The following is a 115343-nucleotide window of genomic DNA, read 5'->3' on the forward strand; positions in this document are numbered from 1 at the left end:
TAAAAAAATTAAAAAAATTAAAAAAATTAAAAAAATTAAAAAAATGATTTAAAGGTCGAGGTAATAATGAAAAGTTTCGAAGTGAATTTTGATGGTTTAGTGGGCCCAACCCATAATTATGCGGGTCTTTCTGAGGGGAATGTTGCCTCATTATCAAATACTAATAACAGCTCAAACCCTAAAGAAGCAGCCTTGCAAGGTTTGAAAAAAATGAAAGCGTTGCACGATATGGGGTTAAAACAAGGTGTATTTGCCCCTCAAGAACGTCCTGACCTCTATACGCTTAAAAGGTTGGGCTTTCACGGCAGCGATGCGCAAATATTGTTAGCAGCTTATAAAGCTTCGCCAACACTACTCGCCGCTTGTTGTTCTGCATCAACGATGTGGACAGCCAATGCAGCAACCGTTTCACCATCAGCGGATACGGTTGATAAAAAGGTCCATTTTACCTCAGCTAATTTAGCGAATAAGTTTCATCGTTCACTCGAACCTGAAACGACCAGTAAAATCCTTAAAGCTATGTTCAACGATGATAAGTATTTTCAGCATCATCAGCACCTTAACGATAATGAACACTTTGGTGATGAAGGGGCTGCTAACCATACGCGATTATGTGAAGGTTATGGAGATGCTGGTATAGAGATCTTTACTTATGGTCGTTATGCTTTTAATCGAAATAAACCAGCACCCGTTAAGTTTCCTGCTCGTCAAACGTTGGAGGCGAGTCAGGCGATCGCAAGATTACATGGCCTTTCTGAAGATAAAGCTGTTTTTGTTCAACAAAACCCCGATATTATCGATCAAGGTGTTTTTCATAATGACGTGATTGCCGTCGGTAACCAGAATGTTTTTCTTTACCATGAGCAAGCATATTTAAATACGGCAGAATTCAAAGCCGAAGTCACTCGAAAGTATAACGGCGATAAACTGCACTTTCTTGAAGTTTCAACCGAGCAAGTGTCGATTGAAGCAGCGGTTAATACGTATTTATTTAATACTCAAATTGTCACATTAGCTGATAATTCTATGGCTATTATTGCCCCGATGCATTGTCGGGAAAATAGTCAGGTTAATCATTACCTACAAACATTAATTGCTGGTGATAACCCAATAAATCATGTTGAGTTTTTTGATGTCAATGAAAGTATGAAAAATGGTGGTGGTCCGGCATGTTTACGGCTAAGAGTTGCGCTCACCGAGCAAGAGTTACTTGGGGTTAATCCTGACTGCTTGCTAACACCAGCATTATATAACCGATTAGTGACTTGGGTTAATCGTCATTATCGCGACAAATTAGTCATAGATGATTTACGAGACCCACAATTAATTATTGAGTCACGCACGGCATTAGATGAACTTTCACAAATCTTATCTTTAGGTGCAGTTTATCGTTTTCAACAATAATTATATACTTGCACAATAAGTGACTTTGAGCAGCCGTTTTTAACTAGAAACGTGCTGCTTTTAGTTAACCTAGGTATTTAAGACACAAATAGCTGATGCCAGCGATTAATGGTAAATAGACAAGCCTAATTCTTCTGCAATACCTTCTACTAACTTCATACCAACAACAGAATTACCAAAACTGTTTAACGGTGGGCTCCATGTACAGATCACGCCATAATTTGGCACGATAGCAATTAAACCACCACCCACACCACTTTTAGCTGGTAAACCGACAGAAAAAGCGAACTCACCAGATTGATCATACATACCACTGGTTGACAATATTGCATTAACGCGATGTGCATCTTTTGGACTACAAATAACCCGTTTCGTTAATGGGTCGACACCTTTGTTGGCTAAAAATAGTAAGCTTTGCGCGAGCTGCTCGCAACTCATGCTAATTGAACACTGAGTAAAATAATGGCTGAGTACATCTGGAATTTCGGCTTCAATATTACCAAAGCTTTTCATTAAGTAGGCTAGGGCGGCATTACGATTACCATGGGTGAATTCAGATTGATAAACTTCAAGGTCAACGCGAATGTCTTCATTGTTTGCTAGCTTCCTAACAAAGCCTAAAAAAGCCAACTTACTTGCTGAGTAATGACTGGTTAATACGTCAGCCACTAATAAAGCACCCGCATTTATTACCGGATTTCTGGGGATACCTTTTTCCCACTCCAACTGAATAATAGAATTGAAAGGTTGACCTGAGGGCTCCATTCTTACGCGTTGCCACAAAGAATCACCTAGGCGATTCATCGCCATTACTAAACCAAATATTTTTGAAATACTTTGAATAGAAAAAGCGTGCTGATAATCACCGGCGCCAACTGTTTTTCCGTCAATGGTCGCGACTGCTATGCCGGCAAAGTCGGCTTTTACACTAGCAAGAGCAGGAATATAATCGGCTACAGCACCCTCGACAAAGCTATCACGGTAAGAAAGCAGTAATGCGTTTAGCTTACCTTGTAAGTCAACTATGTTGTTTTTCATATAATGGCTCGATGTTAAAAGTGCAGAGGCGCTATTATGCACAAAATAAATGCGAGATGTTGCCTTAAAGAGACTTATTTAACGCTTTGATCTTAAATAAGTACTCAACAATTAATGAGCTAATCATGCACTTTAGCTTTTTCTTGAGTTTATAAAATATCAATAATCATTGATTATGGGCACAAGATTATTCATCTGTGCAATTTGCAAAAAATTTCATAATGCAACGTAAATTTAAAGATAAATAAGTGGTGTAAAAATAATAGAAAAATTATTTTTTACAATTTATTGGTTTTATGGCCTTAGTGATATTACCCGCATTGAAATATCCTTTGCCGTTACTAAGCCAATAGCCACGGGGTAACTGAACCGTCAACATGGGGTATTTTGCTTTAGGCCTTGTCGTCCTAGTCACACGCCGATTTAACTTTTAGTATTGATGATTTTTATCGCATCATTAATACTAAAAGCCCTATTTTTATGATGTTTTATTATTTTTATTCATCCAAAACGTAAGTTTTTGGTGGAGTTTATTGATATCAATGGGTTTAGCCAGGTAGTCGTTCATACCGGCACTTAAACACCTTTCTTTATCTCCTTTCATCGCATTGGCAGTCATAGCGATAATCGCAATATCTTGGTGCGCTTTCCCTGCCTCTCCGGCTCGGATAGCTTTAGTTGTTTGATAGCCATCCATTTCAGGCATCTGACAGTCCATCAAAATTAAATCGTAACTAGACGAGTTTAGTTTTTCTAGCGCGTGAATACCATTTACGGCTATGTCGGCGCTTAACGTTAATTTGGTTAGAATTTTAGTGGCAACAATTTGATTTATTCTGTTGTCTTCCACCAAAAGTATTTTTTTAAAGGATAAGTTAACCGGGTTAATTGCGATGTCTGGCTCAGCACTGTCAGTAATATCATTTTCTGGTTTTTGATAAACTAAATAAAAGGAAAAGCAGCTACCTTTATTTAAGGTGCTTTTTATATCTATATCTCCGGACATAAGTTCACATAACTGTTTTACAATCGTTAAACCTAAACCTGTACCGCCATATTTTCGAGTGGTTGAATTATCAGCTTGAGAAAATGGAGTGAAAATATTCTGCTGCTGTTCTTCTGAAAGGCCTATACCTGTGTCACTGACTTTACACGAGAAGTTAAGTTGTTCTTTATTTATTTCTGTCAGTTCAACTTCAAGGTCAATAGTGCCTTGTTCAGTAAACTTAATGGCATTACTTAGCAGATTAATCAGTATTTGTTTAAGTCTTGTAGGATCGCCAATAACGGTCTTTTGTGAAAGTGACATCGACCTAATGTTAAGTACTAATGATTTTTTTTCAGCAAGTGCATTCATTATTATGACGACTTCGTTAATAATATCAGTGACATTAAAATGAATACTTTCTATTGCTAGTTTTCCTGATTCAATTTTAGAGTAGTCTAAAATACTATTAATTAAGGTCAACAATGATTCAGAGCTCGAATTTACCAAATTAATATATTCTTTTTGTTCATCGTTTAGTGGCGTGTTAGATAATAAACTCAGCATACCCACCACACCATTCATCGGTGTTCTAATTTCGTGACTCATATTTGCTAAAAACATGCTTTTTGCTTTAGTTGCCTGTTCAGCCCTTTTTTGTGATAGAACCAGCTGTTGATTTAATTGTTGTGACTGTAGTAATAAATCATTGGTTTGTTTGTTTTTTAATTGAAATATAGTCGCCGATTTCATTAGATGACCTATCTCATCTTTGCGATTAACGTTAAGTTCAAGCTTTTCATTAATTATTTTATTTTCAGCAAGTGCATTAAATACTTGAGTTACTTTTTCTATTGGAAATATAAGTCTTTTCAAAATATAGACAGTAATAAGACTGGTCAGGAAAATACCAAGAATAAACATAATATTGCCACGAATAACAGACTCTTCAACTAGGGTGTTCAGCTGAGCGTTACTTGAATCAAGATGGGTTAAAGCAACTTCACTTAAATTTTTTGCTAAATATAAAAATTCGTTAGCAGAGCCAGACATAACCACATTGACTAAGTAATTATAATTTCGGGTTACTTGCGTCAACAAATTAAAGTCACTAGATAAAGCGGTTAATGTTGAAGTAAAGCCATCGATATTGAGTGGCGCTGCGGTACTTTCTACTTGGCTAAAAATAGACTGAAAGTTGGTAATATTCTCAGTATTAGGTCGTATAAAATATTGATAAGCCGAAAGTTGTAAGGCCGAAGTCAGATCTGCAAGTTTCTTGGTTGTTACATGAGTCGTTTGAATAGATTGGTTAAGATGAATACCATTAGAGACCTCATCGGTGATGGTATTTAGATGGCTTAGGTGAGTTACTATGGTTTTATTAAATAATTCACTTTTTTTATCGATGAGTAAGACAACCGAATCAAAGTTTTCTCGATAAGCTTTTAAGTGATCACGCATACTCTCTATCGCGACTTGCTGATCGGTGCCAATGTTATTTTTTTCGATAAAGAGCGAGGTTATAGCTAATTTCCCTGTTACCGAACTCATCATGTCATTTAATCGTTTTAATACTGAAGAAGCTTGATTTTCTTTATAAATAAGCACATTGCGCTGTAAATCTAAAACATCTTTCTCTAATGCTTTAACCTGAACGACTCCATCAACTATTTCTTGATTAGAGGCTAAGCCCGTTACTAATCGTTTTTGGTTCTGATACGAAACAGTCTCCTGGCCGATAAAAAGTAAAATAATGAGGGCGAGCGAAAGCATCAATTGTGTTTTTAAACTTCGAAACATTACTGGCACCCTTGAGTTTGAATGCTTATTATATTGGCATAAAAATTTGATTGTTTAAGCATTAATAAATTCATACCACTTTTGCAGGCTATAGTCATAGGTTGGCATAACAGTATTCCAAACAGCAACATTGCTAAATCGTTTTTCATAACTGCCCCCGCGACGAATATTTCCTTTATAAACAGATACTTTATTATCAGTACCTTTTAAGTCGATCGCGGCGGGTTTTCCGTCATACCAGTAATCCCACTCTTGCGGAGAAAGGTAGCGAGCAGTACGCTCAGGGTTTGAAATATAATAGCCTTGTCTGGCAATGTAAGCACCTGGCCAACCAGATAGCCACCAATTCATATAATCATAGGCTGCGTCTTTTACCTTGCCAGTTGTCGCCTTAGATAAACACATAACTCCGTGCCAACCGCGATAACCCTCTTTAGGTGCTGCGTAAGTTACCGGTACATTCATGCCGTTTAGTGAGGCTACAGCAGGAGAAAACATGCTTTCTATTACCACACGACCCGATTTCATAAATTGAATCGACTCAGGCACCGAAGTCCATAAACCACTGAAGTGACCTGCTTGTTTCAAGCCTATTAATATACCAAAAAGTTTGTCTAATTCTGGCTTGGTCATGGCGCCAATATTATTAAATGACATTAGATTCTTAGCTTGTGCGGCGAGAGCTAAGTCAAAAAGACCTATGGTCGGCGCATTGATAATACCGACACGGCCACTGTATTTTTCATCTAATAGCCAGCCCCAACTTTCAGTCTCGTAAGGTATGCCTTTTTTAATAAAGTCAGTGTTGTAGCCAAAAGAGTCAACATTATGCACATAGGGTAAGAAACTTAAATCGTTGGTATGGTTTTCGCCTAATTGATTGTTTTTTTGTACGTGTAATATTTTATAAGGTGCATCGCCGTCACCGAGTTTCGCCGACTGCGTTATTTTTCCTGTTTTACTTAGGTTATTAATTTCATCCCAATGGGTTATTCTTCTTTTGTCTATCGATTGAATAGCACCAGAGCGCCAAAGCACATTAATACTGTTTGACCATTGCTCATAGAGATCAAATGACTGAGGAAACATTGACGCTTTTTGTAAAACTGCAGCGCTACCTTTAGGCTCAAATATCAAATTTATCCCTAGGTCTTCCATCGCTTTTTGTCGTAATTCTTCTTGTAATGTTACATGCGTACCCAATATGCGTAAGGTCACCTTATTGCGCGCAAATACATAGGGCGCTTTGGCAATGGCTATGGTTGCCGCGCCGCCTAAGGCTATTTTCTTAATCACGCTTCTACGAGACTTATCCATTTGATTTTTCGCATATAATTTATTTGATATATCGAGTATAGATAATTAATCAAAATAATCTATTACGAATAGCACAATATTTACTTTTTAGTTAAAAATTTAAGCTACGCTCGTTAAGTGATTTTTTACCGCTGTAATAAAGCTATTAATATCTGCTTTACTAATATCTAAGTGAGTTACCAAACGCATGTTTTCACTGGGGGATATTAGAATTTTTTTTGTTTTTAGCGCGTTAGCCATGGTATTAATATCGATAGAACTGTCGACTTTTACAAAGACCATATTAGTGGTGACTTGCTCTACATTAACAGTAAACCCGCTTATTTTATTAAGTTGCTCTGCCAAGTAATAAGCATTTTCGTGGTCAACTTTAAGTTTTTCAACATTTTCGGTTAACGCTATTTTAGCTGCTGCACAGAGAATACCGGCTTGACGCATTCCGCCACCCAGTACTTTTCGCCATCTTCTTGCCTGCTTTATGATTTGCGTTGAACCTAGTAGTAATGAGCCAATTGGTGCGCCTAAGCCTTTAGATAAACAAATCGACATGCTATCAAAATATTGGGCTATCTCAGTGATATCTACGTCTAATGCGGTCGCAGCGTTATATACTCGCGCGCCATCTAAATGCAAACTTAATTGATGCTTATTAACAAACTCGCGCAGTTCTGCTAAATAGTGTAACGGCAATACTTTACCATTTATGGTATTTTCAATGCTAACCAGTTTTGTGTGAGCAAAATGTGAATCATCTGGTTTAATCGCTTGGGCAAGCTTAATTAAGCAAAGGGTGCCATCTTTCTCATTTTCTATCGGTTGTGGTTGAATTGAACCTAGTACTGCCGCGCCACCACCTTCAAATTTGTAGTTGTGGGCTTGTTGGCCACACAAATACTCGTCGCCTCGCTGACAGTGTGCCATTAAGGCGAGTAGATTTGCTTGTGTCCCTGAGCTACAAAAGAGTGCAGCATCAAAGCCATGACGTTTGGCAGACCATTGCTCTAATTCATTTACTGTTGGGTCGTCACCATAAACATCATCACCAACCTCTGCCTGCGACATTGCATTGCGCATTTTCAAGGAGGGTCTTGTTACGGTGTCAGAGCGAAAATCAATCATGTTAAATCCAAGTAAAATATTAATAGCAAGAAAGTATAAACGGTTATGCCGCCCTAAATATAGGTAATTAACACCATTTTAAAAAAGACATACATTGATAATGTTTTTTATTAAATACCAGATAAAAATCAATCATATTAATCTTTAATTGATCGCTATAAAATCCTATTTTATATGAATATTTTCCTTGGAATAGTCATTGAACTAATATGACTTTATTGTCGTATATCTTAATATTATTCTTATTATCCATTAAATAGAGGTTTTTATGTTGTTAAAACGTACCACCATCTCAGTTGTTTTAGGCGCTATGCTTGCTAGCACAACGGTATTGGCAGAAACAATAACTTTTGCAGATTCTGTTTCAACGGTTGCAGATACCTTAGTTATCTTTCACACAAAAGAGGGGAAAAATAGTGATTTCTCTGCATTCGATAAGGAAAGTCAAGGTCACTTAAGTAGAGCTGTGAAAGCAGAAGATTTCAGCAGTGAGTACGGTAGCTTTTTACAAGTTGTTGCACCTTATGGTTTACATTATGAGCGTGTGTTAATTGTTGGAACAGGCCCACAAGCACAACTGAGTAAAGATAAGTTGACCGCTTTGGGCGGTAACTTATTGGCTAAGTTAGACACTAAATTAACTCAGGTTATTAAAGTATCAACTGATGATTTAGTGTCTAGCAATACAGCCGCATCTTTATTGGCACATGGTGTAAGTTTACGTGCTCATCGTTTTGAGCAGTATCACAATGAAAAGCGTAGTGAAAAAACGTTTATGTTTGATGTTGAAAATGGCAAGCAAGCTCAAGCAGCGTATGCCCCATTAGCTAATATCGAGCAAGGTGTCTTTTTAGCGCGAGATTTAACCAGTGAAGTACCGACAGAGATGACACCTGTTGCTTTTGCTAATGCGGCAAAAGAGTTAAAAAAACTCGGTGTCGAAATAAAAGTGTTAACGCCTAAACAGATTAAAAAATTAGGTATGGGAGCACTTGAGGCTGTTGGCCGTGGTAGTAAAGAAGGGTCACGTTTAGTTGTTGCCCATTATCAAGGTAACGATGAGGCACCGATCGCTTTAGTGGGAAAAGGTATTACCTTTGACTCTGGTGGCTATAGCATTAAAACCGGCGCATCTATTGCCCGAATGAAGTCGGATATGGCCGGTGCAGCTGCAGCGTTAGGGACTATTAAGGGACTTGCTTTAAATAAAGCTAAAGTGAATGTTGTTGCTGTCATGGGGATGGCGGCTAATATGGTCTCTCAATTTTCTATAGCACCTGGAGATGTTGTTAAAACAGCAGAAGGGCTAACGGTTGAGGTGGTTAATACAGATGCAGAAGGGCGCTTGGTTTTATCTGATGCACTCTGGTATGCGCGTCAATACTACAAGCCAGAAATCATGATAGATTTAGCCACTTTAACGGGCTCAAAAGTTCGAGCATTAGGTGACCGTTATGCTGGTTTATTCTCAGATGACGAAGCGTTAGTTACCGAATTAACCTTTGCAGGTAAACAAGTGAATGAAAATTTATGGCGATTACCGCTAGGGTATAAAGATATGCTTGAAACGGACATTGCAGATTTAAAGAATACCGGTTCAGGTGGGCCAGGTGCAACCACAGCAGCTAGTTTTCTCCAGCACTTTGTTGGCGATGTACGATGGGCTCATCTTGATATTGCCGGTAATGCCCTTAGCAGTAAAGCAAAAGATGAAGTACCCACCGGCGGTACAGGTTTTGGGGTGAGGTTATTGTCTGAATGGTTAATGACTAAAGAAAAATAGTACAGGGTTATTAACTGAGCAATACAAAAATTGACTTTATTGAAAATAGACGGAGTAGGTCGAGCATTATCCACTTACATCCGTCTATAATTAATCGGTAATTAGGAGGTTATTTCTCACCGTTTAATATTTTTTCTAACGTTAAATCTGTTAATTTCATGGTACTTTTTACCACATAGAACATAATTGCAATTAGCATCACCATTGAAGGTACGGCAATCACGGGATAACTTAACAGTGTCATTTCGCCAAGTTGCTCATTAAACTCTACTGTGCCAGCGGGGCTAATAACAATCCATTTAGCTAATAAGTAATTCATCGTGGCAGAAAAAACAAAGGTTGAAGCTAAAAGATGATTTGCCCACTGAATTCTTGCTTTAAACTGATCAGTTTTGTTTTTGCTTGCTAGCGTTTGATAGATTAAATCTAAATTAAATAACAGTGGATTTAACAATATTTTAGCAATTAAGGGTTTTCCCCAAAAACCAGATATCAGCACAACTATGCCGATAACAGATGGAATGGCAGCTTCTTTGATAGCGAGCCATTCAACGTCCAGTTCAAATAAACCTATGCCACCCGTTAACAAGGTACTGAAAAATCCTAATAAGGAAATAAAATTCATCGACTTGTTTTTAATAAAATCATACAAGCCATAACCGAGTGGAAACAATAAGGCGAAAATTAAGGCCGGTACAGTGCCTAAATACTCATCTGTTGAAAGTTTCATTAAAATAATCGATGGAATAGCAATATTATATAGGAGTTCTAAAAAGGTATTTGGGCGTTTAACAGGTGTTTGAATTGGCATTATATTTCATATTTAGGCACAACTGACCATCGCCAGTTTATTTAAGTCTGCCGACATTTTATCTAATAATAGCTAAAATGTCATATTATAATCTGCTAGTGCTCGCAAGCTTTACATTTACTGGCAAGCGCTATCCATTATTCTTCCCAGGTGCTGTTAATTAATGTGGCTTTATCGATGTGATGTTCACTAAGTAATGCAGCTAATTCTGATTTACATGAACCACAGTTTGTGCCACATTTTAACCCCTCTCCTAATTGTTCAACAGAACTACAGCCGCCTTTAATGGCGCCTACAATGTCTTTTTCACCAATATTAAAGCAGCTACAAATTTGTTTACCTTTGGCGAACTCTTCACTTGAAGTCCCTGCGAGTAAAGATTTAATATTGGCTTCGCTTAGAGATGACTGACCAAAAGCATAATTAATCCATGCGCTTTCAATACGGGGCTGTGTTGTTGACATATAACACAAGAAAACTAATTTATTGGCTTGTAAGCAAATAATGTAAGAGGTGCCTGCTTGGCTAAATTGGTGCCACTCACCAGATATATGGCTGCTTGTTTGACACCAATTTAAAAGGTCACTTTCAAGTTCAATATTAGCAAATTGATAACTAAGGCCATAATGGGTGCGTGCTTTATTCCAAAAGTCATTACTCATTTGGCATTGCACGATAAATTCTTCGCTAAGATGAAGTTGACCAAACTGGACAAAATCTGTTTTGCTTAATGCGATCGCGCCATGCTTCATTTCAGGTTGACCAGAAAACGGGTCGGTAATGCTCTCATATAAGTTGTTAACATTTGCGCTAGACGCAAATTGCTTATTCCAATGAATAGGCATAAAACATTCATTAGAACGCTGGTTTTTATCTAACTTTGCATGCACTTTTGCTTGCCCAGTATTTGATGCAATATTGACTATCTCATCATCTATTATGCTTAATCGCGCCGCGTCATCAGGATTAATATAAAGGTAACATTTATCGGTATGAGCGGTGAGCTGAGGGGATTTGCCGGTTCGAGACATCGTATGCCATTGATCTCTTAATCGACCACTGTTTAGCCTAAAGGGAAATTTAGCGGATAATTTTTGAGTTGGCTGGCGTGGCGTAATAGGAAAAAAGACAGCTTTACCTGAAGGGGTAGAAAACTTACCCTCTTCATAAACACGTTTTTTACCTTCAGGATAGGTATCATTAACTGGCCATTGTAGAGGCTTTAAACGGTTATACTGTTTTGGAGTAATGGCTGAAAATGCAGAGATATCAAAGACTCGTTTGCCATTGTTTTCAAAACCTGACAGTTGAGCGAACTCTCTAAATACCTCACTAACGTGTGAATAGTCAAAGCCTGAAAAACCCATGGCCGTGGCAACGTCCGCAATAATTTGCCAGTCGTGCTTTGCTTGTCCGCTCGGAGCTATAGCATTAGTTTGGCGCGAAATTCTGCGCTCTGAGTTGGTAACGGTACCGTTTTTTTCTAGCCATGGCGTTGCCGGTAGTTTTACATCAGCAAAGTCTAACGTATCATTATTTTCAGCACAGTCTGAGACCACAACATATTCACATTTATTTAATGCTTGGGCTATTTTTTTAACGTCGGGCAAGCTTACCATCGGGTTAGTTGCCATTATCCAGACCGCTTTTATTTTACCTTCATCGATAGCGTCAAACAGATCAACCGCCTTATAACCTGCTTTAACAGCGATAGTGGGGGATTGCCAAAAACGTTGCACTGTTGAGCGGTGTTCAGGGTTTTCAATATCCATATGAGCGGCTAATTGATTAGACAAACCTCCCACTTCTCTACCGCCCATAGCGTTGGGTTGACCTGTGATAGAAAAAGGCCCACAACCGTCTTTGGCTATTTTTCCGGTGGCTAAATGACAATTAATAATGCTTTGACACTTATCAGTGCCTGAGTTTGACTGGTTAATGCCCATTGAATAAAAGCTGAGTACTTTTTCAGTGTCGGCAAATAATTGATAGACACTGGCAAGGGTTTGTTGGTCAATATCGCAATAGGCTGATACTTCAGCGAGTGACCATTTTTTTGCTGCTAATAAAGCTTGTTCGAAACCTTGGGTATGCTGTGCAATATAGTCATTATTTAAGCCATTGTTAGCGCTTAAGTAGTTTAAAAGACCGTTAAAAAATGCGGCGTCAGTGCCTGGCTTTATCGGTAAAAAATAATCAGCTATTTGACAGGTTGCGGTTTTACGCGGGTCAATAACCACAATTTTCATCGCTGGATTACGTTTTTTAGCACGTTCAATACGTTGAAATAATACCGGATGGGTCCAAGCGGCATTAGAGCCGGTAATTAATAACAGCTCTGTACTGTCTAAATCGTCATAGCTACATGGTACAACGTCCTCACCGAAACTGCGCTTATAAGCGGCAACCGCTGAAGACATGCAAAGGCGTGAATTGGTATCTATATTGGCTGAACCTATATAGCCTTTCATTAATTTATTCGCCAGATAATAATCTTCAGTCAGTAGCTGTCCTGATACATAAAAAGCCACGGCATCAGCACCATGCTCTTTAATAATTTGTGTAAATTTATCGGCAACATGATTTGTCGCTGTTGACCAATCAACCGTTTTATTATTTATTTGTGGCTCAAGCAAGCGGTTGGTTAAATCTGTGGTGGCTAATAAATTGGTACCTTTAACACACAGTTGTCCAAAGTTGGCTGGGTGCTCTATGGTGCCGACTAATGCACTGGCCTTGCCATTGTTAACCGTAATATCAATACCACAACCTACACCACAGTATGCACAAGTTGATTGAACAATATGTGACGATTGAGAACAACTCATAAAATTTACCTTTAAAACAGAGAATGATATACAGCCCGCTTTATATGGGATGTTTTGTTTATTTATTTATGTTCGAATTTTATTCGATGACATTTAGACAAATATCTTGTTTAACTTTCACAGCACGGCTTGCAAATTCTGCCTCAGCCAGATTTTTCAATAAAGCGCTACAACCGCCACATCCGCTACTGGCTTTAGTACAAATTTTAATATCATCTAGGGTATAAGCTCCTTGAACGATTGAGCTGATAATATTGCTTTTTGTGACCTGATGACATGAACAAATAATCGCGCTATCAGGTAGTGCACCAACGTCTAATGTTGGCTTTTCACCTGACCAAGGCAATATCAGCGTTTCGGGTGATTCAGGTAAACCTATGTCATTAAGCATATATTGCAATAACGTGTCGTATTCACGGGTATCACCAATTAATACTGCGCCAAGCATTTTGCTTTTGTCACTAGAGATAACAATTTTCTTGTAAACGCCAGCCGGTTGATTTTGATAGGTATAGGTTATTGCCCCGGTTGTTTTTGCGTGAGCGTCACCTATTGAGCCTACTTCAACACCCATGAGTTTCAATTTGGTACTCATATCGGCACCGGTAAACAAGGTTTGTTCACCCATAATATGTTTTGCCGCCACCTTAGCCATCTGGTAACCCGGCGCCACTAAACCAAAAATGAAGTTGTTCCAAAGCGCACATTCGCCAATCGCATAGATATTTTTATCTGAGGTTTGGCAGTGGTCATTAATCACAATACCGCCTCGTTCACCCATTTCAAGCGCGAATGATTTAGCTAGATTGTCATAAGGGCGAATACCTGCGGAAAATAAAATAAGGTCAGTTTCTAGCTCGGTATTATCACTAAAACACAGTTTATAACGACAGATTTCGCCGTCTTCAATTACGCTGGTGGCTTTTGATGTATGCACCTCAACACCTAAAGCTTCAATTTTTTCTTTTAATAAGCGACCGCCACCAGCATCAATTTGTACCCCCATTAATTGTGATGCAAATTCAACGACATGGGTTTTTAAGCCTAAGTGGCTTAGCGCATTTGCAGCTTCAAGGCCGAGTAAACCACCGCCGATAACCACCCCCACTTTACTGACCTTTGCGCTGGCCTGAATCTTATCTAAGTCATCTATGGTGCGATAAACCAAACAATGCTCGCGGTCTTTTCCTGGAATAGGCGGTACAAAAGGATAAGAGCCAGTGGCTAAGATGAGTTTGTCATAAGCGATAACTTGGCCGTTTTGTGTGACAACATGCTTATTGCTGCGATCGATATCAACAACTTTGGCATTAGTTTGAAAATTTACCGTCCAATCTTGGTAAGTTGTTTCGTCAGCCATGGCCAGATCTGCCGCTGTTTTACCGCTAAAGTATGTTGAAAGGTGAACACGGTCATAAGCAAGGCGAGGCTCTGCTGACAAAACGGTTATCTCAATGGCTTGAGCAGCTGTGTTCATTTGAGCCAATTGCTCAACAAAATGGTGACCCACCATGCCGTTACCGACCACGACAACTTTTTGTTTCTCTATGATTTGTTGGTTACTTGAGCTAATTTTATTTACCTGCTGCAATAGTGATATGGGTTTACAATTTGTGATAACGCTTAACAAACCTGTAGAGCGTTATCATTATAAGTGTGTTTGGAGAGCTAAAAATTTGCACTTACCCAAAGCCAAATTTTATCTGTATCAACTTTACCTGCAGTAGAATCGCCTGCTGAGTAAGCCGCATACTTTAAGCCTGCCTTATAATTCTTAGCGAATTTTTTCGCGTAAACGGCATTAATTTCGCTGCCTAAATCATCAACCGTATTGGTTGATTCATCAGCAGAATAATCATGAATTGTCACTGTCCAACCGCCGCCGAATGCTTTACCTGACACAGAGGCATAAAGATCAACCAAGCCTTCTTTTGGTGTGCCTAAAAATTGATCTGCCCAACCATTGAATTTATGCAGTGTCGCCAGTGGTGTTGAAAACCCAACCATTGAATCATCACTGCCTAGAACTTCTGCACCTAATTTAAGAGTTAGCGCATCAAAGCTATAGCCGCCTTCTATGGCCATATAGCTTGCAGAGTAGTCAGTTGCGCCGCTTTCTGAATCTTGAGTAGCAAATTCGGCTGAATATGAAAACTTGTCTTTTTTACCGTTAAAACTCACCCCGAAAGTATCTAAGCTATTAGCGGTTCCTTCATCAACTTCTAAGAGATAGCTGTAAACGGTTAGTTTGCCATAACTCGTTTTGTAGGCGAGGTTAAGTAAATGGTCTTTTGCATTAAAATCTTTTTCATTGGAAAAAATACGATTACGTTTATTAATGTAGCTATAGCTCATTTTTACATTGTCTAATGCGTCATAAGTTATGGTCGCGGCATCAAATGTTTGTCTATCTTGACGCCATCCTACATGCCCAACATAACGATGATTATCTAAGGTCAGTACTTGGCGACCGACTTTAGCGGTGATCCCATCTTTTTTGTATTGCACATAAGCTTGGTCTAATTCAGTCGTTTCTGGATCGGCAATAACAGAATATTCAGTATTATTGCCCACGGCATCGTTATACCTGTTAATACCCGCTACTTGGCGTGAGTCTTCAAATTCAACAACTGCGGTAAAATTATTGTAGCTAGCACTGGTGTAATTTAGACGAGTTCTTAGCGTTAACGCTGAGGCATCTTTTTTGGTATTGTCTTGATCAACTTTTTCATATCGCAAGTTTAAATCTATACTGGCTTTAGCTTTAGTCTCGCTATTTGCGGTTGCTGAAGCACTGGCACTTGCTAACAAAACCACTGCCGTAATTTTTGAGAATGTATGAACGTTTTTCATGGTTTATCCCTTAAAGTTTTTTTAAATTATTTTTATAATTTTTCAATTTAGCGAAATATATTAAGCAACACTGGACGTCTTTTGTTTTACTTCAGCTTTTTCAGTTGATTTAGCTGTAGGAATAACTTCAACTTTTCTTTGTTTTTCATACAAAAAAGTTAAAACAGCTGAGCGCAATCGGTTATATTCAACATCTTCTGCTAGCGCTAAACGGTTTCTTGGATGAGGTAAGTTGACGTCTAATATTTCGCCTATTGTCGCGGCTGGCCCGTTGGTCATCATGACAATGCGATCTGATAATAAAACAGCTTCATCTACGTCATGGGTGATCATGATGACGGTGTTGTTAAGCTTTTGCTGAATTTCCATTAATGAGTCTTGCATATGAGCTCGCGTTAAAGCGTCGAGCGCACCAAAAGGTTCATCCATCAAAAGTACTTCTGGTTTCATTGCTAAAGCTCTGGCAATACCAATACGTTGTTTCATACCGCCTGAAATTTCATCAGGACGCTTGTCTTTTGCATGATCCATATGAACTAAACGTAAGTTATGTTCGATCCATTCTTTCATTTCGCTTGAAGACATTTTATTTTTGAAGACTTGTTTTACCGCTAACTCAATATTTTGATAGGCGGTTAACCAAGGCAATAATGAATGGTTTTGAAAAACAACAGCACGTTCAGGGCCGGGTTCTGTTACTTCTTTGTTATTTAATAATACGCCACCTAATGTTGCTCTGTGCAAACAGGCAACAATATTCAATACGGTTGATTTACCACAACCTGAATGACCTATAAGTGAAATGAATTCACCTTTTTTTATTTGTAAATCAACACCCTTTAACGCGGTAAAATCACCTTTAGGGGTTGGAAATACCATATCTACTTTGCTGATGTCTAAAATAATGCTCATGTGATTTCCTTAATCCTATATTGGCTAAAGTTGTGCGCTTGATTTGTCCCAAGACAATATTCTTTGCAGTTGCAGCATGGTTCTATCAAGCATGTAGCCAATAAGGCCTATGGTTAATACTGCGGTCATAATGCGACTAAGAGATTGTGAGCTGCCGTTTTGGAATTCATCCCAAACGAACTTTCCTAACCCTGGATTTTGTGCCAGCATTTCAGCCGCAATAAGTACCATCCAAGCAATACCTAATGACATTCTCATGCCAGTAAAAATGGCAGGAATGGAAGCAGGTAAAACAATTTTTTGAATATGAACGTGTTTAGGCAGGCTTAATACTTTACTGACATTCACCCAGTCTTTATTTATTGAAGCCACACCAAAAGAAGTGTTGATGACCATAGGCCAAAGACTACATAAAGTTACTGTGATTAAAGAGGTGATAAAAGATTTAGCAAACATAGGATCAGGAGATACATAAAGTGCACTGACTACCATGGTTACTATCGGTAGCCAAGCCAAAGGAGATACGGGTTTAAAAATTTGTATAATAGGGTTTATTGCCGTATTTAAATTTTTACTTAAACCAATGGCAATACCTAAGGGAATAGCAACAACAGCAGCCACTAAAAAGCCACTAATTACCGTCACTAAACTGGTGAATATTTGGTCTAAAAATGTTTCTTTACCGGTATAAACTCGTATTTTAGCTTGATAGCTTGGATCTTTTGCCATGCGCACTTTATTTCGTTCGTCCTGGCGAATATAAAAAGCATCTTCTTTGTCGCGTTCAGCATTATGTTCATCAATTAAATTAACTACTTGAGTAGCCACTGCACTGGGGCCAGGGAATTTTCCGAGCGAAGTATCAATGCTACTTGCCGTAAACGACCATAGCAGCATAAAACAGAAGATACCGGCCATAGGTAATATCAACGCTTGTGCCTTTTCTGAAATAAAGGACCCGATTATTTTGTTATTACTCATTGGCACAATACCTAATGTTTTTTTATTAATTACAGCAGTCATTTTTGCTCTCCTTTATGCGCTGCCAGTTAATGGACAGCGCATAACTACTCAGTAAAGTACTGGCTAAAATACGACAAGGTTCTAAAGTTTGTCACCGGCTTTTAGGCCAATTTTAAACTTGTTTATATAGGCGTTTGGTTGAGTACCGTCATAAACAATGTTGTCAATAAAGTGTTTTTGAGGAGCACGGAAACCGTCTTCACCGACTAAGTCTGAAAAGTCGCTTTTAGACAATAACTTGTCATCAACTAATGATTGCGCTGCAGCCATGTAAATATCAGGACGATAAACTTGTGCGGCAATATCTTTGTACCAACTATCAGGTTTGTCATCGCTAATTTGTCCCCAACGACGCATTTGTGTTAAATACCAAATAGCATCAGAGTAGTAAGGATAAGTGGCGTTGTAGCGAAAGAATACGTTGAAGTCAGGTACTGAACGCACATCGCCTTTTTCGTACTCGAAAGTCCCTGTCATGCTGTTTGCGATAACGTCGTAATCAGCACCAACATAGTTCGATTGAGATAAAATTTTCACTGCTTCTGGACGGTTAGCATTATTGTTTTCGTCTAACCATTTAGCGGCACGAATCAATGCGCGTGTTAAACGAATGGTGGTATTTGGGTATTTGTCAGCAAAGGCTTTAGTAATACCAAATACTTTTTCCGGGTTGTTCTTCCAAATTTCATAATCGGTAACGACCGGCACACCAATGCCTTTAAATACGGCTTGTTGGTTCCAAGGTTCACCTACACAATAACCATAAATAGTGCCGGCTTCCATTGTGGCTGGCATTTGTGGAGGAGGCGTTACTGACAACAGCACTTGTGCGTCAATCTTTCCTGATGTATCACCTTTATGAGGAGCGTAAAATCCAGGATGAATATCACCAGCCGCTAACCAATAGCGTAACTCGTAGTTATGTGTCGACACTGGAAACACCATACCCATGTTGAAAGGTTTGCCTTCATCAAGATACTTTTCTACAACAGGCTTTAAGGCATCAGCTTTAATAGGATGAACAGGTCTTCCATCGGCTTGCTTAGGAATATTGACCTTCATTTGCTTCCAAATTTCATTAGAAACAGTAATCGCATTGCCATTTAAGTCCATTGAAAAAGGCGTAATGATTTCAGCTTTAGTCCCGTAACCAATCGTTGCTGCAATGGGTTGGCCAGCAAGCATGTGAGCACCGTCTAATCGACCATCTATAACGCCATCAAGTAATACTTTCCAGTTAGCTTGAGATTCAATCGTGACGTATAAGCCTTCATCTTCAAAAAATCCTTTCTCATAAGCAATAGCGATAGGGGCCATATCGGTTAATTTAATAAAACCAAATTTAAGTTCTTCTTTTTCTGGGTAGCCTAGCTCTGCTGCTTGCAAAGACGAAGTCAGTAGGGAGCCAGAAATACATAGTCCTGCAATAACAGTACGGCATAATTTTTTACATTCATTTTTTAAAGTCGTTTTCAAAATACCTTTCTCCAAATAAAAAAAGCCCACAGTACTTCGGATACAATCCGAGTACTGTGGGCTTCAATGCCAAACTAATAATGACTACGTCGTTGCAGTGCGATTAGTTTTAACGAAATAAGTTTTGAGTCAATTTTCACTTTATCGTTAAAACAACCGCTGTTGATTGAATTAACATGAAAACGCTATTAACTATAAAGCACAATTAGTGCCACCTATTAATTGTATTTAAAATCAGTGGCTTACTTTATTTTATGTTTTTTGATTAAATACTTTGCTCCAACAGTGAGAAGTATTTGCACTATTTTGGTGTCTATAGGCCTGTAGGCAGATACTTCATTTTAATAAAGGCTCTACTTATTCTTATATATTACAGCTTGATAAATATCTTCCCTGTAGATCGAAGTAATGTCTAGATCCGTTATTTGTTGTCTGTTTATGTGTCCACACGCTTGCATTAATTTGGCAATGTTTTCACCGTAATGATGTGCTGGCCTATTGAATGTGGGATCACCTAATGTCGAAAATTGTTGATAGCTTTCTACTTTACGAGGTGATGTATTGTTAAGGGTTAGGCAACTCCCCATTAATGAAGGCGCAATTACGTCGATATGTGTGTCTAAATACTTTGCACGACTCAAGAACCTCGCTGCTTCAAAGCGATTGGGAATATTTTCAAGCCATTGGCATGCTTCATATAAAGCTGATACTAAAGCAAATGTTGTTTCTGGGTGCTTAACTTGCCAATCAGACATTAATCCAAGCACCTTCTCAGGTGAATCTTCCCATAAGTCAGAAGAAGTAACACCTGTGATGCCAACACCTTCTCTAACCGCTTTAGCATTCCAAGGACTACCGACACAAAAGCCATCAAGATCCCCTGAATGCATAGATGGCACCATGTTTGAAGGAGGTACAATTAATAAATTAATGTCTGATGGATCGATATCACTATTCTTTAGCCATTCAACAAGTTGATAATGATGACAGCTATAAGGAAAAACGACAGCGAAGGTTAATTTATTACCTTCTTTTTTTCGTTGCTCTATTTCATGTCTCAATATATTGGCCGAAAATGGCATACTGATCTCATTGGTATTGTGTTGTAATAATATTTTTTGGTAGAGTTTAGTCGATAACGTGATGCCATTACCGTTACGACTCAATATCATTGGGGCAATCACGGTTGACTTTTGTCCGTGTAAACCTAAGTTACAGGCAATGGGCATAGGGGCTAACATTTGGGCGGCGTCAATAACTCCGCTATGCAATTTATCTCTTAATGTGGCCCAAGAATTTTGTTTTGTTAGGTTTACGTTAAGCCCCCATTTTTCGAAAAATCCCATTTCATGAGCAATGACTAAGGGGGCACTATCTGTTAATGGCATAAAGCCAAGGGTTATATTTTTTTTTTCAATATTAAACATAATTGATATTCTCTACAATTCTTTAACACGTCTTTAAATATCTAAAAAATGCTAGCAACAGAAAGGATGTTTTTGGCAACATCATCCATTTTCTGGCTGTTATCCATCGCTATTTTTCGAATGAAGTGATACGCATCTATTTCAGACAGTTGTTTTGTTTCCATTAACCAACGTTTAGCTTTATCGATACTTTTCTGGCTAGACAATTTTTGTTTAGTGTCAGCAAGTTCTTGTTTTAGTCCTTGAAAAAGCTCAAATCTCGCAATAGCCACATCAATAATTGACTTCACTCTTGTTTGGTTAACTTCCCCTACAACATAAGCACTAACCCCTGATTTGACCATCTGATTAATGGTAGTATTGGCACATTGTTGTTCTGAAAAAACTACGATAGGTTTTGGGGCGAATTGAGAAATTTTATTGAGGTTTTCAAGCATATCTCTGTTTGGAGATTCTATATCAATAATGATAACGTCTGGGTTTAGCTGTTTAACATCTCTTAATAAAGGTACGCCAGAATGAGCAACATGATAGATATCATATTGCTCATTTATCAGTACGCTCATTAATACCTTTGCTTTTGCATGGTTTATTTCAGCAAGCAATACTTTTAATCCTGATGGAACATCCTGATATATGGTATTTTTATTAGGCAAAGACAAGGTTTTATTTTTCAATTTATTCAAATTAAAATTAAGAATTAAGTATATTTAAAATATTAAAGCACAATTCACACCAGAAGTTTAATTGAATTTATATCAATTGGTTAGGATTATCCTTTGATTTTTTATACTCGTTTTTATTAGTTTGTGATGCAAAGATGCACCAAAATAACCTCTTCCAGGATTGAACTGTTTAAACACCTTAGCATGTAGAATTGGGATAATTAATCTTCGCGTATGCATACTTTTTTTTAGCAGGTGCTAAGTGAGTCATATTAGGCTTAAATTTAATGATGAATGGTACAAAATAAAAATCCCAGCACCGTTAACTTCGCTAGGATTTTTATGAAAATAAAGGATGAAATCCTTAACCAAATATTTCTAATTTTCCATCAGTAACACGTGTTTCATAGGTTTTAATCGCTAAAGTATCATCATCTAAACAGGCTCCTGAATTTAAAACAAAGCGTTGTTTTAATAAGGGTGAAGCAACGTAAATATTACCTTTAGTTTCACCAATTAAACCACGGTATAAAACGTTTGCTTTACCAAAGGGATCAAAGTTAGAAATAGCATAAACGGTGTCCTTACCTACTTGGAATAAAGCCACTTGTTCTTTGTTTGCTAATAATGCACAAACACCTGAGTTTTTAATTAAATCACTGGTTGAGCAAATGGTTTGCCAGCTATTTTCTGTTGTCATTTTATTTTCCTTATTCGTAAACGTATTTATGCAGGTGTTAAATCAACGGCTTGAATTTGAACGCCATATTTTTTCTCATCACCTTGAGCGGGTCTAATTTGATCACGCTCAGTAACGAATTCGATGTTGCCATCGACAGTGTCAGAGTTAACAAACTGACGAAAACGCTTTAATTGCTCTTCACTTTCGATGGTTGTTTTCCACTCACATTGATAGGTATCAACGACATTTTGCATTTGCTTTTCTAATTCAGCATTAATCCCTAAGTGATCGTCCTTAACTATTTTCTCCATGTAGGCTAAGCCGCCTTCTAGGTTTTCTAACCAGACAGAAGTACGGGTTAAACGATCTGCGGTACGTACATAAAACATTAAGTAACGATCGATATATTTCACTAAGGTTTCATCATCTAAATCAGTCGCGAATAAGTCGCCATGGCGAGGCTTCATGCCGCCATTGCCACTGACGTATAAGTTCCAGCCGTTTTCAGTAGCAATAATACCAATGTCTTTACTTTGTGCTTCAGCACACTCGCGTGTACAGCCCGAAACCGCAAACTTAATTTTATGAGGAGAACGCAAGCCCTTGTAGCGATCTTCTAAGAAAATGGCCATTGCCATGCTGTCTTGTTGGCCGTAACGACACCAAGTGCTGCCAACACAAGATTTAACCGTACGTAACGATTTGCCATAGGCATGACCAGTTTCCATACCTGCATCAATTAAGCGTTTCCATATCGCCGGTAATTGGTCAACACGTGCGCCGAATAAGTCGATACGTTGGCCGCCTGTTACTTTGGTATATAGGTTATATTCTTTAGCGACTTCACCAATAACAATTAACTTATCTGGGGTTACTTCACCGCCTGGCATACGTGGAACGACAGAATAAGTACCATCTTTTTGCATATTACCTAGAAAGACATCATTGGTGTCTTGTAGTGATACATGGTCGGGTTTTAATATGTAATCGTTCCAAACCGAAGCGAGAATAGACGCAGCTGCTGGCTTACAAATTTCACAGCCTAAACCTGAACCGTGTTTTTCTACTAAAAGGTCAAAGGTTTTAATTTGTTCTGCTTGCACAATGTGAAATAACTCAACCCGGCTGTAAGCAAAATGTTCGCAAAGGTCAGTGCTAATTTCTACCCCACGTTTTTCTAATTCGTGATCTGTTACTTTTTTCAATAAGGCGGCACAACCGCCACAGCCTGTTCCTGCTTTCGTTGAAGACTTTACTTCACCGACATCAACGGCGCCACAATCAATAGCAGCAATAATATCGCCTTTGGTGACATTCAAACATGAGCAGATAGTCGCGGTATTAGGTAAAGCATCCACGCCTAAGGTGGGTTTTTCGCCTGAGCTAGGTAAAATTAAACCGTCGGGATTTTCTGGTAATTCAATACCATTTAATGCGTATTGCAATAAGGTATCGTATTCACTGGTATCACCCACTAAAACCGCACCTATTAATTCTTTACCATTGGCACTGACCACTATTTTTTTATAAATTTGGTCAGGTTGATTTGAATAGACGTAGCTTTTACAACCTTGAGTACGGCCATGAGCATCGCCGATCGATCCGACATCCATACCCATTAATTTTAATTTAGTGCTCATATCTGCACCAGTGAACTGCTGTTCACCGCCAATAATGTTATCGGCAGCCACTTTAGCCATAGTGTAGCCTGGCGCCACTAAACCAAAAATAAAGTTATTCCACAAAGCACACTCACCAATAGCGTAAATATTTTCGTTAGAGGTTTTACAGTTGTTATCAACCACAATGCCGCCTCGCTCGCCAACCGCTAAATCAAATTCACGTGCTAAATTATCATAGGGGCGAATACCGGCTGAGAATAAGATGACGTCAGTTTCTAAATGTGTTCCATCGGCAAAATTCATTCGGTGAACACATTCTTCACCGTCGACAATTTCATTGGTGGCTTTTTGTGTATGTACCTGAACACCAATACCTTCGATCATTGAACGCAATAAAGCGCCGCCGTCTTTGTCTAATTGCACGCCCATCAATTGTGGGGCAAACTCTACAACGTGTGTCTGCAGGCCAAGTTCTTTAAGGGCGTTAGCGGCTTCTAAACCTAATAACCCCCCACCAACCACCACACCAACTTTACCCGCTTTAGCTGACGCTTGAATGTCTTCTAAATCTTGAATAGTACGATAAACCAAACAATGGTCACGTTCTTTACCTGGAATAGGGGGAACAAAGGGGTATGATCCTGTCGCCATAACTAATTTATCGTAAGCGAAAATGTCACCCGATTCAGTCGTCACGGTTTGTGCAGCTTTATTAATATTAGTGACTTTCGCGTTGGTAAAAAAATTAACGCCTATTTCGTTGTAATATGCTGGCGTAGTCATGGCTAAATCATCAGCAGTTTTTCCAGAAAAGTACTCTGATAAGTGAACGCGGTCATAAGCTAAACGGTCTTCAGCTGATAGAACGGTAATTTCATAGCCGGCATGTTTCGCCATTTCATCAACAAAGTGATGGCCAACCATGCCATTACCAACGACGACGATCTTCTGAGGTTGTGTACTCATTTTTGGAACCCTACTTCTTTAAATTACTGCTGTAATAGCAGAATTAGATAATGATTTGTTATTAGCAATAAACGAACCAAGTAGTTTTTTTTAATAAATTCAATTAGATAGTGATTTATGTGTGAGTTGTAACAGCGATTTTGCACTGCAGTGAAGGCATCAACGCACCAGAGGTGTGCACCATAATCATCAGCGGTAAGTGCAAAGGGGGAAAGGGTTAATTAACTAAAGATACCATCAAGGCAATAAACAATAAGGTTGATACTAATTGCCAAAAAAAGATAGGATCACGCTTTAACAAGGGTTGGTTTTTGTATTCTTCAACGGCAGATGAACTCGGTTTATTTAAATCACTAAAAAATTCTGAAAAGGCTCTATAGCGCTGTTTTGGGTCTGCAGCCGTTGCTTTTTGAAGGCTTAAATCTAACCACAAGGGTAACTCAGGTCGAAACTGTTTAATGCTGCGATATTGCATATCGTTATAATTTTTAATAGTGACTTCAGCACGTTGCATTGGTTTGTAAGGAAGTTCACCAGATAACATTTCATAACAAATAACCCCCAATGAGAATAGGTCACTTTGATAATCAGCTTGCATATGCAATAAGGTTTCAGGTGCAATATAATTTAATGAACCGTGTGGTACTTGTTCTTTTATTGTTTCTTGGTTTTCATCAAGTGAAGCGACAAATACGGTGCCGTAATCAATCAATTTAATTTGACCATATTCATCGATCATAATATTGTCGGGCTTTAAGTCGCGGTGAACTAAATCTAAACGTTGAAATGATCGTAATGCGCCGATCACTTGTTTCATTATATCGCGGACCTGCGCAATGCTAGGTTTAGGGTTGTCATGTAACCATTCACCCAGGGTTTGCCCTTTAATGTATTCACATACATGGTATAAAAACTGGCTGTCTTTTTTAGCGGATAATACACGCATGACATTAACGTGTTTAATGCGTTCTCCCACCCAAGCTTCCCGCATAAAACCTTGTAAATAAAAGGCGTCATCTGAAAAGTTAGCAGAGGGTGCTTTTAACACATAAGGCTTATCTGTTTTAACATCGACGACTAAATACAAGTGTGAACGAATACTGGCGTGTATTATTTTTTTAACAAGATAATCATCAAGTTTCTGCCCAACTTTTAATGCTGGAGGGATCGCTTTTGAACTTAGGTCGCGTTCAATTTCTGCCAGTTTCCGATTCGGTATCGCGTCAATATAAACCAGTAAGCAGGTCACATTGTCATGACTACCGCGCTCAAGTGCGGTGGCAACAATTTTTTCAGAAAGAGCTTCTAAGTCAGACTTATTTGGTGATAACGGCAATGAATCAAAGAGTGTTTTAAAAGCAGCTTTACTAACAAAGTCATGAATACCATCACAACTTAGCATAAATAAATCTCCTGCCTGTAAATCGACTTGATAAACATCAACTTCTAAATGGCTATCAGCACCTAATGCGCGTGTTAATAAATCCTGTTGCCCTATTTGTTTACGATTATGATCACGGGTTATAATTTCTAATTGTTGCTGGCGATATTTTGTTATACGGGTATCGCCAACATGAAAAATATAACCGGTGTTTGATTTAGCAATAAGCGCTGAAAAAGTCGTTAGCCATTGAGGCGAGTCTTGATTAACTAGAGCATCAACAAATCCGCTTTGTGAATACAACCAGTTATTTAAACTGCTTAATACTTTAGCGGCAGATTTCTGTGTAGACCATGTTTCGGGCGTAGCAAGATACTCTTGAATAAATTGAGTGACCGCAAGTTGTGAAGCTTCAGCGGCTTTACTTGCGCTCGATACTCCATCTGCGATAGCCACAACCGCGCCTTTAGCGCGTAATTCAAGTTTTTTTGGCACAATAGCAGCAAAAGCGTCTTGGTTTTCTGCCTTTAAACCTTTATGAGAAAAACCACCAAAGCATAGTTGTAAATCTACAACCGTGCTTTGGAGCGTTTGCTTCTCTGTATTGATAACACTCATGTTAGCTTAGTGACCGACATTAATTAATTCAACTGTGCCATCTTCACGTACCTCAGTCATTGTGCCTTTTGGCTCTACCATAAAGAGTAATGTAATAAAGCCTACCACAGCGGTAGCGGAAATCACCATAAAGAAAGTCGAGTAATCAACCATAGTTAATACGGTTAAGTAAACCACCGCACCCACGTTACCGTAAGCGCCTGTCATACCGGCAATTTGTCCCGTTAAACGACGTTTAATTAAGGGGACTGCTGCAAATACAGCTCCTTCACCCGCTTGCACGAAAAAAGAACAAGCCATAGCTGTTACTACTGCTAGGGCTAATGGCCATTCTCCGGTGATTTCCGACATGGCAAAATAACCCGCAGCTAAACCTGCTGTTAAAATTAATAAGGTTTTCTTTCGGCCAAACTTGTCTGATAACCAACCACCACCAGGACGAGACATTAAATTCATAAATGCATAAGTAGAGGCTAACATCGCTGCGTACACCATGCTTAATTCGAATGTTTCAGCGAAGAATAATGGTAACATCGAAACAACGGCCAACTCAGAACCGAAAGTTGCAAAATAAAGCACATTTAACACAGCCACTTGCTTGAATTCGTAACGATGAATTTCTTCGACCGGTTTTGAAAATAAGTGACCGTTTACTTTAATGGTTTGTTTTAATTCAATGGCAAACAAAACCACTAAGCTAATGTAGGCAATGACGGCACTTTGTTCTGTTAATAAACTGACACCGGCAGGTGATAATTTCCAGGTGAGTAAAGCTAAAGCGCCATACATAGGAATTTTCATAATGAGTAATAAGAAGAAGTCGCCCGTTGAGGTCACTTCCATTGCACCTGTTTGTTTAGGCTTGAAATACGTTGAACCCTTAGGTGTATCCGTTACGTTTTGATACCAGACAACACTGAAAACCAAGCTTAATACACCGGTAAAAGCAACGGCGTATCTCCAGCCATCTTCACCACCAAAGGCTAACGCTAGTGTAGGTAGTGACATGGCAGCAGCGGCTGAACCAAAGTTACCCCAACCCCCATAAATGCCTTCAGCCGTCCCTAATTCGTTAGCGGGGAACCATTCAGAAACCATACGGATACCAATAACAAAACCCGCACCAATAAAACCTATTAAGAAGCGCGAAAGTGCCGCTTGTTCAAACGTATCTGCAAGCGCAAACATAAAACAAGGGATACTACACACACCAAGCAAAACCGCGAATGTTAAGCGCGGACCGTATTTATCGGTAAGCATACCAATGACAACACGCGCTGGAATGGTTAACGCTACGTTTAATAACATTAATGTTTTTATTTCAGCTTTTGTTAGCCCTAATGAATCAGCAATAACTGACACCAAGGGAGCAAAGTTAAACCAAACAGCAAACGTAATGAAAAACGCTATCCAACTCATATGTAATGCTTTCATCTTACCTTTGAATGAAAATATATTGAGACCTTCTTGACCGCTCATGTACCACTCCTAAAATTGAGTCAATTAAATAAGCAGGTTTATTTAATACTCATCATTGATTGAGTTACGTAGAGCAAAGGTAGTGCCATCATTATTACTTTATCTATCACATTGTTTTAAAAGACTTTATTGTTATTTTTATTGTGTTGATAATTTTTGGTGCACAAGACAATGACGAATACGCACAAATAGAGTGCAAAAAAATAGTCAGTAATCAATGCATCATTAATGAGCACTTATATTTAGCAGACACCTTTAAAAAGGAGTCAATAAAACAGTAATGGTATTACGCTCCTTATAAGTACAATCCTCTAAAAAACGATTGTTATTGAAAGAGATTAGTTAGAGAAGCGCTTTATGGTTGAGTCAATAGTGGTGTTGATTTGAGGTTAGGTCACCAGAAAAATAGTGACGGAACTGTCCGCTTGATTAAGTCTCAGGTGATGTTATTTAAGATATAGTGGCTTGCTGTTTAAAAGTACCAAAGCCAGTTATTAGCGTATGAATTAAGAGGGTGAAAAAATGGCTGTGCTAAAACAGAACGCCGCTTAAATCTCCTTAATGACTTATCTGGAAAATTCACAGCTAGGGGTTTTCCCCCGCATAAAGTAGGGGCTGTTCCCGATGGTCTTATTTGCCAAAATCTTGTCAAATAATAGCGTAAATAAAATACACTTTTAAAGACGGGTAGATATAAAGTATGAAGACAATAATAAAGAACATGGCATTAACCATGTCAATCGCAGGTATCAGTCTTAGTGCAACCGCAGCTGCAGTCATTGGCTCTCAATTAGAGCAACAATTACAAAATATGACAGTAACGGACAGCGCTATGGTTGTTGTTTCCTATGATCAACTTGATGCATTAACAACTACCCAGTTGCAAAGCTTATTAAACCTTGGTTTAACTCAAGGTGTACAGTTTAAATCATTACCTATCGTAGGTGTAATGGCAAACGCTAATCAGATTAATCACTTAGCGGCAATGCCAGGTGTTCGTTCGATATTCGCTAACCGTTCATTAGAATATTATAATGCTGAAGCACGTCAGATAACAGGTGTAGAAAAACTACAATCTAGCGCATTCGACAACAACAATGGTATGAAATACACGGGTAAGGGCGTTACCGTTATTGTTAATGATTCAGGCATCGATGCAACATTAGATGATTTAGAATATGGCGTTAAAGTGATTGAAAATGTGCAAGGCGTTACCCATGCTCAAGCGCTTTCCTTAACAGGTTTTGACGGTATGTGGCTAGAAGGTCAACGTAACACTGACTTAAATGTTGGTCATGGTACACATTGTGCCGGTACTGTAGGCGGTTGGGGGACTCACTCTGGCGGCAAATACCAAGGTGCAGCACCTGGCGCTGATATTATTGGTTATGGCTCTGGCGCGGGTCTTTCTATTTTAGATGCGCTGGGCGGCTATGATTATGCTATTACCCACGTTTGGGATTTTAACTCTCCTATAAGAGTGATGAGTAACTCTTGGGGCTCTAGTGGCAAATATGACTCTGCAGGTCCAATATCTTTAGCGTCTTATAAAGCGCACAGAGTGGGCATTATATCGGTATTTGCTGCCGGTAATAGTGGTTCAGGCGAAGACACGCATAATCCATATGCTCAAATCCCATGGGGCATCTCTGTTGGTGCAAGTACCAAGCAAGGCGATTTAATCGATTTTTCATCGCGGGGTAAACGTGGTGAAAGCGGTGATTTTAGGATGCCAGACGGTTCAGCTTGGACTTATATCAATGAAGTGACTATTGTTGCCCCAGGTGTTGATATTATTTCGACACGTGCTAAAACCAATATCGCTTCTAATGGTGGTGCCGATGATATTGGTGTGATTGAAAACGAATACTTACCATTTTACACAAGAATTTCAGGCACTTCGATGGCCGCGCCTCATGTTGCCGGTATTATTGCCTTGATGTGGGAAGCTAATCCCAATTTAACCAATTTACAAATAAAAACTATTCTTCAAGAAACAGCTACTAATATGCCAGGTTACCAATCTTGGGAAGTTGGCGCGGGTCATGTCAATGCATATGCAGCAGTTGCTGGAGCCCTAGGTTATAACGAACAAAACAGTGCAACGGTGAACAATCTCAATACCTTTAATGCCAATGCGATTATTATTGATGATGAATCACCTGAGCCATTTAGCGTTTTATTTACCCCAGTAGGTGAACCTGAAGTCCATCTATTTAACGTTCAAGATGATGCCGCATGGATAAGTGCTTCTTCTGAAACATTGGCCAATCTGGTTAAACTTAAATTGGAAGCTCCAGACGGTACCGTCTATTTTGGTAACTTAACAACGCCTGTGCTAAGTAGCACCATGCGAGTTTCTGCACCAGCACAAACCGGAGAATGGAAATTATCTGCCTTTGGCATCACTTCTTTATCAGGTGTACAAGCTGATCCAACAGGTACCACTAATGGTCCTGGTATTCCTGAATATATCGAAGGTGATATTTCAATTTTAACCTCAGGTGGCTACGAAGGCCTAAGCGACATTGCCGGACATCCTGCAGAAAAAGCAATTGAATTTGCGGTCAGTGAGCGTTTAGTTGATAGTAAAAACGATCAATCTTATCGTCCAGATGCTAAGTTAAGACGTAAAGAGCTGGCGCAATATTTAGTCATGGGTATGTCAATTAGACAGCACCGTGGCTTCTTAAATGATAATAAAACAGTCTTTACAGATGTTAACGCGAAACACGCCCCCTTCGTTGATGCCGTCACGGAAACTGGCTCAGCGCTTAAAGATCGAGTACAAAACCAAGCACCGGTGATGATCTCTAATGGTGATAGTTTTCAACCACACGCTAAGGTGAATAAACAAGAGTTAGCTTATTCACTGGTACAGGCACTCGGATTAGAAAGACAAGTTAAAGACTTTAGTGGTGATATAACCGTCGAATATAACGGTGAACGTATTGCTGTTAAGGACTCAAGCGATATTAATGAAGCGCTAAAAGGTTATGTGCAGGCTGCAATAGATATGTCATTAATCGGGGTTCGTTTCGCTATTGAACAAGGACCTTATGACCTATCGCCAACCGTTGTTGCTTACTTTGAACCAGCCAGCGTTGTTAAGCGTGGAGACTATGCCATTATCATTAGTCGATTATATGATGGATACTTACGTAAATAACTGTTAACACTTAACATTTATATAATTAACATTGATAACAAAACCAACCTGACTAGGCTTGGTTTTGTTATTAGTAAAAGCACCATAGAACTTGCTAATTGACGTAGATCAACGTAGGTTCTAGCTAGAACAGTGTAAAAAATAATTTGATGACATTGTCAGGTTACTATCCAGAGGACAAAATATGTTGCATATAAAAAAGCTACTTACTTTAGTACTAACATCAACAGCTATGTTGGTCAGTACAATCTCATTCGCTTCTGAATCGGTGTCAGTCAACGTACAAGGTAATAAGGTCGAGGCTGTTATTCATTTACCGGGCAACATTTCTGCCGATATGACTCTACAATTCGAAAATGCGGTTGGTTTAACGAAAGAAAGTTTAGGACTAACGGCAGAAATTATTGACGTTACCTCATTAGATTTTATTGACCGTTTACCCGATGGCTTAAATATCTCTCCCTCTGCAGCATTTCCAATGATGATCACCATTGAGCCTTTGGCGAACAGTGGCTTTTCATTTTCAGGCTTAGCTTCGGTTGATTTACACACACATAATTTAGAATATACCGCGGGTACACCGCTGCGTTTCTTTAAAGCGCCACTTAATGGTGAGTTTAAAGATATCACTATGACTATGGGTGCCGGTAGCTATAGAACACGTGGTTCAACAGGGCGTTTCTCACAATTTATTATTGTTGCCGATTTACGGGCTCCGTTGGTTGTTGTTAACCAAAAATTTAACGATTTACAAACTGCACTCAATGATTTTTCACCCAAAATAAATGCAGCGGTTTATTCGATGTTACTGCAAGATGTAAATGAAATTAATCAACTTATTTTGTCGAACAATTACCATATGGCGAGTAGTAAGCTCAATGACTTTAATCGCCGTATTAATGATAATAAAGGCATAAATATTCCTGATGTTTGGCGTTCAAGTCGAGATATTCATAATGTTGCTGGCGAGCTTATGGCTTATGCCAACACATTACGATTCAGCTTGCGATTAATCAAATAGCATCGACAAAATAGTGTTCAATTAAGGGTGATCTTATGCCAGCTAAAATTACGATTTGTTATCCGGACCAACCAGCGATAGAAAGTTTTCTTTATGAAGATAATGGTTACCGTTTAGGACGTTCTCACGAATGTGAGTTGTTGCTTGATCATCCAACCGTTTCTCGCCAGCATGCTAAAGTTGCCCATTTAAACGAAATTTGGCAACTTGATGATGAGCGCAGTCGTAATGGCACTAAAGTTAATGGTATAGCAATTACCCATTCCACTTTAAAAGATGATGCGATTATTTCTATTGGCGAACTCGATTGCCTTTTTGAAACTAAGTCGTCAAAACAAGTTGATGCAATAATTACCCACAATGCATGGCGCTTATCGAGTAGCCAAACACCTACTTCAATACCGTTGACCGAACATTTAAAACAAAATCTCTCTGAACAATTGCAAAATATTATTATGTTGACAGGCACTCAACGCGGTATCGTCTTACTTGGCGATACGTTAGCTTCACTTAATGTCAGTATTGCCCATGGTATGCAGCGAAATGATTTTAAACTATCAGATTTTGAAGGCAGTGTTGGCGCGATAACACGTTGTTTTGAAAGCGGACAAAACGTAGTTGCCATGGATGTTTCATGCCATGAACTGTTAAGTGCTCGTAAAAGCATCGAACTGAAACAAATTGCTGCTTTAGCCTGCATTCCACTGTTTTATGAGCATAAAGTGGTGGGAATTGTTTATACCGACAGCAAAATGTCTGATAAAGTGCTAACCGAGTTGGATATAGAAATCTTAAGCAGTATGAGCCAACAACTCGAAGCAACCGTTCAGGCGATGTTGCTGCAACAATCTATTGATTCATTGCAACTAATTCTTAATGAGAACTCGATATGGACATCTAGCGAAAAAGACTGTAGTTTGCTGAATTTGTGTCACTAATACCACATCATTAGTAAAAAGGCTGTATGAGCGATTCTAAATCACCCAAGTTAATACATAGCGATGATGATCAGCTAAATGCGACCCAAATAATACCCTTGTCTAAGCCGCTCGCTGCTGGAGAGTGCCTTGTTGGTCGTTTTGAAATTGAAAGTCTGCAAGGACAAGGCCGTTATGGTTTTGTTTACCGCGCCTATGATAAGCAACTCGATACCCTTATCGCCATCAAAGTCCTCAATAAATCGCTGAGTCAAGATAAGCAAACCATTGCTGATTTTAAAAAAGAATTATTATTGGTTCGTCAATTAAGTCACCCCAATATTATCCGCGTTCATGAATACTACCAAGATGAAGATGTTCACTTCTTAACCATGGATTGGATTTCGGGTAGCAGCCTAGAAGAAGCTATCGCATCGAAATCACTCACTACTGAACAAACTTTTCAAATTATTGAGCAATTATTAGATGGCTTAGCCTTTGCTGAAAAAGCGGGCGTTACTCATAAAGATATTAAGCCTGAAAATATCATGTTAGACGAGTCAGGTCGGCTCTTTATTGCCGATTTTGGCTTGTCTGCTTTTAATAAAGAAAGTAACGCTGACCGTGTTTCAGGGACTCCTTACTATGCGCCACCTGAGTATTTACAAACCGGTAAAATAAACTTAACCACTGATTTGTATGCCGCAGGTGTGGTGATCTTTCAGTTATGTTGTCACGGTTTACCGTTTAGTGGCCATTCGATTGATGAAATTTTACAGACTAAGTTGTTAGATAAACCTAAATTTAAGGCTGTTAAAGAAGAGTTTAACTTTCTAAAGTCATGGTCATTGACACTCATTTCTCCGCATCCAGCATCCCGACCCACTAATATTAGCCAAGCGCAGAATCAATATATTAGTTTATTAGCAGAAAAAGATAATAAACCTATCAACAAAAAGCGGTTAATAGTGACGGTTATGTCGATGATGGTATTTTTTACCATCGCAGTGGTTTTGTTTCTGAGTCGTCAAACACCCATTAAAGCCAATGCGGTCGATCATTACGCGGTGGCGATATTGCCTTTGCAGACACAAGAGGGCGAATTTGATCAAACCTTTGCTAACTATTTGAATTACCAATTAACCGATATTAAGAACTTACGGGTGATTGAACAATCGAGATTAAGCCAGCTATTAGCGCAACTGGGTATTACGCCTCCCATTGATGACGCTAATATGGAGTTGATATCAGACTTACTGCAGATTGACGTGCTCATTAGCCCACAAACATTTATTGCCGGTTCTGAGGCTAAAGATATTCAGTTTCAGTTGGTTTCTGTCGATGGTTTTAACATTCAACGCGAAACCTTAATAAAAGCCCCTTATGACGAGAAAGATTGGCAAGAAGTGACTCGACATTTTGTCGATAAATTTAGGCAGCGTTTAGACATAGAAGTGAATGCCGAAAAAACCATTGAGATTGAAGAAAACCCTTTGGTTGATTTATTTCCTATTAAAACACTTATTTTAAAGGGTGACTTTGAGCAGGCGCAGCAAGCGTTAAGCCAAATATTAACGAGAGAACCCACTGCTGCGCAAGCTTGGCTGCAACAAGGTGAATTAAACCTGACGATAGGTTTATTCATGGAAGCAGAACAAGCTTATAGCCAAGCGATAGCATTAAGCGCCACTAATTCTTATACGGCGAAACTAGCGAGTGCACGCTTAAATGATTTAGCGGGTAAAATCGAACAAGCTCAAGCCGATTATTTAAGCTTAGTGAATGCCTTTCCTTACAACACTGAGCTTAAGATGATGCTATCAGAGTTCTATTTTTTAATTGAACAACATAAAAAAATGGAAGTCTTATTACAAGAAGTGGTAAAAATTGATCCAAACCATCCTAGTGCATGGTTTATGTTAGGTAGAGTGGCATTTTTACAAGGTGATTTTGAAAAAGCGTTAAATGAATATTTTGTTAAGGCACTAGTCACCGCTAAAAAACTAAAAAACCCTGTTCAAGAAGGTGAGGCTCTAAATGCCTTTGGTGTTGTTTATGAACAGTTAGGAGAAACAGAGCTTGCCTTTGATTATTATCAACAATCGTTAAAAATTAGAAGACAACTAACTAACTTAGCCGATGCAGCGACCACTATGACTAACTTAGCCGCTATGCATTTAGCGGTTGGCGAATACCAGCAGACTGAACAATACCTAACAGAAAGTTTAGCTATCTATCAGAAGTTAGACGATCAAGAGGGCCTTTCGAATACTTATAATGAGTTAGGAAAATTGGCTGAAGAGCAAGCTTCGTATCAAACGGCCTTGGAAAATTATCGCCATGCGTTAAATATTCGAGTTGAACTCAATAACTTAATGCTCCAAGCAGAGAGTATGAATAATATTGGCTTCACTTATTTTATGCTGCTTGACCCAGAACATGCCTTGGTTTATTGGCGTCAATCAGAGCAATTATATCAGCAAGTGCAGTTTCCTATTGGCATTATCCATGTACGACAAAACTTGGGGCAGATGGAACTCGCTAAGGGAAACTGGCGCAATGCCTATCACCTTTTTAACAACACTTTAACCGATGCTGAAAAACTCAATATTACCGAAGAGTCGATCGTTTCGCGTAGTTACCTAACAAAACTCGCTTTTTTACAAGGTAATTTTTATGCGAGCATTGAAGAGTTAACGTTAACTTATCAAGCGGCGGTTAAAGCTAATGACGTACGAGCTATGGCTGAATTTGGTCTATGGTTAGCCGATTGGTCATTGCAGCTTGGCGACCAAGAGCAAGCCGCTAAGCACTTAGCCAATATAAACGATATAGTTTCGCGTCATGGCAATAAAGAACATATGAGTAAATTTCAGTTCTTAAAAAGTCAGACGGTAGGGAATTTATCCACAGCGGTTATGGAAAATAAAAATAATAGGGTTTTAGATCATGCCCATCAATCTATTTATATTCGCCAATTAATTTATCAGGCAAAACAGTCTTTACATCAAGGTAACAAAGATATCAGTGCTTATTTGACACCACTGGCTAACGTTGATTTTAGCCTGCAACAATATCAGTATATTGAATATTTAGAACTTTTAGCCGTACAGCAATATTTTTCAGGAGCTTGGCTTGATTTAAAAGCCACACTAAGGTCAGCCGATATTTTATTAAGAAAAATGGGCGATTATTGGCGCAGCTTTCAATTTGATCGTTTGCGTGCCCAATTGGCGATTGTCAATCAACAAGATCCAACAAAATATTATAAAAAAGTGACTAAAAAGTTGATGCATCTTAAGGCTAATTTACCTCCAGAATTTTCTGGTAAATTCATAGAAACTCAAGATTATTTTGAATTAAATGATTCATTAATGGAGTTATCTCGCCATGACCAATAATGCCAATATTGCTAAAATGGTTGACCAACTTAATGAAAAGCAAAAACAAATATCACAACAGCTTTATTCGGGTAATGAGCAAATGCGTGGTTTGGCAAAACGCGTTTGGCGAGTACAAGAAGATGAACGCAAGCATATCGCTCGAGAATTACATGATGGAGTAGGACAACTGCTTACGGCTTTAATAAATCAGCTGCAGCAAGTTAAAAAAGGAGACGCGAGTATAGCGCTTGATGAGAGTATCGATCTTGCACGTCAAGCCTTATCAGACACTCGCGTGATTTCTCGCTTAATGCGCCCCAGAATTTTAGATGATCTTGGGCTTATTCCTGCCCTTGATTGGTTAGTGCGTATTATGGCGGAACCCGAAAAAGCGACAATTGAATTTCATCATCAAGTTGACAGTATTTTAGATAGTGATACTCAAACCCTAGCGTTTCGAGTAATACAAGAAGCGCTGACCAACGCGATTAAGCATGCACAAGCACAAAAAATAATTCTCAATTTAATTGCAACTGATAATCTTTTAATGATTAAAATAAAAGATGACGGTATTGGAATGAAAGCTGATCAAGAATCTAGTCCTGAGGGTTTTGGCTTAGGCGCAATGCGCGATAGAATAAGTGCCTTCGGTGGTCAATTAACAATAAATTCGCAGCCAGGACAAGGCTGTGAAATAAAAATATTGGTAACGGGGAGGAATGGCCGATGATCCGTGTTCTTATTGCAGATGATCATACTATCTTACGTCATGGACTGGTCAGTTTATTAAGTAAAGATAATGATATTCAAGTGGTTGCTGAAGCCGCAGATGGACTTGAAGCAGTGAGTAAAGCGCTGGAATTAAAACCCACCGTTATCGTTATCGATATTAGCATGCCAGGATTGAACGGTATGGAAGCGGTTAAACGCTTAAATGGCCAACTGCCAGACACAAAAGTGTTAGTGCTAACTATGCATGAAGAACAAGAGTATGTCATTCATATGGTTAGAGCGGGTGCTTCTGGTTATTTATTAAAAGACAGTGCGAGTGACGAACTCATCGATGCGGTAAAAGCATTAGCTGCGGGGAAAACCTATTACAGCCAATACGCGGCAAGTGTGTTGGCATCACAATACAATAAGCCGGCAGAAAATTGGCAAGACCCCTACAAAAATCTGACTAATCGTGAACGTGAAGTCTTTCATTTAATCATTGAAGGTAAAACTACCAAAGAAATTGCTCGTTCATTAGATATAAGTGTTAAAACAGCAGAAAACCATCGCGGTAAAGTGCTAGATAAATTGAGCGTTGCCAACGCTGCTGAATTGGTCCGTTATGCGGCCAAAAACAACCTACTGCTATAAACAAGGTATATTAACCTCTTCCTTGTAGGGGTTTTACCTGATTATTTTAAACCTTAATGTTTGGCATGCTCGATGTATCAAAACATATAAGGTTTATTCCAATGCTAAAAACACAATTAAAAAATAAAATATTAATCGCTGGCCTTATCGGTGCAGGCTTAACTTTTATGTCGCTAAATATTGCTGCTAAATCTATCGGACCTGAACTGAAAGGTTTGATGGCGACTGCTGAAGTACATGAGGTTTTTAACGTCATCGTTACTTTCGAAGGTAAAGGAGCTATTAATGCACAACAGCTAAACGTTATTGAATCAACGGGTGTTATTGGTGGCGTAAGCTTTAAGCAGTTTCCTATTGTCGGTATAACGGCAACAAAGGCGCAAATAGAAGCTATTTATAAATCAAATAAAGTACGCTCTGTTTACTACAACGCGCCATTATCATTAGAAAATGATAGAGCAACACAAATTACCGGTGTTGACCGCTTACGTGATGACAGCTCTTTACGTAGTAACGGTATGCCATATTCTGGACGTGGTATCGGGGTTGTGGTTAATGACTCGGGTGTCGATGGCACGCACAGCGACATTAAGTTTCCTAACCACGTTGTTCAAAACGTATTGGCACAAACTAACCTACATTCGTTATCAGATATTTTACCCATAACTTACCAAGAAGATACCGCGAACAGTGATATTGCTGGTGGTCATGGTTCTCATGTTGCGGGTATTATTGGCGGCAATGGCGCGATGTCGAGTGGTAAATATCAAGGTGTTGCTCCTGGCGCAAAAATTGTTGGTTATGGCTCAGGTGCTGGTTTATTTATTTTAGACACTATCGGTGGTTTTGATTACGCTAAGACGCATCAATTTGATTATAATATTCGCGTTATTTCAAACTCCTTTGGTAGTACAAGTGATACAGGTACTGACTTTAACCCTGACCATCCAACCAATGTTGTCACTAAAACATTATCAGATGCGGGTATTATTGTCGTTTTCTCTGCGGGTAACTCAGGAAGTGGCGAAGCGACAATCACAGGTAACTTCAAAAAAGCACCTTGGGTCATTACCGTAGCAGCGGGTGATAAAGACGGTAAATTAGCTGACTTTAGTTCACGTGGTGTTAAAGGTAAGGGTGGCGAAGTTACGGTTGATGGCGAGCTTTTTCAGTGGGAAGACCGCCCTACTGTAACTGCGCCGGGTGTTGATATTATTTCAACCCGCGCTTCATTATCTAGCTTAAGTGCCTTGAGCATTGCCGATGATAGCGACGTGATGGATGCAAATCACGTACCTTATTATACTTCTATGAGTGGTACATCAATGTCAGCGCCACATGTTGCTGGTATCGTTGCCTTAATGTTAGAAGCTGAACCTGAGTTAACGTGGCGTGAAGTTAAGTCAATACTACAAGAAACAGCAACCAATATGCCTGGCCGAGAAACATGGGAAGCTGGCGCCGGTTATGTCAATGCCTACGCGGCAGTACAATCAATTGTCGATAAAAGTTTAGCTTTTGGCAAAACAACTAAAATCAACCGTGATTTTAATGCTAAAGCGTTAACCTCAGTACAGTCAGAAGACGATATGTCTGTGCCGTTTAGTCCTGTTGGTGATAATGAAGGTGTTGTTTTGACCGTCAATGCCGAAGCTTCTATGGTGATGGTTCGAGCAAATGTTGATGATAATACGGTAGCCCTTACCTTGACTAGTCCTTCGGGCAAACGTTACGGGTCAAGTATTGCTTTACCCGTTTTAGGTCAAAACATTGCAGTGACAGCGCCAGCTGAAGCGGGTAAATGGATACTTAAAGCAGGCGGTATTGGTAGTCTTTCGGGTGTTGCGCTTGACCCTGCTGGATTAACCAATGGTTATGCGGTACCTGGTGATATTGACGTAACGGTTAAGATTATAAAAACTGATGGTTATCTTGGTCTTGATGATTTAACTGACCACCCCGCTAAAGCGTTTATTGAATTCGCAGTCAGTGAAGAATTAGTCGACGCAAATACGGAAGGTTTTCAACCAGATATTAGCCTTACCCGTGAAGACCTAGCTGATTTTTTAAGCTTAGGTGCTGGTATTCGTCAATCAAATTTGGCAACAACAAGCATATTTGCTGATGTCACAGAAGATACTACTTACACTGCTGCTATTAACGCGGTTAGTGAAAAGGGTGCCGCTTTACGAAATGGTGCACAAGATCAACATGCAGTAATGTTGACTAATGGTGATTATTTTAATCCACAAGGCTTAGTTAATCGCAATGAGTTAGCTTATTCTTTTGTACAGTCATTAGCTTTACAATCGACTGCAGAAAGCTTTACTGGTGATATTACCGCTATTTATGGCGAGCAACGTATAGCGATAGCAGACCAAGCTGATATTCCACAAGCAATGAAAGGTTACGTACAATTAGCCTTAGACCTAGGAATATTAGGCGCAAGCTTTGACGTTCAACAGGGTACTTATGATTTAGTCCCTACTATAACGGCGACCTTTAACGGTAAAACACGAGTTAGCCGCGCTGATTACGCAGTAGCCGCGACACGTTTTTTTAATAACTACCTATAGACTGAGTATCAGGGTAAACAAAGCCTATCGGGTAGCATCGGATAGGCTTTAATTACCCACTATTATTACAATATATACCAGTATCAGATTAGCTTTTTTATTAGCACAACACATTGATGAATTATCTTTTTTAGCATTACTCATTAATATTATTTTTTGGGAATAAATAGGAATATCAAATGAAAACTAAATTTATAACAGCCAGTGTCACAAGTTTTATCTTCGCGTGTAGTTGTTTAGTTAATGTCGCATCGGCATCACTAATTACTATCGATTTTGAAAGCTTCCCTGAAAGTGATTTTAGTCAAGGTAGCGAAAACGGTTTTAATATTAGTGCTAATGGGCCAGATACTAAGATTGTAGACCCAGGGTTTAATAGCGGTAATACCGCTTTTTCTGATGGTGGCTCAACATTACAACCATCAAATTGGTTTTTCTCAACTAACGGCTTATTTACTTTTGAAAAGCTTGATATTGGTTCATTCTATAATCAGGGGGACTATGTCATTGTGACGGGGTGGCTAGGTAACGTACTTCAAGCAGAGGACAACTATAAAACGACTACCTCACTATGGAATGGTCAGTTATCAACTAAAGAAGCGATTAATTTGAAGGGTATTCTGGTCGATAAAATTAGCATCTCGATGTTAAGTACCAGTAATCTTTATGGTGTAATGGATAATGTCGTAATGAATAAAGTACCAGAACCGACCAGTTTAGCTATTTTTGCCTTAGGTATAATGGGATTAGCAGTACGACGCCTTAAGCAATAAGCGTAATGATTATTTAGGTTGTTAACGTTTTATAAAAAACACTGATGGTAATCATCAGTGTTTTTTTATCAGATGAATTTGGCTATTAAGCCTTATAACCTTGTTAATAGCCAAACAAGGTTATAAGCAAAGATTATTCATCGTGGTGAGTGGCTAAAACCGTTAACGTTTTTTTATCAGATGAATTTGGGTATTAAGTCTTTACGCTTGATTAATCGCCAAGCAAGGTTATAAGCAAAGATAATTCATCGTGGTGAGTGGCTAAAAACCGTTAACGTTTTATAAAAAACACTGATGGTAATCATCAGTGTTTTTTTATCAGATGAATTTGGGTATTAAGTCTTATAACCTTGTTAATAGCCAAACAAGGTTATAAGCAAAAATTATTCATTGTGGAGAGTGGCTAAAAACTGATGATGAACATCACTCTATCTTAGCTCTCTGCGCAATAATTTTCCGACACTTGATTTAGGGATTTCATTAATAAAAGTGACATGTTTAGGGGTTTTATAAGCCGTTAGTCCTTGGCGACAGAAATTGATAACATCTTGTTCTGTGATGTTTTCATCTTCTTTTACAATAAAAAGTTTAACCGCCTCGCCAGTTTTATCATCGTCTACGCCAATACAAGCTGATTCTAATATGCCAGCCATTTTAGCTACTTCAGCTTCAATTTCGTTAGGGTAAACATTAAAACCAGAGACATTAATCATATCTTTTTTACGATCAACAATATGAAAGAAACCTTTGTCGTCAAGTATACCGACATCGCCAGTTTTAAAATAACCATCTTGGGTCATACATTCGTCGCTTGCTTGAGCATTGTTCCAATAACCTTGCATAACTTGTGGGCCCTTAGCACAAAGTTCACCCGATTCGCCTTGCGATACTATATTGCCATCATCGTCTCGAATAGAAATATCTGTATTAGGTAATGGCACGCCAATACCTGGTATGTAGACGGTTTCGTTATCAATAACAGTGCCAAAGTTTAATGACAAAACAGGTGAAGTCTCAGATAAACCATAGCCTTCATGCAGCCTAGCGCCGGTAACTTGTTGCCATTTATCGGCAACGGCTTGTTGCACTGCTGCACCACCGCCCAAAGAAAGTTTTAATGCTGAAAAATCAACTTGATCAAAGCCCGGTGTATGTAATAAACCATTAAATAAGGTATTTACCCCGGTAAACATAGTTGCATCGGTGTTTTTCCATATATCTACAAAACTGGCCATATCTCGAGGATTAGTCACTAAAACGTTTTTGGCGCCAAAGTAAAAGTAGCTGAGTGTATTCGCCATTAAAGCAAAGATGTGGTACATCGGGATGGCGGTAATAACAACGTCGTTACCGTAATGAATATGATTTTTAGCAAACTCTTCGAATTGTAAAATATTAGCAATTAAATTGCCGTGGCTAAGCATCGCGCCTTTAGATAACCCCGTAGTTCCGCCGGTATACTGTAAAAATAATAAATCAGCTTGGCAAAGGGTCGGTTCAACCAACGCGAGGTTTTGTCCTTGAATTAAGGCATCAGTAAAGCGGATCGTTGTGGTTAACCGCTGATCAACCGGTTGACAAGGTAAGCTTTTATTGACGAGATCGTCTAAGTTAACCGTAATTACATGTTTAATATCAGTCGTATCAATAATATCAGCGAGCATCTTTGTTGAGGGTGAAAATATAATAATAGTGTCGACTTGTGCATCATTAAGTTGGTGCTTAAGTTCTCGTGCGGTGTACATAGGATTAACATTTACCTGCACCCCGCCAACACGAATAATGCCCCACATTGCTATTGGAAAAGCCAAAGTATTTGGGCACATCAGCGCGACACGTTTGCCCTTAGTAATGTTTAATTTATTTTGTAAAAAAGCGGCAAAGTCGCGAGACAGTTCATCGACTTGCTCAAAAGAGAGTTCAGCGCCAAAATTACTAAAAGCGGTTTGTGGCTTATATTTAGTGGTGGTCTGGTGAAATAACTCTAATAAAGAGGCATAACGGTTTAAATCGACTTGCTGTTCGACGTTTTTTGGATAATTTATCAGCCAAGGTTTAGTCATGTAATTTCCTTAAGTACGCGTTGTTTTGAGCTTAAAAAGTAATAGTTAACACAAGTAAAGCGATTAACATTGTAAAACTAATTCTAACTAAATTAATTAGCGTATAAATAACGCAAATAAAATTTTATGAATTCTCTTACCAAAAGGTGGGAATAATAATGAGCCTAAGCTTATTTTTCCTCGCGATAATACTGACTTTCCATGAGAAAAAGTTTTAAAACCTTCACTACCATGGTATTGCCCCATACCCGATGCACCTATGCCTCCAAAAGGTAGATCATCAATAGCAACATGGAATGCCGCATCATTAATGCAAACGCCACCTGCATGGGTATTTAATAAAACTTGTTGCTGAAATGACTTGTTAAAACTGCAAATATACAAGGCAAGCGGACGAGGCTTACTGTTAATATAGTCTATCGCTTCGCTTACGTCTTTATAAGCTATTATTGGCAGTAGCGGGCCAAAAATTTCTTGTTGCATTACGGTCATATCGTCGCTGACATTAGTTAATAAGGTTAACGGCATTTTTCTTGATTGAGTCTTATTACTTTTTGGTTGTAAGGAAGTAACAGTGGCGCCTTGCTCGCTAGCATTAGCAAGCAAACCATCAATGCGGGCCTTTTGGGCAGGGTTAATTATAGCGGTGCAGTCATCATTACCTTGAACGTTAGGGTACATACTTTGATAGTAGGTTTGAAAAGCCTGGGTCAATTCAGCTACTTTATTTTCTGGGCAGAAGACATAATCGGGGGCGACACAGGTTTGTCCAGAATTAAGGGTTTTTCCAAGAATTAATCGACTAACAGCGGTTTTTATATCTATGTCGTCATCAATAATAGTTGGTGATTTGCCACCTAACTCTAAGGTGACCGGGACTAAATTTTCAGCCGCGGCTTTCATCACTAATTTACCAACGGCGGTAGAGCCAGTGAAAAATAAATGATCAAAAACTAACGTTGAAAATGCCGCCGCCATGGCAGCTTCGCCACAAACAATGGCGACTTGTTCAACAGGAAAGGTTTCGGTAATCAGCTTTGCTAATAAGTGATTCGTTTTTGGGGTGTATTCACTCATTTTTATCATAGCGGTATCACCTGCAGCCAAGGCAGCAGTTAATGGTCCAAAAGCTAGAAAAACCGGATAATTCCATGGCGCTATGATACCAATAACACCTTTAGGTTGATAAACCACTTCACCCTTTGCCGGTTGAAATAATATACCGATATGCTTTTTTTCAGGTTTCATCCATTTCTTTAGGTGTTTAATGCTGTAATTAATACCCATGACAGTGGTGAGAATATCCCCAATTTTTGTATCTTCGGTACTGCGATGACCAAAATCATCACTCATAGCATCAATAAAGGCTTGTTGATTATTTATCATTAAGGCTTTCAATTTTTTTAAGTCACTAATACGCTTGTCATAGCTTGGGTAAGTGTTGTTAGCAAAATATTGCTTTTGCTGTAAAAAGGTATCATCAAGTGCTAGTTGTGTTGTTATTGTTGTCATTATTTCTTACTCCTGTGAGAGCCTATATTGAGCAGCCATGCAATGGCAGGGATCAGCGTTAGGGCGCCTAACATGTTAAAAATAAACATAAAGGTTAGTAATATACCCATATCTGCTTGAAATTTTATTGGTGAAAAAACCCAAGTAGCAACACCAATAGCTAAGGTTATCCCCGTAAAGGCAACGGCTTTACCGGTTTGATTTAATGCGTAGCGATAGGTCATGTATAATGACTTACCTTGGCCTAGCGCTTCTTTAACTTTACTAAAGATATAAATGCCATAATCAACACCGATACCGACACCTAAAGCAATAACGGGTAAAGTGGCTACTTTTACGCCAATGCCTAATACGCCCATTAAACCTTGGCTCATAATGCTAGTTAATATCAGTGGAGTAATGATACAAATTACAATGCGACCACTTCTAAAGGTAATTAAACAGATAATAATAACAATGGCATAAACCCAAACGAGCATTTCAGTTTGTGCTTCTTCGATAACCATATTGGTGGCTGACTCTATGCCTGCATTGCCTGCTGCCATTAAAAATTCTATACCGTCAATTTGATTTTCTTGATTAAACTTTTCTACTGCTTTAACGACATTATCTAGGGTTTGTGCTTTATGATCTTTGAGAAAAACCAGCACGGGCACCATAGAGCAGTCTTTATTCATCAACCCTTGTGGTGTTTTAGACAATGAAGCATTGGTCATTAATTGATTACGGTTTAAGCCATACCATTTTAAAGAACCTTCATTCATGCCAAACAGGCCAAATTTTGAAACATCGGCGACAGACTTAACCGCCTGAACACCCGCAACATTGCGTAATTGCCATTGGAATTGATCGACCCAAACCAAGGTTTGATATTGAGCACACTGCTCGACCTCTGTTTTGACCATAATGACAAATAAGTCTGTGCTGGTGCTGTAATTATCAACAATATAAGCGTTATCAAGGTTATAACGAGAGTCAGGTCTTAACTCTGGAGCGCCTGCATCTAAATCACCAATTTTCATTGATTGTGAAAAATACAAACCAAGGATTAAGCAGCCAAGACCAACAGCTAAAGCTACTTTTGCTAGTGGAGGCTTAGCAAAGTTTTTAAATAAGCTTTCGACTATACCTGTGTTATGAGCTGACTTTTGTGCATATTTAAGACCCGCTGGAGAAACACCGATATAACTCATTAATATTGGTAAGGCGATTAAATTAGTAACAATAATGATTGCAACACCAATACTAGCGGCGATGGCTAACTCTCGTATTACCTCTATGTCAATGACCATTAAAGTGGTAAAACCGATAGCATCACTGACTAAAGCGGTAATGCCAGCAATATAGAGTGAGCGAAAAGCAAGCTTGGCAGCGTCAATTTTATCTGCGCCGGTTACGCTATGATGAATAATCGAATTAATAATTTGAACACCATGACTGACACCAATAGCAAACACTAAAAAAGGCACCAACATAGAATAAGGATTAATGCCAAAGCCCAGTAAATTTAAAATACCTAATTGACAAAATACGGCAAAAATTGAAAATACCAACACTGATATTGTGCTACGTAAACAACGCGAATACAGCCAAAGTAGTACAAAAGTAATAACAACGGCTAAGACAAAAAAAGCAACAACTTGTAAGGCGCCATCGATTAAATCACCAACAACTTTTGCAAAGCCAACAATGCGTATCGTGACATCGTCACTGCTGTATTTGTCTCTTATCTTCTCTTCTAAAACGCTTGATAACTCTCGGTAGTCGAGTGGTAAGCCTGTTTCAGGATTAATGTCTTGTAATGGCGCTAAAATAATAGCGGATTGAAAGTCATTAGCGACCAGTACGCCAATTTGTCCCGACTTAAAAACGTTAGCTTTAACGCGTTCAATCATTTTTGTCGTGCCATTATAGCCATCAGGAATTACCGCACCGCCGACAAAACCTTCTTCAGTGACTTCTTGCCAGCGAACATTGGGTGTCCATAATGATTTTAAACCATCTCGACTTATCCCCGGGATATAGAAAACTTCATCGGTTACTTGCTTTAAGGTTTCTTGAAAGTCAGCGTTGAAAATATCCCCTTTTTTGTTTTCAACGACAATTCGAATGACATTACCTAAATCAGCGAGTTCTTTTTTGTAGGTTAAAAAATTATTAACATAGGTGTGCGAGCCGGGGATCATTTTAGTGAAACTAGCTTCAGGTTTAACTTTAGTTGCTTGTAGGGTTAACAGGGTGATACAAATAACGATTATCGTCATCAATAGTGCACGATGACTAAAAATAAATTGCTCTATTTTTTGTGCTAATTTGCTCGGTGTATGTGTCGATTTATCAGTAGACATAAGTTTTTCCCTATTCCTTAATTGGCCATTGGGTAATGCCGAATTGGCCAGCAAGAATTAATGAGTTTTCTTTAACTAAAATACTAGAGAATGCGGCGCCTGAAGGGTGCTTTTTAATGTTTAATAACGCTAGGTTTTCAGGCGAGAAACTGACAATTAAACCGCCATGTCCCACTAAGTAAGCGTTGCCCTGCTTAGAGAAGTTACCGCCAAGTAAACTGATACCATTAGGTAATTTTTCATGCTGCCAATACGTGCCACCATCAAGGGAGATCATCAAGTTTCCTTGCAAGCCAAAAGCGACAAGTTGTGTTTTGTTATCAATGAAATGGCTACCGTTAGCGGCTCTTTTATCAACATTATTGGTGTTAGCGATAATGCCAAATAAGCTACCAGAATAGGGGAGTGTCATTACTGACCAAGTTTGTCCTACATCATGAGATTTAAAACCTAAGCCATTTTCACCGACAAGATAGAGTTCATCATCTACTGTAGCTATCACCGCATTAAGGTGATAATTGTCAGGATTATCAAGTTGATTATTGATTAACTGCCACGTTTCTCCTTTGTCTGTACTCGTGAGGAGGGTACCGTAGGCGCCACAGGCAAATAAGGTATCATTTGAGGTGTGAGTAACAGAAAGCAGCGGTTTATTTGGCCCTGATATTAATTCTAACTGATTATCTTCAATCGCAAAGGCCAAATCTTCTAGCTGGTAGGTTAATTCCTCTAGTTCATCTTCATCTTGCGTTTGCTTTATCAGCTGTTGTAAGTCTTGATATTGTTGCTTTACCTGTTCTATTTTAAGTTTGATTAATTCAACACCGGTAAATACTTTGTGCCAAGTTGTGCTATCGCTATTTGCTTTGAGAATAACACCATCATGCCCAACGGCTATTTTACTGCCGTCAGATAATATTGTTACCCCAGTAATAGCAACACTGACAGGAGACTGTTGCTGTTGCCAGTTATTGCTATTTTGCCAATTAATAATATGGCCTCGTTCTCCAACCACCAGCACACTGCCATTGTTTGGCGTCATTGCCATAAGTACACTTTGACTTGCCAAAGCGCTTTTTTGGGCGGGTAATGCCAATAAGTCTGCGGAGTTTTTTGCTTGAGCCAGAGTAAGTAATGAACCAAGTAAAGTAACAAGCATTACACTTGTTATGCTAAAGGCAATATAAGGTGTGCGCATAGAAAACCTAATAAGTAAAAAGTTATGCTTATTAGTATTAATGAACAACGCTGACTTGAGAGGTGTTAAACGTGCCAAATGATTATCTTTGCAACACGTGACGTTTTGTTATTAATTTAAAGGCGATGAAGGGGGGTAAATACGCCTTTATTATGTTTTGTTGTGTCGGTAATCACCAGGTGTTTGATTTGTCCATCGTTTAAAAGCGCGATTAAAGTTGCCAACACTTGAAAAACCAACCAAATAGCCAATCTCACTGAGACTTAAATGTTTTTGAACAATGTAATTCATGGCTAATTTTTTGCGAGTACTCTCTAATATTTCTTTATAACTTGTGCCTTGGTCATGTAACTTGCGCTGTAAATTGCGTAAGCTCATCCCTAGATATTCGGCTATTTCAGTTTGTGATGGCGCACCAAGGGGCAATAATTCAAAAATTTTATTTTTAATGACATGACTTAAATCACTCTTATCAACTCTTGCCATAAACTCATCAAGCATTTTCTCATGACTATGGGTTATTAATGGATTACCACACATTAATTTTTCTTTTGTTTGTTTAAGATTAAAGACAATGGCAGTGTGATGGCTATCAAATTCTACCTTACAATTAAAAAAATCATCTAGATAAGATAAATTATAGTTCGGCTTTGAGTAGGCAAAACAGACCTTTTCAGGAGCAAAGTCTAACGTGACAAGCTCCCGAGAAAACCGGACGATAGTTGCTAAAAATGTCTCAACGATCTCTTGTGACAATACAGGCCTGTTGGTTGATTCATACGTAAATATGTTCATTTCAAAGACTAATTGTTCATTAATCTCGTGGTTAATCAGTTGACAAGAGTTCGAAACGACTCGCTTGTAATGAGCTATACGCTCTAATGCATCGTGTAAAGTGTTTGAAGACATCATGGCATAACCCAGAGCATGAAATATTCCTGGGTGAAATTGCTCTGCAATTAAAACAGAAAAATCATGACGAGCTAGTTTCTTATTACAGTGCTCAATGAGTAAAGAGAATTTCTCTGCAGCAATACGAGATTCTTGATCACTTACGGCGTCCAAAGAAATATTACATTCTTCTAATGCCTTTATTGCATCAATGCCATGTGCCTCCATAGCCCTTGATATAGGGATCATCCAGCCGGTTAATGTTGAATAATAATCTTGCATTGCGTTGCCTAACCTTTTGAAGTTGTACCACTGTACGGGTTTTGCACGAAATGACAATAGGTTGGCACATTTAGCGAAATATTAATCTATTGATTGGCGTAATGTGATCAGGGAAGAAATATTACATTACCTATTACAACGATAATAACAGGCGAATAATATGCTAAATAATAACTGTAAAATCAAACCAATAGCTCTGGTTGTTGCTATGGCGCTGGGTGCATCATCTTCGCACGCCGCAGACTTTAATTTTGGTGAAGACAATGACATTCTACTGCAAATAAACTCTCAACTAGATATTGGTGCAAGTTGGAGGTTAGGGGATGCCGACCCTCGTTTTATTGGTAAAACTAATGGTGGTACTGGTTTTACATCGACCACCGATGATGGCAATTTAAATTACGCCAAGCATGATGCGTATTCAAAAATAATTAAAGGTGTACATGATCTTCAACTAAGCCAAGGTGATTTCGGCGCTTTTGTACGTGTGAAATATTGGTATGATTATGCGCTTAAAGACGGCGACGTTCTTCATGGTAATTCTAATAATGGTTTCACGCCAAATACCCCGCTTAGTGATGATGGCTTTGAAAATAATACTAAATTTTCAGGGATCACTTTACTTGATGCTTATATCTATGGCTCATTTGATTTGGGTGAGTCTCCGCTCGATATTCGTCTAGGTCGCCAAGTGGTAAGCTGGGGTGAAAGTACCTTTATTCAAGGGGGAATGAACTCATCTAACCCTTTTGATGTTCCGGCATTACGTCGCCCGGGAGCAACCTTAAAAGAAGGTATTTTACCGGTTGGTATGCTTTACGGTAATTTAGGTTTAACAGAAAAATTAAGTATCGAAGCCTTTTATCAATATGAATGGGAAAAAACCCAAATTGATGGCTGTGGTACTTATTTCTCTGGCGCAGACTTTGCGGCAAGTGGCTGTAACTTCGTTTCTATTGGTCCCTTTGGAGATCAAGCGGGTTTGTCAGCAGGTTTTGCTGCAGAGCGACAAGCTGATGTAGAGCCCGATGACGGTGGTCAATATGGTGTTGCTGCGCGTTATTATGCAGAAGAACTAAATGACACCGAGTTTGGTTTTTATTATATGAATATTCATTCTCGTGTTCCTTTAATCAACGCTATTCGTACCAGTGTCCCTTTAGCAACGGGAAGTCCAACACCCGTTTTTGTTCCTAAAGCATTAGATCCAACAGGGGGGGCTTTAGCCGCACTCAATCCTGGTTACAACATTGAATTTCCTGAAGATTTAAAGTTTTTTGGAGCCAGCTTTGCCACAAATATTGCCGGTGTGGCTTTATCAGGCGAAGTTTCTTATAAGCCCGATACCCCTATTCAAATCAGTGGTCCTGAAATATTAAATGGCGCGTTATCTGAATCACCTGTTTTACGCTTTAGCCCAAGAGTTACCGCTGTTGGTTATGGTGAACAAGTAAAAGGTTGGGATGAATTTGATGTTACCCAATTACAAATGACGGCTATTCAATTTTTTGAAAATACCTTAGGTGCTTCTCGCATTACCGTTATAGCCGAAGTGGGGGTTATTTTAACCGATGGTGTTGAAGACTCAGACCAACATTATGGGCGTAATTCAGTGTTTGGTTTAGGTGACTTTGATGCTGGTGGTGGCTTTAACTGCACTAACTTAGTGGCTGCCGGTGCCTTATCAGGGGATTGTCAATCAGATGGTTTTGTCAGTGACAATGCGTGGGGCTATCGAATGAAAGCGATATTTAATTATAGCGATGTTTATGCCGGTATATCATTAAAACCTAGCGTTTTTTGGGCTCATGATGTTAGTGGATATTCGCCAGACCCAGGCCAACAATTTCATGAAGGTCGTAAAAACTTAGGCTTTTCTTTAGAAGCTTCCTATCAACAAAAATATACCATGACGTTAGGTTACAACAACTATTCAGGTGGTAGTCACAGTAATTTAGAAGATAAAGATCTCGTCTCGCTGTCATTTGGCATTTCATATTAATTATATTACAAAACATTAAGAGAATTATGATGAAAAAATATATTACAACAGCAAGTTTACTGATGTTATCACTAGCGACCAGCGCTGTCTTTGCAAAAGTAACTTCAGAAAAAGCAGAACAATTAGGTAAAAATTTAACACCTTTAGGTGCTGAAATGGCGGCAAATGCTGCTGGAACGATTCCCGCATGGACCGGAGGGCTGACCAGTAAAAATACCACAAAAAGTGCAGATTCAGGCCGTCCGGCTAACCCGTTTACTGAAGATAAGGTTTTGTTTGAAATTACGAGTGCTAACTTTAGCGATTACCAAGCTAATTTAAGTGCCGGTCAAATCAATATGTTTGAAAAATATGCAGACTATAAAATGCCTATTTATAAAACAAGAAGAACTGCAGCTTACTCAAATGAGCTTTACGACATCGTTAAGAAAAATGCCACTACCGCTGAATTAGTGCAGTCAGGTAATGGTATCGCTAATTTTAAAACTACGATCCCGTTTCCGCTTGCTGAAAATGGTTCAGAGGTTATTTGGAATCATATAACCCGTTATCGTGGCGGCACGGCTAAACGTTTCTTAACCACTATTCCAGTGCAAGCTAATGGTTCATTTGTACCGGTTAAAATGAATGATCAATTAGTGTGGCCAGAGTTTTTACAAGGGGGACGTGATGATAAAAAAGATGCCAATATTTTGTTTTATTACTTACAACAAATTACCGCACCATCGCGCTTAACTGGCACAGCATTATTGGTTCATGAAACGATCGATCAAGTTAAAGAAGCCCGTAAAGCTTGGGTTTATAACGCAGGTCAACGTCGTGTTCGTCGTGCACCTAATGTGGCCTATGATGGACCGGGTGCTGGAACGGACGGCTTAAGAGCGACCGATAACTACGATATGTACAATGGTGCGCCAGATCGTTACAACTGGAAATTAATTGGTAAAAAAGAGCTTTATATTCCATATAACTCTTATAATTTACTTGATACGACAGCTAAATATGAAGACATTATAGAAAAAGGTCACCTTAATGCTGCGCACTTAAGATATGAATTACACCGTGTTTGGCAAGTAGAGGCAACATTAAAAGAAGGTGCTAGACATATTTATGCAAAACGTACTTTCTTTATTGATGAAGATACTTGGGGCGCATCTGTTATTGATCAATATGATGGCCGCGGCGAGTTATGGAAATTATCAGAAGCACATAACATTCAATTTTATGATGTTGATACACCGTGGATGGTTGCTGAAACCTTACATGACTTAAACTCTGGACGATACTTAGTTACCGGTTTAAGTAATGAAGAGCCAACCTTTATGGTTTGGGGAGAAAAAGTTAAAAGAAAAGACTTTTCTACTTCAGCATTAAGACGTTTAGGTCGTTAATTTATGTAAAATTAAGCTAGCTGGTTAATATTTTTAATGCATTATTTTTCATCAATGTTAGTCAATATTAATCAGCTTTTTAGTAAAATATTAAGGGAGAAAAATCATGTTAAAGCAAGGCCTTTCATTTTTTGGACTTTTATATTGCCTGCTGTTCATTTCGATAGGTTCTGCTCATGCCGATACTGCGTTAAAACCTGCCAGTAAATATACTCTGGCTCTCCAAAATGAATTACTAGAAAGCCTACCTTTTAGCGATAAACTTGATTTTTCTTTAGCTGAAAAAGGTTTAATAAAACGGCCAGAAAAATTACTCATCAAAGATGAGCAGGGCAATGTTGTTTGGGAGCTAGGTAATTATAAATTTTTACTTGATGATAATAATATCGATACCGTTAATCCCAGTTTGCTACGCCAAGCTAAACTAAATATGACTTATGGCTTATATCAAGTCACTGAGCGGATTTATCAGGTTAGAGGTTATGATCTTGCCAATATTACCTTTATTAAAGGTGACAGTGGTTGGATTATTTTTGATCCCTTACTTACTGCGGCGACTTCTAAAGCGGCCTTTAAACTAGTAACAGCAGAGCTTGGAAAATTTCCGGTAAAGGCGGTTATATACAGTCACGCCCATGCCGATCACTTTGGTGGTATTAAAGGCGTTGTTAGTCAAGCGCAAGTTGATTCAGGGGAAGTGCAAATTATCGCCCCACGTGGTTTTATGGAACACGCGATTAAAGAGAATATATTAGCGGGTAATGCGATGACACGCCGTGCTACTTATCAATATGGTAATGCACTTGCTAAAGGGGCTAAAGGCCAAGTCGACGCTGCGATTGGTAAAGGGCTATCGACAGGTTATATCGATTTAATTGCACCGAGTAGAGAAATATTGGCTGATGAAGAAACCCTGATTATTGATGGCATTGAAATGGTCATGCAAAACACTCCAGGCACAGAATCACCAGCAGAAATGAATACTTATTTCCCACAGTTTAAAACCCTTTGGTTAGCTGAAAATGTCACTGGAACATTACATAATATTTATACCTTACGTGGTGCTGAAGTACGTGACTCACAGGCGTGGAGTAAGTTTATCAATAAAGTGATATACCGTTTCGCTCATGACAGTGAGGTAATGTTTGCTTCGCATTCTTGGCCAAGGTGGGGTAAAGAATACATTATTAAAGTCTTAAAAAAACAGCGTGATATGTATGGATACTTACATGATAAAACCTTAAATCTTGCTAATAAGGGTGTCACCATTAATGAGATACACAACCAACTAGCGGTTCCTGATGTCTTAGCGCATCAATGGTATAACCGCGGTTACCATGGTTCTTACTCTCATAATGTTAGAGGTATTATTAATAAATACTTAGGCTTTTATGATGCAAATCCCGCCAACCTTAATAAATTGAGTCCAGCAGAGTCTTCAGGCAAATATATTGAATTAATGGGCGGCGCACAACAGGTGTTATCTCAAGCAAATATAGCCTTTAATAACGGTGAATATCGCTGGGTGGCTGAGTTGCTTAATCATTTGATTTTTGCTCAACCAGAAAATGAACAAGCAAAGTATCTTCAAGCTGACACCTTAGAGCAATTGGGTTATCAAGCTGAGAATGCCGGTTGGCGTAATAGTTATTTAGCTGCTGCTTTTGAACTGCGCCACGGCATACCTAAAGCAGCAAAAGCCACTAAAGCTGGCCCTGATATGATCAAATCGATGAGCAGTGAATTAATTTTTGATTTTTTGGGGGTGCGTCTAAACACCGATAAAGCATTGGCGCACCACTTTAAAATTAATTTTGTCTTCCCAGACCGTAATGAAAAATTCTTAGTTGAGCTGAGCAATGCACATTTAAATAATATTGAAAATATTCAAGCAGCACAGGCAGATTTAACCGTCACGATTAATCGCAAAGATTTAAATCTTTTGTTGTTAAAACAACAATCATTTGGGCAACTGGTTAAATCAGGCAAGATGAAGCTCGATGGTAATGGCAAGGTATTTGGTCAGTTGCTGATGATGATGGATGATTTTCCTTTCTGGTTCAACATTGCTACTCCGTAATAGCATAAAATAAATTAAGAGCGTTTTATTATGAATATTAAAAAAAATATCGGTAATGAATTTGACTATATTATTGTTGGCGGAGGCTCAGCAGGTTGTGTGTTAGCGAACCGATTAACTGAGAATGGTAAGTTCACCGTCTGTTTATTAGAAGCCGGTACCGATAACAATAGTATGTTAGTCAATACGCCAGGAGCATTTTCAGCTTTTATGTTTTTGAAAAAATTCAATTGGAGCTTTAATGCTAAAGCTAAAAATGATATTCGTCATGGCAAACCACTTTTTGTGCCGCGTGGCAAAGGCTTAGGCGGCAGTTCAGCGACCAATGCCATGCTTTATATACGTGGACAAAAACAAGACTATGATCATTGGGCAGCACTCGGTAATGAGGGTTGGGCATTTAGTGATATCTTGCCTTATTTTAAAAAGTCGGAAACCAATAGTCTTGGCGAAAGTGAGTTTCATGGTAGTAAAGGACCATTACAGGTTACCTCACGGCCTGTTCTTTATGACATTAGTAAGCGTTATATTACAGCAAGCCAACAGGCTGGTTTTAAAGTGACTGATGACTTCAATGGTGCTGACCAAGAAGGTGTTGGTTATTACCAGTGCACCATAAAAGAAGGTAAACGATGCTCTGCCGCCCATGCGTATTTACTGCCGGTGATGTCTCGGCCTAACCTTAGCGTGTTCACTGGTGCACAGGTAAGCAAAGTGCTCCTAAAAGATAAAGAAGCCTATGGTGTTGAGGTTTATATTGAAGGTACAAAAAGTATATTAACGGCTAAAAAAGAAGTGCTGTTAAGTGGCGGTAGTATCGCTTCACCACAGTTATTAATGTTATCAGGCATTGGTGATAAAAATGAACTCGACCAGCATGGCATAGCGTGTTTGCATGAATTGAAAGGTGTTGGCAAAAACTTACGAGAGCATGTCGACGCCTGCATATTAGTTAAAAGCAAAAAAACAGACGGTTTTACACTGTCAGTTACCGGTTTGCTAAAAATGCTGCCAGATACCCTTAAATATATCACCAGTAAAAAAGGTAAACTTGCTAATAGTATTCTAGAAGCGGGGGGCTTTATTAAATCGAATGACAATGAAGATAGACCTGATATTCAATTACATATGCTGCCTTTGTTATTTGATGATAATGGCAGAGACTTGAAGCTGTTATCACAACATGGCTTTTCATGTCATGTTTGTATTTTGCGCCCAGAAAGTACCGGAACCGTATCGTTATTGTCAGCCAACTATCAAGATGCGCCAGAGATAGATTTTAACTTTTTTTCTGATGTTAATGGAAAGGACAAAGCGGTGCTCATTAATGGTATGCGTCAATTGCGCAAAATATTAAGCGCACCGGCATTAGCTGAGCATTATGATAATGAAATGCATCCAGGAAATGCGTTTGAAAGTGATGAACAAATTTTTGCTAAAACCAAAGAACGCTTAGGTTTAGTTTATCATCCAGTGGGTACCTGTAAAATGGGTAACGATGAAATGGCTGTGGTTGATAATAAATTGAAAGTCCACGGTATTACTAATCTCAGGGTTATTGATGCTTCTATTATGCCAACACTTATCAGTGGTAATACAAACGCACCGACCATGGCTATCGCAGAAAAAGCGGCAGAGATGATGTTAGTCAATTAATGAGGAGAAAAAAATGCTCAGTACCATTATAATTATGCTTAAAATGTCACTTACCGTTTTATGGATATTAGCCTTGCTAGGTCTATTCTCGATATCACCTTTACCTACAGAATATCAATTTTATCTGTTAGCCTTAGCTATTATTGTTCTTTTAGTGCACTTTATTGAGTTTTTTGCGATGAAAGCTAATTTTAAAAATCACAGTAAGTCAGAAATGAATTTTCTACAAACCATGCTGTGGGGCTTTGGCTATTGGCTACCGATACTTAAACATTATCAAGAGCAAGCAAAGCTAATAAAATAGCTATTTGCTTTAAATAGAGTGGCAACATAAGGATCACAGTTAGTCAGCAGGTTGTGATTTTTATTATTGTTCAAGATAGACCTGTACACTAAGGTCACTAAGGTCACTAAGCACTTAACCTCGTTCGCAGAAAAATAGCTCGAATTACGCTCTGTTTTATTAAAATAATTATATTTTAATAAAACAATTTTTACTTTTCTAAGGGATCGCCCGCTGGCCAGTCAATAAACTGGCGAGTATCTGCGCACTTGACATCCCTTTAGCCTAACCTTATATTTAAAACACTTTGCCTTGAAACAATCAAGGTTGCCTAAAGAGTCTCAAGTGCAATATTTGGGCAGGCGAAGTCTCCAATATCGATATAAAATAAACGTATAGTAAAGTGTATTACTTGCAACTTCCGGTAGTGTTATTGAATACCTTTTGCTTGAATTGTCCAACAAGGAACTATGTTAAATGGTGTTTGAACAGGATCAAAATACTACAGCGTTAGATCAATTCGAAGTAAATTCCCATGATATAGAGATGTATCTCGATGTGGTTTTTAATAATCACGACGATCCTATATTCGTAAAGGATAATGAATGTCGATTGTTACTCGTTAATGATGCTTTTTGCCAGGTTTTTAACTTAACTAGAAACGAAATCATCGGAAAAACACTCGCTGAAACAGTACCTCCAAGCGAGCGTGATCATTTTTTAGCAATTGATAGGTTAGTACTGGATAAAGGGGAAGCGATTTTAAGTGAAGAAACCCTGACGATTAATGGCTCAGAAACTAGAGTTATATTAACTAGAAAGAATCGCTTCATAGATGGTAAAGGTGACTATTTTATCGTCGGTGTCATTAATGATATTACCAAACGAAAACTAGCCGAAGAAGAATTAAAACTCGCTGCCAGTGTTTTTACTCATGCCGGTGAAGGCATCATGATAACCGACGCCAAAGGGATCATTATTAATGTCAATAATACCTTTGTCACTTCAACTGGTTATAGCGCTGTTGAGGCGATTGGACAGAAGCCGAATTTTTTACAATCAGGAATACACCCTGCCGAGTTTTATAGCGAGATTTTGCAAGTGCTGCAGAGTAAAGGGGCGTGGTCTGGTGAAATATGGAACAGTCGTAAAAACGGTGAAATTCATGCTGAAATGCTTAATATTAGTTCAGTTAAAGATGTTGATGGTCAAATAAGTAACTATGTTGGCTTATTTACTGACATCACTCCAATGAAAGAACATCAAACTCAGTTAGAGCATATTGCCCATTATGACGTACTGACTAACTTACCGAATCGGGTGCTACTGGCTGACCGATTATCTCAATCTATGTTGCAGTGTAGCCGCAATATGCAAACACTCGCCGTGGTCTTTTTAGATTTAGATGGCTTTAAACTTGTTAATGATGAGCATGGTCATGATGTGGGTGATGAACTGCTGGTTGAAATTTCCATACGAATGAAAACGGCACTTCGCGAAGGTGATACTTTAGCCCGTATCGGTGGTGATGAATTTGTTGCGGTATTAACTAATTTAACAAAGGTTGAAGACTGTGAGCCGATATTAGATCGCTTGTTATTAGCCGCATCTGAGCCAGTGACCGTTAGTAACATCGTGTTAAATGTATCAACCAGTATCGGTGTAACACTTTATCCACAAGACAGCGTTGATGCTGACCAACTTATGCGCCATGCTGACCAAGCCATGTATGTGGCTAAAGAATCAGGTAAAAATCGTTATCACTTATTTGATACTGCGCAAGATGATGCGGTTAAAACACAACAGGAAAGCCTTGAGGCCATTCGCAGTGCACTCGATAACCAGCAATTTGTGCTTTATTATCAGCCCAAGGTTAATATGAAAACAGGGAAAGTGATTGGTGTTGAAGCCCTTATCCGCTGGCAACATCCCTACAGAGGGTTATTAAATCCCATCGACTTTTTGCCTATTATTGAAAATAATCCGATGAGTATCGAAATGGGCGAATGGGTTATTGATACCGCACTAACACAAATAAGCCAATGGCAAAAATTGGGTCTCGACCTTCCAGTTAGCATTAGCGTAAATATTGCCGCGGTTCAATTACAACAGCCTGACTTTACTCAGCGATTAACAACTTTACTAGCAGCGCACCCTAATGTTAAACCTTGTTATTTAGAACTAGAGGTACTGGAAACCAGTGCCTTAGATGATGTTCATCATGTCTCAACAACCATGCTGGAGTGTATCGCATTAGGCGTAAGCTTTGCCTTAGATGATTTTGGCACGGGGTATTCCTCCTTAACTTACTTGAGACGGTTACCCGCAAACTTAATTAAGATAGATCAAAGCTTTGTTCGAGATATGCTGATCGATACCGATGATTTTGCCATTGTTGAAGGTGTTATCGCCTTGGCTAAATCATTCAAACGTGAAGTTATTGCTGAAGGTGTTGAAACGATTGAACATGGTAAGGCGCTGTTGCAACTAGGCTGTAATTTGGCACAAGGTTATGGCATAGCCAAACCTATGCCAGCGCATGATGTGCCAGCATGGGTCAACAATTGGCGACCAGATGCGAGTTGGCAACTGTAAGTACTAAATATGTACGATAAAAGACAAATTTAAAAAAATAAGTGAAAAAAATGAAGATTAACGAAATAGCAGAGAAGAACTATCTTTGGGTAGAAAAAATGGGTTGGCATAATAAAACAACGCTAGAAGCATTAGCCCTTGTTGCATCAGAAGTCGGTGAGGCTATTAATGAATGTCGGCACGAAAAACCTAGTGATGCCTTTGGCGAAGAGCTTGCCGATATTATCCTAAGAGTGCTAGATATTTCCCATTGGCAAGGAATTGATATTGAAAACGAAATTTTAAAAAAAATGAGCAAAAATGAAATCAGAGGCACTAGAGGAAGGCTTAAATAAATTAAAGACTAATACTTTTTCTAGTTACTTTCGCTGCAAGTAAACGCTGACATTTAATTTATTATAACGTGCAGTAGCAACCAAGTTGTTGCTGTTAATTTAACCTACAAAGAACATCCTCTTTTTACAAATTAAAAAATCACTACATCTTTTAACCATTCTTGCAAAACTCCCAGCAGATATTCATTTCGCTTGTGTCTTCCGCTTAGTTTAAGTCCTATTTTATTTTTAAAGCTAAAAATATTAACTCAAATAGAGCAAGTTTATCGCCATTATATGCGCCGGTAAACAACTAAACGATATCAATTTTTTTATCAGACTGATTAAAAAATTGATATTGAGTATTTCTATTAATGGCGCAGAATCTAGCAAATTTAGTTAGTGTTCATCAATAAAACTTTTTTGTTGATCACTAGTGACTAAATTTTTTAATGTATTTTAAATCGAATAAAAATCAGACAACCACTTATAAGAGCAATCATGAGTAACTTAATGGCAGGTAATGAAGTCATTTTTAGCGACGATAAATTATCAGTTTATAATTTTGGCGATAATTTTTTATCAGAAAAATCGAATATAGATAAACGCTTTTTTGAAGGCGGTACTCGTTATAGAGACGCTGTACAAATAATCGTGGCAACGGGAGAGTATTGGATATTTGACTATGGTGTAGTGGTTTTTTGGGCGGTAGCCGCAGGTGAACGTCAAGTATTAATCAACCGACTTAAGAGTGATAACACCCCTTACATTGAAAATATTGAAGAACATTTACGCTTTACTTTTTCTAATGAACTGATCATTAAAAAAGATACCATAGTACTACCTGATAACGATCCGTTGACACGTCTGGCGATAAGCCATGCGTTAGCGCAATCTAACAAGTTGATGGAATTTGAACTTCAAGCGCAAAATAAAATAATGGATTATTCTCATATTCCTGAAGAATTGGCTAAATTAGGTAAAATATCAATTAGCCAAAAAGAAATCGCTAAAATTAGAGGTACGCTACTGAGTACTAAAAGCGATATTATTTTACATTATGGATTACTTGATACCCCAGATTTTATTTGGGAATACCCTGAATATGAAGCGACTTACGAACGTATGGCGCGTTATATGGATATTCATCAACGCGTGGAATTATTATCTAAAAAGCTCTCGACCATTCATGAACTATTTGAAATGTTAGCGGCTGAACAAAAGCATCAACATTCATCATTTTTAGAATGGATTATTATCGTGTTAATTGGTATTGAGATTGTTTTGTTTCTTGTTCAAGAGTTGAAAAGTTTGGCGAGTTAACTCGCCAATTTTTATTGTTAATATTTACTTTTTTAATGTGGGTTTTAAGTTAGTCAGCAGGTAAGTTATTGAGTGAAAATAACTGACCTGCTTTGTTATACAAGCTTATGCTTAGCGGTCCAAATATGTGCCAACTCTAACGCTATTGTTGCAGCGGCTAATGCAGTAACTTCACTGTGATCATAAGAAGGAGCGACTTCCACTACGTCCATGCCAATCAGATTAATACCCACTAAACCTCTCAATATCTTCAACACTTTATCTGTGGTTAAACCACCACATACTGGCGTACCTGTACCAGGAGCAAAGGCGGGATCTAAACAATCAATATCAAAGGTTAAGTAAGTTGGTGTATCGCCAACTCTAGCTTTAATTAATGCGGTGATCTCACTGACACTCATATCATTAGCTTGCATGGCATTAATGACAGAAAAACCATGGTCTTGCTCTTTGTAATTGGTGCGAATACCGACCTGAATAGATTTATCTTTATCTATGAGATTTTCTTTAGGCGCATGATAAAACATAGTGCCATGGTCATAACAGCTACCATTGCAATAAGTATCAGTATGCGCATCGAAATGTATCAGTGCCATAGTGCCAAATTTTTTCGCATAAGCACGCAGTATCGGCAACGTAACAAAATGATCGCCGCCTAGCGATAAAATGGTTTTGTCTGCATCAAGTAACTGACCTACAGCCGTTTCAACTTGCGTACAAAAATGTGCAGAGTCTCCAGGAGAAAAAACCAAGTCGCCAGCATCAATAATTTTACAGTGTTTTAATAAGCTAAAAGGCCAAGGAAATCGCTTACCTTCCCAAGCCAAATTAATTGAAGCTTGCCTAATCGCAGTGGGGCCCATTCGAGCGCCTGAGCGCCCGGTGGTAGCCATGTCATAGGGTAAGCCTAAAACAACAATATCAGCAGCCGACTCAATGGGATTTTGCACTAAAGGCTGACGTAAGAACGTCATTGCATTTGAGTAAATTGACTCATCAACTTGATTGAAAATATTTTTCATTGTGCTTAATCTCTACAAATCTTCAAGGTAGGTGTAGCCTTGTAAGCCATCAACTAACTCTTTAAAAATTTCTTCACCTTCGCTTTTTGATAATCTAGCATCGATAAGCTCGGCATAGGTTTTTTTAAATAATTCGGCATCTAAATGTACATAATTCAGCATATCTTCTACCGTATCGCCTTCATTAATTTCAGTGATTTCTGCTTCACCGTCGTCATTGATGAATACTACCGCACTGTGAGTATCACCGAATAAATTATGCATATCACCCAAAATTTCTTGATAAGCACCCACTAAGAAAAAGCCAAGTAAATAAGGCTCATCTTCTGTCCATGCTGGCACCGGTAATGTGCTTTCAATACCCTGTCCGTCAACATAATGGTCAATAGTGCCATCGGAATCACAAGTGATATCTAATAATACCGCTCGTTTTTCATGTGATTTTTCTAAGTTACTTAAAGGTAAAACAGGAAAAACCTGATCAATTCCCCATGCATCGGGTAATGATTGAAATAAAGAAAAATTAACAAAAAATTTATCAGCAAGTTTCTCTGTTAAATCATCCATTATTGGGCGATGAAAACGATTTTTACCATCCATTAATTGATTTAATTCATAACAAACACGTAAATTAATTTGTTCAGCCCAAGCGCGTTGGGTTAAATTTAATAATCCCATCGAAAACTGGTTGTGTACTTCAGCTAAATCACTTTGGGTGTCATGATAAATTTCAATTAAGGCGCGATCATCATTACGATCATTTAGTTGCGCTAACGAACGCCACATATTACTTAATAAAATAGATTCATCAGGCGTAGGCGCTATGATATTTTCAGGTTCGTAAGACTCAGTGCCAATAACATTAGAAATAAGTACCGCATGATGTGCGGTTAATGCTCTGCCTGATTCCGAAATAATCATTGGCATAGGTTGATGATAACTTTTACAAATATCACCAATAGTATGGACGATGTTATTAGCGTACTCAGCAACACTGTAGTTCATTGAGTTATGGGATTGGCTTCGTGTACCATCATAGTCAATGGCCAAACCGCCACCAACATCCATGCATAAAATACCTGCGCCTAGGTTGCGCAGCTCGCAATAAAAACGCGCCGCCTCACTAACACCTAATCTTACATCTCTTATATTGGCTATTTGTGAGCCTAAGTGAAAATGGACAAGTTTTAAGGCGTCAAGCATGTTTTCTGCTTTAAGGACTTTTACAACGTTAAGTACTTGCGAAGCTGACAAACCAAACTTTGACTTTTCACCACCACTGGCTTGCCATTTCCCTTTGCCTTGAGAGGCTAAACGAACACGGATCCCTAAGCGAGGTTCAACATTGAGTTTCTTTGCTTCGGTTAAAATCATTTCTAATTCAGACATTTTTTCTAAAACGATATGAACTTTATGACCTAACTTTTCGCCAATTAACGCTAAACGCACATATTCTCGGTCTTTATAGCCGTTACAAACAATAACCGATGAAACTTTTTGAGCCATAGCTAAAACAGCTAATAATTCTGCTTTACTGCCTGCTTCGAGGCCAAGTTGAGTGGACTCTTTATTATTTTGGCTCGCCAAAATTTCATCAACAACTTCACGCTGTTGATTGACTTTAATAGGATAAACTAATAAATATTTTTCCTGGTAATCATAGTCTTCTATCGCCTTATTAAAAGCTTCACATAGACTGTGAATGCGATGATGAATTATTTGCGGGAAACGCACTAATGCAGGCAGTGTTAAGCCTTTATCTTCAATCATTTTAGCGATATTGATTAAATCTACTGTGTGATCCTGACGCTCAAATTTTGGCGCGACATATACATTTCCAGCATCATTAATACCGAAATAGCCCTGACTCCAGTGACGTACGTTATAGTGTGCGCGAGCGTGAGCAAGATTATCTTTGTTCATTGATTTTCCTTTACTTATTCTACTTAATAATAGAATGGCAATTCTTCATGGGTAATTAGGGCGAATTAGAATTTAACAGCCGCTTAATGTCCAACAAAAAAAATAATGATAGGTAACAATTATTATTGATGAGTGCTGGTGATAATTCAACTTGAGACCTGAATTAGTGCACTAATTGATAGGGGGAATTTAATTTGCGGGGCTAGTGCACTGATTTTGATATTCAATATTAGTGCGTTGACCCCGCAGATTATTAGCAGGTAAATATATTTAATTACTTATAAAAATGACCAACTAATCTTTTTTATGTTGGGTAATACTGTATAAATCATGGCGTCTATCACGCATGGTATGTACAGCGCCATGACTATGTAACTGTTTCAATAAATCTAGATTTACGTCTACAATAACAGTCATTTCTGAGTTAGGTGTTGCCTCTGCTTTGATGCCCGTTGTTGGAAAAGCAAAATCAGACGGCGTAAATACCGCAGATTGGGCATATTGAATATCCATATTATTTACTTTTGGCAAATTACCTACCGCACCAGCTATAGCAACATAACATTCATTTTCAATCGCTCTTGCCATTGCACAGTGACGCACACGTGTGTAGCCATTCTGGGTGTCTGTTAAGAACGGCACAAACAAGATATTCATCCCTTGGTCGGCAAGTATTCTAGAGTACTCTGGAAATTCAACATCATAACAAATCATGATACCAATTTTGCCACAGTCAGTATCAAACACCTTGAGGTTTTTACCACCCACCATAGACCAACTACGCACTTCTGCTGGCGTTAAATGAATTTTATCATAACGTTCCCATGAACCATCACGACGACACAAAAAGCCTGAGTTATAAAGATTGCCATCAACAAAAAACGGCATGCTACCGGTAATAATATTAATATTGTAACTTATCGCAAACTCGATAAATTTATCACGAATTTGTTCGGTATATTCCGATAGTCTGCGAATACTCTCTGTTAAACGTAAATGGTTAAATTCTGCCATCAAAGGTGCATTGAACAATTCAGGAAACAGCACAAAATCACTTTTATAATCGGATACGGCATCGACATAAAATTCCATTTGTTCAAATAAATCATCAATACTTTTCATTGAACGCATTTGCCATTGCACTAAACCTAAACGAACCTCTGAGCGCGGCGCATTGATAAGTTTTACCGATTTAGTATAAAAGATATTTGGCCATTCAAGTAACGTGGCATACTCCATTGATTCCCTATCGCCCGATAAGTAACCGGTTAGTAACTTGCGGACATAAAAATCATTGGCGAGTTGAAAGCTTAATACCGGATCATATAATTCTTTGATTTTTACTTTTTCAATATACTGTTTAGCGCTCATTTTATCTGAATGTTGCGCATAGTTTGGCATACGACCACCAGCTACAATAGCGCGTAAATTCAAGTTTTCACAAAGCTCCTTGCGAGCATCGTACAAGCGTCTAGCTAATCGTAAGCCGCGATAATCAGGGTGAATAAAGACCTCTATTCCATATAAAGAGTCGCCTTTAGGATCATGATTATCAAAGGTCATATTGCTAGTGATTTCAGAATAAGTATGTTCATCACCAAAATCAGCATATTCAATTATTAATGAGAAGGCACAACCGACAACAATGCCATCAACAACTACACAGATTTGCCCATCTGGAAATTTAGTTAATAAGGCTTTAACCGTGGGTTCATTCCACGTTGCTAATTCTTTATTAAGGTAAACTGATTCACTCGCCTTGCGAAGCTCTGTCATATCTTGCAATGTTAAATGACGGACGGTAACGCTATTTGCTTCCATTTAAATTCCTAATTAATTTTGGTATTAATCATACTTTTCTCTCATCGTAGAGTGCAAAAAGACGATTATTGTGATTTGTATACCAAAAAATCAACTTATACAAGCATATTAAAAAAAATCAGAACAAAGATACAAACCAAAATACCTAAGCAGACACTCACTTAAAATTGAGACCTAAGCAATACCTAAGCAGACACTCACTCAAAATTGAGACCTAAGTTAATAGATCTAAGCAGACACTCACTTAAGATTGAAATCCACTTAAAATTGAACAATAACAGTCTTTGCACTAAGCTAAAATAAGGTAGCTATGTTATTTAGGATGAATGATGGCAACGCCAAGGAAACAACAAATTAGTTTAGAAAACACCCTTTATTATCATTGTGTAGCTCGTTGTGTTCGACGAGCTTTCTTATGTGGTGAAGATAAATATTCAGGCCAAAGCTATGAACACCGTCGAGGCTGGATAGAAGACAAACTTCATTTTCTTACGCAAGTATTCGCTATCGATGTCTGTGCTTATGCTGTAATGAGTAACCATTATCATGTAGTAGTATTTATTGATGAAGCAAAAGCTAAGCAATGGAGCATGATAGAAGTTCTTGAACGTTGGCATACTTTATACAAAGGCACTTTACTGACCAAGCAATATTGTCAGGGGGAAGCCTTAGCAAAGCCATTACTTGATATAGTTAAGTCAACCGCTAAGGTTTATCGAAAACGTCTGATGAAAATTAGTTGGTTTATGGGTTATATTAATGAGGGTATTGCTAGGGCCGCTAATCAAGAAGATAACTGCACAGGTAGATTTTGGGAAGGTAGATTTAAATCACAAGCGCTATTAGACGAAGCTGCTCTTGCATCTTGTATGGCATATGTTGACTTAAATCCTATTCGAGCTAATGCCGCAGAAACACCAGAAAATTCAGAACATACGAGTGTCAAACTTCGATGTGAACAGGCAGCAAAAAGCAAACAGCCCAGCACGCTATTACCCTTTATTGGCAATCCAACAAAGGGTATGCCAAAAGGTTTACCTTTTGAACTCAAAGATTATCTTAAATTAATTGAGTTAACAGGTCGATGCATTAGAGAAGGTACATGTGGTTTCATAGAAAAAAGCCAACCTGCAATACTTAATCGATTAAATATATCCGCTGAAAATTGGTTGGTAATCACCACTGAATTTAATACCCAGTTCCATGGTGCCATTGGTCATGAAGTTGCACTGAGTGACTACTGTGAGCATCAACAGTTAAAGCGACGACAAAACTTGAGTCATTGCAACCAACTATTTTCTTAAATAGTTAATCCATAAAATATTTTCAGATTGCTAATCAGGTTTTTCCTGTGGAAGAAAATTGTCGAAATATCGATGATTTAAGGAAGATACAGTTGAAAAACTGTTTTAGTACACTTTCATATGACTAAAAATCGATATGACTGACGACAGAAGATCAGTTATTAAAATATCTATTTTTTTTGAATTAGGGTGGGTGTCTATGTTGTTTTTTTTCATATGACTAATAATCGATATGACTGATGACTGAATATCAGTTATTAAAATATTTATGTTTTTTTGAATTAAAGTGAGTGTCCATGTTGTTTATTTTTGAATTAAAGTGAGTGTCTATGTTGTTTTTTTTACTTTTTATATCGGAACGAAACCTTAACATTGTTGTTAAGGTTTCGTTGCTTTCTATAGAAGGCTATTCTTAAATGCCATCAGTAGCAGCACTTTTTTTGATAGCTACGGCCCCAAAAACCTATAAAATCAAAACTTAGAGCTGTTCGCTATCTGCTCTCGTGCTACTTGCTTTAGGTGCAGTTATCACTCTTTATTTTTTAACCCATTGCCCCGCGCTATTTTGGATAAAGTGGCCTGGTTGAGTTTTATCATAAGCTTTTTTACCTGCTAAAGCGGTGACTTGTTGCATGGTGATTTTATTGGTGCGCGCTAAATTTATATAAATACTTTTGCGCTTTTCGTTAACACTGGTGACTAGGCTCTTCGCGTCTGGGCTATCAATAATAAGACCTAAGTAACCATTAGACATTTCACCAACTAAACCTTGTTGTTTTGCATCGTCGAGTGAAATAGCCCAAGCGGAAAAGGCTATAGTAGAGACCAATAGAGCACAGCTTATTTTTTTTATGAATTTCTTTGTTAAATTTTTCATGGCGTTCCCCTAAAATATGTCGCTTTCAGCACTAAATATGTCGTCTAGTTGTTTATCTACCTTCACCTTTATTTCATGATCAATTTTCAAATTTAAATTAATGGTGATCGGTTCTTTTGCACTAACTTCTATCTTATGTGTACAAGCACTGATAATGAAAACAGTGAATAGCACGATTAGTATTTTACTCATACTTACTCCTTCTTTTTTTGTAAACCTTTGATAAGGCTTTCTTCAAAACGTTGTGTTATTGATAATGATTCAAGTAAGCCAAGCAAGTCGTAACTCAAATTCAAATTTAAATTAACATCGTTATCAATATCTGGATTTCGACCTTTTATTACCGTATTTAACTGCATGTAACCGTCGTCTGCCATAGTAACTGCGGAGGAAAGCTGATGATAATGCAAGTTTTGCAGTGCATCAAACGCCAGTTTTAGTTGACTGTTGTTTGCTTTAAGCTCTTCTACGGCTGGGTTATCAATGACCTGTATCAGTCCGTTGCTAATATTGTGCAGTTCACCTTTTTCAATAATATATTTATCACCATCAAAAGTAACGGGAAGTTGACCTGATATATTACCCGTTACAACAATACCTTGTTTTTCATCTAATGCTAATACTTGCTCTAAGTCTATACTATTAAGCTGAACATTAACTGAATGCCCATGTTCGACCGGCCATTGTATATTTGGAATAAAGAAGCTGCCCCCTAAAACATTCGCCTTAAGTTTGTTGGCTGAAAGCTGAAAGATTTTATCGAATGTCCAGTTGGTGTTAATTGATAGCTTTGAAATAGGAGTCACAGTTTCAATTAATTCAACGGTTAAGTTTTCTTTAGCATTGGGCTGAGTTGTTATTTTTCCTGCGAGTAATGAAAAATGTTGTTGCCAATTGAGCTCTTGCAACCAAATGCCATTGATTTCACCACTGAGTGAGGTAATTGCCACCGAAACGTTAAAGGGGGTGTTTTCAATATTGTTTAAAGCGTTTATTTGACCAAAAATATTGTAATCTAATAGGCCATCAATCAATTCAACTTCAGTCGGCAATTGGATATTTAACGATAATAAGTCAGTGAGTTGTAATTTTTTGGCAGAGATAACTAGATTAGGTGACTTGACTGGGCCAGTCAAAACAATGTTGCCTAGCTTCACTCCGTCAGCACTGGCTTGAGCATTAAGCTGAATATCGTCAAAGCTGCCGTTGAGTTCACTAAAAATATTAAACGAAGTTATCTTTAGTTTTTTAGGAATATTCAGCTGTGAAACGTGATTATCGACTTTTAGTTTAATGTTTAGATTGTTGTCCTCTAACAGCGCTACGCTACCCGTTAATTTTGTTGTTAATTTTTTTAGGCTTAACAGTGCTTGAGGTTTTTGTGCAGTTGACGTTTTTGTGGTGATTTTATTGTGCGTTTGATTATTATTTTTGTCCTCAGTCATCTGTTTAAGCACCACAATATTATTTAAGGTGATTGAAGAGTCTGCTGTTAAATTAATCGTCGTTGTTTGCTCGGTTTTATTTAGTGAGCCAATTAAGTGTAAAGCAACAGGCGCAGGAGTGTATTTCGCTATGTTAACCAGCTTCAGCTGACTATCAATAACAAAACGCTCTACTGCTAATGCAAAAGGTATTTGTGGGGTAGGTAAGTCAAAAGTAATATTATCAAATTTTACTTGGTGAGGTCGTGCACCGCTAAAGGCGCTTATTTCAAGATGACTAAGGTAGCCCTTACTATCGTTCAGTGTTAATCGTGCATCGCCTTGCGGTTTTATGGTTACGTGCGTTAACGGATTCTCTTCAAGTATTGACATCATTGTTGGCGATAGCCCGGCTTGGGTTAACTTCGCTAACAACTGTGGCTGACTATATTCCACTGATATTTCATTTTTTCCAACAAAGGTTAATGCGACGGTTATCTTGTCTTTAGCGGAAACTTCATTAGTCGTTTCTTCGGCGATTAAATCAAATTGACTATCGAAGTTCAGCGCACCTAATAGTTTAAACGGGCCGCTATTGCCTATGCCGTTTTCAGAAATTATCGAGATATTGCTTATTTGATTTTTCAAGCTAATAGCGCTCGCTCGATATTTTATCTGTGTGTTGAAATCACCTGATATTTCGCTAGCCGTTAAGTTGTTTGTTAATGCTGCGGTAATAGGTAATCGATGGGCGCTTAAAAAGCTTTTTAGTAAACTTAATTTACTTGAGATCGCAATGGAAAAACCTTCTTTCTCTTGGGTTAGCTTAGCCTCGATAAACACTACGCTTTCGGATGTTGTTAGTGTAAAAGACAAGTTGTTGGCTAGTGTTGATAAATTAGCAATATATTTTGTCTCAGTTTTATTGCTAACCGTAAACGGTGAATAGAAAAGTTTAGTGACATTTATTTTTTTCGGTAAATTAAACTGCTTAATTTGTTGTGCATAAGTTTGTAAACTTGTTGAAAGCAATTGGCTTAAGTTTTGATTTTCTTGCTCCTTACTTAAGGGAGCATCATCTTTCTTGGAGAATAAATGATCTGTACCTTTAATCTCTGCCAACCTTATATCAATATCCGTTATATTAAGGCTAGGGGATAGTTGCCATTGTATTGTCATACCGACAATTTGAATGTTAGCCTTTGGGGCCTGTAAACATACCTTGTTGACTCTAATGGCCATATTACTGGTAAGGCTTACATTTAGGCAAGTCAACGCTATTTTTTCTGAATTGAATTGTGTTTTTACAAGGTAATTGATAACTGAAATTCTAGCACTGTAAGTGATAGTGAAAATAATCAGTAAGGTGATAACAGCAATTAAGATAAATTTAAGAAATCGCACTTAGGCTCCCTTGCCATAGCTACTTTTTAACTCAAGTAGAAAATATGTTAATTGCTATTAATCGCTGATGACCGTGAGTCGACCGTCTATTTATGGTCACAACTGTTAACAGGGTAGCCTAATTTTACACAATCGAACATAGCTAGTGATTGATGAATTACAGGAAAAAATAAGATTACAGGTACTTTTTACCATATCAGTAGGTGGTTTTGCTTTTCTTGAGAAGGAATGGAAGAAAGGTTGCTGACTGCCGGAGTCGAATTGCTGCATGTTAAGAGTGACTGAGTTTATCAGTAGGTGGTTTTACTTTTCTTAAGACGAAAAAAAACCTTAACATTGCTGTTAAGGTTTCGTTCCTTCCTTTCGGAATGGATGGTGCCGACTGCCGGAGTCGAACTGGCGACCTACTGATTACAAGTCAGTTGCTCTACCAACTGAGCTAAGTCGGCACACAAAGATGTGTGCGATAAATTTATTCTATTGAACTATTTATCTTGGCACCGAACAAATGTTTCTACACTATTTCTATATTAAAAAAGTAAGCAACAAATATTCAAATAGGTTGAATAGATGGTGCCTCGACCCGGAATCGAACCAGGGACACGAGGATTTTCAATCCTCTGCTCTACCGACTGAGCTATCGAGGCAGTGTCTAATCTGCTGTCTTTTCGGCTTTGCCTTGAAGACGGGGCGTATTAAACTGTTTTTCGATTTGTTCGTCAACCCTTTTTTTTAAATAAATGTTTGTTTGCTTGTTTTTTCTGCTTATTGGCGGAATAGTCAGCGTAAAATCACCATTTAATCAAAATTATCAATAAAAAAAGTTGTTGAACCCTTACTTTTTCGGTGGAACGTAACCTTCAATTTCAGGTTCTTTTCCTTCAAAAAGATAAGCAACCATAGCCGTTTCTAAAAAAGCACGGTCATTTGGCTCCATCATGTTCATTTTTTTCTCATTAATAAGCATGGTTTGTTTTTGTTGCCAGTTTTTAAATGCTTCTTGACTGATATTATCAAAAATACGTTTACCGACTTCTCCAGGATAAAGTTGAAATCCTAGTCCTTCAGCGTCTTTTTTTAAATTTTGGCAAAATATAATACGGCTCATAAGTTAATTCTCTTGTTCTAGGTTGTAAGTTGGTCTGTGCATTTATACTTTTACCACTTTAATATTCATCTGTATCTTAAAGTGGTATCGATATATAAATATCATGGCTTTAATAAGCTGATCAATTTTTGAGTTGATGCTGCTAAGCCAACCGATGCAGTTGTGGCTAAATTGTACCACTGTTGTTGGTTGTTTTCGTTGATTTCTTTTGCTGGTAATTGTTCACAATCAATCACTACTGGCGATATATCTAAATGAAAGTGACTAAAGGTATGGCGAAATTTTACTAAGGGTACAACGGACGTTTGTTTCAAGTGGAGCTTCGCTAATAATGCGGCAATCTCTTCTTCGTGCTGGACCTCTAAAAAACACCATAAACCTCCCCATATGCCACTTGGAGGACGTTTCTCTAATAATACTTGCTGGTTAATACGAGGTATCACCATAATAGTTTGTTTTTCTGGAATGGTTTTCTTTGGTTTTTTTTGTGGGTAACTACTTTGTTCATTCAGTGAAAAAGCTAAACAAGTGTCACTTAACGGGCACAGCTCACATTTAGGTTTACTGCGAGTACAAATAAGTGCGCCTAGATCCATCATCGCTTGATTAAACTGCGCAACACCTTCTTTGGGCGTTAATACCTCAGCAATCGGCCATAACGATTTTTCATACTTACTCTGACCATTATGGCCTTCAACCATATAACAACGAGCTAATACCCGTTTTACATTACCATCTAAAATAGCGTGATGCTTATTCAATGCCAAACTTAAAATTGCACCAGCCGTTGAACGACCAATACCCGGTAGAGCAATAACTTGTTCAATGTCCTCAGGAAAAGTACCTTGGTATTGCTGAGTAATTATTTTTGCTGTTTTATGTAAATTACGAGCTCGAGCGTAATAACCTAATCCTGTCCAGTGATGTAAAACGTTATCTTCATCGGCATTAGCTAAATCGGTAATTGTTGGGAAACTGTCCATAAAACGATGATAGTACGGGATAACCGTTGCTACCTGTGTTTGTTGCAGCATTATTTCAGAGATCCATACACGGTATGGGGTTTTATTGTGCTGCCAAGGTAAGTGCTTTCTGCCTTGGGCTTGATACCAGTCGAGTGTTTGCGTGGCAAAAAACTGTGCTGATTTCGGTGATATTTGAGTTTTATTTGTCATAGCGACTTAGTTTACCTAATAAACGGGCACGAATAAATGTGCATTTTTTATTGCAAAAATTTATAATGCCATTATGCTCTCGTCCATATTAATCTCGAGATTATCACTCGAAATATACTTGCTAAGATTTAAGGAATTAAAATGAAATTAAATGCTAAAAACCGTAACCGCCGTTTACGTAAAAAATTACGTGTTGATGAATACCAAGAATTAGGTTTTGACGTCGCTTTTAAATTAGCTGACGGTACGGACAATGATACGGTTGATACTTTTTTGAATAACTTTTTTAATGAAGTTATTCAACCTAATGGTTTAGGTTTTGGCGGTGAAGGCGATGTTTTATGGCATGGTATCGTTTGTACTCAAAATATCGGTAAGTGTACCGATGAACATCGTACCGCTGTAGAATCTTGGTTGAATGAAAATGGCGCTACAGCAGTAGCTGTTAGTGATCTTTACGATGTTTGGTGGGCTGAATAACTTTATTCATCATAAATGAACTTTACCCGGCATTGTCAGCATTTTTCAGTGCCATTACTTATGTACAATAAGTGCAGACTCTGAAAATTTTGGCTGCTTTGTTTAAAGCGCATTTATTTAGAATAAAACTTGGATTATATTGAAGAAATATATGGTAGATAAAACTGAAAACACCCACAAAAGCATTGAAGAAGCTGAAAAAGAAGGCAAATATATTCGCAAAGTACGTAGTTTTGTTAAGCGCGAAGGGCGATTAACAAAAGGACAAGCGAATGCATTGGAGCAATTTTGGCCAACAATGGGCTTAAACCATCTTGATGGAATGATTGATTTTGCTCACTTATTTAATAACAGCAATCCTATTATCTTAGAAATTGGTTTTGGCATGGGTAAATCTTTAGTCGAAATGGCAAAAAATGCCCCAGAACTAAATTTTGTTGGTGTTGAAGTGCATCGTCCGGGTGTTGGCGCTTGTATTTCATTAGCAGATGAAGAAGGCGTTCATAATTTAAAGGTTTTTGAACACGATGCGATAGAAGTGCTTGCTGACTGTATTCCTAATAGTTCATTAACGACCGTGCAATTGTTTTTTCCTGATCCTTGGCATAAAAAGAAGCATCATAAACGTCGAATTGTTTCGTTAGAATTTGTCGAAACTATTCGTCAAAAGCTAAAGGTGGGTGGTGTTTTTCATATGGCTACTGACTGGGAAAATTACGCAGAATGCATGATTGAAGATATGAACTCAGCGCCGGGCTATAAAAACTTAGCCACCGATGGTGACTTTGTGCCACGTCCTGATTCTCGGCCATTAACGAAATTTGAAAACCGTGGTCATAACTTAGGTCATGGCGTTTGGGATATTCAATTTAAACGCCAAGATTAATCTAGAATGAACAATTAATTTAAGTACTCTTGTTCAACGTGAAAAAGATGCTGGCTATTACGTAAGTTGCCGGTGTCTTTTAACCACTGCGTACTAATGATTTCTCGTTGCAAGGCGGCTTGCAAAATACGCACTTTATACTGCGACCAATAATAAATCGTTGCTTGTTGATGAATTTCGTTATTTGGAAAAATATCACTTCTGCTTTCTTCTAATTCGGCTAAAATATCAGCGATGACTTTTGGCTTTAACTCTTTTTCTATCTGTAGCTTAAATTTAGTGAAACGTTTTGCTTTAACTAATAACCATGCCATCCACAATATGACGGCAACAGCAAAAACAAATAAAATATCTATACTCATAACTGATTTATTCTATAAAAATATTGTGGGCATCTTATCAGTCAAATTGAATTTGGCTAAAGCTTATTTTTATTTTATAACTTGGGTATTTACAAAAATTAAACCGCTAGCCCTCTTAACTCTATGTTAGGTTAATTAAACGCTATATTGTTGCTTTTTATCGATGAGTTACTTTGCTTTTTTGTTAAGTAAAATAGCAATTAAACGCTGAACTGTGCTTGTTCATGCATCAGTAACTTTGCTTTTAAAGCTAAACCACCAGCATAACCTGTTAATTTTCCATTGGCGCCTATAACACGATGGCAAGGGATAATTAAAGCGATCGGGTTTTTTCCGTTTGCTGCGCCAACCGCTCGTACGGCCTTTTCATTATTAATTTTTTTTGCTATCCATAAATAACTTTTGGTCTCACCTTGTTTGACAGTCAGCAATGCTTGCCATACTTTTTGCTGAAACGGTGTACCTTGTGGTGCAAGTGCCAAGTCGAAGACAGTACGATGACCAGAAAAATATTCTGCAAGCTGTTGAACCACTCGGGTAAAATGAGTAGGGCTCTCTGTGTAACTTTCATCAATAATCAGCGGTAAAGCGCCATCTTGAAAAGCAAGCGCCGTTAGCCCTTGGTCATTAGCGGTTAATGCGATATCGCCATAAGGAGAAGGGGTGATAGTAAAGTACATATTTATTCCTTTGTTAAAGCATAACCCATCAAATATCGTGAAGATAAATAACTATTTTAAAGATAATTAACGTTAATGCACAGCACTAAAATTGCTTCTTCAGTTAAAGCGCTAAACTGAAATAAAGCATAAGCCGTTTTATCAGCACCGTCAGTCGTTATTTATTAGCGGCTAACTTGTTACGGTATTGTCGTGCAATAACTTTTAAAATATCACGCCAACTGATAATGCCAATAGGTTGCATTTCATCATTTACAATCGGCAGACATGAAAGGTGATTGTCATGAAACATTAATACTGCGTCATTTAAACTGACTTCTGCCTTGGCTGTTGTCAGGTCTCTGTTCATGATGAGGTGTAGCTTCTTTTGTAACATTGAATGGTCACGGGGCGTTTCGTTTTTAGTGCCAATTGTTGGACTTAAATGCTTGTATATATCTCTATCGGTGACCACCCCGACAAGTTGTTTATCACAAAGTATCAAAATATGGTGAATGCTGTGTTGGTCAAATATTGCTTTTGCTTTACTTAAATCATCGTCAAGTTCTAAGGTAATTAAGTCTGTCGACATAATTTTACTTAAGCTCATCATTCTCTCCTAATATTTGATTTTTGTTTGCTCGTCACGATAAACAAAACTTTGTTAATTAACAATAATCTTTTAGTCAAAACTACCTCTTTAGTGATTTATATAAAACTAATTGTTGGCTGTCACAAAAGTGTCATACAACTGTCTTATAATTCATATCGTACTAAAGTCTCCATAATTGAAGGTGTTTAAGTGGCAATTGCATTAAAATCGACTGGCCCACGTCAGTTGAAAAATACATTAGCACAATGGTTAATAACAGTAGGCGGTATAAGTGTTTTGTTTACACTGGTGCTGATCTTTTTATATTTACTCTATGTGATAAAACCTATTTTTGAGTCGGCAACAATAGAGCCTGTTGGTCAATTTGAAATCAGTACCACGGCACCCACGTTATCTGCGGGTGTTGATGAACTAAAAGAAATCGCTTTTCAAATTACTCAGCAAGGTGATATTAACTTTTATCAGCTCGTCAAAAGTGCTGCTAATGAAAAAGGTACGTTAGTACTCAGTGAAAACTTATTGAGTGATGATAAAACCTTAATTAATGTTGTTAATTCTGGTGTAGAAAAGAAACTACTCATTGATAGTGACGGCAACATGCAGCTTATTGCCGCTAAATTCTTTTCTAATTTTGATTCGGGTACACGAGAAATTATTCCTAGTGTTGCCTATCCGTTAGGAGAAGAGTCGATAGCCGTTGACGAGAGTGGCGAAGTTCTTACTGAACTTTCATTTGGTATGAATGATGAAAAAGCGGTTTTTGTTGCGTTTACACAAGACCAGCGTTTAATTAAGACTAGCTTAATTGCTGAAGATGACTTTACTTACGACAGCGCTTACGAAACTATTTATCAAGAAATTGATTTTCCTGCTGATCATGTTAACGAAATCTTAGTGACTCCTGATATGGGCTTAGCTTTTGTTCGTAGTGATGATCAAGTCTTTGTTTTTGATCTTACCGATGAAGATGACGTTGAACTTAAAGCCACAATTATTCCCTCTTTAGAACAAACCAGAAGCAAACCCCATCATGTTACAGCAATGGCATTACTTTCTGGTAGTAGCTCAATCTTATTAGGTAGCAGTGCGGGTAAAGTTACACAATGGTTTGAAGTGGCTACTGACGATGGTCGTCAATTTAAAAATGTTCGTAGCTTTAACGTTAGTGATACAGAAGCTGTTACTCAAATTCATACCGAACAATTTCGTAAAAGTTTCTATACTTTAACGACCTCAGGAAATATGGGGGTTTTCTACACCACCAGTGAAGCTGATTTATGGCGTGGTCAACTAACAACTACCGAACCTAGCGTATTTGCAATTTCTCCTCGTGCTGATGGTTTAGTCGTGATTGACGAAAATCAGCTAAAAATATTCAGCGTTGAAAATGAACATCCCGAAGTGACTTGGAGCGCTTTGTGGGAAGAAGTTTGGTATGAAGGTTACCCAGAGCCCGAGTATATTTGGCAGTCAACTTCCGGTTCAGATGATTTCGAAGGTAAATTTTCTTTAGTACCCATTTCATTTGGTACCATGAAAGCGGCCATGTACGCGATGTTATTTGCTGTGCCTATTGCGTTAAGTGCTGCTATTTACACCGCTTACTTTATGACCCCTGGTATGCGCCGAAAAGTTAAGCCAACAATTGAGTTAATGGAAGCATTGCCAACAGTTATCTTAGGGTTCTTGGCGGGTTTATGGTTAGCGCCAATAATCGAAAATTATTTGCCAGCAATCGCAATGCTATTAATTATGTTACCGCTTTCAGTCTTTGTAACTGCATTTGCTTGGCATAAACTGCCTAAAGATATGAAAAATACTATTCCTGAAACATGGGCGCCGATCATACTTGTTCCTGTCTTGTTAATTGCCGGTGGTAGTGCATTTTTGTTATCTCCTTTCTTTGAAACCTTGTTTTTTGGTGGCGATGTTCGTCAGTATATTACTAACGACCTCGGTATTGACTTTGACCAACGTAATTCATTAGTGGTTGGTTTAGCGATGGGATTTGCCGTTATACCGACCATTTTTTCTATGGCAGAAGATGCAATATTTAGTGTACCTAAACATTTAACCAGTGGTTCACTCGCTTTGGGGGCTACACAATGGCAAACGCTTGCGAAAGTTGTTTTGTTAACCGCTAGTCCAGGTATTTTTTCTGCAGTGATGATGGGCTTAGGCCGTGCAGTAGGCGAAACCATGATAGTGCTGATGGCGACGGGTAATACCCCAATTTTAGATTGGAGTATCTTCCAAGGTATGCGTACCTTAGCAGCAAATATTGCTGTAGAAATGCCAGAATCCGAGGTAGGGAGTTCGCATTATCGAATTCTATTTTTAGCTGCTTTTGTTTTATTTGTTTTCACCTTTATTTTTAACACGTTTGCTGAGCTGATACGTCAGCGCTTACGTGAAAAATACAGCTCGTTATAGTTAAGGAACTGAGTTTATGAATAGTTGGTTTAAATCTGGTTCTCCGTGGGTGTGGTTGTCTGCTGGCGGAGTAAGTATCAGTTTAATTTCAGTTCTAGGTTTATTGTGGTTAATTGCTTCACGTGGTTTATCTTACTTTTGGCCTGCAGACATTTATCAATTTGAGACGGTTAATGAAAAAGGCCAAGCAGTTACCGTTATTGGTGAGATATACGATCGTGAAAGCCTGCCAAGCAAGCAGTTATCGCATTTAAATTTAGGTTTAGATCCTACTAAAGAAACCATTGAGCGAATTTTAGTGAAAACGGGTAACCGTGAATTAGTTAATCTAGATTTTCGCTGGTTGTTAATGCCGCTTATTAACAAAACCACCATGCCTGAAGATGTTGTGGTGATTGAACGTCGTACCAATGGTAATTTTTATGGCTTCATTGAAGGGATTATCTTAGATGGTCAGCCTGAAGGCCTAGACAAAATGGCTGAGTTGCTGGAACGTGTTGATAATTTTCAAGACGAAATGGACGAATTACAAAAAGTTGATATCGGTGCCATCAATTATCAAATAGAACGCTTACGGCTTAAAAAGCGTAAACATAAACTTGATGAGACCTTAACCGTTGAGCGCGAACAAGAAATTGATGCAGAAGTTGCTCGTTATAACGCTGATTACCAAGTACTAGAAAAACAGTTAATGGCTATCCGTGACAAAGTATCTCGTGATCAACTTGTGGTACGCGCTATGGGCGGTGAGGTTATTGAGATAAATTTTGAAGAAATACTCAAAGTTACTTATAACAATAAACTGTCTGTTTTTGGCCGAGCTGCGGTATTTATTCAGCAAATAGGCAGTTTCTTAATTGATGACCCACGAGAAGCAAATACCGAAGGGGGCGTTTTTCCTGCAATATTTGGTACTGTTTTAATGGTTTTACTGATGACAGTCATTGTTTCTCCTATGGGCGTTATAGCGGCTATTTACTTACATGAATATGCGGGTAAAAATGCCCTGACTAAACTACTTCGTATCGCTGTTATTAACTTAGCAGGTGTACCGTCAATCGTTTATGGGGTGTTCGGCTTAGGTTTCTTTGTTTACATGGTGGGTGGTAGTTTAGATCAACTGTTTTATGCCGAGACACTGCCTAGTCCAACTTTTGGTACGCCAGGTGTTATGTGGTCTGCGATTACTCTCGCGATACTAACATTACCGGTTGTTATTGTTTCAACCGAAGAAGGCCTATCACGCATTCCTTCAGCTATGCGTCACGGCTCTTTAGCGCTAGGTGCAACCAAAGCAGAAACGTTATGGCGTATTATTCTACCGATTGCTAGTCCAGCAATTATGACGGGTATCATTTTAGCGATTGCTCGTGCGGCCGGTGAAGTTGCACCACTGATGCTAGTTGGTGTTGTAAAAATGGCGCCAAATTTACCGCTCGATGGTAACTTCCCATATTTACATTTAGACCGTAAGTTTATGCATTTAGGTTTTCATATTTATGATGTAGGCTTCCAAAGCCCTAATGTTGAAGCGGCAAGACCATTAGTTTTTGCAACCGCATTTTTATTGGTGACAATTATTGTCTCACTGAATATGACAGCAGTTACCATACGTAACCGTTTAAGAGAAAAATATCGCATGTTAGAGCATTAATTTTATTGAAGAATACCATTCTTATTTTAGTTAAATATACTGACATAAGAATGGCTCAAAATATAAAGTAAAAAAGTTTTAACAGTCACGAACAAAATTTAAGCATTGAAAGAGAAAACTATGATTTCAGTCAGCCCAAGAACATTAGATCCAAAAGTTAAACTTGATCTTAACAACTTATCGCCGGAACAAGTGGCGTTAGAAATTAAAAATTTAAACCTATACTATGGTGACAAACAAGCACTACAAAATATCAGCATGTCTATTCCTAAAGGACAAGTTACCGCGTTTATTGGTCCTAGTGGTTGTGGTAAATCTACGTTGTTACGTTGTATTAACCGTATGAACGACTTGGTTGATATATGTAAGATTGAAGGTGAAATTAATCTTCATGGCGAAAATATTTATAGAAAACATGTTGATGTTGCAGCGCTGCGTCGTCAAGTAGGTATGGTTTTTCAACGACCTAATCCATTCCCTAAAAGCATTTATGAAAATGTTGTCTATGGTTTACGTATTATGGGCGAAAATAATCGCCGTGTATTGGATGAAGCCGCAGAAGTTGCGCTGCGAAGTGCGGCATTATGGAATGAAGTAAAAGACCGTTTGCACGATAGTGCACTGGGACTTTCTGGTGGCCAACAGCAACGTTTAGTGATTGCTCGCGCCATTGCGATTAAGCCAGAAGTTTTATTGCTTGATGAACCTACTTCGGCACTTGACCCTATTTCAACATTGACGATTGAAGAATTGATTAATGACTTAAAAAAGCAGTTCACTGTGGTCATTGTTACCCATAATATGCAACAAGCCGCACGTGTTTCAGATCAAACGGCATTTATGTACATGGGTGACTTAATTGAATACAGCGATACTAATACGCTGTTTACCACGCCGGCAAAAAAGAAAACTGAAGATTATATTACTGGCCGTTACGGTTAATAGAGACGATTAATATTCTACTTTTAATATAGAATAACAAGGAAAAACAATGGATAACATCAATCTTGGTCGTCATATATCAGGCCAATTTAACGAAGATTTAGAAAATGTCATCAACCATGTCATGCATATGGGTGGTCTGGTTGAAAAACAATTAAGCGATTCACTCACGGCTGTTTATGATGCGGATGAAGTCTTGGCAAAAAATGTCTTAGCGAACGATTATAAAATTAATGCCTTAGAAGTCAGTATTGACGATGAATGTACACGCATCATAGCTAAGCGTCAGCCAGCTGCTGGCGATTTACGTTTAATTATGGCTATTGTAAAAACAATTGCTGATTTAGAGCGTATCGGCGACGAAGCACAGAAAATTGCTCGGGTAGCACTCGAAAACTTCTCTGGAGAGCAAAAAGCGCTATTACTTAATTTAGATAATTTAGGTCGTAAGGTTTTAGAATTTTTACAAGCAACTCTTGATGCTTTTACACGTATGGATGTCGACTCAGCTGTTTTAACTCATGGCAATGACGAGAAGATTGATCGTGAATACGAGGCGCTAATGCGTCAATTAATGACTTACATGATGGAAGATCCGCGTTCTATCCCACAAATAATGAGTGTTATCTGGTCAGCTCGTGCTTTAGAACGTATTGGTGACCGTTGTCAAAATATTTGCGAATACATTATCTATTTTGTCAAAGGAAAAGATGTTCGCCACACAACAGCTGAAGATATTAAATCTTTGTAAATTTTGAAAAAGCCGCTACGTTTAAATAACTTTCTATATACCTGTTATGTTTCGACAAATCATAGCTATATCTAGTTAAAAGCACAGGAATTGTCAGGTGATCGTGATAAAACGCTTGAAGATCGTGTTAAATGGGTTAATATCCGCGACGAATAATAACAAAGAGCAATTTGGCTCTGGGAATAAATTATGGCTAGAAATTCAATACTAGGTGTCTTTGCAAAATCACCTATTAAACCATTAGAAAAACACATTCGATTGGTCACTAAGTGTTGTAATCAACTAACTCCTTTCTTTGCTGCTTGTGCTGAACAAGATTGGTCAAAAGCAGGGAAACTTCGCAGTAAAATCTCAAAATATGAACGCGACGCAGACAAATTAAAACGCGAAATACGCCTTGAACTTCCAGGTGGCTTATTTATGCCTGTAGATCGTGCTGATTTGTTAGAGTTACTTTCACAACAAGATAAAATTGCTAATAAAGCAAAAGATATTGCCGGACGTATTTTAGGACGCAAACTGGTTATACCAGAAACACTACAAGATTCTTTTGTGGCGTATGTTGCTCGAAATATTGAAGCCGCAGAAAAAGCAGCTGACGCGATTAATGAATTAGACGACTTATTAGAAACAGGTTTTCGTGGTCGAGAAGTAGCATTGGTTGAGAAGATGATTAACCAATTAGATGAAATAGAAGATGATACAGACGGCATGCAAATTAAATTGCGTAGCGACTTATTGGCGATTGAGAATGACTTAAATCCTATTGATGTAATGTTTTTATATCAAATTATTGAATGGATAGGTGATTTAGCCGATTTAGCCGAACGTGTTGGTGCTCGTTTAGAAATTTTACTGGCTAGAAAATAAGGCTTATTCATGGATATATTATTAACACATGGCCCTATGTTGGTCATTATTGCCGGCGTTGTTGGTTTCTTTATGGCGTGGGGCATTGGTGCAAACGATGTGGCTAACGCAATGGGTACATCAGTTGGCTCTAAAGCGCTAACGATTAAACAAGCGATTCTCATCGCGATGGTTTTTGAATTTGCTGGTGCTTATTTAGCGGGTGGTGAAGTTACTTCAACTATTCGTAAGGGTATTATTGACGCTTCTTACTTTGTAGATAGTCCGGAATTACTTGTTTTTGGTATGATTTCAGCATTATTTGCTGCTGCTACTTGGTTACTTATTGCTTCTATTTTAGGTTGGCCAGTATCTACAACACACTCAATTGTTGGCGCCATTGTTGGTTTTGCTGCCGTTGGTGTTAGTGTTGATGCTGTTGAATGGGGTAAGGTTATCGGTATCGTAGGTAGCTGGATAATTACGCCACTTATCTCAGGTATTATTGCGTTTATTATTTTTAACAGTGCACAAAAATTAATTTTTGATACGGATAACCCATTAACTCAAGCTAAACGTTGGGTACCTTTTTACATGTTTTTAGCGGGCTTCGTACTTGCTTTAGTCACTATCAAGAAAGGTTTGAAGCATTTAGGCTTAAACATCGGCTCTGTTGAAGGTTATGTATATGCGATTATTGCCGCAGTTATTGTCGCTGTTATAGGTAAAATATTCATAAACCGTTTAGAATTTGATGAAAGTGCTGCGAAGAAAACACATTATGCCAACGTAGAAAAAGTATTTGCGGTATTAATGATCGTTACTGCCTGTGCAATGGCATTTGCTCATGGTTCAAACGATGTTGCTAATGCGATTGGTCCACTAGCTGCGGTAGTAAGTATTGTTGGTAATGACGGTCAAATTGCAGCTAAGTCAGCTATCGCATGGTGGATTTTACCACTAGGTGGTTTTGGTATTGTTGCTGGTCTTGCATTATTTGGTCACAGAGTTATTGCAACCATAGGTAATGGCATTACACATTTAACGCCAAGCCGTGGTTTTGCAGCTGAATTAGCAGCAGCATGTACAGTTGTTATCGCCTCAGGTACAGGTTTACCTATCTCAACCACACAAACGTTAGTAGGCGCTGTGTTAGGTGTAGGTATGGCTCGTGGTATTGCTGCAATTAACTTAACGGTTGTGCGTAATATTGTTGTTTCTTGGGTTGTTACCTTACCGGTTGGTGCAGGTTTATCTATCATTTTCTTCTGGGGAATGGTGGCAATTTTCACCTAGGCACACTTAGAAAATTTACTTTTAAAAAACCAACATTGATGTTGGTTTTTTTTATTTAAACTCCTGAATTTGTAAACTTTCAGTGGTAACCACTATATAATTAAAAAGTGATTAGGTAATGCTTGCCTGAACCACTATTACCCTATATTATAACGCCTCTTTGATGTTCTTTAGAATTTCAAACTGCCTTGATAGCTCAGTCGGTAGAGCAGAGGATTGAAAATCCTCGTGTCCCTGGTTCGATTCCGGGTCAAGGCACCATATTTCTCTTTATTGAGACGAAAAAGCCCACAAGCAATTGTGGGCTTTTTTTTGTTTAAACAGAAAAATTTATTTTCAATTAAATGAGTATCACTTCACTAAATTCCCGTTTTATATCAAACTTTCTTAATAGACATTATGTTATAAATATTGCCCTTGATATCTCTAGAACTTAATGATGATGAGTACAAAACAAGCGGATGAATCATTAGGCATTTTTTTTGCTTCATGGAGTGAAAAAAGAGCAGGGCGAATACCTGGTAATATCCCTATTTGGGTGGGAATATTATCTGAGTTAACTGAGTTTGGTATTTTTTTTGTCGCCTATTTTATCGCTAAATTATATTATCCTGAAATATTTTCTCGTGGCCCACAAAGCTTAAATACAACTATTGGTGTATTGAACACTATTGTTTTGTTGTCTAGCAGTTACTTTATGGCTAAGGCCATGGCTAGTGTCCGAATTAATAATTTAGTGAAATGCGAACGGTTTTTATGGCTTGCTCTACTTTGTGGCTGTAGTTATTTATGCTTAAAAACCTGGGAATTTCATTGGAATGACTTACAAGGATATAGCACTAACACCAATGAATTTTTCACTGTCTATTACTACATGACGTTTAATCATTTTTTACATGTTGGCTGGGCCTCATGTGCCATATTATGGGTGATCTTCAGGCTAAGAAAAGGGGCATATTCAGCAAAAAGCCACACAGGTTTAGAGGCACTAGCTGTGTATTGGCATATGATTGACTTAATGTGGATCCTGATTTTTCCATTATTATATGTATTAAGGTAGCGTTGAAATATGAAAGGTATTGGAAAATTAGAATACTACTTAGTGGTATTAATTTTAATTACTTTGTTGAACACTTTTTTAGGTGAAAACTTTCAGTCAACGACAGTTGTTAGTGTTTTAGTTGCAATAACAATAATGTGCAAAGGTATTGTCGTTATTGATCACTTCATGGAACTTAAGGGGGCACATAGGTATTTGAGACTAATGATGAAAACTTACTTTGTAATATTCCCTTCGTTAATCATATTAACTGTTTTTTACTGAGCTAAGCGTCTTATTGACGTTTACTTAGTTATCGGTTTAATCATCCAAATTGAAAACTAATACCACTCACCGTTTTATTCAGGTTATTCATCGCAATAAATTTTTTGAAAGTAAACTTTTGTAAAGTCATTACAGCTTTTGATTAATACTGATTACAATTAAAGCATTAAAAATACTATAAGTGGTTTCATCTTTTATGGAAAACCGTTTTCGAATACAGATCAAACACAGTGTTATGACTGTCCTAGTAACAACCCTGTTGTTGGCTTGCTCGAGTACATCTGAGCTTGATAAAAATATTAGAAATATTAACTTACCTGCGACTTGGCAACAAAGTGAACAGAATTTGCAGGTTGAAAATAACTGGCTAGAACAGCTTGATAGTCCTCAAGTTCAACAATTAGTGAGAACAGCACTAGCATCAAATCACCAATTAAAAATTCAAGCGTATAATGTTGAAATTCAAAAGCAACAACTGATCATTTCTGGCAGTACACTTTGGCCATCGCTTGATTTGTCTTTGCGTTCGGGTCGAAATAAATACAATGACTCTGATACGTACACTAATTCAAGTTCAGTTAATTTGAATTTAACTTATGAACTTGATTTATGGGGGAAACTATCTTCAGCTGACCAACAAGCTAACTTAACGTTTATGGCTGAACAGTCGAATTTTGAGCAAAGTAAACAGCAATTAGTGGTTGATGTTGTCACTAAGTGGTTCGCGGTTGTTGAGGCAGAAAAGCTACTGTCACTTTATCAAGGTCGTGTAAAAAACTCCCAACAAAATTTAGACATTATTGAATCAGGCTATAACAGTGGCTTAAGTGAAGCACTTGATGTTTACCTAACACGTAATGAGCTAAACAATGAATTAACTCGTGTTTGGGAACAAAAAACAGTAAAAACTCAATTAATTAGACAGTTGGAACGTTTAGTTGGTGAGTATCCCACAGGAACATTGTTAGTTGATGCTGATTTACCGCTACTAACCTCTGATATTCCCTTAGGATTGCCATCGGAGCTTATTAGCAGAAAACCTCAGTTAAAGTCTAGTTGGTATTTATTACTTGCTAAAGATGCTGGCCTCGCTTATGCACACAAACAACGTTTTCCAAGCCTAACTTTAACAGCGTCGGTAGGAGACAGCGGCATTGATATAGATGACTTGCTATCAGGATCATCGTTAGCATGGTCATTGTTTGGAAATATTTCTGCACCACTATTTAATGCTGGTCGTTTGGCTGCTAATGAAGAGCAAGCACGGTTAGCGTTGAAACAAAACGAACAGCAATATCTTGAGCACTTATATAATGCATTTACTGAGGTTGAGAATGCGGTGACCCAAGAAAAAAGTTTAAAAAATAGCTATAAAAGTATGTTAGCTGCACAAGAAAATGCCAAAGTTGCCGCGACACTTTCTTTTGAACAATATCAAAGTGGTTTGGTTAATTATACTACGGTGCTTGATGCTCAATCACGATCGTTTGATGCACAAAGTACCTTGATAAAGCTTAAAAATCGCTTGATTGCCAATCGCATACAACTACATTTAGCACTCGGTGGCGACTTTACTGTGCCTGAGAAAACTGCCACAACTATTAATCCAAAGGCTGAATAATAATGTCTTCACAACCAAGTTTACATACAGAAATAACACAAAAACCAAGCACGCTAAAAAAATTGATCATCCTAGCTGTTATTATTGGCGTTACATTATCATTAGTCGCTTTGATTTATAGCAACCCGCCACAATCGAAAAGGGCTAAACCCTCAAAAGCGCCCCAGATGACAGTAGCAACAAAGATATTAGCGCCGCAACGTTATCAAGTTATGGTGGAAAGTTTTGGTACGGTAAAACCTCGTACACAAAGCATACTTTTTGCGCAGGTTGCTGGCCAAATTACTCAAGTCAGTGGTCAATTTCGTGACGGTGGTTTTTTTGAAAAAGGTGATGTTTTAGTACAACTTGATGATCGAGATTACCGGTCAGAAGTCAAAGTATCACAAGCAAATCTTTTATCTGCCAACCAAGTATTACTTGAAGAACAAGCAAGAGTTCAACAAGCAGAAGCTGACTGGCAGCGGTTGGGAAATGGTAAAGTAGCCGGTGTTTTAGTGTTACGTCAGCCGCAACTTGAGTCAGCAAAAGCAAAAGTACTTTCTGCACAAGCGCAATTAGATAAAGCTAAGCTATCGTTAGAACGCACCCAAATAGTGGCACCTTATGCGGGACGCATTTTGAAAAAACAAGTTGATATTGGTCAAGTTGTTACCAGTAACAGTCAACTTGCCACCATTTTTGCTGTTGATTATGTAGAAATTCGCTTACCGATTAATAATAAAGATCTTTCCTTGATTAACTTACCTGAAGTATATCGAGATATTGGTGAACAGGGTAATAAGGACGATGTAAAAATAAGCTCTGATTTAATTGGCCATCAATCATGGAATGGAAAAATAATTCGCACCGAAAGTGCTATCGATGAACAGTCGCAGCAGCTCTATGTTGTAGCACAAATTAATCGCCCCTATGATGCAACAACCTCTTTGGGATCACCGATAAAAATAGGTCAATATGTTACTGCCCAGATAACAGGAAAAGAACTAAGCAATGTTTTGGTTATTCCCAGCAATGTTATTTATCAGGGAAGCTATGTTTACACAGTCGAAAATGGCTTGTTAATTCGTAAAGAGGTTTTGCTAGGGTGGCAAAATGGTAAAGAGTCAATTGTTGAGTCAGGGCTCGTTGCCGGTGATGAACTTGTGCTAACTTCTTTAGGACAAGTGAGCTCTGGAACCCCCGTAGCCATTGAAGGAAATATTCCGAGTAAAGCAAGAAAAAATAACCCAGAAGCTCGTCAGAATAAGGCAAAACTAAAAGGCACTAAAAGATCAAAGGGTGAAGCACAATGATCGCCTGGTTTGCTAGAAATCACGTAGCAGCGAATCTGTTATTAATTACTATTTTAATTTTAGGTTTATTTAGTCTATCTGTACGGATACCTGTTGAGGTTTTCCCCTCATTTGCCTCTGATCGTATCAATGTGAATGTCTCGTTACGTGGTGCTACGCCAGAAGATGTTGAAAAAAGTATTTCTATTCGCATAGAAGAGGCGATACAAGACCTAGAAGGTATTAAGCAAATTGCTAGTCGTTCATCTGAAGGCTCTTCAGCGGTTAATATCGAAGTTGAAAGTGGCTACGATGCACGAGAAGTTTTGGCTGATATTAAAAGTCGTGTCGACTCTATCAATACTTTTCCATCAGATGCTGAAAAACCTGTAGTGTCGTTAGCGACTCGAAAAAGAGAAGTTATCTCGGTTAGTGTCGCCAGTATTTATGGTGAAAAAGAAACGCGCGAGTATGCAGAGAAAGTACGCGATGAGTTGTTAAAAATATCTGAAATTACTCAGGCAGAGCTTAGTGGTGTTCGTAACTACGAAGTTTCTATTGAAATACCTCAAGATAAATTACAACAATATAACTTAACTATCTCCCAAGTGTCAGCCGCGATAAATAATTCTAGTACCGATGTTTCTGCGGGCAATCTAAGAACCGAAGGAGGGGATGTTTTATTATTGTCAAAGGGGCAAGCTTATCGTAAAAATGAGTTTTCTGACATCGCGATAAAGACTCACACTGATGGTTCTATTTTACGTTTGTCTGATATTGCGTTGATCACCGATGCTTTTGAAGAAACACCGGTAAGAACCCGCTTTAACGGTAAGCAAGCCGCCTTTATCGACATCTATCGTATTGGTCCACAAAGTGCCATTGACGTTGCCGATGCAGTAAAAAACTATATTGATGAACAACAAGGAAATGTGCCGGTAGGTGTTGAGTTAAGTTATTGGGATGACGACTCTCAAATTGTAAAAAATCGTATTGCAACGTTAACAACAAGTGCGTTGCAAGGTGGTATTTTAGTCTTAGCACTACTGAGCTTATTTTTACGCCCGTCGATCGCCTTCTGGGTTTTTATTGGCATTCCTATTTCATTTATGGGGGCTTTTATAGCAATGCCTTTTTTTGGCATTACCCTTAATGTTATGAGCCTATTTGGCTTTATTTTAGTACTCGGTATTGTCGTGGATGACGCCATTGTCACCGGAGAAAATATTTATACCCATTTAAAAACAGCTAAGTCAGGGGAAGAGGCAGCCATAAGAGGTACTGAAGAAGTGGCTACACCAGTTACTTTTGGTGTATTAACCACTATTGCCGCTTTTTTACCTCTGGCATTTATTGAAGGTGCGCGAGGGGCATTGTTCGCACAAATTCCGGTTATTGTTATTCCTGTTTTATTGTTTTCTCTAATCGAGTCAAAGTTTGTTTTACCGTCACATTTAAAGCATTTAAAACTCCGTAGTCAAAAAACAAAAACATCTAAATTTAGCCAATTACAACAACGCTTTGCGGATGGCTTTGAAAACACAATTTTACGTTATTATCAGCCTTTATTAAAAAAAGCCATTAATTTTAAAACAGCGACATTTTTTGGTTTTGTTGGTGTTTTCTTAATTATCATTACCTTGGTCATGAGTGGCTGGACTAAATTTATCTTCTTTCCAAGAATACCCAGTGAGACGGTAAGAGCTTCATTAACCTTACCAGCAGGCTCACCATTTGAGGTAACGAATAAACATATCTTAAAAATGACAGAGAAAGCGGAAGAGTTACGTGAGAAATATATTGATGAGGCGACGAATGAAAGTATCATTATTAATATTTTGGCGACAACGGGTGGCAGAGGTGGCACAACCAATCAAGGCAGTGTTCGTTTTGAAATAACGCCGCCAGAGTCTAGAAGCTTATCAATTGGTTCAACACAGTTAGTTCGAGAATGGCGGGAGCTTATTGGGCCAATTCCTGGCGCTGAAAGTATGACCTTTAGAGCCGAAATAGGTCGGTCATCAGACCCTATTCAAGTACAGCTAAAAGCAAGCTCTTTGGACTCGCTTAAAGAAATTACCGATAAGGTAAAGATACGCTTAGCCACTTACCCCACTGTTTTTGACATAGAAGATAGTTTGTCTGACGGAAAAGAAGAGCTACAAATCGAATTAACTGAGCAAGGCAAAGCGCTAGGGTTAACCAGAGTAAGTATATCTAATGAAGTACGCCGCTCGTTCTTTGGCTCACAAGTTCAGCGTATTCAAAGGGGTAGAGACGATGTCCGGGTAATGGTTCGTTTACCTTTGAGTGAGCGTCGCACGACTGCTGATTTAGAAAATATTCTTATTGGAACTCCCAATGGTGGTTCAGTGCCTTTGGCGCATGTTGCTCGCTTAATTCCAGGGAAAAGTCCATCAACCATCTCTAGAATCGATCGTTATAGAACGGCAAATGTCAGCGCTGATGTCGATAAAGAAAACACCAATATGACAATATTACAGGCCGATTTAAAAACTTACTTGGATGAGCTTCTTTTACAATATCCTGGTGTCAGTCATTCGCTCGAAGGTGAAGCTAAAGAGCAACGTGAATCATTTGGATCGTTAGCTTGGGCATTAGTTTTTGTTTTCTTTATTATTTATGCTTTGCTGGCCATTCCATTTAAGTCTTATCTACAACCTATTATTGTAATGAGCGTTATTCCTTTTGGTATGATAGGTGCCGTTATAGGTCACTGGATCATGGGCATGGAATTAACGATTATGAGCTTATTGGGCATGCTGGCATTAATTGGTGTGGTGGTGAATGACTCCTTGGTATTAGTTGATTTTATCAATAAAAAACGAGCCGAAGGTATTAAGCTTATGGAAGCAGTACTTACCGCGGGCGCTTCACGTTTTCGTCCTGTGATGTTAACTAGCTTAACCACCTTTATTGGTTTAATGCCGTTACTTTTTGAGCAATCAACTCAAGCACAATTCCTTATTCCAATGGCTGTTTCTCTTGGTTTTGGTATATTGTTCGCGACATTTATTACCTTGATTTTAGTGCCGGTTAACTACTTGCTTGTTGAACAGATAAAGGCGTTTTTTGGTGTTAAGCCTACGGGGTATGTTCTAGAGCAAGTTTAGCTTTTACATTTATGGTATTTCAAGCAATAAAAAACCCAGTTAAAAACTGGGTTTTTTCATTTGAAATAAAACTAGAAATCTTCCAGCATAAATTCTAACGAGTCTTCATATGCTTTTAGCTCTTTTTCTAATTGGAATCTTTCTTTTATAAGTTCTATTTCACGCCATTTTCTTTTCTTATTAGTGCTTTCTGAGGACTTAGGTCTTTTACCAAACGAGCCCATTACTTGTTCAAGTTTATCCATAGAACACTCCTTTTTATTTAACAGCACCTTTTTAATAACACATTCAAGATGATAAGCAAATAATTAAAGCAATAAACTCCGATAATACTTGGTGATAAAGTAACTCTTTTTAGGCTTTATTTTAAACTAACCGTATGAAAAATAGCTATTAAAGTAACTCAGCAAGCTGTTTTTCTAATTTTATCTGGTCAAGGGTAAAATTTCTGATCCCTTCAGCAAGTTTTTCTGTGGCCATAGCATCTTCATTCATTGCCCAACGATAGCTACTTTCTGATAATTTTTCTTGAGCGGCTAATTTGGGTTGCTCACTAAATAATTTTTGCTCAAGCGGGTCATTACACTTTGATAGTTCGTCTAATAGGTTTGGACTTATCGTTAAACGATCACATCCGGCAAGTTGACGTATCTCATCTATGTTTCTAAAACTTGCTCCCATCACAACCGTTTTATAACCTTTACCTTTGTAATAGTTATAAATGCTAGTTACCGAGATCACACCAGGGTCTTCATCCGCTGCGTATTCACTTTTGCCGCTATCCTTTTTGTACCAATCTAAGATCCGGCCAACAAAAGGCGAGATTAAGTAAACCCCTGACTCGGCACAAGCTTGTGCTTGAGCAAAACTAAACAATAAAGTTAGGTTACAGTTAATACCAACCTTTTCTAGTTGCTCTGCCGCTTTAATACCTTCCCAAGTTGATGCCAGTTTAATAAGGATACGATCGTTATTAATACCTGCTTCTTTATACATCGCCATAAGCTTATGCGCTTTGGCAATTGAAGCTTGAGTATCAAAAGATAAACGTGAATCTACTTCTGTTGAAATACGACCTGGTACAGTTTTTAAAATTTCTAAGCCAATTAATACTGATAGTTTATCAGCGGCATCAATAACTTGTTGTTCTGTATTTGATGACTGTGCTTTTGCCCATGTTACCGCTTCGGTAAGTAAATGTTGATAACCTTTAAGTGATGCTGCTTTTAATAATAGCGATGGGTTTGTGGTTGCATCTTGTGGTTGAAAATTTGCGATTGCTTCAATATCGCCGGTGTCAGCAACTACTGTAGTCATTTTTTTTAATTGAGAAAGCTGGTTAGTCATGTCCTTTACCTTTTTACGAAAAACTTAAAATTGGAGAATTATTACAACATAAATGGCTGAAAAAGTGATAAACCTTTGATGTAATGCCTAATATGACTATATTTGTAACAAATTTTCAATATATAGCAAGTATGTTCGACATTTTTTTAACTATGACGGTAATTGGCTTATCATTTATCTTCATGTTTAGCGGATTTATTGTATTATATGGGTTATATATTTTGATATTGTATTAAACGGGACCGTTATGCTACTTGTTGTTTCTCCAGCTAAAAACTTAGACTTTGAGTCACCATTACCCACTAATAAATTTTCTCAACCTGAGCTTTTAGCGCACAGTAAAGATTTAATTGACCATTGCCAAAAATTAACACCTGCAGAGATATCAACCTTAATGGGCATTAGTGATAAACTTGCTGGGTTAAACGCTGCTCGATTTGGTGAATGGTCAATGCCTTTTACTGTTGATAATGCTCGCCCAGCGGTATTAGCGTTTAATGGTGATGTTTATACCGGATTAGACGCCAAAACATTTAATGAAGATGATTTTGATTTCGCACAAAAACACATGAGAATTTTGTCAGGATTATACGGTTTACTCAAACCTCTTGATTTAATGCAAGCCTACCGCTTAGAAATGGGTTCAAGGTTAGCGAATGATCGTGGCAGCAACTTGTATCAGTTTTGGGGAGACATTATTACTGACCATGTCAATGAAGCATTGGCCCAGCAGGGTGATAAAGTGTTAATTAACCTAGCCTCTAATGAATATTTTAAATCAGTAAATAAAAAAAAGCTTCAAGGTGAAATAATTACTCCAGCATTTAAAGATTGGAAAAATGGTCAATTTAAAATGATCAGTTTCTTTGCCAAAAAAGCACGAGGTTTAATGGCACGTTATATCATTGAACATCGCTTAACAGAGGTTGAACAACTTAAATCCTTTGATGTTGCTGGCTATCAATATAGTGAAGAAATGAGTCAAGGTAATGATTTTGTTTATACGCGTAAAGAAACGCAATAGTAGCGCTAATGCATAAGCCTGCTTTAGTTTATTTACTTAGTTATACTTAACCCACTAAGCTTTAAGTGGTAAATACATAGCAAGAGAACACAAAAAAGGAAAAGGAATGCTTACATTACTCGCTAAACTGTTCAATGCACTGAACTCAGAAAGCTCTACTCGGCAAATATCATTGGCCATAGCGTTAGGTTTTATCGTTGGACTATCGCCACTGCTTACCTTGCATAATATTGCTTTTATATTCGTGGTTTTATTTTTAAGAGTCAATATCGGCGGTTTTATAGTCGCTTGGGGATTTTTTAAAGGGTTAAGTTATTTGTTGTCATCATTGATCGTTACTGTTGGTGAGTCATTACTAACAGCAAAGTCATTACACCCTTTATTTGATGCTTTATATCAGTCTTCGTTATTTAAACTAGGCCATCTTCACCATACTTATACGTTGGGTGCTTTGGTACTTGGCTGTTTATTAGCGGTGCCGTTATATTATCTAAGTAATTTTTTAATTGAAAAGTATCGACTACATATTAAAGCCTTCTTTGAGAAGTTCCGTATTGTTAAGGCATTAAAAGCATCAAAGTTCTACCGTATTTATAGCCACGTTTCTGGCCAAGGAGAGTTGTAATGAGTCGTTTTATTCGTTGGAAAGGGCTAGTCGGTTTTTTTGTGGTCATGGGATTAATGGTCGCTTTTATTTATTTATTTGCAGACGCTTTAGTTAAGAAAGGTATAGAAAAATCAGGCGAATGGTATCTAGGTGCTGAGGTTAACGTTAGTGAAGTTGAAATTAACTATTTACCCTTAACACTGAGTATTGAAGGTTTCCAAGCAACCGACCCTGAAAAACCTAGCCATAATTTGGTGAGTTTTTCACAAGCCTCAGCCGGTGTTGATGTTTGGCAATATTTATTTGGTAAGTTATATATTAGCGAGTTAAACGTTGCTGAGTTAAGAATCGATCAGCCTAGGCAGTCTGTAGGTGAAGTCTATAGGCTTGGTGATGATACTGAAAATGGCAGTGACGGTGTAGGTGATTCAATGTTACCTAAACTTGATGTTAGCCTACCTAAAGCTGAAGATTTACTCAATAATAGTGATTTGCTAACGGTCAAACGTGGCAAAGCTTTAGAGCAAAGTTATCAAATCGAAAAGAAAAAGCTGCAAGCTGCTTATGAAACACTTCCGACTAAAGACGCGTTAGCAGACTATAAAAAGCAAGTAGAGCAACTCGCTAATATTAAGATAGAAAGTTTAGCCGATCTTGAAAAGCTTAATAAAGATTTTACTGCGCTAAAAACGAAGTTCGAAGCTGATCAAGTGGTCATGAACAAAGCAAAGCAGCAAGTTAGCGCTTCAAAAACATTATTAAGCGAACAGACTAAAGCTTTAAAAGATGCGCCAAGCGCGGATTGGAAAAACATTGAGAGCAAGTACCAACTTGACAGTGTCGATGGTGCTGATTTTGCTCACTTGTTGTTTGGTGAGCAAGCAAGAGAATACTTTGGTTATGCTGATACTGTTTATCGAAATATAGCACCGCTAATTAAATCTTCAAAAGTCGACAAAGAAGCACCAGTAGCAAGTGATCAAGGTCGTTATGTGCAGTTTAATGATGAAACACCTTTGCCCGACGTACTTATCGAACAAGCAAATTTTTCTTTAATATTGCCACAAGGTGAATTTGCAATTAGCGGCAAAGAATTGACACATCAGCACTGGGTACGAGGTAATAACAGTGTTATTAACGTTAAAAGTGACAATGTACAGGGCTCGGGGAAATTAACCTTAGGGTTAGCTTTCTCACTAGATAAGCAAGATGTTTTAACAGGTAAGGGGCAGTGGCAACTTGCCGATGTCACCTTAAAAGATGTTTCACTACAAAAATCAAGTGCTTTTACTTTAGATCTTAACAGTGGTTTATTATCAGGTAAGGGGGCTTTTTCATTCATTGATGACCAAATTGACAGTGAAAATAAACTTAACCTAGCTAATACTCAATATAGTGGTGCTGGCACTTCGAAGTTAAGTACACTCTTTATTGACACAGTTCAGTCTCTTAAGTCGTTGGCGTTAACCATAGCTGCAAAAGGTAAAATAACGGCACCAACGTTATCTATCTCATCACCACTTGATAACCAATTAAAAGATTCAATGGTGCAGCAGGTATCAACTAAATTAACAAGCTTCAAATCTGACATTAAAGCAGGGTTAAACACTAAGCTTACTCAAGCTTTAGGGGGAAGTAATAAGGAAGCCGAGTCTCTAATGGATGTTGAAGCACTCATTGGAGATAGCGATAAAGCATTAGATGAGCTGATTAACTCAGATATCGTCGCAGCGAAAAAGAAAGAGTTTGAAGATAAACAAAAAGATAAGCTCAAAGACAAAGCAAAAGAAAAGCTAGGGAAACTATTTGGTTAGGCTTGCTTAGCTTACTCATCATTAAATGACAAATTTACGCTCAGCTATCGTAGTTGCCAAGGGGAGCTGAGCGGCCAAGCTAAACTCGTTTAATAAAGTCGTTTTAGTTTTTTCTGTAAAAAAAGCCTCAGCTTATTGTTAAGTTGAGGCTTTTTGTTGTTAATTAGCATGTTGTTTTTACTAAGCTTTAATACCTAAACTGCTAAGGCCACCACTTTTCTTGCCCTTACTATTGTAGGTCATTGATGAGCGGTTATGATTCTCAAGCAAGGAGTTTTTCATGCGTTCAGCGGCAAGTGAAGATTGCTGTATGATTTGACCGTTAACCTGATTTTTGTCTTTACAACGCAGTAAAATAGCTTCAATTTCAGCAATCTCTTGCTGATGAATACCTGATTTAACTTCGTTTTTCAAAATAATATTTTGAGCGTTTTGTTCATCAAGTTGCTGTATGGCTTTTAGCAAAGCCTCTTTTTGCTCGGTAACGGCAGTTAATGCTTGTGGGCTTTGTTTTTGTAAGACTTCTTTTTCAACGCTGAGCAGCTCTTCAAGCTGCTGTAGGTTATGTAACTGTTGAGCAATTAATTGCTCTGCTGCTAACGCTGTCATCAGGTGTAACTCCTGTGATTAGGTTAACAGTAAACTGTTAGCCTAGTTTAAATTCGAAATTTGCTATACTGGCAGCAAGCTTTTCAGGATCAACTTTATACTCACCATTTGCAATGGCTTTTTTGAGTTGATCGATTTTTTTCTGATCAACGGCTGGTGCGTCATTCGCTTTCTTTTGTAACTCATTTAACTGTTGAGCTTGTGGTGTTAAAGAGACTGAATCTTTACCTACAGATCTTCCTTGTTCACTACTTGCTGCATTTTGTGTGGCTTGCTGTTTGACTTGTACTTGTTGATCAAGCTTTTGCTTTACCTGACTGTTGTTTGACAAGTTATTGATATTTATAGCCATAATACTATCCTATAGATAACGGGTTGATATTCACTATCTTGTTATCGGCAAGCAGCCTAATAACTTAACCATTATTATAAATTAATTATCACTTCGTTGATAGCCGATACTCGCCCTGTTACCGTTCTACCACTGCCTTCATTTTCAACCGCTATTTGCTCGCCAAGCCCGCCGTCTTCAAGGGCTATGCCGGAGGTTTTTATTGTCAAGGTATTCGATTGCGCAATAAGCGTGACATGGCTGCCTTTGCAAACAAAACAAATATTTTTTTTAGTTAGAATGACACCCGCCCTCAACTTTCTTTTAGCTCGGGTACCAATAACGATTCTGGTATCATCTAAGCTCTCCCCACGAATTCTATATTTATCGCGATATTCAATGGTGACATTTGAACTATCAACTCTACTGCCCTTACTAATGATACTTTTTGCAACAACTACCGGTATGACCACTTGAATTTTTGCAGGAATATAAAGATACCAAGACGATGGGTCGTCGCAATTTATTTTAACATTTACGTTTCTACCATTATGATTTTCAGGTATATTTGCGATTAAAGGTGTTAAACAAGGTTGAATAATAATTCTGGGATCTAAAGTAGAGACTGAAACGTTTATCTTTCCTTGCTTTGGCAATGGCGTGTTATTTTTTATAAATTGGGTAACAAAATCTTGAAGTTGCTGTCTGTCCATCGTTTGGGCAAAGGCTAGATTTGAAAAAAGCGCTGAGATTAGCGAAAGAATGATAAATATCTTGAATATGCTCATAAATTTGTCAACTATTTGCTAGGGAAATTAAAATACTCGTCTATGCTTAATTTATGTATAGTTTAACAATAATTAAAAACAGACGAATACGCACTAAACGTCAAAAAATTGAACGTTCAATATGTATCTGTAAGCACAATCAAGAAGTGTGCCTTTTTGTGAATTAAGTAAAATGAGGTTTGTATGGCAGGAATTTTAGACTCAGTAAATCAACGCACTCAGTTGGTTGGACAGAATAGGCTTGAATTATTACTTTTTCGTTTAATCGGACCACAACGTTTTGGTATTAATGTTTTTAAAGTACGTGAAGTTATGCCTTGTCCGCGCTTAACCTTACTGCCAGGACAAGACCCTTTTATTAAAGGTGTTGCCCATATTCGTGGCCAAACCATTTCAGTGATCGATTTGAGCAAATCGACAGGTGGCCCAGAAATAGTGCCAGATGAAAATTCCTTTGTCATTATTGCAGAATATAATCGCAGTGTGCAGGGCTTTTTAGTTGGCGGTGTTGAGAGAATCGTCACGTTAAGCTGGAAAGATATCATGCCCCCTCCAGAAGGTGCTGGCAAATCAAGCTATTTAACGGCGGTTACAGAAATAGACAAAAAAATGGTCTCTATTTTAGATGTAGAGAAAATTTTAAATGAAATTAGTCCTATTTCAACAGAACTCAGTGAAGATGTTGTTGATGCGAGTGTCGGAGTGAGTCTTGGCGAACGGGTCATTATGATCGCGGATGATTCAACCGTAGCTAGAAATCAGGTGAGAAGAGCTTTAGAACCCTTAGGCTTAACAATGTTGTTAGCTAAAAATGGCCAAGACGCTTTAGATCAATTGCTGGCTATAGAAGCCGAGTGTCATACATCAATTACTGAAAAAGTCGCTTTACTTATTTCTGATATAGAAATGCCTGAAATGGACGGTTACACCTTAACCGCTGAGATTAAAAATAATGATCGATTGAAAGCCATGCCGGTTATTTTACATACTTCGCTAAGTGGTGTTTTTAATAATGCCATGGTTGCTAAAGTTGGTGCAGAAGATTTTATTCCAAAGTTTCATCCTGATGAGTTAGCCACAGCAGTAAAAAAATGGTTAAAGAAAGATGAACTAGCAAATAATGCTAATTAACCCATTATTTTTAGCGTATTCTATCGTTAATAAATGATAATAATAATTTAAGGCGGAATATCGAAGTGTCAATCCGACAGCTTGATGATAGCAGTTATCATCAGTTTAGAGTCTTCCTAGAGAAACAATGTGGCATCGTCTTAGGTGAAAATAAACAATACCTAGTAAAAAGCCGTTTAGCCCCTTTAATGGCTAAATTTGATGTTACCACATTAGGTGATTTAGTCACTCGTACTCTCAGTCCAATTGAAAGGCAGTTACGCGCCGCAGTTATCGATGCCATGACGACCAACGAAACCTTGTGGTTTCGCGATGAGTACCCCTTTGAACTATTGAAAAAACGCTTACTTCCTGAGTTTAAAAATCAAAGAACGCCTTTAAAAATTTGGTCAGCGGCAAGTTCTTCAGGTCAAGAACCTTATTCTATTGCGATGGCAGTTCAAGAATTTAAGCAAAGTAATCCTGCTGCGTTTTCGGGGGGTGTTCAAATTATTGGCACTGATATCTCCAATACTATGCTTGAGCATTGTAAGTATGGCCATTATGACAATTTAGCTTTGTCACGAGGTTTATCAGCCGAACGCAAAAGAATGTTTTTTGAAAATGGCGATAAAGGTATGTCAAAAGTCAAAGACTCGGTTAAGAAAATGGTTAGCTTTAGGCAACTAAATCTCCTAAATAGTTATAGTTTAATGGGTAAGTTTGATATTGTATTTTGTCGTAACGTATTGATTTACTTCGCACCAGAAATTAAAAAGCAAATAATATCTCAAATTGAAGGCGTGCTAAATCCTAACGGCTATCTCTTTCTTGGCGCCTCGGAATCCTTAACGGGTTTAAACCAAAACTTTGATATGGTTCGCTGTAATCCTGGTATCATTTATCAAAAAAAGACTTAATATCCCCCCACTAAACTCCCCGTTGGCATAGAAATTGTATAGTTATCTTCATTGATTTGGAGGTAACACTATGGCTATCACTTTTGAAAAAGCACTTGGCATTCACCCACAAACACTTGCTGTTCGTTCTAAACGTGCAGAAGTTATTGCTAGTAATATTGCTAATGCAGATACACCTGGCTATAAAGCCAAGGGCATGGACTTTAAGTCTGCCTTAGCGCAAGCCTCTCAAAAGCAACAATCAGGTATGTCACGAACCCACGAAAAGCATTTTGATGTTCGCATTGCAACCAATAATGGGGTGCAATTTAGAACACCAGATCAACCAGATACTGGCGATGGTAATACCGTAGATGCACAAGTGGAACGAAACTTGTATCTAGAAAACTCAATGCAGTATCAAGCCAGCATTCAATTTCTTACTGGCAGGATTAAAGGCTTGAAAAAAGCCATCACCGGAGCAGGGCAATAATTATGAGCCTATTTAACGTATTTACTATATCTGGCACGGGTATGAGCGCTCAATCTGTTCGCTTAAATACCACCGCAAGTAACATTGCTAATGCTGATAGTGTTAGCAGTAGTGTTGATGCAACCTATCGAGCACGGCATCCGGTTTTTGCCGCAGAGATGCAAAAAGCTGCCGCAGGACAAGATGACTCAGGCGTAGGTGTCAAAGTTTTAGGCATTGTGGAAAGCGATCAGCCTTTAAACATTCAGCACTCTCCGGGACACCCAATGGCAGATAAAGATGGTTTCATTTATAAACCCAATGTAAACGTGATTGAAGAAATGACCAATATGATTTCAGCATCACGCTCATATCAAACAAATGTTCAATTGGCTGAATCAGCAAAAAATATGCTGAATAAAACCTTACAGCTTGGCAAGTAACAATTAAAGGTGGGATAAAATATGGAAACAGTAAGCGGAAGTAAACCTTTAGATGGCATGCGCTGGCAAAAGGAAGATGTTACTAAGACGGATAATGGCAATGGTATGTTAACGCAAGAAGATTTCTTTGCGTTACTGACCAAAGAGCTTTCTCATCAAGATCCGACTAAGCCCGTTGAAAATAATGAAATGATTTCGCAAATGACCGCGTTTTCAACGACTGACGGTGTGGCAACGCTAAATGAACAATTTACATCATTTGCTGCATCCATGTCATCGAGTCAAGCATTACAAGCCTCCTCGTTAGTGGGTCGTAGCGTTCTAGTTGATGATAATGTTTTTGGTATGGCTGAAGGTGAAGCCGTTAAAGGCAAAATGATCACTGATAAAGCGGCAAGTAATGTGAATATTTATGTTGAAAACACCGCTGGAGAACTTATTCAAACAGTTCCTGTTGGCAGTGTGGCTGCAGGTGAGTTTACCTTTAATTGGGACGGCAAGATGACAAATGGCGAGCCCGCTCCACAAGGTGCTTATCGTTTTAGAATTGCAGGATTAGTGGAAGGTGAAGCATCAGAATTACAAGCGATGACCTATCGTAAAGTTGATAGTGTGACGTTAGCCGGTGCAGGTGGAAATATTTTATTAAATCTTAATGGTGGCAGTTCCATGGCACTAGCAGATGTGGTGGAAGTATCAGAAGGTTAAATTAATAGTTCTTCGAACTAAATAAATTTAAGCCACTGTTATTTCAATGAAGAGTGAATACTCGAAAATTAGAAATAATTAAGATAAACAGTTTTTTATATGAGGTGCAATTATGTCATTTAATATAGCGTTGAGCGGATTAAACGCTGCTCAAAAAGATTTGGATGTTACATCAAATAACATCGCTAACGTTAATACCACCGGCTTTAAAGAGTCGCGTGCGGAATTTGTTGATGTGTATGCAGCATCATTACTTGCTTCTGGTAAAACAAAAGTGGGTGACGGTGTTTTGACGGCAGATGTCGCTCAGCAGTTTCAGCAAGGTAGTATTCAGTTTACTAATAACGCGTTAGATTTAGCCGTTACGGGTAATGGTTTTTATGCAACAGTACCTGAACTTGACTCCTTAGAAACGTCATATACCCGAGCAGGTCAGTTTAAATTAAACGATAGTAACTTTGTTGTTAACTCTGCGGGTGAGCATTTATTAGGTTTCCCCGTTAACCCTGACGGCACCTCTGCGTCGGTAAGTTTAAGTACGGCAGAGCCTATTCGTATTCCTACGGCCTCTGGTGCTCCTCAAAAAACCAGTGAAGTAGATGTACGAATGAACTTACCTGCGGGTGATTCTTTCATTAGTAGTGCGCCAGGTAACTTTGATCCCGATGATCCTTTGACTTTTAACCATTCAACTTCAGTGACTATTTTTGATTCATTAGGTGATAGTCATATAATGACTTATTACTTTATTAAAGATAATCCTTCGTCTGATGCTAACGAGTGGATGATGTTTGCTGGCGTTGATGGCATACCGGTAGATTTAGCTGATCCAGGTGGACAGACAGATCCAGATCCAACGGCAGCTCCAGGAACGCCAATAACAAATCCACAAGGTGGCGGTAGTTCAGGTCCGTTATCAGCAAGTGGCGGTGTTACTGGCATGCGTATGTACTTTGATTCTTCAGGTGATTTTGTTGCACAATTACCTATGCCAGGTGACGGTGGTGCTATTACCGTGGCACTTGGAGCGACAATATTAGCCAATGGTGCTGATCCAACTCAAACCGTGAAAATTAATTTTAATCTAGACCCTCTTGGCCCTAATCCAAATGAACCTACGCAGTTTGCTTCAAACTTTGAAGTGACTTCGCTTGAGCAAGATGGCTTAGCGGTTGGTCGATTAACCGGTATAGATATTGGTAGTGATGGTTTAATTCGAGCGACTTACAGTAATGGTACCTCAGAACCATTATCACGCATTGCTTTAGTAAACTTTGCCAATGAACAGGGCTTAACGCAAATTGGTAATACTTCATGGAAAGAAAGTATTAGTTCCGGTGAAGCATTGGCTGGTGAGGCGGGTTCAGGTACTTTTGGTACTATTAATTCATCGGCATTAGAGCAATCAAACGTTAACTTAACCACAGAATTAATCGACTTAATTTCAGCACAACGAAATTTTCAGGCTAACTCTCGTGCACTAGAAGTTGATAACCAGCTAAACCAAACTATTCTACAGATTCGATAAATAAATCTTTAAAATAATCTAGTCTATGATAAATAAAAGAGATAAAACGTAAAATGTTTTATCTCTTTTTATGTTCAGGATGAACGGTATAGATGTAGAGCGAAACATAGCTATTCTTAGGCATCCATTTCTTCATCGCATTAATACTTCTTTATGTGTCAATGCCCGAGCAGCGGATGGTCTTTATCAAACCACCTTTCTTTCAAAACCTCAGTCGGTTCCTTTTCGTTGACGATAAAACGATTATTTTTCCATCTTCCTTTTCCTGTTCTATTTCTTCTGGCACTGTTATTGCATTTCTCATTGTAAGATACAATTTTAGAGATCTGTTATGGACAAAATGCTTTATATCGCAATGAGCGGTGCGAAACAAAATATGCATTCGCTTGCCGTTAATGCTAACAACCTTGCTAACGCTAAGACTACGGGTTTTAAAGCCGATTTAGCACAGGCGCGTTCAATGCAAGCTTTTGGCGAAGGCCTGCCTTCTCGTGTGTTTGCCATGACAGAAAATGCCAGCCAAAACTTTGACAGTGGTTCTTTGATGCAAACTTCTCGAGATTTAGATCTTGCCATTCAAGGGCCGGGTTGGTTTGCTGTTCAAGCTGAAAATGGTACTGAAGGTTATACACGTGATGGCCAATTTAGACTCAACGAAGAAGGTGCTTTAGAAACCTCTAAAGGCGAGCTTGTCTTAGGAGATACTGGCCCGATATTTATACCTCTACCAGTCAATAATATTCATATCAGTAAAGATGGCACCATCATGGTTCAGCCTGAAGGAGCACCTAGTTCTCTTCAAGAAGAAGTGGGTCGTCTAAAAATGGTTAACCCGAGGGTGCAAGAGTTAGCAAAAGGTGCTGATGGCTTGTTTCGTCGAAAAGATGGACTAAATGAGAATGCTGACGTCAATGTCAAAGTCGAAAATGGCATGCTTGAAGCAAGTAACGTAAACCCTATTGGGGAGATGACTGCGATGATTTCTTTGCAACGTCAGTTTGAAATGCAATTAAAACTCATGAAAACAGCCGAAGAAGTTGATGCAAGTTCAGCATCTTTATTACGTGCTTTCTAATTTAAATAAATAATTTTTGAGGTGATTTATGAACCCAGCATTATGGATAAGTAAAACAGGGTTAGATGCGCAAACAAAAGATATTGCGGTAATTTCTAATAATTTAGCTAACGCCAGTACCATAGGTTTTAAGAAAAGTCGTGCCGTATTTGAAGATTTACTCTATCAAACGATTAATCAGCCAGGTGGTCGCTCTGCACAAGATACAGAGATGCCTTCAGGCTTAATGCTTGGCGCGGGTACAAAAGTGGTGGCTACGCAAAAAATTCATACCCAAGGTGATATGCAAACTACCGATAACGCTTTAGATCTAATGATCCAAGGTGAAGGTTTTTTTGAAGTGCAACTCCCTGACGGTACATCGTCATATTCAAGAAATGGTCAATTTACCATGGATGAAGAGGGCAATATGGTTACACCGGGCGCGGGTTATTTAATTCAACCACAAATAACTATTCCGCCTGATGCATTGAGTATTATTGTTTCTCAAGATGGTGAAGTCTCTGTAACTCTTCAGGGGCAACCTGATCCTGCTGTTATCGGTCAAATTAATACAGTTAACTTTGTTAACCCGACCGGTTTGCAGCCAATAGGGCAAAATTTATACATTCAAACAGCGGTTAGTGGTGCTCCACAAGAAGGGGTTCCAGGTTTAGAAGGTTTTGGGATGATAGTGCAAGGCGCGCTAGAAACCTCGAATGTAAATACCACCGAAGAACTTGTTAACTTGATTGAAAGTCAACGGGTATATGAAATGAACTCAAAAGTAATTTCAGCAGTTGATGAAATGCTTAGTTATATTAATCAGCAGTTATAGCGTTAAGGAATCTCTTATGAAAATTCACTTAGTCTTAGTTATCTTTTTTTTATCAATAACGGGTTGTGCCAGTGTTGAACAGGCAAAAACGTTACCTGACGATCCTGACTTTGCGCCGATTTTACCCGAAATGGAAGAAGCCTCTATTATCCCGACGGGTTCACTGTTTAGAGCTAACTACGTTAATAATATTTATTCTGACTCAAAAGCTCATCGTGTTGGTGACATTATTTCAGTGACGTTAAGTGAAAGTACACAAGCACAGAAAAATGCTAAAACAGAGTTGAGTAAAGAAAATAGTGCCAGTCTAGATCCTATTATTGGTTTAGGCGGCGCTGCAGTAAACTTTAAAAATAATGCCATTCAATTTGGCTATAACCAAGGCTCTGACTTTAGTGGTGATTCAAAGTCTAACCAAGGTAATAGCTTAAACGGTCATATTTCTGTACATGTTTTGCGTGTTTTGCCCAATGGCAATTTGATGATCCGTGGTGAAAAATGGATGACTTTAAATAACGGTGACGAATTTATTCGCTTAACCGGTGTTATTCGCGCACAAGATATTAGCTCTAGTAACACCATTGTTTCTGGTAAAATCGCCAATGCGCGCATTGAATATGCAGGTACTGGGACTTTTGCTGATGTACAAGAACAAGGTTGGTTATCGAGTTTCTTTACTAGCTCTTGGTGGCCCCTGTAGGGTTAATTGAACATAAACTTTCAATAGGTATTATTATGAACACTTTTTTCACAAGTATGAAAGTTACTGTCTTGGTGCTAACATTTTTGTTTAGTTCGATGAGCTCTGCACAGCGAATTAAAGATTTAGCCGATGTTGCTGGTGTCCGAAGTAATCAATTGATAGGTTATGGTTTAGTGGTGGGTTTACCTGGCACAGGCGAACAAAGTCCATTTACCGAACAAAGTTTTAAAACCATGCTAAGTAATTTTGGTATTACTATGCCGGCTAATTTAAAACCAAAAATTAAAAATGTTGCTGCGGTTGCTGTTCATGCTGAGTTACCCGCATTTACTAAACCCGGCCAAAGAATTGATATTACAGTTTCTTCAATGGGCAGTGCGCAAAGCTTACGTGGTGGAACATTAATACAAACTATTCTCATGGGTATTGATGGCAATGCTTATGCCGTTGCTCAAGGCAGTTTAGTCGTTAGCGGTTTAGGTGCTGAAGGTTTAGATGGCTCAAAAGTTATTGTTAATACCCCAACCGTAGGCCGTATTGCTAATGGTGCTATGGTTGAACGTGAAGTTATTTCACCATTTACTTCTGGCGATTATATTACCTTTAATCTTAGAGATTCTGATTTCAGTAGTGCGAGAAGTTTAGAGCGAGTCATTAATAGCGAGTTTGCTAACATTAACGATCCCGCCACTTTTATTGCTCGCGCTATTGATGCAACTTCTATTCAAGTCAATGCACCAAGAGATGCGAGCCAACGAGTCAGTTTTTTGGCTGCCTTAGAAAACTTAGAATTCGAACCTTCACGTCCGGCGGCGAAAGTTATTGTTAACTCCCGTACTGGTACCATCGTGATCGGCTCTGATGTGCGCTTATTGCCTGCCGCCATTACTCATGGTGGTATTACGGTAACGATTAATGAAACACGAGATGTCTCTCAGCCTAATGCTTTTGCTGATGGTAATACGGCGGTGACGAATCAATCTATTGTTAACGTTAATAAAGATGATAACCGGATGTTTGTTTTTGATCCGGGGGTAAGCTTAGACACACTCGTTCGAGCGATTAATGAAATTGGTGCCGGCCCTGGTGATGTTATGGCTATTCTTGAAGCGCTATCACAAGCGGGTGCATTACGAGGAGAATTGATCATTATTTAATGATCAATAAAGCTTATGATTACACCGAATCAATCATCATTAACTTCATTGGCACCGCAGGCATCTGTGACCGCTAATTCTCAGAATTTTTTAGACATCAATGGCTTGAATTCTATTCGCCAACAGTCTAAAGAAACTGATAAAGGCTCAAAAGATGCGGCTTTACAAACAGCGGCCAAGCAGTTTGAAGCGATTTTTATGCAAATGCTGATGAAAAGTATGCGTAAAGCACAAGACGTTTTAGAGTCAGATAGTCCCTTTAATTCAGAAAGTACAAAATTTTATCGTGATATGCATGACCAACAAATGTCATTAGAATTATCAAATAACGGCTCTTTAGGTTTATCGGACTTAATCGTTCGCCAGCTAGGTGGTGACACTGAAAGTTTTACCCCGCAGTCATTTTTACAAAGTGATAATCGCTTCAGTAAAAGTAACGGCTTACTCAGTGAAGATAATAATAAAGGCAAGTCAATTGTCGACACAGGGATCCTTATTTCGGCAGAGGATCGTCAAACTAATGACTCGGGTGATCGTTCAACTAATAATAGACAAGCATTATTTGATATGCCACAACGAGCGCCTTCTTCGTCTAATACGGTAAATTCGTTAGATAACAAACCGTCTGTTTATGAAATGCTTGCCATGCAAGAGCCTCAGTATCAGCAACCTAAAGACTTTGTTATGGCATTAACTGAAGATGCTAAACGTGTTGAAGAAAAGTTAAATATTCCCTTTGAAGTTGTTATAGCTCAAGCCGCATTAGAAACTGGCTGGGGACAAAAAATCATCAAAACAGAAAGTGGTCAAAGCTCTAATAACTTGTTTAACATTAAAGCCGATAAACGCTGGGATGGCGACAAAATTAATAAGGAAACCCTTGAATTTGAGCAAGGTGCTATGGTTAAAAAACGTGAACCCTTTCGCGTTTATGAAACCATTAGTGACAGCGTTAATGATTACATGCAGTTTCTCTCAAACAGCGAACGCTATAAAAATGCATTAGACAAAGCTGGCGATGTGGAACACTTCCTGCATAACCTACAGAGTGCTGGTTATGCGACGGATCCCAAATACGCAGAAAAAATTAAGGGAACACTACGAACCGTAACCAGTTTACTAAATAAGTAAATAAGCGCTCAGCATATAAATGCATTGAGTTTTGGTTAGGTTAGGAGTGAAGTCATGTCGGTTAACTTATATAACACAGGTGTTAGTGGTTTACTTGCCGCACAGCAGCAGCTGGCGACAACGGGTCATAATATTGCCAATGTTAATACAGAAGGTTATAGCCGACAACGCGCAGAACAAAATTCATCGGTGGGTTTATTCAGTGGTGGCAACTATGTTGGCTCTGGTACCTATGTTAACGATATCACTCGCCTATACGAACAATTCTCCCATAAAGAACAATTACTCAATCAAAGTAAACTCGGTAATGCTGACTTATTACAAGGGCGTTTAACACAACTAGACCAAGTAATGAGTACCTCAGGTAACGCCGTAGTAGGTTCACTTGACAGTTTTTACCAATCACTCAATGGCGTTGCTGACAATCCTAATGATTTAGGTTTACGCAGTATTGTGCTTAATCAAGCGAATATTTTAAGCAAAGACTTTAATGAGCTGACTAATAATTTTGACAATATGACCAAAGCGGTCAACGGTGAAATTGAACAAATTGCTACTAAGATTTCTGAAATATCAAATGAATTAGCAAAAATTAATGAAACCATTATGCAAACTCAAGGATTAAATCAAACTGGGCAACCTAATGATTTACTTGATAAACGAGACCAACTAATTGGTGAGCTAAGTAAGTTTACCAAAGTGACTACCGTAGAAGATGCTAACGGTGTACTCACTGTAATGATAGGACAAGGTACGACATTGGTTGCCGGTATTACGCCAATGACAGTACAAGTTAAGGCTGGCGATCCCGATCCAAATAAAACCCAGCTAAGTTTAGTCAGTGGCAATAGTCGTGTGGCATTAAATGGCTCTACGTTAGGTGGCTCTTTAGCGGCAAATTTTGAATTTAGAGACCAGCATTTAAATCAAACGCGTAAAGAAATTGATCGCTTAGCTATGTCTATATCGTCAATATTAAACGACAGTCAAGCCAGTGGTTTAGATCTAAATGGTGTTCAAGGGGCAAGTTTTTTCACCGATATTAATGCGACACAATTACAACAAGGTCGTGTGCTAGCTCCTTCATCAAACACAGGTACCACACAACCTCAAGTGGTTATCAACGACGTTTCTTTATTATCTACTGATGACTTTGAAGTGCGTTTCGATGGTACTGATTTTACGTTATATAATTTGACTACCGGTGGAAGCGAAAACCTAGGGATGCCTGGTACAGGTACTCCTGCAGGAACGCATACTGCCACTACACCCAATTACGGTTTCTCATTTATTGAAACAGCGGGTGGAACGCTTCAGGCAGGTGACAAGTTTACTATTGTACCGACCAAAAACAGCGCAGCATTAATGCAAGCGACATTAACTGACGCTAATGCCATCGCAGCAAGTACAGCGATTGCGGTGACACCGTCGAGTAACAATATTAGCAATGGTAAAATAGAAATTACTAATGTGACTAACCCTGTTGCGGCGAGTGCATATGATATCACTGTTGATGTATATGAAACACCACCACCACCACTGCCAGCACCCCAAATACCTACCGGAATATTTGAGTATCGAGTCTATAACACATCAACGCCACCACCTGGAACGCCGGCCATAGCATCAGGCAGTTATGCAACAGGGGCGAGTGCTATTATTGATATTCCTGCCGGCTCACCTGATTTTCAAATTGAAATTAAAGGTGATCTTGCTGGTTCAGGCGCTAATGCACGTGAAACCTTTACCTTAGGTAATGCTTTTGGTGTTGGTAATGGTAATCATGCGGTTGCTATGGCAAAGACCCAAGAAATAGGTGTGGTCAATGCGGGAAAACAAACCTTTAGCGAAAGCTTAGCCGTTTCAACCTCAATAGTAGGTTCAAAAGCGAGTAATGCTGATTTATCAGCAGATACCGCACAGGCCTTATTTACTCAAGCTTATAACCGTAATCAAGCGACATCAGGTGTAAATCTTGATGAAGAAGCTGCGAATCTTTTGAGATATCAACAAGCTTATCAAGCGGCATCACAAATAATCTCTACAGCAAATACTATTTTTGACACCATTTTATCGGCAGTTAGGTAAGGAATTTTTATGCGCGTTTCTACAGCTCAGTTTTACTTACAAAGTTCACAGCAAATGAGCCAAAAAAGCTCTGATGTTAATGATCAAATGGCTTACTTATCAAGTGGTAAACGAGTGTTAACCGCAAAAGACGATGCTATTTCTTATAGTACCTTAGCTGGCTATAACAATGACTTAGCCAACATAGAAAAATATAAACGCAATATTACTATGGCTGAAAGTCATAATAATATTCAAGAAATTGTTTTTGCTGGTGTAGAGGATATATTAAATAACATCAAAGATCAGATGTTACAAGCAAACAATGGCGCAATGACTGATGTGGATATACAAGCCATAGCCAAACAAACTAGAAATAGTTTTGAGCAAATACTTGAACTTGCCAATAGTCAAAATGCAAACGGCGATTATATATTTTCTGGTTTTAAAACTGATCAACAACCCTTTAGTCAACATGTTGACGGTAGTGTTTCTTATAGTGGTGACTCTGGTGTAAGGGAGTTACAAATAGCTAAAAATATAAAAATACCCACCAATCAAACTGGCGATGCTACTTTTTTAAAGGTAGATAACCCCATTGGTGATTTTACCGCTAACTATACTTCTAATACGTCAGGCGTAGCCTTAGCTAGTGCTAATGTTACCGACAGAGGTACTTATAACACGAGTGCCATGCCGCATGATTATACGTTTACCGTTGACGCTTTAACGAATGATTTAACCGTAACGGATGTTAATGGTAATATTGCTTTTCCAGTTGCACCCGCGACACCTGCGCCCCACTTAGCAGGGCAAACAATCTCTTTTGATGGTATAGAAGTTACTCTAAGCGGCAATCCTTTGCCGGGTGATAGCTTTACCATGAGTGAGCAGGAGAACGTTAGTATATTTGAAACTATCAATGATGCTATTTCCTGGATGGAAAACAGCGCAGTTTCTACAAACCTTGAACAACACCAAGTGGATTACAATACTCTACTCGACCAGTTTAATTCAGCCATGACTCACATTACATCAAAACGAGTAGATTCGGGTGTTCGCTTACAGGTGCTTGAAAGCCAGCAGAGTAGGCATCTAGATATGGAATTAAACCTTTCTAGCGGTAAGTCAAACATCGAAGACTTAGATTTTGCCAAAGCGATTTCTGAGTTTGAACAATCAAAAATAGCGTTACAAGCATCACAACAAGCATTTACCAAAGTACAAGGCTTAACCTTATTTAATTACATATGATTTTATTACTGCTACTTTTCAAGTGGCACGGTTCATGCTTTATTCTTTGTAGTAATAAAAAACAACAAAAATCTGTCTGTGTAAATTAATTTAATGGGACAGTATTTTATTAATAAAAGAGCAGAGGCTTGCTTTACAAGCTTCTAATAACACTAGTAAATGTAAAAATTAGGAGCTATATCATGGCCATAACAGTCAATACCAATGTAACCTCGTTGAACGCTCAACGTAATTTAACAAAATCTGGAGAAAACTTAGCCACTTCAATGCAACGTCTATCTTCTGGTATGCGTATCAATGGCGCTAAAGATGATGCCGCAGGTATGCAAATATCAACGCGCTTAACGTCACAAATTAGTGGTTTAGCAGTAGCGCAACGTAATGCTAATGATGGTATTTCAATGGCGCAAACTGCAGAGGGGGCTATGCAGTCCTCTACCGATATTTTACAACGTATGCGTGACTTGTCATTACAGTCAGCTAACGGCTCAAACTCAACATCAGATCGTGAAGCACTACAAAAAGAAGTATCAGCATTGCAATCAGAGTTAACCCGTATTGCTGATACGACTACTTTTGGTGGTCAAAAATTATTAAATGGTAGTTACGGTACGCAGCAGTTCCAAGTAGGCTCAGATAGTAATCAAACTATTGGTGTTACGTTGGAGTCAGTGGGAGCTGAGGATATTGGGCTAGAAGGCAAAGGTATTACTATGGCTGCCTTGACGGGTTTTTCAGATATCCGAACATCGCCTGTGGCAATTACAACTGATGAACTTGCTATGACCGTTGGCGGGAAAACGACTAGTCTTGAAATGACTACAGGTATGAGTGCTGCTGATTTAGCTGGACAAATTAATGGTGTAGAAGGTGTGTTCGGTGTAGGCGCAACCACGCAAGTAGCGGTTGGTGACTTTACGACTAACACAACTGCAGGTGATGTTATAAACCTAAACGTTGCGGGTGTAGAAATATCTTTTACAACAGGCGGGGGTGATACTAATAATGTTATTGTTGCGGGTTTAAATACAGCAATAACACCAGCAACTACAGAAGCACTTGCGGCTCAAGGTATAGTAGCAAGCGTACAAAGTGATGGTACTGATAATGCTTTAATATTTACTAACACTACTGGTGAAAACGTAGCGGTTACTATGGAAATTACAGGTGCATTAACAGATGGTGCAGTTGGCCAAGTAGCAGCCTGGGCAACTGACGCTACAGGTATTGCGGGTGCAGAAGTAGGGACAGCTTTAACAGTAACTGCGGGCGTAAGCGCTACCGCTAGTACTTCAGCGGATGTGACGGGACGTTTAGATTGGACAGCATCTATTGTTGATAGTAAATACGGTACTGCTTCGTTAGATGTTACTGCGGGTGCTATGGTTACTGGTGGTGGTGGTGCGGCAACATTATCGGCAGATACTAGACTAACTAGTATTGCAGACCTAGACATATCTACTGCAGGCGGCTCTCAGTCTGCGATAGATGTAATTGATGCTGCGCTAGCATCGATTGGCGATTCGCGTGCAGACTTAGGTGCTACGCAAAACCGTTTTAGCCAAACTATTGGTAACTTGGCCAACATTCAAGAAAATGCATCTGCATCACGTAGTCGAATTATGGACACTGATTATGCGACTGAAACGGCTGTAATGACTAAGAACCAAATATTGCAACAAGCAGGTACTTCAATCTTAGCGCAAGCTAATCAAATACCACAAGCGGCAATTAGCTTGATCGGTGGTTAGTTTTAGTTACTTAAGTCTCTTTAAAATTGAAAGTTAAGAATATAAATAAAACAAAGGCTGAATAAGAAATTATTCAGCCTTTTTAAGTTGTGGTTATTAATTTTTAGCCATCTACTAGTTCAGGATAGAGTGCCTAAAACATTTTAATTTTGGACTGATATTATTAGAATTACTCGAAAAAGCTGTTGTTTATAAGGGATGTATAGATGTTTTATCATTATTTTATTCTGAATAATTAAATATTTATGAGTTTTGTGTAAAAAAGATTAAAGTTAATTTAATGGCTGCCGTTACTGTTACTAGAACGGGTACTTAATGACACTTTCCATCATTTGATTTACAAAATGAAAAGCATCAAATTAGGTTCCTGACTTATAAAAATTGTTTAACTAACGTATTACATATTGTAATCAGGAGTTTTAAAAATGGCTATTTCAGTAAACACTAACGTTACCTCATTAAATGCACAACGTAACTTATCTAAATCAGGCGCAGCGTTAAGCCAGTCTATGGAACGCTTATCATCAGGTATGCGTATTAACAGCGCTAAAGATGATGCAGCTGGTATGCAAATTTCAACTCGTTTAACTTCACAAATTAGTGGTTTAGGTGTAGCGCAACGAAATGCTAACGATGGTATTTCAATGGCACAAACTGCAGAGGGTGCATTGCAATCTTCTACCGATATTTTACAACGTATGCGTGACTTGTCATTACAATCATCGAATGGCTCTAACTCAACAACAGACCGTGAAGCACTACAGAAAGAAGTAACAGCATTGCAATCAGAACTAACCCGTATTGCTGACACGACTACATTCGGCGGTCAAAAATTATTAAATGGTGATTACGGCACACAACAGTTTCAAGTAGGCTCAGACAGTAATCAAACCATCGGTGTGACCTTAAATTCAGCTGCTGCAGAGGATATTGGTTTAGAAGGTAAAGGATTGACTATAGCGGCCTTAACGGGGTTTTCAGATATTCGTACAACGCCAGTCGCAATTACAACTGATGCTCTAGCTATGACCGTTGGTGGTACTACAACTAACCTTGAAATGACTACGGGCATGAGTGCAGCTGATTTAGCCGGACAAATTAATGGTGTAGAGGGTGTGTTCGGTGTTGGCGCTACTACCCAAGTAGCGGTTGGTGATTTTACTACGAATACAACTGCAGGTGATGTCGTAAATTTAAATGTTGCTGGTGTAGAGATTTCTTATACTACAGGTGCAGGTGATACTAACGATGTTATTGTTGCGGGTTTAAATGGTGCAATATCACCAGCAACAACAGAGGCACTTGCAGCGAAAGGTATTATAGCAAGTGTGCAAAGTGATGGTACCGATAATTCATTAATATTTACTAACAGTACAGGTGATAATGTTGCGGTTACCATGGAAATTAAAGGTGGTTTAACTGATGGTGCTGTTGGTAAAGTATCATCATTTACAACAGATACAACAGGGAGTGCAGGTGTTGTAACAGGAACTGCTATAACAGTAACTGCAGGTGTAAGTGCAACCGTTAGTACTTCTGCAGATGTTACTGGTCGTCTAGATTATTCGTCAGCAATTATTGACAGTAAATACGGTACCGCTTCGTTAGATGTTACTGCTGGTGCGATGGTTACAGCTGGTGGTGGTGCTGCAACATTGTCAGCAGATACTAAATTAAGCAGTATTGCAGACCTTGATATATCTACCGCAGGAGGCTCTCAATCAGCAATAGATATTATTGATGGAGCATTACAACAAATTGGTAATGAGCGTGCTGAATTGGGTGCTACACAAAACCGTTTTAGTCAAACTATTGGTAACTTAGCAAACATTCAAGAAAACGCTTCAGCATCACGTAGCCGTATTCAAGATACTGATTATGCGACAGAGACTGCGGCAATGACTAAAAATCAAATATTGCAACAAGCAGGTACATCAATCTTAGCGCAAGCTAACCAATTACCACAAGCAGCGTTAAGCTTAATCGGTTAATTGAATAGGCATTCGCAAGTAATTAGTAAGATAATTAATTAACCTTA

87 protein-coding genes, 3 tRNA genes and 1 pseudogene are annotated in these 115343 nt (G+C 38.4%); 51 read left to right on the forward strand and 40 right to left on the reverse strand.

Going from position 1 to position 115343, the window contains the following annotated elements; genetic code table 11:
* The first annotated feature begins 66 nt into the window (after nt 1-66).
* Nucleotides 67-1404 carry an N-succinylarginine dihydrolase gene (astB, locus tag H4J69_RS03470; protein WP_182244524.1) on the forward strand — a complete coding sequence of 446 codons (1338 nt, stop codon included), beginning with the start codon at nt 67-69 and terminating at the stop codon, nt 1402-1404.
* A 105-nt stretch (nt 1405-1509) separates the two neighbouring features.
* Here astB and glsB read toward each other — a convergent pair whose 3' ends face one another.
* From glsB to ltaE, 4 genes are all read right to left on the reverse strand, one after another.
* A complete protein-coding gene (glsB, locus tag H4J69_RS03475) occupies nt 1510-2442 on the reverse strand; it encodes a glutaminase B (protein WP_083277928.1) in 933 nt (310 codons plus the stop codon).
* A gap of 478 nt (nt 2443-2920) precedes the next feature.
* Nucleotides 2921-5230, reverse strand: coding sequence for an ATP-binding protein (locus H4J69_RS03480; protein WP_182213399.1), 2310 nt, complete (start codon nt 5228-5230; stop codon nt 2921-2923).
* A gap of 54 nt (nt 5231-5284) precedes the next feature.
* Nucleotides 5285-6547, reverse strand: coding sequence for a PotD/PotF family extracellular solute-binding protein (locus H4J69_RS03485; protein WP_182213400.1), 1263 nt, complete (start codon nt 6545-6547; stop codon nt 5285-5287).
* 99 nt (nt 6548-6646) lie between these two features.
* A complete protein-coding gene (gene ltaE / locus H4J69_RS03490) occupies nt 6647-7666 on the reverse strand; it encodes a low-specificity L-threonine aldolase (RefSeq protein WP_182213401.1) in 1020 nt (339 codons plus the stop codon).
* Nucleotides 7667-7934: 268 nt separating this feature from the next.
* On the opposite strand from ltaE, the gene H4J69_RS03495 reads away from it, so the two are divergent.
* On the forward strand, nt 7935-9449 hold the full coding sequence (locus H4J69_RS03495) for a leucyl aminopeptidase (RefSeq protein ID WP_404842389.1): 1515 nt from the start codon (nt 7935-7937) through the stop codon (nt 9447-9449).
* 109 nt (nt 9450-9558) lie between these two features.
* Here the strand turns inward: H4J69_RS03495 and H4J69_RS03500 are convergent, their stop codons facing one another.
* The 13 genes and pseudogenes from H4J69_RS03500 to H4J69_RS03560 form a co-directional block, all read right to left on the reverse strand.
* Nucleotides 9559-10260 carry a VC0807 family protein gene (locus tag H4J69_RS03500; protein WP_182213403.1) on the reverse strand — a complete coding sequence of 234 codons (702 nt, stop codon included), beginning with the start codon at nt 10258-10260 and terminating at the stop codon, nt 9559-9561.
* 137 nt (nt 10261-10397) lie between these two features.
* Nucleotides 10398-13088, reverse strand: a complete 2691-nt coding sequence (locus H4J69_RS03505; protein ID WP_182244523.1) for a nitrate reductase — start codon at nt 13086-13088, stop codon at nt 10398-10400.
* Nucleotides 13089-13185: 97 nt separating this feature from the next.
* Nucleotides 13186-14640 (reverse strand): annotated as a pseudogene (locus H4J69_RS03510) (FAD-dependent oxidoreductase); the annotation flags it as partial.
* A 116-nt stretch (nt 14641-14756) separates the two neighbouring features.
* On the reverse strand, nt 14757-15941 hold the full coding sequence (locus H4J69_RS03515) for an alginate export family protein (RefSeq protein WP_182244522.1): 1185 nt from the start codon (nt 15939-15941) through the stop codon (nt 14757-14759).
* Between the two features lie 60 nt (nt 15942-16001).
* A complete protein-coding gene (locus H4J69_RS03520) occupies nt 16002-16853 on the reverse strand; it encodes an ABC transporter ATP-binding protein (RefSeq protein ID WP_182230003.1) in 852 nt (283 codons plus the stop codon).
* 24 nt (nt 16854-16877) lie between these two features.
* Nucleotides 16878-17834, reverse strand: coding sequence for an ABC transporter permease (locus H4J69_RS03525; protein ID WP_259367705.1), 957 nt, complete (start codon nt 17832-17834; stop codon nt 16878-16880).
* A gap of 123 nt (nt 17835-17957) precedes the next feature.
* Complete coding sequence (locus H4J69_RS03530; protein WP_182230069.1) at nt 17958-19304, reverse strand: CmpA/NrtA family ABC transporter substrate-binding protein; 1347 nt, start codon at nt 19302-19304, stop codon at nt 17958-17960.
* Between the two features lie 401 nt (nt 19305-19705).
* Nucleotides 19706-20779 carry a CmpA/NrtA family ABC transporter substrate-binding protein gene (locus H4J69_RS03535; protein ID WP_182213412.1) on the reverse strand — a complete coding sequence of 358 codons (1074 nt, stop codon included), beginning with the start codon at nt 20777-20779 and terminating at the stop codon, nt 19706-19708.
* 41 nt (nt 20780-20820) lie between these two features.
* Nucleotides 20821-21456: an ANTAR domain-containing response regulator gene (locus tag H4J69_RS03540; RefSeq protein WP_259366313.1), complete on the reverse strand. Its 636-nt coding sequence runs from the start codon at nt 21454-21456 to the stop codon at nt 20821-20823.
* 352 nt (nt 21457-21808) lie between these two features.
* Entirely contained in the window at nt 21809-22144 is a 336-nt protein-coding gene (gene nirD, locus H4J69_RS03545; RefSeq protein ID WP_182202631.1) for a nitrite reductase small subunit NirD, read from the reverse strand.
* Between the two features lie 26 nt (nt 22145-22170).
* Nucleotides 22171-24714: a nitrite reductase large subunit NirB gene (gene nirB, locus H4J69_RS03550; RefSeq protein ID WP_182230005.1), complete on the reverse strand. Its 2544-nt coding sequence runs from the start codon at nt 24712-24714 to the stop codon at nt 22171-22173.
* 217 nt (nt 24715-24931) lie between these two features.
* A complete protein-coding gene (locus H4J69_RS03555) occupies nt 24932-26713 on the reverse strand; it encodes a bifunctional protein-serine/threonine kinase/phosphatase (protein WP_182213416.1) in 1782 nt (593 codons plus the stop codon).
* A 6-nt stretch (nt 26714-26719) separates the two neighbouring features.
* Complete coding sequence (locus H4J69_RS03560; RefSeq protein WP_182230006.1) at nt 26720-28192, reverse strand: NarK family nitrate/nitrite MFS transporter; 1473 nt, start codon at nt 28190-28192, stop codon at nt 26720-26722.
* A gap of 700 nt (nt 28193-28892) precedes the next feature.
* On the opposite strand from H4J69_RS03560, the gene H4J69_RS03565 reads away from it, so the two are divergent.
* From H4J69_RS03565 to H4J69_RS03600, 8 genes are all read left to right on the forward strand, one after another.
* Entirely contained in the window at nt 28893-31361 is a 2469-nt protein-coding gene (locus H4J69_RS03565; protein ID WP_182230007.1) for a S8 family serine peptidase, read from the forward strand.
* A 184-nt stretch (nt 31362-31545) separates the two neighbouring features.
* Complete coding sequence (locus tag H4J69_RS03570; RefSeq protein WP_182230008.1) at nt 31546-32382, forward strand: DUF6689 family protein; 837 nt, start codon at nt 31546-31548, stop codon at nt 32380-32382.
* A 35-nt stretch (nt 32383-32417) separates the two neighbouring features.
* Complete coding sequence (locus tag H4J69_RS03575) at nt 32418-33320, forward strand: FHA domain-containing protein (RefSeq protein ID WP_182213423.1); 903 nt, start codon at nt 32418-32420, stop codon at nt 33318-33320.
* A gap of 26 nt (nt 33321-33346) precedes the next feature.
* Complete coding sequence (locus tag H4J69_RS03580; RefSeq protein WP_182213425.1) at nt 33347-36700, forward strand: serine/threonine-protein kinase; 3354 nt, start codon at nt 33347-33349, stop codon at nt 36698-36700.
* Nucleotides 36690-37412, forward strand: coding sequence for a sensor histidine kinase (locus H4J69_RS03585; protein ID WP_182213427.1), 723 nt, complete (start codon nt 36690-36692; stop codon nt 37410-37412). Before H4J69_RS03580 ends, H4J69_RS03585 begins: the two co-directional genes overlap by 11 nt.
* On the forward strand, nt 37409-38047 hold the full coding sequence (locus H4J69_RS03590; protein ID WP_182213428.1) for a response regulator transcription factor: 639 nt from the start codon (nt 37409-37411) through the stop codon (nt 38045-38047). The genes H4J69_RS03585 and H4J69_RS03590 overlap by 4 nt, the downstream gene beginning before the upstream one ends.
* Nucleotides 38048-38148: 101 nt before the next feature.
* Complete coding sequence (locus tag H4J69_RS03595; RefSeq protein WP_182213430.1) at nt 38149-40623, forward strand: S8 family serine peptidase; 2475 nt, start codon at nt 38149-38151, stop codon at nt 40621-40623.
* 179 nt (nt 40624-40802) lie between these two features.
* Nucleotides 40803-41396 carry a PEP-CTERM sorting domain-containing protein gene (locus H4J69_RS03600; protein ID WP_182213431.1) on the forward strand — a complete coding sequence of 198 codons (594 nt, stop codon included), beginning with the start codon at nt 40803-40805 and terminating at the stop codon, nt 41394-41396.
* Nucleotides 41397-41824: 428 nt separating this feature from the next.
* On the opposite strand, the gene H4J69_RS03605 is transcribed toward H4J69_RS03600, so the two are convergent.
* The 5 genes from H4J69_RS03605 to H4J69_RS03625 form a co-directional block, all read right to left on the reverse strand.
* Nucleotides 41825-43459, reverse strand: a complete 1635-nt coding sequence (locus H4J69_RS03605) for an AMP-binding protein (RefSeq protein ID WP_182213433.1) — start codon at nt 43457-43459, stop codon at nt 41825-41827.
* Nucleotides 43460-43555: 96 nt separating this feature from the next.
* The gene (locus H4J69_RS03610; protein WP_182213435.1) at nt 43556-44971 is read right to left on the reverse strand and encodes a coniferyl aldehyde dehydrogenase; all 1416 of its coding nucleotides are present in this window, start codon (nt 44969-44971) and stop codon (nt 43556-43558) included.
* The gene (locus tag H4J69_RS03615) at nt 44971-47319 is read right to left on the reverse strand and encodes an RND family transporter (protein ID WP_182213437.1); all 2349 of its coding nucleotides are present in this window, start codon (nt 47317-47319) and stop codon (nt 44971-44973) included. Before H4J69_RS03615 ends, H4J69_RS03610 begins: the two co-directional genes overlap by 1 nt.
* Nucleotides 47320-47329: 10 nt before the next feature.
* Nucleotides 47330-48517: a YCF48-related protein gene (locus H4J69_RS03620; RefSeq protein WP_182213439.1), complete on the reverse strand. Its 1188-nt coding sequence runs from the start codon at nt 48515-48517 to the stop codon at nt 47330-47332.
* 150 nt (nt 48518-48667) lie between these two features.
* On the reverse strand, nt 48668-49690 hold the full coding sequence (locus tag H4J69_RS03625; protein ID WP_182213441.1) for an AraC family transcriptional regulator: 1023 nt from the start codon (nt 49688-49690) through the stop codon (nt 48668-48670).
* A 160-nt stretch (nt 49691-49850) separates the two neighbouring features.
* Here H4J69_RS03625 and H4J69_RS03630 point away from each other — a divergent pair, with 160 nt between their 5' ends.
* The 8 genes from H4J69_RS03630 to H4J69_RS03665 all read left to right on the forward strand — a co-directional run bounded on the left by H4J69_RS03630 (nt 49851) and on the right by H4J69_RS03665 (nt 61334).
* Entirely contained in the window at nt 49851-51692 is a 1842-nt protein-coding gene (locus H4J69_RS03630) for a DUF1302 domain-containing protein (protein WP_182213443.1), read from the forward strand.
* Between the two features lie 29 nt (nt 51693-51721).
* The gene (locus H4J69_RS03635) at nt 51722-53083 is read left to right on the forward strand and encodes a DUF1329 domain-containing protein (RefSeq protein WP_182213445.1); all 1362 of its coding nucleotides are present in this window, start codon (nt 51722-51724) and stop codon (nt 53081-53083) included.
* Nucleotides 53084-53189: 106 nt separating this feature from the next.
* Nucleotides 53190-55163 carry an alkyl/aryl-sulfatase gene (locus tag H4J69_RS03640; protein WP_182213446.1) on the forward strand — a complete coding sequence of 658 codons (1974 nt, stop codon included), beginning with the start codon at nt 53190-53192 and terminating at the stop codon, nt 55161-55163.
* Nucleotides 55164-55193: 30 nt separating this feature from the next.
* Nucleotides 55194-56819 (forward strand): GMC family oxidoreductase, encoded by a 1626-nt coding sequence (locus H4J69_RS03645; RefSeq protein ID WP_182213448.1) that lies wholly within the window; start codon nt 55194-55196, stop codon nt 56817-56819.
* A gap of 13 nt (nt 56820-56832) precedes the next feature.
* A complete protein-coding gene (locus H4J69_RS03650) occupies nt 56833-57123 on the forward strand; it encodes a DUF1145 domain-containing protein (protein WP_182213449.1) in 291 nt (96 codons plus the stop codon).
* A gap of 456 nt (nt 57124-57579) precedes the next feature.
* Nucleotides 57580-59697 (forward strand): bifunctional diguanylate cyclase/phosphodiesterase, encoded by a 2118-nt coding sequence (locus tag H4J69_RS03655; RefSeq protein ID WP_182244521.1) that lies wholly within the window; start codon nt 57580-57582, stop codon nt 59695-59697.
* 50 nt (nt 59698-59747) lie between these two features.
* The gene (locus H4J69_RS03660; protein WP_070374689.1) at nt 59748-60032 is read left to right on the forward strand and encodes a MazG nucleotide pyrophosphohydrolase domain-containing protein; all 285 of its coding nucleotides are present in this window, start codon (nt 59748-59750) and stop codon (nt 60030-60032) included.
* Nucleotides 60033-60512: 480 nt separating this feature from the next.
* A complete protein-coding gene (locus H4J69_RS03665) occupies nt 60513-61334 on the forward strand; it encodes an RMD1 family protein (RefSeq protein WP_259366312.1) in 822 nt (273 codons plus the stop codon).
* A gap of 95 nt (nt 61335-61429) precedes the next feature.
* Here H4J69_RS03665 and speB read toward each other — a convergent pair whose 3' ends face one another.
* From speB to H4J69_RS03680, 3 genes are all read right to left on the reverse strand, one after another.
* The gene (speB, locus tag H4J69_RS03670) at nt 61430-62356 is read right to left on the reverse strand and encodes an agmatinase (RefSeq protein ID WP_182221093.1); all 927 of its coding nucleotides are present in this window, start codon (nt 62354-62356) and stop codon (nt 61430-61432) included.
* A 12-nt stretch (nt 62357-62368) separates the two neighbouring features.
* Nucleotides 62369-64279 (reverse strand): biosynthetic arginine decarboxylase, encoded by a 1911-nt coding sequence (gene speA, locus H4J69_RS03675; protein WP_182213454.1) that lies wholly within the window; start codon nt 64277-64279, stop codon nt 62369-62371.
* Nucleotides 64280-64573: 294 nt separating this feature from the next.
* On the reverse strand, nt 64574-66100 hold the full coding sequence (locus tag H4J69_RS03680) for a carbon-nitrogen hydrolase family protein (RefSeq protein ID WP_182213456.1): 1527 nt from the start codon (nt 66098-66100) through the stop codon (nt 64574-64576).
* Between the two features lie 329 nt (nt 66101-66429).
* On the opposite strand from H4J69_RS03680, the gene H4J69_RS03685 reads away from it, so the two are divergent.
* Entirely contained in the window at nt 66430-67404 is a 975-nt protein-coding gene (locus H4J69_RS03685) for a transposase (RefSeq protein WP_182244520.1), read from the forward strand.
* A gap of 535 nt (nt 67405-67939) precedes the next feature.
* Here the strand turns inward: H4J69_RS03685 and H4J69_RS03690 are convergent.
* The 7 genes from H4J69_RS03690 to mutY all read right to left on the reverse strand — a co-directional run bounded on the left by H4J69_RS03690 (nt 67940) and on the right by mutY (nt 73392).
* A complete protein-coding gene (locus H4J69_RS03690; protein WP_182244519.1) occupies nt 67940-68281 on the reverse strand; it encodes a YdbL family protein in 342 nt (113 codons plus the stop codon).
* Nucleotides 68282-68290: 9 nt separating this feature from the next.
* The gene (locus H4J69_RS03695) at nt 68291-68473 is read right to left on the reverse strand and encodes a YnbE family lipoprotein (RefSeq protein ID WP_182213460.1); all 183 of its coding nucleotides are present in this window, start codon (nt 68471-68473) and stop codon (nt 68291-68293) included.
* Nucleotides 68474-68475: 2 nt separating this feature from the next.
* On the reverse strand, nt 68476-71109 hold the full coding sequence (locus H4J69_RS20315; RefSeq protein ID WP_182244518.1) for a YdbH domain-containing protein: 2634 nt from the start codon (nt 71107-71109) through the stop codon (nt 68476-68478).
* Between the two features lie 373 nt (nt 71110-71482).
* Nucleotides 71483-71558 (reverse strand) — tRNA-Thr (locus H4J69_RS03705).
* Between the two features lie 122 nt (nt 71559-71680).
* Nucleotides 71681-71756: transfer RNA gene (locus H4J69_RS03710), tRNA-Phe, on the reverse strand.
* 188 nt (nt 71757-71944) lie between these two features.
* Nucleotides 71945-72217: an oxidative damage protection protein gene (locus H4J69_RS03715; protein ID WP_070374680.1), complete on the reverse strand. Its 273-nt coding sequence runs from the start codon at nt 72215-72217 to the stop codon at nt 71945-71947.
* A 101-nt stretch (nt 72218-72318) separates the two neighbouring features.
* On the reverse strand, nt 72319-73392 hold the full coding sequence (gene mutY, locus H4J69_RS03720) for an A/G-specific adenine glycosylase (protein ID WP_182221089.1): 1074 nt from the start codon (nt 73390-73392) through the stop codon (nt 72319-72321).
* 141 nt (nt 73393-73533) lie between these two features.
* Here mutY and H4J69_RS03725 point away from each other — a divergent pair, with 141 nt between their 5' ends.
* A complete protein-coding gene (locus H4J69_RS03725; protein WP_182176192.1) occupies nt 73534-73872 on the forward strand; it encodes a 50S ribosome-binding protein YggL in 339 nt (112 codons plus the stop codon).
* Between the two features lie 151 nt (nt 73873-74023).
* Entirely contained in the window at nt 74024-74758 is a 735-nt protein-coding gene (gene trmB, locus H4J69_RS03730; protein ID WP_182213466.1) for a tRNA (guanosine(46)-N7)-methyltransferase TrmB, read from the forward strand.
* A 14-nt stretch (nt 74759-74772) separates the two neighbouring features.
* On the opposite strand, the gene H4J69_RS03735 is transcribed toward trmB, so the two are convergent.
* The 3 genes from H4J69_RS03735 to H4J69_RS03745 form a co-directional block, all read right to left on the reverse strand.
* On the reverse strand, nt 74773-75120 hold the full coding sequence (locus tag H4J69_RS03735; RefSeq protein ID WP_220465200.1) for a hypothetical protein: 348 nt from the start codon (nt 75118-75120) through the stop codon (nt 74773-74775).
* A gap of 200 nt (nt 75121-75320) precedes the next feature.
* Nucleotides 75321-75800, reverse strand: coding sequence for a methylated-DNA--[protein]-cysteine S-methyltransferase (locus tag H4J69_RS03740; protein ID WP_182244517.1), 480 nt, complete (start codon nt 75798-75800; stop codon nt 75321-75323).
* Between the two features lie 157 nt (nt 75801-75957).
* On the reverse strand, nt 75958-76389 hold the full coding sequence (locus tag H4J69_RS03745; protein WP_182244516.1) for a CBS domain-containing protein: 432 nt from the start codon (nt 76387-76389) through the stop codon (nt 75958-75960).
* A gap of 192 nt (nt 76390-76581) precedes the next feature.
* Between H4J69_RS03745 and H4J69_RS03750 the strand changes: the two genes are divergently transcribed.
* From H4J69_RS03750 to H4J69_RS03805, 12 genes are all read left to right on the forward strand, one after another.
* The gene (locus tag H4J69_RS03750; RefSeq protein ID WP_310733584.1) at nt 76582-78825 is read left to right on the forward strand and encodes an ABC transporter permease subunit; all 2244 of its coding nucleotides are present in this window, start codon (nt 76582-76584) and stop codon (nt 78823-78825) included.
* Between the two features lie 16 nt (nt 78826-78841).
* Complete coding sequence (pstA, locus tag H4J69_RS03755; protein ID WP_182213470.1) at nt 78842-80479, forward strand: phosphate ABC transporter permease PstA; 1638 nt, start codon at nt 78842-78844, stop codon at nt 80477-80479.
* Between the two features lie 120 nt (nt 80480-80599).
* Nucleotides 80600-81421 carry a phosphate ABC transporter ATP-binding protein PstB gene (gene pstB / locus H4J69_RS03760; protein ID WP_182244605.1) on the forward strand — a complete coding sequence of 274 codons (822 nt, stop codon included), beginning with the start codon at nt 80600-80602 and terminating at the stop codon, nt 81419-81421.
* A gap of 49 nt (nt 81422-81470) precedes the next feature.
* A complete protein-coding gene (gene phoU, locus H4J69_RS03765; protein WP_182176185.1) occupies nt 81471-82172 on the forward strand; it encodes a phosphate signaling complex protein PhoU in 702 nt (233 codons plus the stop codon).
* 189 nt (nt 82173-82361) lie between these two features.
* Nucleotides 82362-83042, forward strand: coding sequence for a TIGR00153 family protein (locus H4J69_RS03770; protein WP_182221086.1), 681 nt, complete (start codon nt 82362-82364; stop codon nt 83040-83042).
* Between the two features lie 9 nt (nt 83043-83051).
* Nucleotides 83052-84317 carry an inorganic phosphate transporter gene (locus H4J69_RS03775; RefSeq protein ID WP_182244603.1) on the forward strand — a complete coding sequence of 422 codons (1266 nt, stop codon included), beginning with the start codon at nt 83052-83054 and terminating at the stop codon, nt 84315-84317.
* Nucleotides 84318-84502: 185 nt separating this feature from the next.
* Nucleotides 84503-84578 (forward strand) — tRNA-Phe (locus H4J69_RS03780).
* A gap of 178 nt (nt 84579-84756) precedes the next feature.
* The gene (locus tag H4J69_RS03785) at nt 84757-85377 is read left to right on the forward strand and encodes a cytochrome c oxidase subunit 3 family protein (RefSeq protein WP_259367704.1); all 621 of its coding nucleotides are present in this window, start codon (nt 84757-84759) and stop codon (nt 85375-85377) included.
* A 9-nt stretch (nt 85378-85386) separates the two neighbouring features.
* Complete coding sequence (locus H4J69_RS03790; RefSeq protein ID WP_182213473.1) at nt 85387-85641, forward strand: cytochrome C oxidase subunit IV family protein; 255 nt, start codon at nt 85387-85389, stop codon at nt 85639-85641.
* Nucleotides 85642-85837: 196 nt separating this feature from the next.
* A complete protein-coding gene (locus tag H4J69_RS03795) occupies nt 85838-87262 on the forward strand; it encodes a TolC family protein (RefSeq protein ID WP_182244602.1) in 1425 nt (474 codons plus the stop codon).
* A 2-nt stretch (nt 87263-87264) separates the two neighbouring features.
* A complete protein-coding gene (locus H4J69_RS03800) occupies nt 87265-88557 on the forward strand; it encodes an efflux RND transporter periplasmic adaptor subunit (protein WP_182230015.1) in 1293 nt (430 codons plus the stop codon).
* A complete protein-coding gene (locus H4J69_RS03805) occupies nt 88554-91670 on the forward strand; it encodes an efflux RND transporter permease subunit (RefSeq protein WP_182213478.1) in 3117 nt (1038 codons plus the stop codon). The genes H4J69_RS03800 and H4J69_RS03805 overlap by 4 nt, the downstream gene beginning before the upstream one ends.
* A 71-nt stretch (nt 91671-91741) precedes the next feature.
* On the opposite strand, the gene H4J69_RS03810 is transcribed toward H4J69_RS03805, so the two are convergent.
* Together H4J69_RS03810 and tal are read right to left on the reverse strand one after the other, a co-directional pair.
* On the reverse strand, nt 91742-91915 hold the full coding sequence (locus H4J69_RS03810) for a DUF3545 family protein (RefSeq protein WP_083277925.1): 174 nt from the start codon (nt 91913-91915) through the stop codon (nt 91742-91744).
* 148 nt (nt 91916-92063) lie between these two features.
* Complete coding sequence (gene tal / locus H4J69_RS03815) at nt 92064-93017, reverse strand: transaldolase (protein WP_182244601.1); 954 nt, start codon at nt 93015-93017, stop codon at nt 92064-92066.
* A gap of 247 nt (nt 93018-93264) precedes the next feature.
* On the opposite strand from tal, the gene yaaA reads away from it, so the two are divergent.
* The 3 genes from yaaA to H4J69_RS03830 all read left to right on the forward strand — a co-directional run bounded on the left by yaaA (nt 93265) and on the right by H4J69_RS03830 (nt 96462).
* The gene (yaaA, locus tag H4J69_RS03820) at nt 93265-94041 is read left to right on the forward strand and encodes a peroxide stress protein YaaA (protein WP_182176181.1); all 777 of its coding nucleotides are present in this window, start codon (nt 93265-93267) and stop codon (nt 94039-94041) included.
* A 106-nt stretch (nt 94042-94147) separates the two neighbouring features.
* Complete coding sequence (locus H4J69_RS03825) at nt 94148-94666, forward strand: TIGR03546 family protein (protein ID WP_070374661.1); 519 nt, start codon at nt 94148-94150, stop codon at nt 94664-94666.
* Nucleotides 94666-96462: a TIGR03545 family protein gene (locus tag H4J69_RS03830; protein WP_182244600.1), complete on the forward strand. Its 1797-nt coding sequence runs from the start codon at nt 94666-94668 to the stop codon at nt 96460-96462. Before H4J69_RS03825 ends, H4J69_RS03830 begins: the two co-directional genes overlap by 1 nt.
* A gap of 180 nt (nt 96463-96642) precedes the next feature.
* Here H4J69_RS03830 and flgN read toward each other — a convergent pair whose 3' ends face one another.
* From flgN to flgA, 3 genes are all read right to left on the reverse strand, one after another.
* Nucleotides 96643-97071 carry a flagellar export chaperone FlgN gene (gene flgN, locus H4J69_RS03835; protein WP_182213485.1) on the reverse strand — a complete coding sequence of 143 codons (429 nt, stop codon included), beginning with the start codon at nt 97069-97071 and terminating at the stop codon, nt 96643-96645.
* Nucleotides 97072-97108: 37 nt separating this feature from the next.
* Nucleotides 97109-97423 carry a flagellar biosynthesis anti-sigma factor FlgM gene (gene flgM, locus H4J69_RS03840; RefSeq protein WP_070374658.1) on the reverse strand — a complete coding sequence of 105 codons (315 nt, stop codon included), beginning with the start codon at nt 97421-97423 and terminating at the stop codon, nt 97109-97111.
* 74 nt (nt 97424-97497) lie between these two features.
* Nucleotides 97498-98190, reverse strand: coding sequence for a flagellar basal body P-ring formation chaperone FlgA (gene flgA, locus H4J69_RS03845; protein WP_182213486.1), 693 nt, complete (start codon nt 98188-98190; stop codon nt 97498-97500).
* Nucleotides 98191-98373: 183 nt separating this feature from the next.
* On the opposite strand from flgA, the gene H4J69_RS03850 reads away from it, so the two are divergent.
* The 15 genes from H4J69_RS03850 (at nt 98374) to H4J69_RS03920 (ending at nt 115296) form a co-directional block, all read left to right on the forward strand.
* Entirely contained in the window at nt 98374-99321 is a 948-nt protein-coding gene (locus H4J69_RS03850; protein WP_182244599.1) for a chemotaxis protein, read from the forward strand.
* Between the two features lie 65 nt (nt 99322-99386).
* A complete protein-coding gene (locus H4J69_RS03855; RefSeq protein ID WP_182213490.1) occupies nt 99387-100220 on the forward strand; it encodes a protein-glutamate O-methyltransferase CheR in 834 nt (277 codons plus the stop codon).
* 70 nt (nt 100221-100290) lie between these two features.
* Nucleotides 100291-100692 carry a flagellar basal body rod protein FlgB gene (gene flgB / locus H4J69_RS03860; protein WP_070374654.1) on the forward strand — a complete coding sequence of 134 codons (402 nt, stop codon included), beginning with the start codon at nt 100291-100293 and terminating at the stop codon, nt 100690-100692.
* 2 nt (nt 100693-100694) lie between these two features.
* A complete protein-coding gene (gene flgC / locus H4J69_RS03865) occupies nt 100695-101114 on the forward strand; it encodes a flagellar basal body rod protein FlgC (protein ID WP_070374653.1) in 420 nt (139 codons plus the stop codon).
* Between the two features lie 21 nt (nt 101115-101135).
* Entirely contained in the window at nt 101136-101822 is a 687-nt protein-coding gene (locus H4J69_RS03870) for a flagellar hook assembly protein FlgD (protein WP_182221082.1), read from the forward strand.
* A gap of 112 nt (nt 101823-101934) precedes the next feature.
* Nucleotides 101935-103350 carry a flagellar hook protein FlgE gene (flgE, locus tag H4J69_RS03875; protein WP_182221081.1) on the forward strand — a complete coding sequence of 472 codons (1416 nt, stop codon included), beginning with the start codon at nt 101935-101937 and terminating at the stop codon, nt 103348-103350.
* 331 nt (nt 103351-103681) lie between these two features.
* Entirely contained in the window at nt 103682-104425 is a 744-nt protein-coding gene (flgF, locus tag H4J69_RS03880) for a flagellar basal-body rod protein FlgF (RefSeq protein ID WP_146799142.1), read from the forward strand.
* A gap of 28 nt (nt 104426-104453) precedes the next feature.
* Nucleotides 104454-105242, forward strand: coding sequence for a flagellar basal-body rod protein FlgG (gene flgG / locus H4J69_RS03885; RefSeq protein WP_070374649.1), 789 nt, complete (start codon nt 104454-104456; stop codon nt 105240-105242).
* Between the two features lie 16 nt (nt 105243-105258).
* Nucleotides 105259-105942 carry a flagellar basal body L-ring protein FlgH gene (flgH, locus tag H4J69_RS03890; protein ID WP_070374648.1) on the forward strand — a complete coding sequence of 228 codons (684 nt, stop codon included), beginning with the start codon at nt 105259-105261 and terminating at the stop codon, nt 105940-105942.
* Between the two features lie 35 nt (nt 105943-105977).
* Nucleotides 105978-107102, forward strand: coding sequence for a flagellar basal body P-ring protein FlgI (locus H4J69_RS03895; protein ID WP_404842388.1), 1125 nt, complete (start codon nt 105978-105980; stop codon nt 107100-107102).
* A 15-nt stretch (nt 107103-107117) separates the two neighbouring features.
* The gene (gene flgJ / locus H4J69_RS03900; protein ID WP_070374647.1) at nt 107118-108233 is read left to right on the forward strand and encodes a flagellar assembly peptidoglycan hydrolase FlgJ; all 1116 of its coding nucleotides are present in this window, start codon (nt 107118-107120) and stop codon (nt 108231-108233) included.
* 54 nt (nt 108234-108287) lie between these two features.
* Complete coding sequence (gene flgK / locus H4J69_RS03905) at nt 108288-110321, forward strand: flagellar hook-associated protein FlgK (protein WP_182244598.1); 2034 nt, start codon at nt 108288-108290, stop codon at nt 110319-110321.
* 9 nt (nt 110322-110330) lie between these two features.
* Complete coding sequence (gene flgL / locus H4J69_RS03910) at nt 110331-111554, forward strand: flagellar hook-associated protein FlgL (protein ID WP_182244597.1); 1224 nt, start codon at nt 110331-110333, stop codon at nt 111552-111554.
* A 182-nt stretch (nt 111555-111736) separates the two neighbouring features.
* Nucleotides 111737-113305 (forward strand): flagellin, encoded by a 1569-nt coding sequence (locus tag H4J69_RS03915; RefSeq protein ID WP_182244596.1) that lies wholly within the window; start codon nt 111737-111739, stop codon nt 113303-113305.
* Nucleotides 113306-113730: 425 nt separating this feature from the next.
* Nucleotides 113731-115296, forward strand: coding sequence for a flagellin (locus tag H4J69_RS03920; RefSeq protein WP_182244595.1), 1566 nt, complete (start codon nt 113731-113733; stop codon nt 115294-115296).
* Nucleotides 115297-115343: the final 47 nt, after the last annotated feature.

Source organism: Colwellia sp. BRX10-9 (genome assembly GCF_014077405.1).
GTDB lineage: Bacteria > Pseudomonadota > Gammaproteobacteria > Enterobacterales > Alteromonadaceae > Colwellia_A.

Bases quoted from the DNA above. Each gene is read 5' to 3' on its own strand.
- H4J69_RS03620 (WP_182213439.1), bottom strand. From the start codon at position 48,517: ATGCGCACACCTTATATTGCCTTTAGCATAACAAGTGTAATGCTTGTT.
- H4J69_RS03480 (WP_182213399.1), bottom strand. From the start codon at position 5,230: ATGTTTCGAAGTTTAAAAACACAATTGATGCTTTCGCTCGCCCTCATT.
- pstA (WP_182213470.1), top strand. From the start codon at position 78,842: ATGAATAGTTGGTTTAAATCTGGTTCTCCGTGGGTGTGGTTGTCTGCT.
- H4J69_RS03775 (WP_182244603.1), top strand. From the start codon at position 83,052: ATGGATATATTATTAACACATGGCCCTATGTTGGTCATTATTGCCGGC.
- astB (WP_182244524.1), top strand. From the start codon at position 67: ATGAAAAGTTTCGAAGTGAATTTTGATGGTTTAGTGGGCCCAACCCAT.
- H4J69_RS03505 (WP_182244523.1), bottom strand. From the start codon at position 13,088: ATGAGTTGTTCTCAATCGTCACATATTGTTCAATCAACTTGTGCATAC.
- H4J69_RS03850 (WP_182244599.1), top strand. From the start codon at position 98,374: ATGGCAGGAATTTTAGACTCAGTAAATCAACGCACTCAGTTGGTTGGA.
- flgA (WP_182213486.1), bottom strand. From the start codon at position 98,190: ATGAGCATATTCAAGATATTTATCATTCTTTCGCTAATCTCAGCGCTT.
- H4J69_RS03800 (WP_182230015.1), top strand. From the start codon at position 87,265: ATGTCTTCACAACCAAGTTTACATACAGAAATAACACAAAAACCAAGC.
- H4J69_RS03650 (WP_182213449.1), top strand. From the start codon at position 56,833: ATGCTCAGTACCATTATAATTATGCTTAAAATGTCACTTACCGTTTTA.
- H4J69_RS03595 (WP_182213430.1), top strand. From the start codon at position 38,149: ATGCTAAAAACACAATTAAAAAATAAAATATTAATCGCTGGCCTTATC.
- H4J69_RS03790 (WP_182213473.1), top strand. From the start codon at position 85,387: ATGAAAGGTATTGGAAAATTAGAATACTACTTAGTGGTATTAATTTTA.
- flgC (WP_070374653.1), top strand. From the start codon at position 100,695: ATGAGCCTATTTAACGTATTTACTATATCTGGCACGGGTATGAGCGCT.
- H4J69_RS03645 (WP_182213448.1), top strand. From the start codon at position 55,194: ATGAATATTAAAAAAAATATCGGTAATGAATTTGACTATATTATTGTT.
- H4J69_RS03665 (WP_259366312.1), top strand. From the start codon at position 60,513: ATGAGTAACTTAATGGCAGGTAATGAAGTCATTTTTAGCGACGATAAA.
- glsB (WP_083277928.1), bottom strand. From the start codon at position 2,442: ATGAAAAACAACATAGTTGACTTACAAGGTAAGCTAAACGCATTACTG.
- H4J69_RS03640 (WP_182213446.1), top strand. From the start codon at position 53,190: ATGTTAAAGCAAGGCCTTTCATTTTTTGGACTTTTATATTGCCTGCTG.
- tal (WP_182244601.1), bottom strand. From the start codon at position 93,017: ATGACTAACCAGCTTTCTCAATTAAAAAAAATGACTACAGTAGTTGCT.
- H4J69_RS03735 (WP_220465200.1), bottom strand. From the start codon at position 75,120: ATGAGTATAGATATTTTATTTGTTTTTGCTGTTGCCGTCATATTGTGG.
- flgG (WP_070374649.1), top strand. From the start codon at position 104,454: ATGAACCCAGCATTATGGATAAGTAAAACAGGGTTAGATGCGCAAACA.
- flgK (WP_182244598.1), top strand. From the start codon at position 108,288: ATGTCGGTTAACTTATATAACACAGGTGTTAGTGGTTTACTTGCCGCA.
- yaaA (WP_182176181.1), top strand. From the start codon at position 93,265: ATGCTACTTGTTGTTTCTCCAGCTAAAAACTTAGACTTTGAGTCACCA.
- H4J69_RS03570 (WP_182230008.1), top strand. From the start codon at position 31,546: ATGTTGCATATAAAAAAGCTACTTACTTTAGTACTAACATCAACAGCT.
- H4J69_RS03685 (WP_182244520.1), top strand. From the start codon at position 66,430: ATGGCAACGCCAAGGAAACAACAAATTAGTTTAGAAAACACCCTTTAT.
- ltaE (WP_182213401.1), bottom strand. From the start codon at position 7,666: ATGATTGATTTTCGCTCTGACACCGTAACAAGACCCTCCTTGAAAATG.
- H4J69_RS03785 (WP_259367704.1), top strand. From the start codon at position 84,757: ATGATGAGTACAAAACAAGCGGATGAATCATTAGGCATTTTTTTTGCT.
- H4J69_RS03610 (WP_182213435.1), bottom strand. From the start codon at position 44,971: ATGACAACAATAACAACACAACTAGCACTTGATGATACCTTTTTACAG.
- H4J69_RS03695 (WP_182213460.1), bottom strand. From the start codon at position 68,473: ATGAGTAAAATACTAATCGTGCTATTCACTGTTTTCATTATCAGTGCT.
- speB (WP_182221093.1), bottom strand. From the start codon at position 62,356: ATGAAAAATATTTTCAATCAAGTTGATGAGTCAATTTACTCAAATGCA.
- pstB (WP_182244605.1), top strand. From the start codon at position 80,600: ATGATTTCAGTCAGCCCAAGAACATTAGATCCAAAAGTTAAACTTGAT.
- H4J69_RS03795 (WP_182244602.1), top strand. From the start codon at position 85,838: ATGGAAAACCGTTTTCGAATACAGATCAAACACAGTGTTATGACTGTC.
- H4J69_RS03520 (WP_182230003.1), bottom strand. From the start codon at position 16,853: ATGAGCATTATTTTAGACATCAGCAAAGTAGATATGGTATTTCCAACC.
- H4J69_RS03655 (WP_182244521.1), top strand. From the start codon at position 57,580: ATGGTGTTTGAACAGGATCAAAATACTACAGCGTTAGATCAATTCGAA.
- flgB (WP_070374654.1), top strand. From the start codon at position 100,291: ATGGCTATCACTTTTGAAAAAGCACTTGGCATTCACCCACAAACACTT.
- H4J69_RS03580 (WP_182213425.1), top strand. From the start codon at position 33,347: ATGAGCGATTCTAAATCACCCAAGTTAATACATAGCGATGATGATCAG.
- H4J69_RS03495 (WP_404842389.1), top strand. From the start codon at position 7,935: ATGTTGTTAAAACGTACCACCATCTCAGTTGTTTTAGGCGCTATGCTT.
- H4J69_RS03740 (WP_182244517.1), bottom strand. From the start codon at position 75,800: ATGTACTTTACTATCACCCCTTCTCCTTATGGCGATATCGCATTAACC.
- flgH (WP_070374648.1), top strand. From the start codon at position 105,259: ATGAAAATTCACTTAGTCTTAGTTATCTTTTTTTTATCAATAACGGGT.
- H4J69_RS03585 (WP_182213427.1), top strand. From the start codon at position 36,690: ATGACCAATAATGCCAATATTGCTAAAATGGTTGACCAACTTAATGAA.
- flgJ (WP_070374647.1), top strand. From the start codon at position 107,118: ATGATTACACCGAATCAATCATCATTAACTTCATTGGCACCGCAGGCA.
- flgE (WP_182221081.1), top strand. From the start codon at position 101,935: ATGTCATTTAATATAGCGTTGAGCGGATTAAACGCTGCTCAAAAAGAT.
- H4J69_RS03825 (WP_070374661.1), top strand. From the start codon at position 94,148: ATGCTTACATTACTCGCTAAACTGTTCAATGCACTGAACTCAGAAAGC.
- flgN (WP_182213485.1), bottom strand. From the start codon at position 97,071: ATGACAGCGTTAGCAGCAGAGCAATTAATTGCTCAACAGTTACATAAC.
- H4J69_RS03870 (WP_182221082.1), top strand. From the start codon at position 101,136: ATGGAAACAGTAAGCGGAAGTAAACCTTTAGATGGCATGCGCTGGCAA.
- H4J69_RS03525 (WP_259367705.1), bottom strand. From the start codon at position 17,834: ATGAGTAATAACAAAATAATCGGGTCCTTTATTTCAGAAAAGGCACAA.
- trmB (WP_182213466.1), top strand. From the start codon at position 74,024: ATGGTAGATAAAACTGAAAACACCCACAAAAGCATTGAAGAAGCTGAA.
- nirB (WP_182230005.1), bottom strand. From the start codon at position 24,714: ATGAGTACACAACCTCAGAAGATCGTCGTCGTTGGTAATGGCATGGTT.
- H4J69_RS03635 (WP_182213445.1), top strand. From the start codon at position 51,722: ATGAAAAAATATATTACAACAGCAAGTTTACTGATGTTATCACTAGCG.
- H4J69_RS03600 (WP_182213431.1), top strand. From the start codon at position 40,803: ATGAAAACTAAATTTATAACAGCCAGTGTCACAAGTTTTATCTTCGCG.
- flgL (WP_182244597.1), top strand. From the start codon at position 110,331: ATGCGCGTTTCTACAGCTCAGTTTTACTTACAAAGTTCACAGCAAATG.
- H4J69_RS03615 (WP_182213437.1), bottom strand. From the start codon at position 47,319: ATGTCTACTGATAAATCGACACATACACCGAGCAAATTAGCACAAAAA.
- H4J69_RS03680 (WP_182213456.1), bottom strand. From the start codon at position 66,100: ATGGAAGCAAATAGCGTTACCGTCCGTCATTTAACATTGCAAGATATG.
- H4J69_RS03560 (WP_182230006.1), bottom strand. From the start codon at position 28,192: ATGAGCGGTCAAGAAGGTCTCAATATATTTTCATTCAAAGGTAAGATG.
- H4J69_RS03605 (WP_182213433.1), bottom strand. From the start codon at position 43,459: ATGACTAAACCTTGGCTGATAAATTATCCAAAAAACGTCGAACAGCAA.
- H4J69_RS03690 (WP_182244519.1), bottom strand. From the start codon at position 68,281: ATGAAAAATTTAACAAAGAAATTCATAAAAAAAATAAGCTGTGCTCTA.
- H4J69_RS03630 (WP_182213443.1), top strand. From the start codon at position 49,851: ATGCTAAATAATAACTGTAAAATCAAACCAATAGCTCTGGTTGTTGCT.
- flgF (WP_146799142.1), top strand. From the start codon at position 103,682: ATGGACAAAATGCTTTATATCGCAATGAGCGGTGCGAAACAAAATATG.
- H4J69_RS03565 (WP_182230007.1), top strand. From the start codon at position 28,893: ATGAAGACAATAATAAAGAACATGGCATTAACCATGTCAATCGCAGGT.
- H4J69_RS03770 (WP_182221086.1), top strand. From the start codon at position 82,362: ATGGCTAGAAATTCAATACTAGGTGTCTTTGCAAAATCACCTATTAAA.
- H4J69_RS03725 (WP_182176192.1), top strand. From the start codon at position 73,534: ATGAAATTAAATGCTAAAAACCGTAACCGCCGTTTACGTAAAAAATTA.
- H4J69_RS03915 (WP_182244596.1), top strand. From the start codon at position 111,737: ATGGCCATAACAGTCAATACCAATGTAACCTCGTTGAACGCTCAACGT.
- H4J69_RS03485 (WP_182213400.1), bottom strand. From the start codon at position 6,547: ATGGATAAGTCTCGTAGAAGCGTGATTAAGAAAATAGCCTTAGGCGGC.
- H4J69_RS03625 (WP_182213441.1), bottom strand. From the start codon at position 49,690: ATGCAAGATTATTATTCAACATTAACCGGCTGGATGATCCCTATATCA.
- H4J69_RS03745 (WP_182244516.1), bottom strand. From the start codon at position 76,389: ATGAGCTTAAGTAAAATTATGTCGACAGACTTAATTACCTTAGAACTT.
- H4J69_RS03920 (WP_182244595.1), top strand. From the start codon at position 113,731: ATGGCTATTTCAGTAAACACTAACGTTACCTCATTAAATGCACAACGT.
- flgM (WP_070374658.1), bottom strand. From the start codon at position 97,423: ATGGCTATAAATATCAATAACTTGTCAAACAACAGTCAGGTAAAGCAA.
- H4J69_RS03810 (WP_083277925.1), bottom strand. From the start codon at position 91,915: ATGGATAAACTTGAACAAGTAATGGGCTCGTTTGGTAAAAGACCTAAG.
- H4J69_RS03500 (WP_182213403.1), bottom strand. From the start codon at position 10,260: ATGCCAATTCAAACACCTGTTAAACGCCCAAATACCTTTTTAGAACTC.
- H4J69_RS03590 (WP_182213428.1), top strand. From the start codon at position 37,409: ATGATCCGTGTTCTTATTGCAGATGATCATACTATCTTACGTCATGGA.
- H4J69_RS03715 (WP_070374680.1), bottom strand. From the start codon at position 72,217: ATGAGCCGTATTATATTTTGCCAAAATTTAAAAAAAGACGCTGAAGGA.
- H4J69_RS03555 (WP_182213416.1), bottom strand. From the start codon at position 26,713: ATGAGTGTTATCAATACAGAGAAGCAAACGCTCCAAAGCACGGTTGTA.
- H4J69_RS03535 (WP_182213412.1), bottom strand. From the start codon at position 20,779: ATGTTTAATATTGAAAAAAAAAATATAACCCTTGGCTTTATGCCATTA.
- phoU (WP_182176185.1), top strand. From the start codon at position 81,471: ATGGATAACATCAATCTTGGTCGTCATATATCAGGCCAATTTAACGAA.
- H4J69_RS03575 (WP_182213423.1), top strand. From the start codon at position 32,418: ATGCCAGCTAAAATTACGATTTGTTATCCGGACCAACCAGCGATAGAA.
- H4J69_RS03805 (WP_182213478.1), top strand. From the start codon at position 88,554: ATGATCGCCTGGTTTGCTAGAAATCACGTAGCAGCGAATCTGTTATTA.
- H4J69_RS03660 (WP_070374689.1), top strand. From the start codon at position 59,748: ATGAAGATTAACGAAATAGCAGAGAAGAACTATCTTTGGGTAGAAAAA.
- nirD (WP_182202631.1), bottom strand. From the start codon at position 22,144: ATGACAACAGAAAATAGCTGGCAAACCATTTGCTCAACCAGTGATTTA.
- mutY (WP_182221089.1), bottom strand. From the start codon at position 73,392: ATGACAAATAAAACTCAAATATCACCGAAATCAGCACAGTTTTTTGCC.
- H4J69_RS03895 (WP_404842388.1), top strand. From the start codon at position 105,978: ATGAACACTTTTTTCACAAGTATGAAAGTTACTGTCTTGGTGCTAACA.
- H4J69_RS03830 (WP_182244600.1), top strand. From the start codon at position 94,666: ATGAGTCGTTTTATTCGTTGGAAAGGGCTAGTCGGTTTTTTTGTGGTC.
- speA (WP_182213454.1), bottom strand. From the start codon at position 64,279: ATGAACAAAGATAATCTTGCTCACGCTCGCGCACACTATAACGTACGT.
- H4J69_RS03515 (WP_182244522.1), bottom strand. From the start codon at position 15,941: ATGAAAAACGTTCATACATTCTCAAAAATTACGGCAGTGGTTTTGTTA.